This is a genomic window from Flavobacterium sp. H122, assembly GCF_004959765.1.
In the GTDB taxonomy this organism is placed as follows: domain Bacteria; phylum Bacteroidota; class Bacteroidia; order Flavobacteriales; family Flavobacteriaceae; genus Flavobacterium.
Genome location: NZ_SJZD01000008.1, coordinates 57,672 through 173,014, shown reverse-complemented (window position 1 = coordinate 173,014; position 115,343 = coordinate 57,672). Strand labels below are relative to the sequence as shown.

Below are 115,343 nucleotides of genomic sequence, written 5' to 3'. Positions count from 1 at the left end.
ATATGCAGGAGACGCATCTTCCGGAGATGCACCATTTCCTATTACAGGAAGTCTAACTAACGAAACTTCATCAACACAAGTTGTAACCTACACCGTAATCTCGTATGATGTAAATGGAGTAAAAGACGTTCAATCTATCTATGTTAACGTTGAACCAATGCCGGATAATAGTCTAAGTCAAAACGGCAACACATTAACTGCAAATCAAGCGGGTGCAAGTTATCAATGGTTTGCCTGTGAACCAACAGAAACTTTAATACCCGGTGCGACATCGCAAAGTTACACACCTCCTTCCGGGTCAATAGGATACAAAGTCAGAATTACTCTTGGTCCTTGTGAAATAGATTCAAATTGTACAGCAACACTCGGCAATAACGACTTTGGTTTGAGTGAAAAAATAAAAATTTATCCTATTCCTTCCAGAGGCTATTTTAATATCAACTCTGAAATAGATTTAAAAGCAAACTTATATAATCAGTTAGGACAAAAAATAAAAGAAATTGATATCACTGCCAATTCACACCTAACTATCAGTACTGAAGGTTTAAACAGCGGATTGTATTTCATAAACGGAATAACCGAAGATAACAGGTCAGTATCCAAAAAGATAGTAATTGAATAGTAATCAAAAAGAGGCAGTTTTTTAGACTGCCTCTTTTTCTCATTTAATTTGATAGAAAAGTAAACACTAAAAATTCAAATCTTCAATTGTGTTTATTTTATATTGAATTACATAAACTATATTCTTTTCTAAACTACTGAGGGTCACAAGTATTAGGACATGGCTTTGAAAAATCATAAATAGCTTCAGGATCATCATTAGTGTATTTAGAAGTCGAAGAAGAAAAGAAGACAAAATTCTTCTCTTTATCCAAGCCTAACATTACAGTTGTTAATTTTCCTTCAGAATTTATTCCTAATAATATACCCAAATATTCAAATTTTGAAGATTTAGAAATTTCATCTATCACCTCTTTTTCAATGCTAAAATGATTGATACGAACTCCGTCATAAGATACAATCGTATTTATATCCTTTTTTTCAATCAGCTTTTTATTCCATTTATTAATATAATCAAAAGCCAGATTAGGAATCAACAAGTGCTTTCTCATTAATTCATTATCACTATTAAATTTACGCTTTGACAGAGATAACTCATTAACCTGATGAGATATTTTTTGGTCAGTATTAATAACAGAATTAATAATTCCCAAACTTTTACCATTTGTATCGACGCCTTCTGTTTTCAAATCTAATTTACCATCAGTCAACCCAAGTACAAATCTGAATTGTCTCAACTGAACATTTTCCTGTAAATGTGTCAGATCATTTTTGGGAAACAAATAACAGATTGTATTTCCATCATTTTTTGACAAACTTGATTCCAGTTTAGAATTTATCCATTCTTTTTTAAAAGCTGTAAAGCCAGATTCATCAGTTGACTTTGTTTTTATTTCTTCATTCTGACAAGAGATAAGAGTCACTAATCCCAAAAAAGTAAAAAATTTTTTTTTCATGTAATTCATTTTAAAGTTTATTGATAATGTATTATTACTCAACAATGGCCTGATATGCTCTTCAATGCTACATCCTAACACAAAGCACGTAACAGTTGTATTTATTTATTTTGCGGTTTCCGTTGTACTTTTTTAGATCAGTACTGCCTCAAAAATTTCTTTATAGATTTAAATCTTCAATTGAGATTATTTTATTTTGGATGGCATAAACTACTAGTCCTGCTACATTTTTAGATTCTGTCTTCAATAATAAGTTGTTTCTATGCCCTTCAACAGTCCTTGGACTAATAAAAAGCTTGTCAGCTATTTCACTTGTACTTAATTGTTTACAAATCAACAACAACACTTCTTTTTCTCTTTTTGTCAAATAATCTTCATCAAAAAGACTTTTATGTTGGCTTGTTGAATTTATTACAACATTCTCCTGAAGAATTTTCAATACTTCCTCATTATAATAAACTCCTTTTTGATATACTTCATTAATTGTATTAATCATTATTGCAGGAGTAGTATTTTTAACCAAATAAGATGCTGCTCCAGTATTAATCATATTTGCAATGAATAATTTTGAATCATAACTGGTAAGGGCAATGATCTTGATTTGAGGAAATTCATTTTGAATAATTCGAGTAGCTTCAACCCCATTCAAATGAGGCATTTTTAAATCCATCATAATGATATCTGGATGAATACTACTTTCTCTCAAAAAAGAAACCAGCTCTTCTCCGTTGGAAACTTCAAAAATAATTTCAATATTTGCTTCTCTTTCTAATAAAAATGATATTCCTTTTCGAAATAAAACTTCATCATCCGCTAAAATTATCTTAATCGTATCTTTCATCCTTAAAAAATAAAAACCACCTGAATTCCTTTATTTACTTCAGAAGTTATTTTTAAATCACCATTTAAAAAACTAATTCTACTTTCAATATTTTTCATACCTAATCCTTTATGATTTTTAAGGTCATTACTATCAAATCCAACCCCATTATCTGAAAACTCACAAATGTTTTGTTTTTGATTATTTTCAGAAAAGATAAGTTGGATTTTTGTTGCCTTACCATGCTTAAGAGAATTATTAAATAATTCCTGAATAATCCTAAAAACATGCAAGTGCTTTTGAATATCTTTTTGATTGAATTGAACTGAATTTTTATATTCAATTTCGATTGATTTACTGCTGTTGATTTCAAAACACAATTCTTCTACTCCAGCATGCAATCCAAATTTTTCTAAAACTGGCGGTAACAAATCATGAGCAATACGTCTAGAATTATCTAATACTTTAGTAGTAAGATTTACAATATTTATTGATATTTCTGTGAGTTCTTTTTCAGATAAATTTTTTGCTGTTAATAAATGGCTATTCAATGAAATAATATTTAGTTTAGAACTTATATCATCGTGTAAATCTTGGGCAATGCGTCTTCTTTCTTCTTCTTGAGTAATTATTATAGAATGAAGAAGTTCTTTTTGATAACTTAGTTCCAAGTTTTTCTTTTCCATTTCTTTTTGGATGATTTTCTTTCTTGAAAAATAAAAAAACAAAACTAAGACTAACCCCATGAGAAGGAAAGCTCCAAAAGAAATAATAGTAATTTCTATAATTTCTCTATCATCAAGAAGATTAATCTTCATTTCTAATTGATTTCATTAAGATTACCCATTCAATTAATATAAAAACCTGATACACTATATACAATAATCCATTTAATATCCATGGTATTTTTGTATATTCTCTACTTAAAATATTTGTTACATTACCTAAAATAAATAAAATAGTACTCCCAAAAAGATAAATTAACAAGCCAATAGTCAAAACATAAAATTTTCTTTTTTGTTCTAATGAATTATACATGTAAAATGTAGTACATATAATTATGAAAAAAGAAGAAAAAAATATTTCAATCAAATTGAATTTATAAAATAATTGAGGAGAAAATAAATATTGGATTATTATGATTGTAGTTGATGCTAAAAAAAATTTAGTCAATAGTACTCTTTGTGTTTTTAAATCAATAAGTTCCCTAAAAAAAAGACTTAAGAATAGGAATTGACCCAAAAAATAAAAATGCGATAAAAAGAGGTTATTCAAATACAAAATACTTAACACCTCCGTAAGTACTTGTATGAAAAAGCTCCACAACAAATAATATGTGAAATAAGCAAAAGCTTTTCCAAATTTTTCAGAAAAGCTTTTTATTTCTTTAAGATAAAGAATATTATTCAACAATAAAAAAGCATAACCAATATAAGCAATATATAGTAGCACCTTTATTTATTTAAAGGACTATCCGGATCACATGCAGACGGACAGGGTCTTGTAAAATCATAAATATCGCCATCAGTCAATACTTCATTTGTTGGATCAGCAGTAATCATATCTATATAATTTCCAGTCTTTTCATCATACTTTGTCCCAACAATCATTAATCGTTCAACTCCATTGTTATCAATCCCGATGTATGCTCTTGCCGCATCGATACCTTCAGTTAAAACTTCCTGTAAATCCACTTTAGGAATCAAAAAAGCTTTTAATTTATGGTGCTTATTGTAATCACCTTCTTCTTTTCTCCATCTTTTAGCCCACGTTTTAGCATCTTTTAATAAAACAGTGTTTTTTTTCATAATTTTTTAGAGTTTGTTTATTTAACAAAAATAATACTATAAATTTATAATTAACAATCTTTTAAATAAATCAGGTATTTATACCTTATTCTTATTTTATACAAAACAATAATTTAGCATTTCAGCAAAAAAATTAAATATACTTATGGAATACTTTTCCTATATTTATATTCAATTTCGTAAAAAAATAAAAAAACTAAAAAATATTAACTTTAAAAATTACAATTATGTCTACCGATCCGTTTATTGGGGAAATTAAACTTTTAGCCTTTGACTTCGCGCCTCGTAACTTTGCAACATGTGCTGGACAAATTCTTTCGATTGCGCAAAACACAGCACTATTTTCATTATTGGGAACAACCTATGGTGGCAATGGACAAACTACTTTTGCCTTACCTGACTTAAGAGGTCGTATGCCAATAGGACAAGGGCAAGGCGCAGGGCTACCTTCTTACGTTATGGGTCAACTAGCGGGAACTACAACGGCAACATTACTTACTACAAACATGCCCATCCATAATCATGCTGCAACTGGAATTAATGTACGAATTCCGGTAACTTCAGCAAGTGAAGATTCATCTGCTACAAACAATTATATTGGTAATGCTGTAAATGACACATTTGGACCACTTGCATCTCCAACAGCATCATTAGGTTCACCGGTGGTTTCTGGAAATACAGCTCCAGCAGGTGGTAGTCAACCATTTTCTATAATGAATCCTTATTTAACCATTAACTATTCAATTGCATTGACTGGAATCTTCCCTTCAAGAAATTAAGTTTAAAAAAATATTGATTTTTTATAATTAATTCAACAAAAAACAAACTGTTAAATTATGTCTACATCTGCAGAACCTTTTATTGGAGAAATTAAAATCTTTGGTTTTAACTTTGCTCCTATTGGTCATATGACTTGCCAAGGACAAATATTGTCAATAGCTCAAAACACAGCATTATTTTCCTTAATAGGAACTATTTATGGTGGCAATGGCCAAACAACTTTTGCCTTACCAAATTTAAGCGGACGAGTACCTATTGGGCAAGGTACTGGACCTGGACTACCTAATTACACTATAGGAGAAATAGGTGGAAATACTAATGCAACACTTCTTACAACAAATATGCCCATTCATAATCATGCCGCAACTGGGATTAATGTAAGAATTCCAGTAACTTCAGCAAGTGAAGATTCATCAGCGACAAACAACTACATTGGTAATGCAGTGAATGATACTTTTGGGCCACTTGCATCTCCAACAGCGTCATTAGGCGCACCAGTAGTTTCAGGAGCCACTGCTTCAGCAGGGGGCAGTCAACCATTTTCTATTCTGAACCCTTATTTAACAATGAATTATAGTATTGCTATTGAAGGTATTTTCCCATCTCGTAACTAAAAAAATAAAGGCAATTAAAAATTGCCTGATTTTATATAAATGAAAAAAATTGGACTCTTATTACCAAAATCTACTTATTATTCGACAATTGGATTTGATATTTTTGAAGGATTAAAATCTAATTTGAAAAACATCGGTATTGATCAATTAAAAATCATAACCGAAAACATAGGTTTTGGAGCTGACAAACAGCAATGTTATCGTGCTGCAGAAAAATTAATATTAGATGAAGATGTAGAGCTTGTTATTGCATATATAGGTCACAGAGCAGCAGAATTATTAAGACCGCTATTTTTAGCAACAAATAAGATTTTAATTGTCCTTGATGCTGGAGCCAATATGCCTCAAGAGTGGTCAGTTTGTCCAAACATAATTTACCATTCATTACACAATTCTTTAGGAGCATATTTATCATCCCAATTAGCTATTAAAAAAGGCTACAAAACGGGTGGAATGGTAACTGGTTATTATGATGGAGGTTATCTGCAAACTTATAGTATTTCAAAAAGTTTTGAGGATGCAGGTGGAAAAATATGTTTTAATCATGCCACAGGATACAAGGATGATGATTTCACAATGGAACCTCTAATAGAGCATATAAAATCACATCCTGATTCTGCATTATTATCTTTATTTAGTGGTGATTACGTGCAATGGTATTTTGAAAAAACAAAAAATTTATTTGGAGAAACCAATCTTCCCATTTTTTTAACGCCTTTTGGCTTAGAAGAAACAATGTTAAAAAATGCCGTTTGCCCAAGTACTAATATTCATGGGATTGCGGCTTGGTCAAAAGAAATAAAAAATACAGAAAACAATTCATTTATAGAGCATATTGAATCTGTTGGTAAAAAGCCTAATCTTTTTTCATTATTAGGATGGGAAAGTGCTGTTATTATTCAAAAAGTACTAACTCTTTTAGAAATCAATAATAACAATATAACAAAAGTTATTAGCGATCTTGATTCATTTGAGTTTAAAAGTCCTAGAGGTTTAATCACTTTCCATTCTAAATACAATCATACAATTGCTCCATTATATGAAGCATTAGTTGTTCCGGATGAAAGTGGAAATAGTACCTTAAAAATAAATGCGATAATAGAAAATACTGCAAATTATTTTGATGACTTGTATAATCAAGAATTAAATGAGGCTACATCTGCTTGGTATAATAGTTACGCTTGTATTTAATATGGAAAAGAAAAAGAAAATAGTAATACTATGTGGCGGAAAATTTGCTTTCCGATCATTACAATTACTTGCAATTGAAAAATTTCTTTATGGAATAGCAATTGGGAAAGGCAGTAAAACCATTATTGATTCCTTAGAAAAAGAGACTTCAAACAGTGGCTTGCCATTCAAATCTTTTCCAACAAAAAAATCTGTTTTAGCAATGCGGGAATGGCTTGATGAAATCCAGCCTGATTACATTTTTTCCATTTCTTTTCCTTTTTTAATTCCAGAATCTGTTTTATCCTATGGTTATGATAAGTTTATAAATTTTCACCCAGCGCCACTGCCTAGATACAGAGGTGCAATGCCAATTTTTGAAGTTCTGAGAAATCAAGAAAATAAAACAGCCATTTGTGCACATTTTATGAATGACAAATTTGACCAAGGCAATATTATTTTCAACGATCCTATAACCATCGAAAAGAGTGAAACTTACGGAAGTCTGACTATTAAGTTAAGCAACAGAATGTCGCAAATAGTTTTAAACGTAGCTAATATGCTAGAGTACGGAACTAAAATACCTAGTTTTCCTCAAAACGAAGATGATGCATGTTATTACGAAAAGCCAGAATTACTGGACACCTATATCAACTGGAAAAGCATGAATGCAATTGAAATTATCGCTTTAATAAACGCTTGCAATCCTTGGAATGTAGGAGCAGATGCCACTTTACTTGGTGAGCAAATAAAAATAATTTCAGCAATTGCAATTGATGAACGTCACTATGATTCAACAGTCGGAACTATTATAGCTATAACTGATGATGGCATGATCAAAGTTGCCTGCTCTGATAACGAAGTCATTGCAGTAAAAATTTTAGCTACTGATGAAGGGATTATGACATCACAACAATACGTTCAATTAAAGAAAATAGACGAATGCTCTTTAATTTAAAAAAATCTAACTAAACTAAAACTTCTAAAAAAATAACATTTAACAAACTAACTAAAACTAATTAATATGAAGATTAAAATTACTTTATCATTCCTCCTACTTGTCTTCAGCATATTTAGTGCTCAAGCTCAAGTTTTTTGGAGTGATACTTTTGAGGACGCGGGAGCGCCTTCAAGCGGTACGAGGACTCCAGAAAGCGATACTGGAACTGGATCACCATTCATTTCATATTTCACAAGAACTAATAACACTAGTATTAGCGTTGTAACATCACTCAGTGGTGGTTATTTATCTGGGGAAGGTTCAAAATTTTGGGCAGGTGAAAATCATGATGAAATTACCGGTTCAAAAGTAGTTGGAACTGAAGAACAACAAATAGATTGGGCAGGAATAAACATTAGTGGTAAAACTAATTTATCATTTAATGGGCTTTTTGCTGCTAATAATACTACTAATGCTTTTGAAAATTCAGTATTAGGTTCAACCCACAGCGACTATATAATTGTTGAATACAGTATAGACGGTGGTCCTTATGTATCACTTTTAAAATTTTATGCTAATAACATAATAAATAGTGGTACAGGTAACAAATCATTAGCTTTAGATACAGATGGGGACAATGTAGGTGATGGTACAGTACTTAGTTCAACTTTTCAATCTTTTGAAAAACAAATTTCAGGTACCGGAACAAGTTTGAATCTTAGAATAAGAAGTTTTACGGATGGAGGTAGTGAAGAATGGGCAATAGACAATTTTAAACTACAGGAAGGTATTACATGTATTAATCCAATTGCCTATAATGTTACAGGCGGAGGATCTGGTTCTACCGTTCCTGTTGGATTATCAAATTCAGAAATAGGCGTTACATATCAGTTAAAAAAAGACGGTTCAAATGTTGGCTCTCCAGTAGCAGGAACAGGTTCTTCAATTTCTTTTGGCAATCAAACAGTTTCAGGAACATATACAGTAGTAGGTACAAGAACAAATGGGCAATGTGCTGCAACTATGACAGGAAATGCTGTGGTAACATATGTTCCAGAACCTACACCCTCTTTTTGGAATGATACTTTTGAAGATACAGGAGCACCTTCAAGCGGTACTAGAATTGCAGAGAGCAACATAGGAACAGGTTCTCCTTTTACTTCTTATTTTGTGAGAACTAGCAACTCAAATATTGATATAGTAACATCACTTAGTGGTGGATATTTATTAGCAGAAGGAGCTAAATTTTGGGCTGGAGAAAATCATGATGAGTTATCTGGATCAGCAATAGTTGGAACTGAAGAACAACAAATAGATTGGACTGGGATAAACATTAGCAGTAAAGTTGGTTTAGTTTTTAAAGGACTTTTTGCAGCAAATAACACATCTGCTGCTTTTGACACACAGGCATTAGGAGCAGCACATAGTGACTATATAATTGTTGAATATAGAATTGACGGAGGTTCTTACAATACACTTTTGAAATTTTATGGTAATAACGATATTTTCTCAGGAACCAACAATAAATCTCTGGCTTTAGATACCAATGATGATAATATTGGTGATGGAACAATTCTTACAACAAGTTTTCAAGAATTTGAGAAATCAATACCTACAACGGGAAATACATTAGACTTGAGGGTTAGATCATATACAAATTCAAGTAATGAAGAATGGGCTATGGATAACTTAAGGCTATTAGACAGTACATTAAGCAACGATGACTTTGTTAAAACCAAATCATTCGTAATGTTTCCAAATCCAAATAAGGGTAATGCAATTAATATTAAATCTGATTTTGATGGAAATTTTGAAGTAATAAATCAATTAGGCCAAACTGTTAAAACTTTTAAAATAAGTTCAAATTTGATAAATACAGTTAATTTAAATCAGTTATCTGATGGCTTTTATTTTGTCAAAGGAACAAATGGAACTAAAGTAATTACTCAAAAATTAGTTATAAAGAACTAAATTTAATATCGTTTTGAATTGACAAATTTTTTGGCTTTATTTAAAACAATAATTTATTGAATTTAATCACTTTAAAACTAAAAAAGTTGTCTCTTTTTTAAAATATCAAATCTAAAAATTATGAAAAGAAGATTGTTTGTTAAAAAAACAGGTATAGTTTCCATGGGTATTTTAGCCTTTTCAGGCGCAAAAGTATTTGCAAACACTACTGAAGAAAAAAGTTCTGTTATAGATTTGTTGCCTTTTTCAGAAGTGTCACAAAAAATCATTTTAAAAGGCTCCATTGTTGACGCAATAACATCACAACCAATTGGGGATTGTAAAATGACCGTAAAAGCTAAAACAAATAGACTTTTCAACACAACTAAAAATATTTTAACATCAAATGGTGATTATACCATTGTTTCTGGTTTTATCCCTGAAGGTAAAATTAGCAGAAAAATTGAAGTTGAAATTGAAGCCGATGGTTATAAAACTTATACTAGCTTTATTTATTTATCAGTAGGAGGCTGTCATTTACATAGTAAAGAATGGGACTATAATAAAAATTTTGATCATAACAATTGTCCTAAAAATAAAAGAATAGGAAGTGAAATTGTTTCACTATTCAACTTCAGGCTGGTAAAATAAAATATTTTACATTAAAATTATTGTAATTAAAAGATTCTTGAATAAGGGTTAAACATATTTCAAAAAAAGAAAGATTTATCTTGTTAAATTTTTTAAGAAAACTATGTATATCTTCAACATAATTAATTATTTTTATATGACATTTAAACAATAACAAACTAAACTTTAGCAAGATGAAACAAAAAATTACTTTAACAGTCATAGTGATAGTTATAAACATTTTTAGTAGCCAAGCTCAATCCCAGTTTTGGAGTGACACATTTGAAGACACAGGAGCACCTTCAAGTGGAACTAGAAATGCTGAAAATAACACAGGATTTGGGTCTCCATATACTTCTTATTTTGTAAGAACCGATAACACAGGAATTAACACACAATTCACTGGACCTACTGGATATCAATCAGTTCAGGGAACAAAATTTTGGGCAGGAGAAGATCAAGACAATTTAACAGGTACAACTATTGCTGGTACAGAAGAACAACAAATAGATTGGACCGGCATAAATGTAAGTGGTAAAACTAGTATCACTTTCAAAGGATTATTTGCAGCAAATAACATAAGTGCCTCATTTGACTGTTTACCTTGTACACCAGCAACATCACATTCTGATTATCTTATAGTTGAATATCGATTAAATGGAAGTGGATCCTATACTCCTATTTTTCGCTTTTTTACCAACAATAATATTATATCAGGCACAAACAATAAATCTTTAGCTTTAGATACTGACAATAACGATATAGGGGATGGAACTGTATTAACAAGCACATTTACTGAGTTTGAAAAAAATTTATCAATAAGTGCGAGTACTTTAGACCTTAGAATTAGAGTGTACGCAAATCAACTTAGTGAAGAATGGGCAATTGATAATTTTAGATTATTAGATAATACTTTAGGGGTAGAAGATTTTGAAAAAAGTAAAGTTTTAAAAGTGTATCCAAACCCTGCAAAAGACAACTTTAAAATCTTATCTCAACAGGACGCTTCAATTACTATTTACAATCAATTAGGTCAAACCGTTAAACATTTTAATGTTACTCAAAATATTGAAACTTTAGTAAATACTGAAGAATTTTCTCAGGGTGTTTACTTCTTGGTTGGAACAACTTCTGATGGTAAAAAGTTTAATGAAAAAATTATCCTTGAAAAATAAAAGAAAGATAAACTATAAAATGATTCTAAAATTCATTCTCTGAAACTAATTGGACACCAGTTAAAGTACCGTATATGTTTTAAGAATTGAGACAGACTACTTACAGCTAAAGATTAAATCAACATAAAAGAGGCTGTCTTATTAAGACAGCCTCTTTTCATATAATAAACAAACAATGTTATTTAAATGGATTTAAGTCCAAAATTTTTTGATACCATGGCTTTTTAATTATCTCAACTCCATATCCATAACCATAACCGTAGCCCTTCTCAACATCTGTATCGTTTAACACTATTGACATATTTGGAAGCTTTTTCTCTTGATACAGATTACCTGGGATTTTCAATAATTCTTTTTCCAAATAATTAGATCTGACTACATAAACAAAAGCATCTGCATTTTTGGCAATCAATAAAGTGTCGGTAACCAAACTAACCGGAGCGGTATCAACAACTATATAATCATATTTTGTTTTCAGCTCATCAAACAGTTTTTCCAACTTAATATTCATTAATAGTTCCGCAGGATTAGGAGGTATTACCCCTGAAGGAAGAATATCAAAATACTCATAGCCTGATTGTTTCAAAAGATAATTGTCAATGTCAGTATCAGCGGTTGAAAGAAAATTTGTTACTCCTCTTGAAGGAACATGAAAATATTCATCAATTTTAGGGTTTCTGATATCCAATCCAATCAACAAGACTCTCTTTCCTGAAATAGCCATAGTCGTTGCTAAATTAGCTGCAATAAAAGTTTTACCTTCGCCTGGAATTGTGGATGTAACAAAAATAGTTTTAGCTTTCTCAATAGAAGTATTGCTTAACACAAATTCCAAATTTGTCCTAACGATACGTATTGCTTCAGCTGAACTTGTACGGCTATCAGATTGAATAATTTCATTATTTGAATCAGAATGCGGCACATCACCCAAGAATGGGATATGTAACCTATCAACATCAGTTTTGTCTTTAACTTTAGTATCTAATAAAAACTTCAAATATAAAATTGAGAAAGGAATAATCAACCCCAAAAGTAAAGCAACCAGATATATAATCTGCTTTTTTGGAGAGACTGGAATATCACTTGAATAGCCTTTGTCCACAATTTTAGAAATTGGAGCAGTACCTGCTAAAGTAATTGCAGTCTCCTCTCGCTTTTTGAACAAATACAAATACAGTTCTTCTTTGATTTGCTGCTGACGGAAAATATTACGGAATTCTCTTTCCACTTTCGGCAATGCATCTATTTTAGATTGCATTTGACTGCCAAATTTACTCTGCTCTTTATCTTGTAAAACCAGAGAACTTTTCAACCTTTTCAGGCTCTCCCCTATATTTGACTTAAGGTTTGAAATTTTGTCATCAAGTCTTACAACTATTGGATTATCCTCTGTAGAACTTTGCAATATCCTGTTCCTTTCCAAAATCAAATTATTAAACTCGGCTATCATTGCAGCTGATTGATTTTCATTAGGAATAATATTAACCGGGAGTATTTCGTAAGAACCACTTTTGTGCAAATAGTTCTCCATCATATTGACTACCTGCAATTGTGCTTTAGTAGATATTTCTTCTGCTTTTAATTCTTGATTGCCTCTTAAATTAAGCTCGGCCTCCGTAGGAATATCTACAATTTTCTTGCTCTTTTTAAAAGTCTCCACATCTTTTTCCACTCCATCCAGCTCTGTGGTTATAATTCCCAATCTGTCGTTTATAAAGTCAGAAGTTTTCTGGCTGATGATATTTTTATCTTTTATTGCCTCTTGGTTATAAATAGAAATCAACATATTTAAATAATCCTCAGCCTTTTTTGCAACCGGGTCACTTATCGAAAGTTCTAAAACATTTGTTTTTTTTGTTAAAGGTAATACAGATAAATTTTTACTGTACGTATCAGTTAATTTTTCAGTATCATAAATGCCAATACGATAAAAATTCTTTGTAAACGGAATAGGCTTACCTATTTCATCAAACAATACATTCTTAACTATAGAATATTCACCTAACTCAGACGACTTTATCTTTTGATTAAAATTAAATTTACCTTTACTGTTGTTAGAACCATCAAACAATTCAAATTGAGTGTCAGAAATAACATCAACACCAATTAAAGTATCTTTTTTATAAAATAATGAATCTTTGGGGGCAAATTGAATCTTAATCAAGTTTGCTCCATAAGCATCTGAAGATTTAATTCTCCCTTCCAGAATATATTTAATATTAAAACTTCCTTTTTTTATTGTTTTTTCGGCTAGTGCCCTCGATTTTAACACTTCTATTTCATCATCAATATTTTTAGATCCTCCTCCAAAAAGATCCAAATCTTTAAATGCTGAAAGCTCAGAGGACAAACCACCGGACTTTTCATCTTTTATTAACAAAGTAGCTGAAGCCTTAAAAACAGGAACAGAATATCTTAAATAAATTTTAGCCAAAGCCAGACATAAGAAAACACTCAGCAGAAACCACTTCCAATAGTGCAAATAACTTACCAATAATTGTTTTAAATTGATAGATTCTTCAGATGAAGTATCTTTATACAAATCCTGCATTCCGATTTATTTTTTGAAAAGTAAAACTAAAGAAATTAAAACTGAACTTAACGAAACCCACACCGGTATGTTTTGGTTGAAAGTAGAAGAGTTTGATTTAGCTCCGTTGGGTTCAACATAAACAACATCATTCTGAACCAAATAATAATATGGAGAATTCATAAAATCAGATTTTGTCAAATCAACTCTTCCAACAGTTTTTTTTCCATCAATTTCCCTTATAATCAAAACATTCTGACGTTTACCATAAATAGTTAAATCCCCAGCTAGCGACAACGCTTCCAAAAGGGTTATTCTTTCACTTGTGATTGGATATGCACCTGGTCTGGTTACTTCACCCTGAACAGATACTTTATAATTCATTACTCTAATATTGATAATAGGGTTTTTGACATACTGCAATAATTTGCCTTTCAATATATTAATTGCTTCATTTTTAGTTTTTCCCATAAGATCAATAGTTCCTAATATAGGAAATTCTATTTTACCCTCTTTATCTATAAGATAAAGCATATGCTGTCTTTGAGACATCGCTGCAGACTGTCCTATAGGTGTGGCAACGCTTTCGGGACTTAAATTGAAAGGTGCTGCAGCCTCAGGATCCGGAGCAGATACTATAATCATTAATAAATCATCCGGCTGAAATTTAGATTCAAATTTAGCTCCGCTTAAATCTTTAAAAGAATCGATGTCTTGATAATAGGCAATCTTTTTTTGCTGACCGCAGCTCCATATTCCATTCAGGAAAACAATAAAACAAACAAGTTTTAAAAATTTAATCATTTTTTATTTATCTAGGATTTCAAATATTGAATTCAGGCTTTTAAATTCAGGAACCAATTCCTTCATTCGCTGCACCAACAAATGATGCTTGTATTCGTTGGCATTTTCTACAATTTGATTGATTGATTGATTTACAAAAACATAATCTTCAATCAATTCCTGCGCAATCATTATTTTTTCATGATGTGTAGGCATCGTTTTTGAAGTGTCATTCAACAATTCCTCATATAGTTTCTCACCGGGGCGCAAACCTACTTCTTTTATTTTAATATCAACATTAGGAACGAAGCCAGCCAATCGAATCATTTTAACAGCTAAATCGTAAATTTTTACCGGTTTACCCATATCAAAAATAAAAATTTCACCTCCATTCCCCATAGCTCCTGCCTCTAACACTAATTGACATGCCTCGGAAATAGTCATGAAATATCTTATAATTTCTTTATGCGTTATAGTAATTGGCCCTCCTTCATTAATCTGTTTTGTAAAAAGGGGTACTACAGAACCATTTGAGCCTAATACATTACCAAAACGGGTAGTTATAAATTTTGTTGTTCCTTTATTTTTTTTCAATTCGTTAAAATAAAGTGACTGAACATATTTTTCAGCAATGCGTTTACTGGCACCCATAACATTACTGGGGTTAACTGCCTTATCTGTAGAAACCATTACAAAGCGTTCAACACCATATTGTATCGATAAATCGGCTATATTTTTCGTCCCGGCCACATTAACAAAAATTGCCTGCGAAGGATTATCTTCCATCAATGGGACATGTTTGTATGCTGCTGCATGATAAACCAAATCGGGACTATACAATTCAAACAATCTCTCTACTGAATTTTTATCGCGAATATCAGCAATTACAGGAATGATACTTATAAATTCATTAACATGCTGTAGCTCCAGTGTTAATTCATGTAAAGGTGTTTCTGCCTGATCAAGAATTATAATAGTTTTAGGACTAAAGTCCAGCAGTTGCTTTACTATTTCACTTCCTATTGATCCGGCGGCTCCGGTAATCAAAACAGCTTTTCCATTTATTTGACTGGAAATCATCTGATTATCCAAAACAATAGGCTTCCTGTCCAATAAATCCTCAATCTGAAAATTTTTAATTTTTTTCGAAATTTCTTTTTGATTTTCCCAATCTGAAATTATTGGAACGGTATATACCTTGTAGTTATGTTCAAGACAATCATCAACTATAGCTATTTTTTCTTCTTTAGTAAGACCTTTATCTGCTATAATAAGGGCTTCTGCTTTCATGTTACGCATTATTACAGAAACTTTTTTCCGTTGACTTAAAATGGGCAGATCTAATATTCTCTTGGATTCATGAGTATTATATTTATCTATAAATCCTAAAAGTTTAAATCGGGACGGTATTTCCGCTACTAATGCATTTGAAACTGAAATAGCATTTGCATCAGCGCCATATACTAATGCATTAATCAGATTTCCATTATTGGAATCCTTAATAAAAGCTTCAAAAACTTGCTTTACTATGACCCGATAAAAAAATAATAACGAGAAAGACAGTACAATATTTACCAATAATGCACTATTAAGAAACAATTGCTCATTTTTCAAAAAGAGAAAAAGAGTATTCAAAAGAAAAAGAAACAAAAAGACAAAAGACTCTGCAAAAAAAATCTTTATTGCATCAATAAATGATGAATGCCTTATAATTCCAGAATATGTTTTAAACCACCAAAAAAAGAATAAATTAGTCGACAGGTATAAACCCAACATAAAACCTGAATTCAGCAAATCAAAGTAATGACTTTTTAAACCGCTGAAAAGTAAATAAGTAAAAATAAACGTTGAAGAAACAACAACTAAATCAATAACCAAAACAAGCCATCTAGGCAGATAGGCCAAGCTATTAAGATTTAATGAAGCTTTATCCTTCAGCGAAAATAATTCTGACAGTAACTGTGTAATATTTCTATCCCTTATATCCAATACTTAATTAAGTCAAATTTTCTTTGCAAATGTACATATCTGATTTGAATTTTCCTTTTTATTTCAACAAACTACTTAAAAAAACGTTCAAGAACTTGTTGGATTCTATTTTTTTCTTCAGTTTCCAAATTAGAACCGGATGGCAAACAAAGCCCTTTATTAAAAAGTTTTTGGGCAATCGAGCCACCATAATAAGGACAGTTTTCAAAAACAGGTTGTAAATGCATAGGCTTCCACAACGGTCTGGTTTCAATATTTTCCTTTTCAAATGCTAACCGTAAAGCCTCTCTTGTTTCATAAGAGTCTAAAATAATAGCACTTAACCAATGATTAGAAAAACAATCTTGAGAGGGTTCATTTAAAACCTTTACACCTTCAATACTTTCAAAAAAACCCATGTAAAAACGATGCATTTCTCTGCGTAGATTAACATGATCTTCCAGCACTTCCATTTGTCCCCGTCCTATACCAGCACAAATATTACTCATCCGATAATTGTATCCAATATACGAATGTTGATAGTGTGGTGCATTATCTCTGGCTTGTGTAGAAAGAAAAACGGCTTTTTCTTTTACAGACTTATCTTTTGTTACCAAAGCCCCTCCACCTGAAGTAGTGATTATTTTATTGCCATTAAACGATAAAATACTGATATCCCCTAATGTCCCACACTTCTGACCTTTATATGAACTGCCAAGTGCTTCTGCACTATCTTCTATAATTGGAATATTATATTTTTCAGAAATACTTTTAATCTCATGATGTTTATATGGCATTCCATATAAATGAACTGCAATAATTGCCTTAGGTTTTTTCCCTTTTGCAATACGATCTAATATTGCCTCCTCTAAAGCCAATGTGCAAATATTCCAAGTTTCAGGCTCACTATCAACAAAAACAGGAGTTGCTCCAACATAAACTATAGGATTCGCCGAAGCAGAAAAGGTCATACTTTGACAAATTACTTCATCTCCTTGCTTAACATCAAGAAGAATTAGAGCTAAATGCAAAGCAGCCGTTCCAGAGCTTAAGGCAGCAACATAAACATTGTCTCCAAGAAAAATTTCTAAATCACTTTCAAAACCATTAACATTTGGACCTAAGGGTGCAACCCAATTTGTATCAAATGCTTCTTGCACATATTTTTGTTCATTTCCTCCCATGTGCGGTGAGGAAAGCCATATCTTTGGATTATTCATTAGTGTGGAATTTTATAGGTTTTGCTGGAATACCAACAGCTGTACAATTTTCAGGCAAGCTTTTTGAGACTACAGCTCCAGCACCAACAATTGTTCCCTTTCCTATGTGTAATTGATTAATTATTTTTGCTCCTGTACCCACATATACACATTCTTCTATTTTTACTTCACCAGAAATGTTTACTGAAGGCATAAAAGACGAATAGGCTCCAATGGTTGTATCATGCCCAACTGTGCAAGACAAATTTAAAATGGTAAATTTTTCTATTTTGACATTACAGGTTATAATATTTCCTGCACATATAATACAACCCTGCTCAATTATAACATAATCTTTTGAAATTATAACCGAAGGATGAATAAGAGCAGGAAAAGTCAAATTGGAATTTAATAATTGATTCACCACTTTAGATTTAGTTTGCGGGTTGCCTAATGCCACGGTAACTGCAATTGAATCTTTGACAGAATTTAAATCTGCAATTCCACCTAAAACAGGATAACCATTTATGTGTGTTCCAATAGCAAAACCATCATCATAAAACCCAAGAAACTCATACTTCTTTTCAATTTCATTGATAGCATCAATAATTATTTTTACTTCACGGCCAAATCCTCCAGCCCCAACAATAACAATCTTCTCCATAATTAAAATCAATTATACCCTGTAAAAGGCTCAATAGTTGCTGAATCTGCAGCATTGATACCTTCTTTTTTTATTACTTTTAAAAAAGTCTTAAAGATGATTTTGACATCAACCAAAAACGAACAATTCTCAACATACCATACATCATAAGTAAATTTTTGGTCCCATGAAATAGCATTACGACCATTAACTTGTGCCAAACCTGTAATACCTGGCTTTACTTCGTGCCTTCTATTCTGAAAATCATTATATAGATGAACATAATCTGTCAACAATGGTCTTGGACCGACTAGACTCATATCACCCTTTAGAACATTGATTAATTGAGGGATTTCATCCAAAGAAGTCTTTCTTACAAATTTACCAATTGAAGTAAGTCTTTCTGAGTCATGAAGCAATTTACCATCTTCCCCCCTTTTATCATTCATTGTTTTAAATTTATAAATCTTAAATGTTTTGGTATTCTTACCAGGACGCTCCTGTGTAAAAAATACCTTTCCTTGATTTACAACGAATAAAAAGACAGAAATCACTATAAAAACAGGAGACAACAACAGTAATCCTATAAAGGAAAAAACAAAATCCATTATGGGTTTAATAATTCTAATATACATCTTTATCTAAACTCTGATATTCTTTCAATAATGCTTCAAAAATTACTTTACGCTCGTATTTTAATTGAATTTCAACTCTAGACTTATTAACAAAACCTCTGTAAATATCCTCGTTTTTGTAAATAAACTCCATATTCTCCAATAAAGACTTCTCATCTTTCACAGGTACAATCAAACCGTTTAAACCTTGCTTAATAATTTCATTACAACCATTTATATTTGAAACTATAGACGGAACTTTCATGGCTCCAGCTTGCAAAACAACATTAGGAAAACCTTCTCTGTAGCTTGGAAAGACCAAGACATTTGAAATACTAAAAAAAGGCCTGACATCATTTTGAAATCCAGTGTGAATTATAGAATCATGATTCAACAAAACCTTAAGTGTTTCAGGTAACAGCGGATCCAAGTCATTTTCAAAATCCCCCACCAGTAAAAGTTTGACATTTTTTTCTTTATTACTCAATAGCACAAAAGCTTTTATCAACTCGTTAATTCCTTTATCAGAAACCAAACGGCCTACAAAAATAAAAACAAAATCACTTTTTTTAATTCGCAACTCGTTCCTTAAAATATCTTTTTGAAGATCATTAAACAAATCTGGATCAAAAAAAGAGGTATCAATACCATTTGAACTCCCTTGTCCAATTATGGAAAGCTTTTCAGCTTTACAATATTGATTTTCAATCATGATTTTCTTTAAACCTAAAGAATTTGGCAAAACCTTAGTTGCACATTGACAAGTAATTTTTTCTACAATATCCAAAATCTTCCTCTTGATTCCAGTTGTTTCCAACAAAGGCAATCCTGCAACCGTATGCCATCTGTTTGGGACTCCAGCTAATTTTGACGCTATCATACCTACTAAGCCAGCTTTGGGAGTATGGGAATGAACTATAAAAGGCTTTTCTCTTTTAAGAAAAAAAAACAATTTAAATATCGCTATTAAATCCTTAAATGGAGTGATTTTACGTGTCATTTCGATATTATAACCAATAACACCTTCTTTTCCGGCATACTCTTCAAGCTTATCTTTTTCAGATGAAACAGCAATAACATCATAGTAATTACTCATGAAATTAAGCTGATCGGTCAAGAGCTTTTCAAGAGAGATTGGGACAGTCGTGATACGTACAAGTTTCTTTCTTTTCATAGCTTGCAAAAGTACGCTATAAAGAAAATTTCTTGAAATAATTGTCTGTAATTTTTTTCTTTAATTCAAAAACTATATCAACATAGGTCTTATAGTAAGCCTCTGCAATAAAAAGCTTCTTCTTATAATCCTTGTAAGGAATTGATTTATAACGTTCCGGCAAAGGAGGATTCAATTGATAGGAAGGACTTACTTCGAGTATCAAGGGTAAAGTATTTAAATTATCTTTTTCCCAGGTTATATCAAAAGCTCCAGTCGTCATTTCCATCTGCTTCATATAATCAACAAAAAGTTCTCTCCATTGCTCTGGAAACCCTCCAAAGACAGTCGAATTTCCAAAAGAAGTAGCCGTAGGCTTCCATTCATCAGTAGAATTTACCCTCCAATAAAAAGAAATCACTTCATCATTTAAAATCACTACTCTCAAATCCCGGCGCATATCAACCAATTTCTGAACAATTGTTTTTGAATGCCCCTTTTTCCAAACTTTTCCAAGATTAACAAGCAGTTCTGCTTCTGAATTTACTTTTGTAATTCCTCTGGAACCTGCAGAATGAATTTCTTTAATTAATGCAGGGTATTCGATTTTGGATAATTCAGATGGTTGGTAATTACGATTTAGTATTATCGTTTTAGGATGACTTATTTCGAGTTTTGTAAATTGCTCCTGCATAAAAGCCTTATTTTCCCAATATTCAACTTCTGAAGTTTTAGGAAAAACAATATTACCTTGGCTTTCAATCATTTTTACAGTATGGTACAATGTTGCAGAATAATTTGCCAGTTTGTATGGATTACAATTTTCGGAAACATTGTAAAAAACTCTCTTATTAATATATTTACCGATATTACTACCTACAACAATTTTGAATGGAATATCTTTTTGAGCTATGGCTTCTATTAATGCAAAATCACTTAACAAATCATTATGCTTTAGATATCTCAATAATGTTGTTATGGGATTTGTTTTAATCCAAACAATGGTGTCAGCATTTTTATCGTAGTTTTTAAACCATTTCAGAAAAGAAATTCTTATGAACAAATAGAGGAAAGCAAAAATTTTTGAAATTAATCGGTTAATAAATTTCATAGAAATCAATTTAGTGTTTATTTAATTTTAAGATTGAAAAGTAATCATAATATTTCACGTTCATTTTTTCCACTTCTTTAATTACATCATCATAAAAAAGCACTTTATCTTTTTCATGATTATAACTTAGGTCGTCAAAATAAACAACACCAAAACGCTCAGAAAGAAATTTAAGATATACTAGTTTGTCCTGGGGATTATTGGTAAGTATTAGTATTTGGGGGGCATTAAAACTTATTTTTTTTAACCATTTTTCAGTCACATTATAATCAACAATATTTCTGTTACTTAAAAACAGTATCGGCAAATCATCATAATTTTCTTTGATATATTTTATGGTACCTTCCAATGGCTCTAAGTTACTAAAATAGGCAAACCTTCCATTTTTGAAATCATTCAGGTTCTTCCATGTATCAGCGATAGTATTATCTATATCCAAAACCAGGAATTCATTTACATTACATCTTTGAGTAAAGATTCTCAATTTATTTATAAAAAAAAATTTTAAAAGAGGATTATATAAGGCTTTTATGATTAAACGCATATTATCTCTTTAATTGCTTTGATTATTTGCAGATTTTCCTCAACAGTTCGCGATGCAATCCTCACGAATTCACCATCTAAGCCTATTTTATCAGAACAATCTCTGACATAAATTCCATGATTAACTAATAAATCAAGTGTAAACTCGAATGAAGTCATTCCATTTTCAATTTCAATAAGTGCAAAATTAGCTTTAGAGGGATAAACATTAATTCCTTTTATGTTTTTCAATTCATCAAGAAACATAGAAGTATTCATAATATATTTTTTCCTTTCAACATTATATTTTTCAATAAACGTTTTTTCAGAGTACACTTTAAAAAAATAATTTGTAAGACCGGAAACATTCCAAAGGTATCCGCTTCGCAACAAAACATCTATCTTTTCACTGTTCATTACTGCATATCCTGCTCGCAACCCAGCAATACCAAAATCTTTTGACATACTTTTTACAATAATCAGATTTGAATACTTATCGGTGAGCTCTTCGGAAGTAATTTGCGATAATTCTATATCTTCATAAGCAAAATGAATAAAACTTTCATCTATGATAATATTGTTAACTTCATCCAGATTTGATATTATATAAAAGAAGTCTTCTTGCTTTAAATACCCCCCGTTGGGATTATTAGGATTTATAATTACAATAGTATCCGGCTTTTCCTTTTTTACAAATTCCACATATTTTTTTGGATCAAGAAGATACTTTTCTTCTTTTAAAAGCGGAAAATACACAATATCGATACCGTCTTTCACGAACTCGTAGTAAGATGAAAAAGTTGGCGATATTATACATATTTTATTCTGAACAAAATTATGAAGGATACCCTGAATAATTTCGATTGCTCCATTACCTACAAATATCTTTTTTTGATCGACATTGATTGCTTTCGATATATATTTTGCAATTTCTCTGTTTTGTGGAGGATAAAACTCAAGCACATCCCGTAATCTGTTGTTATCTATTAAATCCTCATGAAGAAACTTCATAAACAAATCAGTTGCATATGGATTTGATAAAAAACAAGCATCAATATTAATGACAAGCTCCGGACACTCTTTCATTATAGTATCAACACTTGGCGAATGCGTACCAGAATTATTTTTAAGCTCTTTTATTTTTTTAACAATATTGTTATCTAAACTATTTCCTGTCATACAATCAGACTTTTTCGTGCGCAAATGTATAAAAAAATATTTTCAAAAAAATATTCAATCACCTGATTGTGTTGTAAAAAAGAACAAACATGAAGACATTAAGAAAAACCAAATAAAAAGCCCCAAATCTATATTTTTTATTAGTTAGTAATGGCTCTAAAATAAACGGCAGAAAAATCCATGATAAAGCACCAATTCTGTCTGAAAAAGCAACATTAAAACTCAAGAAAAAAAAAGAACTGGAAACAAGAAAGGCTTTTAAAAAATAACCATATTTTTTTTGAGCTTCGATATCGTCAAACCTTTTTAAAAAAAAATATCCTAAAAAAGCAAAAAACATATTAAAAACCACAAAAGACAACTTGAATCCCAATTCATACTCGATCCAACCTTCATTATCAAAATATGTATCAAAACGGTTTTTAAAGATTATATTAAAAAAAGGTAAAAACTCAAGCAATGAATCAATACCTATACCTAGAAAAGACAAAACAATTGCAAGAAAAAAAATCACATAAAACAACTTATAATGAACATTTCTTTTAGCTAATAAAAAAAACAAAAAAGGCATTAAAACAGAACCATGTAAAGAAATTCCAAATATTTCTATAATGTAAGCCCTCAATTTTCTTCCTTTAAGTATAAGCACAAAAGAAACCAAAAGAAAAGGTACTGCCAATCCACTTCTTATAACATTAATTCCAAACGATTCGAAAAAGAAAAAACTGGTAAATGTAAAATACATCAAATATGTTTTTGATCTATCCCATACATAAAACAAAAAGACTAGTGATAAATTATACATTAAAGCTATTCCAACAAAAAAACCTCTTTCATTGGTAATAGCCCTGAAAATTTCAACAAGTATTGAAAATCCTAAATCTTTGGCTTCACTAATTGTATTATAACGATATTGCTCTACATACATCATTGTATCCGAACCCACAGAGTAATCTCTGAATCCGAAAACAAGAGAATAACCAAGAGCTATAACAATCCCGAATATTAAATTAATCCTTACGTTTCTTTTATTTTTAATATCATGCTCGACAGAAAAAAAAATTGCAAAAATCACAGACAGTATGTATACAAATAAATAGGAAACCTGATAATCCATAATTCAATTTTTTATTTGTCTGCCTTGACGCTATTCAATATATCCTGATAAATGACTTTTCTTTTCGGTTCAACTCCTTTGAACCTATGTCTAACTGATAAATAATCTAACCGGAAAATCTCTAAAATCCGGCAATATATGAATTTGAAATAATTCAGATACACAATTTTAAACCGGTCTGAAAATGAAAGACCATATACTTTAGCGAATTTCTTTTTACCCGGAAGTGACATTAAAAATTTATTACTGTTATTAGTACTCAGCTCCCTGTAAAAAAGCAGAGGCTCCGTAATATTCAAAAATAATGAATCATTAATTGATCTATTCCAAAGTTCAAAATCCTCAACTCTTACATAATCATCCAGATACATATGTTTTTTAAACCATTTCGTTTTAGCAAAAACGGTTGGATGAATAGGCACTTTTTCATCTAATGTATCCCTACTTGTTTTAATTACAGAAGACATTTTATAACCTAAAATATTATTCTCATCATCTATACTTACGGCATCAGAGTGAGTAACATCTGCATACGGGTTTTTCTCCAGTAACATCAGTTGTTTTTCAATTCTGTCAGGAAACATAATATCATCAGCATCCATACGAGCAAAATATTTTCCTCCAGCAAGACCAATCAATTGGTTAAGCCTGAATATCAAACCTTTATTTTCACCATCATCAATAACTCTTACCCTTGAGTCATTTTTTTCAAAACCCTTTATAATATCCAGTGAATTATCTGTCGAACCATCATTGAGAAGAATCAACTCAAAATCAGCATACGTCTGATTAAGAACCGATTGAATTGCATCTCTTAAGTATTTTTCGGAATTATAAACCGGGATTCCTATTGTTACTTTAATCATCTATAATCTATCAAAAAAACTTCTTTTTTTATTTTTAAAAAACTTCAAAACTATGAAATGTTTTACTATTGAAATAAAAAAAAGAAAATTATTAATTTTAAAATTGTCATGCCAAACCAAATTCTTTTCCAGCATTTTCAAAAACAATTCTTTTGTTTTATGGATATCAAAATCTTTAGCTCTAGTTTTTGATTCTTCACAAACCCTTGCATACTCTTCATCCGTTCCTTCATACAATTTCAATATATTATCTAAAATCCTAGTCTTTTTATAAGGCAGTTGCTTTTCTTGATATGAATAAGTACTTGTATCCTGTAAAAATCCAAAGGTAACAGCTTCATCACAATTTTCGATTCCTATTAAAGCTGGCACACCAGCTGCTGCTGCTTCTATAAGTGCAGTACCTGCACCTATAAACAGTAAAGAATCAGATATTGTTTCCTTAAATAAATCGTAATTTACTGATGGATGAAAGAAAACCTGTTTTTCAAGATTGTATTTTTGGACAATTTCTTTTAACTCGTTAAGTTTTTCTCCATTTCCATAAGAATGATAAAAAAAATTATAACCCAACTTTTTTAGCTCATGTATCACCTCAATCATAAAATAATTATAAGTTTTCCAAGCTGTCAATCTACCAATGGAAACAACACGAGTACTGCGCTTACCTAAAACAACATCTTCATAATCTGACAATTGCACACCAATAGGCGCTACTACTGAACTAACAAAACTTGGATCTATTTCTTTTGCGTAAACTTCTCTTGAAATTTCATTAAAAAATAAAATATTCTTCGAGCCTATTAATTTAAGTATTTCTAAAATTTTTTTTCCAAAATAATGGTTTGCAAAATCATTAATCAAGTATTCATTTATATGGTAAACACCTGTTGAAACAGGGATTTTAACATTAAACCTATTGATTTTCAATGCAAAAAGCAAAGAATAAGTATCAGGCGCATGTATATAATCTACTTCATGAATTACTTTTTCAAGTAATTCTTTATTTGTAATTTTAAATTGAAGTCTTAGTAATGGATGTTTGGTTTTTAAATATTTAGGAATTGTTATTAAATCATTCCAATAATAAACACTAGCGTATTTACATAATTCTGACAGCAAATCAAAATTAAAATTATCTTTTTCAGAAAAGAACAATACAGAAACTTCGTGTTTATCTTCCTTCAACTCTTTTGACAACCTTAATATTAAGGTCTCAATACCTCCTAAAGTAAATGAATTATAAACAAAAAGTAATTTCATAATTAAAGATTAAATAATTTTTTTCCAAAACAACAAACCAATAGAAAAAACGATCAAATAAGTAATTATATGAGCATAATTCGCACCAATCAATCCATAAATTGGAATTAAGAAAAAGGAAAGAGACACTAATAATATAAACAACAGAATTTCAAAAAAAACATATAGCTTAATTTTAGCTTTTAAAACTATAAAAAAACCAAAAACTAATGATAAAACCTTAAACGCATCCCCTATCGCCTGACTCAAGAGCAAATCTGAAGCTTCTAAAAAAGTTTCATTATAAAATATTTTAATCAATAAATCTCTAAATAAATACACTATTCCTATGTATAATAACAATAATGGAACCAATATTTGATAAGCTTTAAAGATAATTTTTTTTAACTCAACCTTATCGATCGTTCTCCCCAATTCCGGCAAATAAAAATTAACCATTACCACATTTAAAAACATCAATCCGGCCTCAGAAAGTTTTGTCGCTGCCTGCCAGATACCTACATCAGACCATCCATAATTTTTATATATAAAATCTCTAATAAAAATTTGAGTGGCTGGCAACAAAAGAGAAGAAACCAACATCATAAATGAATATTTCAAGAGCTCTTTAACTTTCGCTTTTTGAACAAAACTCAATTTATTTATATATACATGCTTTCTTAAATTCATTAAATAAAACACAAGCATAATTATGCCTGGTGAAACTGCGAACCAGACCAAACCAAACATTGCGCCTACGAGATCCCAAAAATATACTAGTCCAAGCAAACCCATTATACCAATAATTGACGATATAATTTGAATTTTTGAGAATAGAATATTCTTTTGCATTCCATTCAAATATCCGCCAATTATTATTGTAAAAATATTTAAGTACTGGAACAACCCTATTAATAAAATTACATAAAAGTACTCCTCACTTTTAAACAACAAATTAGATATGGTTTTTGAAAAAAGAAAACAGGCTGACATTAAAAGCAGGGAGAAAAAAAATCCAATCCAAAAACCTGCTGTCACATATTCATTTTTATTTTCTTGATCATCATGATAAGTTGAAATTTTACTGATGATTCCATTAGTGATACCGCCACCTGCAATTGTATTCATAATAACCATAAAGCTCATGAATTGTCCTAGTTTGCCAAAACCTGCGGTTCCGATAAAATACACAATCACTTTAACTCCAAGTGCTCCAAGTAAAACTTTAACTAAAGTGGAAACTCCCAGTGAAGAACCGGACTTTAATAATTTCATTTTTTAATATAAAATTTGGTAATTTCACCACATATAAATTCTACATTTTCATTTGTCAAATCAAAATATAAAGGCAAACGAATTAATCTATCGGCAAAATTATCTGTATTCACCAAGTTATAAGCTGCGACGTCGGGATATTCATTAGAATAATACGGACTTTTATGCAAACTTAAATAATGAAACACAGCCAAGACGCCGCTTTGTTTTAAATGATTGATCAACCCTGTACGCTCTTCCAGATCATTAGTTACCAAATAAAACATATGGGCATTGTTTGAAGCAAATTCAGGAATATGAGGCAAACCTATATTAAACTCATCACATAACTTATTTAAAGAACTATAATACAGTGACCAAATCTCTTTTCTTCTCTCTTGAATCATTTCCAGATTTTCCAATTGCGCCCATAGAAAAGCTGCTATTGTCTCAGCAGGTAAAAAGGAAGAACCAATATCAACCCAACCATACTTATCTACTTCCCCCCTAAAAAAAGAAGATCTGTTTGTCCCCTTTTCCCAAATAATCTCAGCCCTTTCAACAAATCTATCATCATTTACTGCTAATAATCCGCCTTCGCCGGCAATGATATTTTTTGTTTCATGAAAACTAAATGCTGCCAAATGACCTATACTCCCTAAAGCTTTGCCGTTATAATAACTATCAACAGCCTGAGCGGCATCTTCTACAACAAAAAGATTATATTTGTCAGCTAATGCCATCAATTTATCCATATCACATGCTACACCAGCATAATGAACAGGCACTATTGCTTTAGTTTTAGGCGTGATAAATGATTCTATCAAATCTATATCCATATTGGGGTTTTGAGAATTTGAATCGATAAAAATCACTTTCGCCCCTCTCAATATAAATGCATTGGCTGTACTAACAAATGTATAGGATGGCATGATAACCTCATCACCTGGTTGAATATCAATCAGAATCGCTGCCATTTCAAGTGCATCAGTACAAGATGTAGTTAATAAAGCTTTTTTAATTTGAAATTTACTTTCAAAATACTCTTGGCATAATTTAGTATATTTCCCATTACCCGAAAGCTTTCCAGCATTAACCGCATCATAAATATAGTGCGTTTCTTTCCCAGTTAAATAGGGCTTGTTAAATGGTATTATCATCAGCAGTCCAATTTAAATAATTAGTTTCAATATTTTTTTTTATTTCAGCTGGTATACCCGCTACTAAACTAAAGGGAGGAATTATTGTGTTTGCTTTAACAACTGAACCTGCTGCTATTATTGAATGATGTCCAATTTTACAACCTTTCAATACAACAGCATTAGTTCCTATGTATACATTATTTTCAATAACAACTGGTGCGTGTTCTATTTCATTGAAAACCCTACTTGTAAGACATCTCTTTACGGTATCATGTGAAACAATTTGTGCACCTGAAGAAATATTAACACCTTTACCAATAAAAACTTTATCATATTCTCCATCAACAACGCAAAAAGGGCCTATCCAAACATCCTCTTCAATAGTTACATTACCTTTTTCAAGTCCTCGTATCCAAGCTAATGGATTATATTTATTTTCAAACATTTATAAAAGCATTAATTTTTTCAAATACTCTGCATAGGAACTTTTACCAAGTCCTTCCGCACATTTTTTAAACTCTTCTTTTGAGATAAATCCTTTACGATATGCAACTTCTTCGATACAGGCAATTTTAAGTCCTGTACGTTTTTCTACCGCTTTTACAAATTCGGTAGCTTCCGTTAAGGATTCATGAGTGCCGGTATCCAGCCAGGCAAAACCTCTTCCCATTAATTGCAGGTTTAATTTTCCCTGCTCTAAATATTCCTGGTTTACTGTAGTAATTTCCAACTCGCCTCTGTGGGAAGGTTTCACATTTTTAGCAATTTCTACGACTGAATTTGGATAAAAATACAGACCAACAACCGCAAAACTTGACTTAGGTTCGAGTGGTTTTTCTTCAATTGACAATACTTTTCCATTATCATCAAATTCGGCAACGCCATAGCGCTCCGGGTCATCCACATAATATCCAAAAACTGTTGCTTCTTTTTTATTTGTAACTATATCTGCCGCATTTGACAACAAATTCTGAAGTCCGGCTCCATAGAAAATGTTATCTCCAAGGATTAAACATACATCATCATCACCAATGAATTCTTCACCTAAAATAAAAGCCTGTGCCAAACCATCCGGAGAAGGTTGTTCGACATATGACAATTTTAAACCAATCTGACTCCCATCTCCAAATAATCGTTTGAAGTTTGGTAAGTCATGAGGTGTTGATATAATAAGTATCTCTTTGATTCCCGCCAGCATCAAAACAGACAGCGGATAATAAATCATAGGTTTATCATATATTGGCAACAATTGTTTTGACACTACTTGAGTTAGTGGATGCAAACGCGTTCCCGAACCTCCTGCTAAAATTATTCCTTTCATTTTTTAGATTTTTAGACTTCTTAGATTTTAGACTTTTTAGATTTAGAAATCGAAATGAAATCTGACATTCTAAGAAATCTAAGGTCTAAGCGGTCTATTGATATTGTTTTTCGTAATAATTTTGATATTCACCCGAAGTAACATTATTTAACCATTCCGTATTGGCTAAGTACCAGTCGATGGTTTGCTCCAAACCTCCTTCAAAAGTTACTGAAGGTTTCCAGCCTAATTCTTTATTGATTTTAGAGGCATCAATTGCATATCGCAAATCATGACCTGGTCTGTCTTTTACAAAAGTGATCAATTGAGCTGACTCCCCTTTTTCACGGACTAATTTTTGATCCATTTTTTCACATAATAAACGGACTAAATCAATATTTTTCCATTCATTAAACCCACCAATATTATACGTTTCATGGTTTTTCCCTTCATGAAAAACCAAATCGATTGCAACCGCATGATCTTTTACAAACAACCAGTCACGGGTATAGTTTCCATCTCCATAAACAGGAAGTGGCTTTTTATTGATTATGTTATTGATAAATAATGGGATTAATTTTTCCGGAAAATGAAAAGGCCCGTAATTATTTGAACAGTTGGTAAGCACATATGGTAAACCATAAGTCTCTCCATAAGCCCTTACAAAGTGGTCGGAACTTGCTTTTGAAGCCGAATAAGGTGAATTAGGATCATAGGATGTTGTTTCTGTAAACAATCCTGTTTCTCCAAGAGAACCGTAAACCTCATCCGTTGAAATATGATAGAAACGCTTACCTTCAAAATTGTCTTTCCAAATCTTTTTAAAGGCATTCAATAAATTAACAGTACCAATAATATTCGTTTTAACAAATGCCAAAGGGTCAGTTATTGAACGGTCAACATGCGACTCTGCTGCTAAATGCAATACGCCGTCAAATTTATATTTATCGAAAATATCATTAATAAAAACCTCATCAACTATATCTCCTTTCAAAAATGTATAATTAGGCTCGCTTTGAATATCTTTTATATTCTCCAGATTACCGGCATACGTCAAGGCATCCAAATTATAAATATGATAATCCGGATATTTTGTTACAAAAAGTCTGACTACATGGGAACCAATGAAGCCGGCACCGCCTGTAATTAATATTTTCTTCATAGTATTATTCATTTGATGATCCTACAGCAGTATAAACAAAACCGATTTCTTTCATTTTTTGTTTGTCCAGAATATTTCTTCCGTCAAAAACAAAAGCAGGTTTTAACATACTGTCATAAATTTTCTGCCAGTCATATTCTTTGAATTCATCCCATTCCGTTAAAACTGCTATGGCATGCGCTCCCTGACAAGCTTCATAAGAATCACTTTCCACAGTTATATATTCAAAAGACGAACCTAAATCCATTTTTATTTGGCTGGTTTCCACTTTTGGATCATATATTGAAATTTTAGCTTCTTCAGCAATTAAATCTTTCGCTACATCTATAGCCGCTGATTCACGGGTATCATTAGTGTCTTTTTTAAATGCCCAGCCCAGCATTGTAATTTTTTTACCGGATACAGTATTATAAAGTGTTTTTACAATATTTTTTGCAAAACGGCTTTTCTGATGGTTATTCATTATAACAACCTGTTCCCAATAGTCTGCCACTTCGTTCAAACCATACGATTTAGCGATATAAACCAAATTTAGAATGTCTTTTTGAAAACATGAACCTCCGAAACCTACAGAGGATTTTAAAAATTTAGGTCCGATACGGCTGTCCATACCTATGGCACGGGCTACTTCATTAACATCGGCTCCTGTTTTTTCACACAGTTCCGAAATTGCGTTGATAGAAGATACGCGTTGTGCCAAAAAAGCATTAGCCGTTAGTTTTGATAATTCTGAAGACCATACATTTGTAGTTAAAACCCTTTCGCGGGGTACCCAAGTTGCATAAATATCAACTAAAGATTGAATAGCTACTTCATTCTCTCCACCGATTAACACTCTGTCTGGATTATGCAGATCCTGAACAGCGGTTCCTTCAGCCAAAAATTCAGGATTAGACAAAATATGGAAATTAACCCCATTACCTGTATTATCCAGAATACTTTTTAAAGCTTCTGCAGTACGTACCGGCAAAGTCGATTTTTCAACAACAATTTTATCGTTTTTAGCAACCCTTGCTATTTGTCGGGCACAAAGCTCAATATATTTTAAATCGGCGGCCATTCCCTTTCCGGCACCATACATTTTTGTAGGCGTGTTAACCGAAATAAAAATCATATCAGCCTCATCAATTGCCTTATCAACTTCGGTAGAAAAAAACAGATTTCTTCCACGTGCTTCGGCTACCACTTCATCCAAACCGGGTTCGTAAACAGGTAACTTTGCCACATCTTCATCATTCCATGCAGCTATTCTAGCCTCATTTAAATCAACAACAGTTACTTTTACATCCGGGCATTTTTGTGCAATTACCGCCATTGTAGGCCCACCTACATAACCCGCACCTATACAGCAAATATTTTTAATTTTCATTTTATAAACTTAAGAACTGGCAAATTTACAGTTTTCCATCGACATTAACATTCAAAATTCCTTTAACATCATAAAGAATGGACTTCTCCTTTTGTAAAGATTTAAAATCCATATTTAAAAATTCGTTATGTGCGACTCCTAACACTACAGCATCAAAAGATGCTTCAGGTAATACAGTCTCTGCCTTTAATTTATATTCATGCTCAACCTCAGCAGTATTTACCCAAGGATCATAAACCACTACTTCAATACCATAATCTTTTAAAGCTGCTATTACATCAACAATTTTAGTATTTCTCACATCCGGACAATTCTCCTTAAAAGCAATACCTAACATAAGAACACGGGCTCCGCTTATAGTGATTCCTTTTTTAATCATTAGTTTAACAACCTGTGAAGCAACATACTCTCCCATACTATCGTTAAGCTTCCTACCTGCCAGTATAATTTCAGGATGATACCCTTTCTCCTGTGCTTTTTGAGCCAGATAATAAGGATCTACACCAATACAATGCCCTCCTACAAGCCCCGGTTTGAATGGTAAAAAGTTCCATTTTGTACCTGCTGCTTTAAGAACATCCTGTGTATCAATACCTAATAAATTAAATATCTTAGACAATTCATTAACGAATGCGATATTAATATCTCTTTGTGAGTTTTCAATTACTTTAGCCGCTTCTGCCACTTTGATTGTTGGAGCAAGATGAGTTCCTGCGGTAATAACAGATTTATAAAGTGTATCAACCTTAAATCCTATTTCTTTTGTGGAACCAGAGGTGATTTTCAATATTTTTTCAACCGTATGTTCTTTATCACCCGGATTAATTCTTTCTGGAGAATAACCCGCAAAGAAATCGGTATTAAACTTTAATCCGCTTACACGTTCTAAAACAGGAACACAATCCTCTTCTGTTGCACCTGGATAAACGGTTGATTCGTAAATAACGATATCATTCTTTTTTAAAACCTTACCAACTGTTTCACTAGCTTTATACAAAGGTGTCAAATCCGGCTTGTTATGTTTGTCAACTGGTGTAGGAACTGTAACAATGTAGTAATTACAATCTTTTATATCTTCCAGCGAAGTAGAACAATACAAACCAACGCTTTGGTTATTTTCTTTTTTTAAAACAGACGTTAAAAGTTCTTTACTCACTTCAAGAGTAAAGTCATTTCCCTGATTTAATTCATCAACTCTAGTTTGATTAATATCAAATCCTACAACATTATATTTTTCTGCAAACAATCTTGCTAATGGCAATCCTACATAACCAAGTCCAATTACACCTATCTTCATTATATTTTTAATCTTTTAATTCTAAATTTCCCCAATACCATTTAACAGCTTCTTTAAGTCCATCACGAAGCGAAAATTGAGGTTTATATCCTAATACACCTTTTGCTTTGTCTATACTTGCTAAAGAATGTGGTATATCTCCTGCCCTATTGGGTCCGTATTCAATTTCTACATTAGCAATTTCAGGATCAAAACTCGCCAATTCTGTCTTCAAAACAGATATCAAATCATTCAATGTGGTTCTTTCACCAAAAGCAGTATTAAAAACCGAATTGAAAGCTTTAGGATTGTCTGTCAGCATTGCCAATTCATTCATTTGAATAACATTATCTATGTATGTAAAATCTCTCGAATAATTGCCATCCCCATTTATAACCGGGCTCTCATGCTTCATAAACTGCATGACAAACTTCGGAATTACAGCGGCATATGCACCGTTTGGATCCTGCTTTCTTCCGAATACATTAAAGTACCTCAAACCAATAGTTTCCATTCCGTAAGTTTTACCGAATATTTCTGCGTAAAGCTCATTTACATATTTTGTGATTGCGTATGGCGACAATGGTTTTCCTATAATTTCTTCCACTTTAGGCAAATTTTCAGAATCACCATAAGTAGAAGAACTGGCAGCATATACAAACCTTTTTACACCAGCCTCTTTTGCTGACCAAAGCATATTTAAAAAACCGTTAACATTCACTTCATTTGAAGTCAAAGGATCTTTTAAAGATCGGGGCACTGATCCCAAAGCGGCCTGATGTAAAATATAATCTACTCCTTCAACAGCATTTTTACAAACTTCAATATCCCTTATATCGCCATCAATAAGCCTAAAATTATCTAATCCTATCAAATGTTCAATATTCTTCTTATGACCGGTTGCAAAATTATCCAAACATACTACACGGTATCCTTTATATAAAAAATACTCGCATAAATTAGAACCTATAAAACCCGCTCCCCCTGTGATTAATATTTTTTTATCGTAATCAACCATGCTTTTTAAATACTTTATTGATAATTTTTTGCCAATTATTTAAAGGCTTCTCAACCTCCAGATAACCTTCACCATAAGCTCCATAACCGTAGCCGTAGCCATAACCATAACCATAGCCGTATTTTGCTTTATTTTGATAACCGTTAAAAACGATACTTAAATTTTTAAGCTCGCCTTTTTTATGTTTATCATTTACTATACGAAGCATTTCTTTTTTAGTAACACTCTGTCTTACAACATAAATAGAAGCATCACAATATGGTGTCAGTTCCAATGCGTCGGCAACTAACCCTATAGGTGGTGTATCCAGAATAATGTAATCATATTTTTCTTTCAGCTCGCCAAGTAATTTCCCCATTGAATCGCTTAAAATAAGCTCTGATGGATTAGGCGGTATAGGTCCGGAACTGATTAAATCCAGAAACGGCACTTGTGTTTTACTAATAATTTCATCCAAAGATTTTTGTCCTATTAAATAATTTACAACGCCGACATTATTGTCTAGGTTAAAATCCTGGAAAATTTTTGGTTTACGTAAATCCAATCCCACAATAACAGTTTTCTTTTCACTCAATGCAAAAACTGATGCTATATTGATAGAACAAAATGTTTTCCCTTCACCACTGATAGAAGACGTTACCATTAAAGTTTTAGACCCGGTATGCTCCTGCTTTTTATATAAAAACTGCAGTGAAGAGCGGATTGCACGGAAACTTTCCGCCAGAGGCGATTTTGGTTTTTCAAAAACAGCCAGATTGGTTTTTACATGCTTAACACCTAAAACACCTAACAAAGGAATATTTGTCAGTCGGGTAACATCTTCAACATTATTTACAGAATTATCCAAAAGTGTCATTATAAATAAAATCACAATTGGAATCAGGACACCAATAAACAATGCCAGAATATAATTCACACTTGTTTTAGGCCCCATCAAGCCTCCCCCAATATCTTTGGCCGGATCAATAAACTGTATATCCGAAAGATTGGCGGCTTTAACAATATCTGCTTCACTTCTTTTCTCAAGAAAACTATTGTAAATATTTTTGTTTAAATCATACTTACGGTTGATTTTAACTAATTCCTGCTGTTGTTCCGGAAGTTTTCTAATTGCATATTCCGCCTGACCTATTTTTCTGTTTACAGCACCCAAATCATAACTGATTGATCTTTTTACCGACTCAATATTTTCCAGCAAAACTTTTTTAAGGGCTTCCATCTGGGCATCAAAATCCTTGAATTTTTTATCATTTTTCAAGGTATATGACAATTCAGCTCTTTCAGCTGAAAGCTGTGTTAATTTTGAAACATTCGCAACAATATTAGGATCATCTATTCCTGCCACAGAAGGAGCAGGAAGTTTGGAAAAATCGTCATTTTTAATTAAATAATTTTTTAAAGTATTATAATAGCCTATTTTTCTATTGATTAAATCTTTTTCAACATCATATTCTGTTAACTGACTGGTATATTTTTCACCTCCTACCTCTACTTCAAAAATATTTTTCCCTCTTGAGAAATCTTTCAGCTCATTTTCAGTATCCTTTAACTGTGATTCCATTGCAACCAGAGTACTATCTATAAAATCAATAGTATTTTGTGCAAATTGATTTTTAGCCTGAAGCTGACTTTTCATCAGATAATTTACTGTTCCATTCAAATAATCCACCATTCTGGGCTTATTTGTACCCTGCATGCTCAGTCTTAAAATTGCCGATGCTTTAGCATCACTTTCTACATCAACACCCTGATATCTGGCAACAGTGCCATTAAAATCAGAAAATTTTACTATATACTTCCCTCCTTCATAAAATCCTGGATTTTCACTCAGTTTCAATTTTAAATTAAGAAAAGGCAATTCAATATTTTGTCCTATTCTATACTTTTTTACAAAAACTCCCAGCGGAACAGATACATAACTCTCTTTATCATTAGAATAATTGTACAGTCTGGCTTTATTTTCTTCAAAATTAACTGTTAATGAAAATATATCTTTATCAAGGAAAGTAATTTCCAGATGCTTCCCGGTTAATTGAGGATAATTCACATTAGGTTCCACTACAAAAGGAGTCATGCCGTACACATCTTCAAGATTGTATTTTCCCTGCTGAAAATACTCAACATAATACTGCAAATTCCTGACTACCTTTTCATTATGCGATCGTGATTTTAAAGTACTGATTAATGTCTGAACCTGATCTGATGTCCCTCCCCAGTTAAATACCAAACTTGTGTTTGAAGTAAAAAAAGGATTGCTTTCTTCTTTATAAGCTACAGTTGTAGCAATACCGTAAATTTTTTGCTTCCTGATATTAACCTGATAGGCTATTGTAAAGGTGATAAGCAAACAGATTACAATTAGGTACCAATAACCAATTATTTTATTGATAAATCCCTTAAAATCAAAGGTATTTTGAGATTCAAGAAAATTAAAATCTTTTATATCCAACATTATCAGTTACTTTTTAATCAATAAAAACGTAGTCAAAACTAAGGATAAAACACTCACTATCGTTGTAAATGACTGTAATCCGGTAATTCCAACTCCCCAGCTTTTTTGTTTTATCGGTTTTATATAAATGTAATCATTAGGCTGTACGTAATAATAGGGCGATTTCATCAAATCTATATTGGTCACATCAACATTATGTATTTCTGTTCCATGGGGAAACTGACGTATAATCATCACATCTTTTCTGTCACCCGTTATAAGTATGTCGCCACTGTTTGCTATGGCCTCCAGCAAGGTCACTTTGTCCTGCATCAGCGTTTTAGTCCCGGGCGATCTTATTTCACCATTAACCGTATAACGCAGACCTGCCAGTTTTGCAATAACAAAAATGTCTGCTTCCTTATGAAAATAATCCGCCAATAATTGTTTTTCAACCTTTTGACGAAGCTCGTCCAAAGTCAGACCTATTACCGGCATTTCACCCAAAACAGGTATCCTTATATTTCCGTGATCATCAACAGTATAGCCATCAAAATATAATCCTTCAGCAGAAACACCCTGTGACTGTGAAGCTGAAATATTAAACATTTCAACCAGTTTGGAATCCAGTGCTTTAATTTTTATCGAAACCACATCATTTATCTGTATTCTGTACGGTTTTTGAACTACTTGTTCCACCGTGGCTGTATTTTTATCACCCTGTAAATAAACTATATCTTTTTTAGGGACACAAGAAGTTACTAAAAGCATCAGGAAAATGCATAGAAAACTATATATTTTGTTCATTTTGAATTTGGTTACTGAAAAACAAATATAGTTCTTCATTTTGGAATTATGAAACGTAAAAATTTTTAAATTGTTATAGATTTTTCAAAGAATTTTCAAACGGAATACGATTTAAAATACTTCTGCCCAATGTGACTTCATCTGCATATTCGAGTTCGTCCCCTACTGAAATTCCTCTCGCTATTGAAGAAGTGATAATCCCTGTGTCTTTTATCTGTTTATAAATGTAGAAATTTGTGGTATCTCCTTCCATTGTTGAACTTAATGCAAAAATAATTTCCTGCACTTTACCCGTTTTTGTTTTTTCGACCAAGCCGGTAATATTTAACTGGCTCGGACCAATACCGTCGATAGGCGAAATCTTCCCTCCCAGAACGTGATAAATCCCCCTGAATTGCCCGGTATTTTCAATCGCCATTACATCGCGGATATCTTCAACCACACAAATTAACTGATGATTTCTGTTGGGATTGGCACATATCTCACAAATATTGGTATCTGAAATATTATAACAGGACTTGCAGAATTTTATATCCTCACGCATTTTTAACAATGCATCGGCCAGATACGCTGTCTGCTCCTTAGGCTGTTTCAGCAAATGCAAAACCAAACGCAATGCTGTACGTTTACCAATCCCTGGTAATTGTGACATTTCCGAAACTGCTTTTTCCAATAATTTTGAAGAGAAATCCATACGGCAAAAGTAGTGATTTTGTTAATTTGTTTATTCGGTAATTTGACTATTCAATCTGTTATAATCACTTAAAAAATATTTCTCAACTAAAGAACAAAACTAAAAATCAGAAATAATTTAAAATTGACATTTTTCTTTTCAAATCACCAAATCACCAAATAAACTTATTTTTCGTATTTTGCCACTTCTAAATTTTCAAGAACAATGACACCATTTGCCATTTTATCATTAATAGTGATTTATTTCGGAATTTTATTTTTCATTTCTCATGTAATGAGTAAAAACAACAGCGGGAATGATGCTTTTTTTAAGGCCAATAAAAATTCAAAATGGTATTTGGTTGCTTTTGGGATGATTGGTACGGCACTTTCAGGAGTAACTTTTATTTCAGTTCCCGGCGAAGTCGGCAATCCTGACTTACAATTTAAATATTTTCAGTTTGTATTAGGAAATGCAATTGGTTTTATAATCGTTGCGACCGTACTGCTTCCGTTGTACTACCGGATGAATCTGACTTCAATTTATGGTTATATCGAACAGCGCCTTGGCAAAACAAGTTACAAAACCGCCGCTTCAATTTTCCTGATCAGCCGTACTATCGGATCTGCTTTTAGATTATATCTGGTTGTAATTGTATTACAACGATATGTTTTTGATTATTATGGCGTTCCATTTACTGCAACTGTATTCTTATCGCTTTTATTAATTTTTGCTTACACTTACAAAGGCGGATTAAAAACAATTATTATCACCGATACATTGCAGACATTCTTCTTGGTTTCATCTGTATTTTTAACCATTTTCTTTATCTGTAACAGTTTGGATTTAAGTATTTTCCAAGCCTTTGAAACAGTTAAAGAAAGTCAATATTCTAAGATTTTCTTTTTTGATGATTATTTAAAGGGAAATTATTTCTGGAAACAAATTCTTGGCGGAATTTTCGTAACCATTGCCATGGTGGGTCTTGATCAGGATTTAATGCAGAAGAATTTGAGTTGTGCCAATATTGGCGAAGCACAAAAAAATATGTTCACTTTCACCGGAATTTTTGTCATCATAAATATCTTCTTTTTGAGTGTAGGTGCGTTATTATATATGTATGCGGAAAAAAACGGAATTGCAGTCCCTATGGTTGATGATGTTGCAAGAACTGATTTCTTATTCCCTGAAATTGCTTTAAAATCACTTGGTTTAATCCCCGCTATTGTATTCTTATTAGGGTTAACCGCTGCTACTTTTGCTACAACAGATTCGGCTTTGACTGCTTTGACAACTTCTTTTTGTGTTGACTTTTTAGGAATGGAAAAAAGCGAAAATGTGAATAATCCTAATATTGTAAAAACACGTCATTTAGTTCATATCGGATTTTCGTTTTTGATGTTTTTAGTTATTGTGTTTTTCAATGCTGTAAATGATGCCTCTGTAGTGAAAATGATTTTCAAAATTGCTTCTTATACTTATGGACCATTATTAGGATTGTATTCTTTTGGGTTATTTATGAAATCTAAAACTGTAAATGATAAACTGGTTCCTTTTATCTGTTTGATTTCTCCCGCTATTTGTTATTTCATTTCCGCTTATTCTGCCGAATGGCTTAACGGATACACCATTGCGGAAGAATTAATCATCATTAACGGGTTAATCACTTTTATAGGTTTATTGTTTATCAGCAAGCCGGCAACCGGAGAGACAAGGTTTTAATTTTTCAATTCAGAAATTTATCAAAAAACTAATATTGGTGCGTACTTAGCAAAACCAGAGTGCAGGCAACTTCTGCTTCAATATTATTTTCGGCCAACAATTTATACAATTCAGGATTTTCTGTACCGGGATTAAAAATGACTCTTTTTGGCTTTAAACCAATAATATAGTCATAAAACTCTTTTTGGCGTTGCGGATTAAGATACAATGTCACGGTATGTATATCTTTCAAATCAGGAAATCCTGTCTCAAACTGAATACCAAACACGGTTTCTTTTCTCAATCCAATAGCTGCAACCTCATGATCATACTGCAGCAGCCTGCTCATGGCAATAAATGAATATCGTTCCGGATTTGCAGAAGCTCCTAATACTAAAGTTTTCATAATACTACTATTAGTTAATAAAATTACTAATTTTATAAATACTCTAAGAAAAAAATTAAACTACTAAAAACTAAAAAAATGACCTTTAAAATTGGCCTTTGTCTGGCTGGAGCTGTTTCTGCAGGAGCTTACAGTGCCGGAGTGGTAGACTATTTAATGGAAGCTTTACATGAATGGGAAAAAAGAAAAGTAAGCGACCCTGAAAACACCCCCAATCATCAAATTGAAATTTCAGCCATAGGAGGTGCTTCCGCAGGTGGCATAACCGGTTTAATCATGGCATCCATGCTTGATGAAGACTGGTCACATGTCAGCAAAATAAACAACATCAAGGATAATTTCTCACAAAACAAGCTTTATAACGCATGGGTTGACATGGAAGAAAACAACATGATGAATAAGCTGCTTGAAACCGAAGACCACAATGCCTGTGATTCTTTATTGAACAGTAATTTTATTGACAGATTAGCCAACAAAATTTTAACCTCTGATTCAAAAACAGAACTCCCAAGACCCTTCATATCAAATAATGTTAAGGTATTTGTCACTTTAACAAATTTAAGAGGTATGGATTTCAACATTGCCTTTCGGTCCAATGCGCAAAAGGGGGAAAATTACATAGTAACCTCACATAATGATTATGCGTGCTTTAACGTTTCAAAAAGCAACGAAAGCCAATATAATAATGATGGCTGGATTCCGCTTGATTTCAAAAACAAGCTGAATGTCGATTTAGCAAAAAGCGCCGCTATGGGTACAGGAGCTTTTCCTGTTTTTTTAAAATCCCGTAATTTTTCAAGGGAAAACAAATATTTGAATGATTTAGATTGGTTCAGTACTATTACGCGTCAGGCTAAAAATCCTTTTACAGAACCGGTAATAACTACCAACAATATTGACGGAGGCGTTATAAACAATGAGCCTTTTGAATATGTCCGAAAGATTTTAGTAGAACAAACAGGACAATCAGACCCCAAACTTTACGAATCCTTTGACACATTTGAAAGCACTATTATTACGATAGACCCATTTCCTAACGGAGAAAATCAAACCAGCACAGGTATCAGAAAAGCAAACTTTATCAATGGGATTTTTGACACTTTAGGAGCTTTAATTGATCAGGCCCGATTAAAACCTTCGGCTTTAATCACAGCTTTAGACAGTAACAATGCCAGTAACTACTTAATTGCACCTGTAAGACATGATGAAACAGGAAACCGGTTTGAAGGTGATGCTGCAATAGCCTGTGGTGCTTTGAGCGGTTTCAGCGGTTTCATCAATAAAGAATTTAGAGTTCATGACTATTTTTTAGGCAGAGCCAATTGCGAGATGTTCCTTAGAGAACACTTTACCGTACCTTTTGATACAAAAAATCCAATAATAAAAAAAGGATATGAAAATATAAACCTTGACAATTTTATTACCGGTGAAGATGAAAAGTTCTTACCAATTATCCCCATTTTTACCCCTAAACAGGAAAAAATGTACATGCCGCAATTTTCCAACAACAAAAATTACCCAACAATAAGTCTGTCATATGTAAATGAGCTTAGGAAAAACATTAAAAAACGTTCCCAGTTCATTATTATGAAATTGGCCGGGGATAATTTTTTCCAAAGAACATTATTATGGATTGGAGCCAAAGTGGTATTAAACAACAAAATAGCCGAAACTACAGTAGAAACCATTATTAAAAACCTTAAAGAATATCAATTATTGGAAAAAGAATCTTAACTTTCGGTTCTATTAAACCCTTTTTAACTCCCTAATTTTACATTTAAAAAATGGATCTATTTTTTTACATTTTTGCGGCCCTTTTTTCTGTTCTCAACCCTATTGGAGCAATCCCAGTATTTGTTGGATTGACTAATGGCTACAACCGGGAAGAGCTGACAAAAACCTCGAGGTGGACTGCCATAAATGTTTTCATTATCATGGTTGTCGCTTATTTTATTGGTGAATATGTTTTGCGTTTTTTCAACATAAGTCTGGAAGCTCTTCGTATTGCCGGAGGTATAATTATTGCCAATTCAGGTTTTGGTTTATTATCGGGAAGAGTAAAAAAACGCAAAGGGATAAATAAAAAAGTTGAAGACGAAGCACAGCAAAAACATGCTATTGCCTTAACCCCGCTTGCCATGCCTTTGTTAGCAGGTCCTGGTTCAATTTCATTATTAATTGCTTTTCATCAGGAACACAATACTCTGACAGCAATTTCAATTGCCATAGGAGCGATATTGGCCGTAGCCCTATCTATTTTTCTTATTTTAAACAGCGCCCACTATTTAGTAAAATATCTAGGAGAAGCCGGAATTGTAGCTATTTCAAGAATTGTTGGATTCTTTGTAATTGCTATTGGAGTTCAATATATTGTAAATGCAATTTTAAAAATTATTGAAAACAGTCACATCATTAAATAAATGACAAATTTCAAAAATTAAAACATAAAAAAGTTTGATTTTTTGAAAAGCAAAATCCCAAATTCCGCACTTCGACAAGCTCAGTGACCGGAATTTGGGATTTTTTTTATTGAATCTGTTTTTTTATTCTTTCGGAAGGAAAACTTCTGCCATCATACAGCGGGCACTGCCTCCCCCGCATGTTTCAATAGTTTCCAGATTAGAATATAAAATTGAAGCGTGTTTTTCTATTTGGTTAATCTGACCTTTGTTTAGTGAATTATAGGCCGATTCACTCATAACCAAATATGTCTTTTCGTTTGCTCCTTTCACCTGAAGCATATTTCCTGCAAAAGCGTTTACCTGACTTTCCGTAATATAAATAATTTCCTTTCCGTCTTGTTTCAAACTTTCAATGACTGATTTTCTTTCGGTTTTATCATCAATACATTCTGAGCAGATTACAGCAAAAGTCTCCCCAATTGACATCATCACATTCGTATGATAAATCAATTCCCTATCTCCATTGACTGCTTGGTAAGCATTAAAAATTATTGGTGTAAATTCAAAATCCTCGCAAAACTCGATAAACAAATCTTCATCTGCTCTTGGTGACAACGCACAATACGCTTTACCGTTAGCCCTATCCAAAATTATACTTCCTGTACCTTCAAGAAAAACACCTTCTTCTTCAGCCAAGGTATAATCCATCACGTCATTGATAACAAAACCCTGATCTTCCAACACATCCAAAATATCCTCTCGGCGTTCCAATCTTCGGTTTTCGGCAAACATTGGATACAGAATAACATCACCGCTTTCATGAAAAGAAATCCAATTGTTTGGAAAAACAGAATCAGGCGTATCAGTATCTTTTGTATCATCAACTACAATTACATTAACACCAACTGCTTTTAATTTATCCACAAAAGCATCAAATTCGTTTTGTGCCTTAGCCGTTATCGCAGCCGGCAGTATTCCGTTACTATTTTTCTGATAATAATTATTCACAGCCGTTTGTTCGTTCATTCGAAACGAAACAGGGCGGATCATCAATATTGTATTTGTAATTTGATTCAAAATGTATTTTTTTAAACCTTTTAAAAGGCAATAAAACTATCTGTTTTTTACAACATCAGTGACTGCTTCTACTATATCTAAAGTGATTTCAGCCATTGCATTAACTTTTTCATCCAGACAAGGATTTACTTCAACAATTTCTATACAAGCCGTTTTAGTATTGGCTGCCATTTTCATCATCAATTCCTTAGCTTCATCAGGAGTAATTCCGTCAGGTACCGGAGTTCCCGTCCCATGTGATGACAAATCAGGATCCATAGAATCAACATCAAAAGTCACATAAACCAAATCACAATCTTTCAATTGCTCATTAATTATTTTTAATGCTGCATTAACACCTTCTTTTCGAATTTGTTCAACAGTAATCAACTTGATTCCTAATCGTTCAATAACCGATTCTTCTTCGGGCTCAGTATCTCTTACAGCGACATAGACCATATCATCTGCATTGATTTTTTTTGAAATACCGCCAACATTTTTAAGTTTTCTCCAAAGTTCTTCCGTTTCAGAATCGATATCATTGATTTTACATTCCAGATTATCAATATCCATAACCGAAGCCAATGGCATACCATGCATATTCCCTGAAGGTGTTGTGTAAGGTGTATGAATATCAGCATGTGCATCAATCCAAACAGCTCCAATACGTTTATCCGGGAAAGCTGATTTTAAACCTGAGATGGTTCCGCCTGCTGAACCATGGTCTGCAGCTAAAATTATAGGGAACGAATTGTTTTTAAGAAGAGAAGAAACTTTAGAATTCAGTTCTTCATAAATAGATAGTAGTCCGTCTATACGTTTTGCAAAAGGATATTTTGTAGGTTTATCCAAATATCCGTTAACGTTTTGAATTTTGTCAAGAGTATTTTCCCCAAAAATATAACTCCCTTTTTTTCTGGCAGCGGTTATAATTGCATCCGGACCTAATGATGCACCGCGCGTTCCTGCTGTAATTTCTGATTTGTTTATTAGAAAAGTAACATTCGTACTCATAAAAGATTTGATTGGATAACAGCTTAACGAAAAGAGCAAGTTTTAAAAATGCGTTTTAGTTTAGTTTTTTATGAAAGCTAAGCAATTATCTGTTTCTTGGGCAAATATAAAAAAAAGCCTCTCGAAATGAGAAGCTTTTTTAATTATTAATTTATCAACATTATCTTTTATCCATTGCAACAAACGGACGTAATGCATAACCTGTATAAACCTGACGCGGACGTCCAATAGGCTCTTTGTTCAATCTCATTTCTTTCCATTGCGCAATCCATCCCGGTAAACGGCCAATAGCAAATAATACTGTAAACATATCTGTTGGAATTCCTAAAGCACGGTAGATAATACCAGAATAGAAATCTACGTTTGGATATAATTTTCTATCTACGAAATATGGATCTACTAAAGCTGCTTCTTCCAATTGCTTGGCAATATTCAAAATTGGATCATTAACACCTAATTCAGCCAATACTTCATCAGCTGCTTTTTTGATGATTTTTGCACGAGGGTCAAAGTTTTTGTATACTCTGTGTCCGAATCCCATTAAACGGAAATCATCATTTTTATCTTTTGCTCTTTCTAATGCTTTTTGTGCATCACCACCATCTTTTTGGATTTGCTCCAACATTTCCAATACCGCCTGGTTAGCACCACCATGTAAAGGCCCCCATAAAGCAGAAACACCTGCAGAAATAGAAGCAAACAAACCAGCGTGAGAAGAGCCAACGATTCTAACTGTAGAAGTAGAACAGTTTTGTTCGTGGTCAGCATGCAGGATAAACAACTTATCCAAAGCATTGATTACTGTTTTATTGATAGTGTAAGGACCGGTTGGCAATGAGAACATTAACTTCATGAAGTTATCTACATAACCAATAGTATTATCATAGTAGTTTAATGGGTAACCCATCATTTTACGGTATGTCCAAGTTGCAATAACAAGGAATTTACCCATTGATTTGCAGATTGCCTCATACATTTCCGCTTCATTTTCCACATTAACCACTTTAGGGTTAAACGCGGTCAATGCACTTGTAAGCGAAGATAAAACACCCATGGGGTGTGCTGTTTTAGGAAAACCATCAATGATGTTTTTCATTTCTTCGTTTACCAAAGTGTATTTACGAATATCGTTTTCGAATTTTTCCAATTGTGATTTTGTAGGCAACTCTCCAAAAATAACAAGGTAAGATACTTCAAGAAAATCAGCTTTTTCAGCTAAATCTTCAATGGCATAACCTCTGTAACGAAGTATTCCTTCTTCTCCATCAAGGAAAGTAATATCACTTTTACAAGAACCTGAATTTTTATACCCTGGGTCTAAGGTAATCGCGCCTGTTAAAGCACGTAATTTTTCAATGTCGATAGCCGCTTCGTTTTCAGATCCCACTATTACCGGGAACTCGTACTTGTTGCCATCGTACTCTAATATCGCTGTTTTTGACATAATATAATTTGGGAATTAATCTGACAATATATATTTTAACAAATTTAGCGAAATAAGTATTAAATAAAAAAGTTTTACTGAAACGTTTTCGTTAAATCTTTAATAAAAAAAGAGAAACCAGACAGAAACTACCCAACGATATAACCCGCAAAACGCAAATTGATTATTTTCTTTAGATTCAATCATCAAAACAGCCATAATAAACTTATTATCAACCAAACTATCAGAATTATAAGTAATTTTGCTATGCATTTTTATTTTAAGCAGATTTCACTTCGGCGAAGCAAGACAAAATGAATATTTTAAAATCACACCTTGCCTTATATTTCCTTTTTGGAATCCTTTATTTCCTTTCCATTTGTATGGACTGGACTTATTTATCCTATATTGCCAAGCCACTCTTTATAGGTGCAATAAGCTTTTATTACTTTGAAGAAAGCAAAAAACCGGTCAATTATTACAATTGCACCATTTTAGCATTATTATTTTTTTCCGGCGTAATTAATTTACTGGAAGGATATAGCTATTTTATATATGTGCTGTTTTTTAATTTTCTGGCTTACTGCATACTCCTTTTCAAATTAATTAAAGAATTATCCAAAATGAAGCTTTATAAAATTGAAAAAGCAAGCTACTTATCTATTTTACTTACGCTCATTTTTTTAAGCTGTGTTTTATACATTTCCTCATTTATAGTTTTTGACCGCTCTTTTGAACTATACAAAGTAATTTTAGTGTACGGGTTCACATTAATAACGTTGTCTTTTTGTGCGGCTTTTATGTACTTAGTCAAGTTCAATCAAAAAAACACCTATCTTATTCTTTATACCTTAAACATTATCATCTGCGAACTTTTCTACGGCATTTACCATTATTACTATAAAGTCCCTTTGTTACGATTTACGAGTATTTTTTGCTATATCCTTTCTTTTTACTTTTTAGCACATTATTTTTTAAAAGAGAGTAACGAACAAGTCAAAGAATAAATCAATTCCTTTTTATAAACTTCAAACAACTGACATGACCTACAAAAAAATACCCGTTAATTTAAAAACTAACGGGCATCCTGTATCTATTAGAAAAACCAATTATTTCACCTTGAAAGCATTTTTACCAGGAAAATAAGCAACATCTCCTAATTCTTCTTCAATTCTTAAAAGCTGGTTGTATTTTGCCATACGATCTGAACGGGAAGCAGAACCAGTTTTAATCTGACCACAGTTTAAAGCCACTGCTAAGTCAGCAATCGTATTATCTTCAGTTTCGCCTGAACGGTGTGACATTACTGATGTATAACCTGCGTTATGAGCCATATTTACAGCTGCAATCGTTTCAGTTAAAGTACCTATCTGGTTTACTTTAATCAAAATTGAATTGGCAATTCCTTCAGAAATACCTCGAGATAAACGTTCAACATTAGTGACAAATAAATCATCACCAACTAATTGTACTTTATTGCCAATTTTTTCAGTCAACAATTTCCATCCATTCCAGTCGTCTTCATACATACCGTCTTCAATTGAAACAATTGGATATTTAGCAGCCAATTCAGCCAAATATTCAGCTTGCTCGGCAGATGTTCTTACTTTACCGGTTGCTCCTTCAAATTTTGTATAATCATATTTACCATCCACATAAAATTCTGAAGCCGCGCAATCCAAAGCAATCATAATATCTTCACCAAAAACATATCCGGCTTTTTCCACAGCCAATTTGATTGAATCCAAAGCATCTTCTGTACCACCAGCCAGATTTGGCGCAAAACCACCTTCATCACCTACTGCAGTAGATAAGTTTCTGTCATGCAATACTTTTTTAAGGTTATGAAAAATTTCAGTTCCCATTTGCATAGCATGTGTAAAAGAAGTTGCTTTTACCGGCATAATCATAAATTCCTGAAATGCAATAGGCGCATCAGAATGCGAACCGCCGTTGATGATATTCATCATTGGAACCGGCAATGTATTTCCGGAAACACCACCCACGTAACGATACAAAGGCAATCCTAATTCGTTAGCAGCCGCTTTAGCCACAGCCAAAGAAACACCTAAAATAGCGTTTGCCCCTAATTTAGATTTATTAGCAGTACCGTCTAAATCGATCATAATTTTGTCGATTAGATTTTGTTCAAAAACAGAAGTTCCTACCAACGCTTCAGCAATTGTAGTATTTACATTTTCTACCGCTTTTAAAACACCTTTACCCATGAAAGATTTTCCGCCGTCACGTAATTCAACAGCTTCATGTTCACCTGTAGAAGCTCCTGACGGAACTGCCGCACGTCCTAAAATACCGTTTTCAGTTACTACATCAACTTCCACTGTAGGATTTCCTCTCGAGTCAAGAATTTGTCTTGCGTGTACTTTTATAATAATGCTCATATTTTAAAGTTTTGAATTTTATTTTGAATGAAACACAAATTTATCCATTCTTTACCAAGGATAACTCATTAAAATAAAATTGTTATTAACGATAACGTTTTAGTTTTTACTGGATTTTATATTTTCAATGAATTGGTCAAACAGATATGATGAATCGTGTGGTCCTGGACTCGCTTCCGGATGATATTGCACCGAGAAGCAGTTTTTAGACTTCATTCTCATTCCTGCAACTGTTCCGTCATTCAGATGAACATGTGTAATTTCCAATTCATTATGCTTTTCCAGTTCTTCTTTATTTACAGCAAAACCGTGGTTTTGAGAAGTAATTTCCCCTCTGCCGGTCAATAAGTTTTTCACAGGATGGTTGATTCCTCTGTGCCCGTTAAACATTTTGTAAGTAGAAACACCATTTGCCAAAGCGATTACCTGATGTCCAAGACAAATCCCGAATAAAGGATGATTATTATTCATAATCTGCTTTGCCACATTGATTGCGCTTTCTAAAGGATCCGGATCACCGGGACCGTTTGAAAGGAAAAAACCATCAGGATTAAAAGATTTCATGTCCTCATAAGTTGCATTATAAGGAAACACTTTAATATAACAATCTCTTTTTGCAAGGTTTCTTAAGATATTTCTTTTTATACCTAAATCAAGAGCAGAAATTTTATAAGATGCATTTTCATCACCAAAGAAATAAGGTTCTTTAGTTGACACTTTGGAAGCCAATTCCAATCCGTTCATGTCCGGAATACCCGCCAATTCTTTTTTCAATTCTTCTACAGAAGTACCATCTGTACAAATCACAGCATTTTGTGCACCATAATCACGGATATAACTTACCAAGGCACGGGTATCAACATCTGAAATACAGATTAAATTCTGCTTTTCGAAATAATCATATAAATTACTTTCCGAATCAGGACGTGAATGAAACATTGAAAAGTTTTTACAAACCAGACCGGAAATCATTATTCTGTCTGATTCTACTTCATTCTCATTAACCCCATAATTACCTATGTGGGCATTTGTGGCTACCATAATCTGTCCGAAGTAAGACGGATCAGTAAAAATCTCCTGATAACCGGTAGTTCCGGTATTAAAACAAACTTCACCAAAAGTTTTACCTGTTATACCAATTGATTTACCATGAAAAATAGTTCCGTCTGCAAGGAGTAAAATAGCAGGCTGTTTTGTTGTGTGTTGCATTGTAGTTAAAAGTTTTGCAAATTTATTCAAAAAAAAAGGATAAACTAAAATGTTTATCCTTTTTTATATTTATGAATTGAGCATCATAATTATTCTGCAGATTCAGAAGATTCTTCAGTTGCAGGAGCTTCAGGAGCAGTTTCAGCTTTTTTAGCTTTACCACCACGACGGCTCTTAGCCTTCTTAACTTCTTTCTTACCACCGTTGTATAATTCATTGAAGTCAACCAACTCAATCATAGCCATATCAGCGTTATCTCCTAAACGGTTACCTAACTTGATGATACGAGTGTATCCTCCTGGACGGTCACCTACTTTTGCAGCAACATCTCTGAACAAATCAGTTACAGCATATTTACTTCTTAAGTATGAGAAAACGATACGACGATTGTGAGTAGTATCTTCTTTTGATTTTGTGATAAGTGGCTCAACAAATTGTTTAAGCGCTTTTGCTTTAGCGACAGTAGTGTTAATACGCTTGTGCTCGATTAGAGAGCAAGCCATATTAGCCAACATAGCTTTTCTATGTCCAGCCTGTCTGCTTAAATGGTTTACTTTTTTTCCGTGTCTCATTGCTATTGTAAATTTAATTCTAAATACTTAGAACTAGATTATTCTTTATCTAACTTATATTTTGACAAGTCCATTCCGAAAGTTAAATTCTTGTTGGCAACCAATTCATCAAGCTCAGTTAATGATTTTTTACCGAAGTTACGGAACTTCATTAAGTCGTTTTTATTGAATGATACTAAATCACCTAATGTATCAACTTCAGCAGCTTTTAAGCAATTTAATGCTCTTACAGATAAGTCCATATCAACTAATTTAGTTTTCAATAGTTGTCTCATGTGTAATGATTCTTCATCGTAAGAATCAGTTTGAGCAATTTCATCAGCCTCTAGAGTGATTCTCTCATCAGAGAATAACATAAAATGGTGAATTAATACTTTTGCAGCTTCAGTAAGAGCATCTTTAGGGTGAATAGATCCATCAGTTTTGATTTCAAAAACTAATTTTTCATAGTCCGTTTTTTGCTCAACACGGAAGTTTTCAATTGCATACTTCACGTTCTTTACCGGAGTAAAGATTGAATCAGTAAATATAGTACCGATTGCAGCATTTTGTTTTTTGTTTTCCTCAGCAGGAACATAACCACGACCTTTTTCGATAGTCATTTCCATGTTAAGGTTTACTTTACTGTCTAAGTTACAAATTACTAATTCCGGGTTTAATACCTGAAATCCAGAGATGAATTTTTGGAAATCACCAGCAGTAATTTGATCTTTTCCTGAAAGAGAAATAGAAACTGATTCGTTATCAATATCTTCAATTTGACGTTTGAAACGTACTTGTTTTAAGTTAAGGATAATTTCAGTTACATCTTCTACTACTCCAGGAATAGTTGAGAATTCATGCTCAACACCTTCAATACGGATTGAAGTGATTGCATAACCCTCAAGAGCAGAAAGTAATACTCTTCTTAGTGCGTTACCCACAGTCAATCCGTAACCTGGTTCAAGAGGTCTGAATTCGAATTTACCTTCGAAGTCAGTAGAATCGATCATGATAACTTTATCGGGCTTCTGAAAATTAAATATTGCCATAAATTTCGACTGATGTCAATTATTATTTGTTGTACAATTCGACGATTAGTTGTTCTTTAATGTTCTCCGTGATTTGGATTCTTTGAGGAACAGATACGAAAGTACCTTCTTTAGTATCATTATTCCAAGTAATCCACTCATATACGTGAGAAGAAGCAGCTAAAGAACGTTCGATAGTCTCTAAAGATTTAGATTTTTCACGAACAGCAACTTTGTCACCAGGTTTTAAATGGTAAGAAGGAACGTTAACCACTTCACCATTTACTGTAATATGTCTGTGAGATACAATTTGTCTAGCAGCTCTTCTTGATGGAGCGATACCCATTCTGAAAACTACGTTATCTAAACGAGCTTCACATAATTGTAAAAGGATTTCACCTGTTACACCTTTAGAAGCAGCAGCTTTTTCGAATAAGTTTCTGAATTGCTTTTCTAAAATACCGTAAGTATATTTAGCTTTTTGCTTTTCCATTAACTGGATTGCATATTCAGATTTTTTACCTCTCTTTTTAGCTAAACCATGTTGCCCTGGAGGGTAATTTCTTTTTTCGAAGGCTCTATCGTCTCCGAAGATTGCTTCGCCAAATTTACGAGCAATTTTAGTTTGAGGACCAGTATATCTTGCCATTTTAAAAATTTGTTTAAGGTTGAGATTATGAATTCAGGTCTTATTTATCCTCCGATAATCTATAATCAACCTAGTTATACTTAATAATTATAAAAATTAAACTCTACGTCTTTTTGGAGGACGGCATCCGTTGTGTGGTAGTGGAGTAACGTCGATGATTTCAGTTACTTCGATACCTGAGTTATGGATTGAGCGGATTGCTGATTCTCTTCCGTTTCCAGGTCCTTTTACGAACACTTTCACTTTTTTAAGACCAGCTTCTAAAGCAACTTTTGAACAGTCTTCAGCTGCCATTTGAGCTGCATACGGAGTATTCTTTTTAGAACCTCTGAAGCCCATTTTACCAGCAGATGACCAAGCTACAACTTCACCTTTCTTATTTGTCAAAGAAATGATAATGTTGTTAAAAGTTGAACTCACGTGTGCTTCACCAGTAGACTCAACAACAACTTTACGTTTTTTTGTATTTGCTTTCGCCATATTACTACTTATTATTTAGTTGCTTTTTTCTTGTTTGCAACAGTTTTTCTTTTACCTTTTCTTGTTCTAGAATTGTTCTTAGTTCTTTGACCTCTCAAAGGAAGACCAGATCTGTGACGGATTCCTCTGTAACATCCGATATCCATTAAACGTTTGATGTTTAATGAAGTTTCAGAACGTAGTTCACCTTCAATTTTGTAGTATGATACTGCGTCACGGATTGCTCCGATCTCGTCGTCATTCCAATCTTGAACTTTTTTGTCCTGACTCACCTGAGCTTTTTCTAAAATCTCGATAGCTCTGCTTTTTCCAATTCCGAAGATATAGGTTAAAGCAATAACTCCTCTTTTATTTTTAGGTATATCTACCCCTGCTATTCTTGCCATAATTATCCTTGTCTTTGTTTAAATCTAGGATTCTTTTTGTTAATAACGTATAATCTTCCTTTTCTGCGAACGATAATGCATTCTGCACTACGTTTCTTTACTGATGCTCTTACTTTCATTTTAATATCTATAAGTAATTCTTGCTTTAGACAAATCGTAAGGGCTCATTTCCAGTTTCACTTTGTCACCAGGTAACAATTTAATGTAATGCATACGCATTTTCCCGGAAATGTGAGCAATTACAATATGCCCGTTTTCTAACTCTACACGGAACATTGCATTTGACAATGCTTCAATTATTGTCCCGTCTTGTTCAATTGCTGATTGTTTTGCCATATTAAGCTACTGCTTTTCTGTTTTTACCACTTTTCATCAAACCATCATAATGTTGATTCAACAAGTATGAATTGATTTGCTGAATTGTATCGATTGCAACTCCAACCAAAATCAATAATGATGTACCTCCGAAAAACAATGCCCATTGAGACTGCACACCCATTACGCTTACTACGATTGCTGGGAACACAGCAAGCAACGCAAGGAATATTGCACCCGGGAAAGTTATTAAAGACATCACATGATCTAAAAAGTCTGCTGTTTCCACTCCTGGCTTAACACCTGGAATAAAACCGCCGCTTCTTTTTAAATCATCAGCCATTCTACTGGTTGGCATAGTAATCGCAGTGTAAAAGTACGTAAAAATTACAATTAACGCAGCAAACACTAGGTTATACTCCCAACCAAATATGTTTTGAAATCTTGTACTGATTGATTGTGCTGTTTCAGAAGATGATAAACCAGCTACAGCAGCAGGTATAAACATAATTGCTTGCGCAAAAATGATTGGCATAACACCTGAAGCATTTAATTTTAATGGTATAAACTGACGGTTACCTCCCATTAAATCCTGCTCTAAGTCACCTGATACCGTACGGCGTGCATACTGTACAGCAACTTTTCTGATAGCCATTGTCATTAAAACACATGCAATAATTACTAGTAACCACACGATGATTTCTACAACAATTTTCATGATACCTCCGTTGTTTTGAGAAACAGCAGACGAAAACTCTTGTGCAAACGCTTGTGGCAAACGAGCAACAATACCTACTAAAATTAATAAAGAAATACCGTTACCTATACCTTTATCTGTAATTTTCTCTCCTAACCACATAGCAAAAATTGTACCTGTTGAAAGGATTACTACAGATGAAAACAAGAAAGCAAACGAGTTAAATCCTAACAAGAAAGCATCACCAGGCAAAGTACGGAATAGATTATAAATATAACCTGGCCCTTGTACTAAAGTAATACCTATAGTTAACCATCTTGTAATTTGGTTCATTTTCTTTCTGCCACTTTCTCCTTCTTTTTGCAGTTTTTGTAAATAAGGAACCGCGATTCCCATTAACTGTACTACAATTGAAGCAGAAATGTAAGGCATAATACCTAACGCAAACACTGAAGCCTGAGAAAAAGCACCACCTGTAAATACGTTTATTAACCAACCAATACCTTTGTCAGTCTGATCAGTTAATCCTTGTAATTTAGTAGCGTCAATCCCAGGTAATGTAACGTGAGCTCCAAAACGATAAACTAACAGAAATCCTAATGTAATTAGGATTCTGTTTCTTAGTTCCTCAATTTTCCAAACGTTTTGTACCGATTCAATAAATTTTTTCATCGTGTCTAGAAAATTATAATTCTATAGCTTCACCGCCAGCTGCTTCGATAGCCGCTTTAGCTGTTGCTGTGAATTTGTGTGCACTAACTTTTAATTTAGCTTTAAGCTCACCTCTACCTAAAATTTTTACAACTTCAGTTTTAGTAGCTAAACGGTTTGCAACCAATGTAGTGAAATCTACAGTATCAGTTACAATACCATTATCAACTAGAGCTTGTAATGTATCTAAGTTTACACCTTGATATTCAACTCTGTTAATATTTTTGAATCCAAACTTAGGAACACGTCTTTGAAGAGGCATCTGACCTCCTTCAAAACCAATTTTCTTAGAGTAACCAGAACGAGACTTAGCTCCTTTGTGACCACGTGCAGCGGTACCACCTTTTCCAGAACCTTCACCTCTACCTACTCTTTTGTTTTGGTTATGCGTTGAACCTTCAGCTGGCTGTAAATTACTTAAATTCATAACAGTTATTTGTTATTTAGTTTCTTCAACAGAAACTAAGTGTTTAACTTTATTTACCATTCCAAGGATTGCAGGAGTTGCTTCATGCTCAACTACTTGACCCATTTTACGAAGTCCTAAAGCTTGCATTGTTCTCTTTTGATCCTGAGGACAATTGATCTTGCTTCTTACTTGTTTTACTAATATCTTAGCCATAATTTCCTTGAATTAACCTTTGAATACTTTCTCTAAAGATACTCCTCTTTGTTTAGCAACAGTAACTGCGCTTCTCATTTGCAATAAAGCATCGAAAGTAGCTTTTACCACGTTGTGAGGGTTAGAAGAACCTTGAGATTTAGACAATACATCGTGAATACCTACAGATTCAAGAACCGAACGAACAGCACCACCGGCAATTACTCCGGTACCGTGAGAAGCAGGCATTAATAATACTCTTGCCCCACCGAATTTACCTTTTTGCTCGTGAGGTACAGATTGTCCGCTTAAAGGAATTCTAACTAAGTTTTTCTTAGCATCCTCTACTGCTTTTGCAATAGCTTCAGAAACGTCTTTAGATTTTCCTAATCCGTGACCTACTACACCGTTCTCATCACCTACTACTACGATAGCAGAGAAACCGAATGCTCTACCACCTTTAGTAACTTTAGTAACACGATTTACACTAACCAAACGATCTTTCAATTCAAGACCTCCTGGTTTTACTAGTTCTACGTTTTTATAATTATGATACATAATTTCTTAGAATTTTAATCCAGCCGCTCTAGCGCCTTCTGCTAATGATTGAACACGACCATGGTATAAATAACCACCTCTATCAAATGTTACTGTATCGATACCTGCTTTTAAAGCTTTTTCTGCAACCAGTTTACCTACCACAGCGGCAACTTCAATTTTAGTACCTTTTGTATCAACCGCTTTTTCACGAGAAGAAGCAGCTAATAATGTAACACCATTTACATCATCTATAAGCTGTGCATAGATTTCTTTGTTACTTCTGAATACAGATAAACGAGGTCTTGCAGCAGTTCCGCTTACAATCTTTCTGATTCTGTACTGTATTCTTTGTCTTCTTTCAGATTTTGTTAATGACATAATCTTAATTTTTAAGCTGATTTACCTGCTTTTCTTCTTAATACTTCACCTACAAACTTAATACCTTTTCCTTTGTATGGTTCAGGCTTACGGAATGAACGGATTTTAGCCGCTACTTGTCCTAATAATTGTTTGTCATAAGAAGTTAGCTTTACAATTGGGTTCTTACCTTTTTCAGAAATTGTTTCCACAATTACTTCTGGAGCAACTTCTAAAACGATATTGTGTGAATAACCTAAAGCTAAATCAAGTTTGTTTCCTTGATTAGCTGCACGGTATCCTACCCCAACAAATTCTAATTCTTTTGTAAAACCAGTAGATACACCAGTAATCATGTTATTGATTAAAGCTCTAAATAAACCGTGTTGAGCTCTTTCTTCTTTGCTATCGGCAGCTCTTGAAACAAGAACTTGATTTTCTTCAACAGTTACAGTAACATTGTTTGTAAACTCTTGAGAAAGCTGCCCTAGTTTTCCTTTTACTGTAACCACAGCACCGTTAACTTCTACAGTAACGCCAGCTGGAATTGCAATTGGATTTTTACCTATTCTTGACATTTCTTATCTCTTTTTTAGTATACGTAACAAATTACTTCACCACCTACATTTAATTGTCTTGCCTGCTTATCAGTCATTACTCCTTTTGAAGTAGAAACGATAGCAACACCTAAACCATTTAAAATCCTAGGTAATTTTGTAGCACCTGCGTACTTACGTAAACCTGGTTTACTAATTCTTTGAATGTTCTTGATTACTGACTCTTTAGTATCTTTATCATACTTAAGAGCGATTTTGATAGTACCTTGTACAGCACTGTCTTCGAACTTGTAACTAAGGATGTAACCTTGATCGAATAAGATTTTTGTGATTTCTTTTTTCAAGTTAGAAGCAGGAATCTCAACCACTTTGTGGCTAGCTTGCGCTGCATTTCTAATTCTTGTCAAGAAATCCGCAATTGGATCTGTATACATTATAAACAAAATTGTGGTTATGGTTTTCAATCCGCCCTCAGCGGATTGAACCTATAACCTATTAAACTTTAATATTTCAAGTTTGCAAATATAATACTTTTTTGCAAACTACCAAGAAGCTTTTTTCACTCCTGGAATCAATCCGCTGTTAGCCATTTCACGGAATGTAACACGTGAAATTCCGAATTGACGCATATACCCTCTTGGTCTACCTGTTAATTTACAACGATTGTGTAAACGAACCGGTGAAGCATTTTTCGGTAATTTCTGTAAAGCAGCATAATCTCCAGCTTCTAACAAAGCTTTTCTTTTCTCTGCATATTTTTCTACCGTTTTTTGTCTTTTAACCTCACGGGCTTTCATTGATTCTTTAGCCATGTCTTAATTCTTTTTAAAAGGTAAACCTAATTCAGCTAATAATGATTTTGCTTCTTTATCTGTTTGTGCAGATGTTACAAAAGTAATATCCATACCAGAAATTTTATTTACTTTATCAATATCAATTTCCGGGAAGATAATTTGCTCAAGAACTCCAAGGTTGTAGTTTCCTCTACCGTCGAAACCTGTAGATTTGATACCACCGAAGTCTCTTACACGTGGTAATGATGAAGTAATCAAACGATCTAAGAATTCATACATTCTCTCACCACGTAAAGTTACTTTTGCACCAATTGGCATACCTTTTCTCAATTTGAAAGACGCAACGTCTTTCTTAGAGATTGTAGGAACCGCTTTTTGACCAGTAATCTTTGTCAATTCTTCTACAGCATAGTCGATAAGTTTTTTATCAGACACAGCTGCACCAACTCCTTTACTTAAAACGATTTTTTCAAGTTTAGGAACTTGCATTACGTTTTTGTAACCGAATTCTTCTGTAAGAGCAGCAATTACTCTGCTCTTATATTCTTCTTTTAGTCTAGGTATATAAGCCATCACTATAATACTTGATTAGATTTTTTTGAAAATCTTACTTTCTTATCTCCTTCTACTTTGAAACCTACTTTAGTTGCAGACTTAGTCTTAGCATCAACTAAAGCGATGTTTGAAATATGTATAGGAGCTTCTTTCTTAACGATTCCACCTTGAGGATTTTTTGCGCTTGGCTTAGTGTGTTTAGACACCATGTTTACACCCTCAACTACCGCTTTGTTTTTGTCACGGTATACACGTAAAACTTTACCTTCAGCACCTTTGTGGTCACCTGCAATAACTTTTACAGTATCTCCAGATTTTATTTTTAGCTTCGTCATCGTAATAAAAATTAAAGCACTTCTGGTGCTAATGATACAATTTTCATGAATTGTTTTTCACGAAGTTCTCTAGCTACCGGACCGAATACACGAGTTCCTCTCATCTCACCTGCTGCATTTAACAATACACAAGCGTTATCATCGAAACGGATGTAAGATCCATCAGCTCTTCTTACTTCTTTTTTAGTTCTAACAACAACTGCAGTTGAAACCGCACCTTTCTTAACGTTTCCGTTAGGAGTTGCATCTTTGATAGCTACTACAATTTTGTCACCAACTGAGGCGTAACGTCTTTTCGTTCCACCTAAAACACGGATAGTTAAAACTTCTTTAGCTCCCGTATTATCTGCTACTTTTAGTCTTGATTCCTGTTGTACCATAATTATTTAGCTCTTTCAATGATTTCAACTAATCTCCAACATTTAGACTTAGATAAAGGTCTAGTTTCCATGATCTTTACTGTATCACCAATGTTACAGTCGTTTGTTTCGTCGTGTGCAACATATTTTTTAGTTTTTAACACGAACTTACCATATAATGGGTGTTTTACTCTCGTTACCTGAGAAACAACAATAGACTTGTCCATTTTGTTAGATGTAACAACACCAATTCTTTCTTTTCTTAAATTTCTTTTTTCCATCTTTTCAGCTGAATACTATTATTGAAGCTCTCTTTTAGTTAATTCAGTTGCAATTCTTGCTACTGAACGTCTGATACTTCTAATTTGAAGTGGATTCTCAATTGGAGAAATAGCGTGAGCAATTGTTAGGTCGGCATAAGTCTTTTTTAATTGGACTAGCTTCTCTTGCAACTCAGCTGCAGATAGATTTTTAATTTCTGATTGTTTCATAATCTTACTTTATTATGCTTCGAAATCTCTAGCAACGACGAATTTAGTTTTTACTGGTAATTTTTGTGCTGCAAGACGTAAAGCCTCTTTTGCAACTGCTAGTGGCACGCCACCTACCTCAAACATAATTCTTCCTGGTTTAACAACAGCAGCCCAGTATTCAACTGCACCTTTACCTTTACCCATACGTACTTCAAGAGGCTTCTTAGTGATAGGTTTGTCTGGGAAAATTTTGATCCATAATTGACCTTCACGTTTCATGTAACGAGTTGCAGCGATACGTGCAGCTTCAATTTGGCGTGAAGTTAAGAAAGCACCTGTTTCGTGAACAGATTTAATTCCAAACATTCCATTTGAAAGTTCATGACCTCTGTTAGAGTTCCCTTTCATTCGACCTTTTTGTACCTTACGGTATTTTGTTCTTTTAGGCTGTAACATTTTTCTTTAATTTAAAAATTACTTTCTTTTACGAGCTCCTTGTTTACCGTTTGGCTTTCCTCCTCTTGGAGCATCACCACCTTTACCAGCTGCAGCTTTTTTATCCATACCTACAAGTGGAGAAAGGTCTCTTTTACCGTAAACTTCACCTTTCATGATCCACACTTTAACACCCATTCTACCGTAAGTAGTATGAGCTTCTGCTAAAGCATAATCAATATCAGCTCTGAAAGTTGATAGAGGAATACGACCTTCTTTGAAATTTTCTGAACGTGCCATTTCAGCTCCGTTTAAACGACCTGAAATCATCACTTTGATACCTTCTGCATTCATTCTCATAGAGGCAGCAATAGCCATTTTGATTGCTCTACGGTAAGAAATACGGCTTTCAATTTGACGACAGATACTGTTAGCTACTAAATAAGCATCTAACTCCGGACGTTTGATTTCAAAGATGTTGATTTGAACCTCTTTGTCAGTAATTTTCTTAAGTTCTTCTTTTAACTTGTCTACCTCTTGTCCGCCTTTTCCGATAATGATACCAGGTCTAGCAGTAGTGATAGTAACGGTTACAAGTTTCAAAGTTCTCTCGATGATTACTTTAGACACACTAGCTTTAGATAAACGAGCATGGATGTACTTTCTGATTTTGTAATCTTCAGCGATTTTATCACCGTAGTCATTACCACCATACCAGTTAGAATCCCATCCTCTGATGATACCAAGGCGATTTCCGATTGGATTAGTCTTTTGTCCCATACTGCTTATTAATTACTTTGTGTGTTATTAATTGATCCTAACACGATTGTTACGTGATTAGAACGTTTTCTGATTCTGTGTGCACGACCTTGTGGAGCTGGACGAAGTCTTTTTAACATCATACCACCGTCTACTTTGATCTCTTTTACAAATAAGCCTGCTTCAGCCACATTACCTTCACTATTTTTTTGCTCCCAGTTATTGATTGCAGATAATAATAGTTTTTCTAATTTTCTTGAAGCTTCTTTTTGACTAAATCTTAATATATTTAGTGCATTCTCAACTTTCTGACCTCTTACCAAGTCTGCTACTAAGCGCATTTTTCTAGGTGAAGTAGGGCAGTTATTCAATTTAGCAAACGCTAAAGACTTATTAGCCTCTTTTCTTGCTTCTGCCGTTTCTCTTTTACGAACTCCCATGTCTTCTTTTATTTTTTACCTTTATTTTTAGCTCCAGCGTGACCTCTAAAAGATCTTGTAGGTGAAAATTCACCTAACTTGTGTCCTACCATGTTTTCAGTAACGTATACTGGAACAAATTGACGACCGTTGTGAACTGCGATTGTTTGTCCTACGAAATCTGGAGTAATCATTGAAGCTCTAGACCATGTTTTTACAACATTTTTGTTTCCTGCTTCAGCATTCTCCAATACTTTCTTCTCTAATTTATAGTGTACGAAAGGTCCTTTTTTTAATGAACGTGCCATATCTTATTATTTCTTTCTACGTTCTACAATATACTTGTTGCTCGGGTTTTGTTTAGCACGGGTTCTATAACCTTTAGCCGGTAAACCTTTTCTTGAACGTGGGTGACCTCCAGATGAACGTCCTTCACCACCTCCCATAGGGTGATCAACCGGGTTCATAGCTACTGGTCTTGTTCTAGGTCTTCTACCTAACCATCTAGATCTACCTGCTTTACCAGAAACGATTAACTGGTGATCTGAGTTAGATACTGCACCAATTGTTGCAGAACACGTTAACAAAATAAGTCTTGTTTCTCCAGAAGGCATTTTGATAGTAGCATATTTACCATCACGAGCCATTAACTGAGCAAATGTACCAGCTGAACGAGCGATTGTAGCTCCCTGACCCGGACGTAACTCGATACAAGAAATAACTGTACCTAGAGGAATTTTGCTCAACGGCATAGTGTTTCCGATTTCCGGAGCCACATCTGCACCTGAAATAACAGTTTGACCTACTTTTAAACCATTTTGTGCAATGATATATCTTTTTTCACCATCAGCATAAGCTAATAACGCGATAAAAGCAGTTCTGTTTGGATCGTACTCGATTGATTTTACTGAAGCTGGAATTCCATCTTTAGTTCTTTTGAAATCGATGATACGATATCTTTGTTTGTGACCACCACCAGTGTAGCGCATGGTCATCTTTCCTTGACTATTTCTACCTCCTGAGTTTTTTTTCGGTGCGATTAATGAACGCTCCGGCTTATCAGTTGTAATAGCGTCAAAACCATTAACAACTCTAAAACGCTGACCCGGGGTAATAGGTTTTAATTTTCTTACTGACATCCTTTTTTACTTAGTTGTTGTAAAAATCTATTGTTTCTCCTTCTTTAACTTGTACGATTGCTTTTTTGTAAGCACTAGTTTTACCGGTAATCATTCCACTTTTTGTATATTTAGTAGAACGATCCGGACGTACATTCATTGTATTAACTTCTACAACAGTTACACCATAGGCAGCCTCAACAGCTTTCTTAATTTGAACTTTGTTAGCTTTTTTATCTACAACGAAACCAAAGCGGTTGAATATTTCACCGTCTTTAGTAACTTTTTCTGTAACGATAGGTTTTATAATGATACTCATGGCCTATTATTTGCTTAAATTTTGTTCAATTCCTTCTAAAGATCCCTCTAAAAGAACTAAATTATTTGCGTTTAATATCGCATAAGTACTTAATTCTGAATTAGTTACAACCGAAGCTTTTTGTAAATTACGAGACGACAAATATACGTTTTTATTTGTATCACCTAATATAAACAATGCTTTTTTGTTATCTAATCCTAACGCTTTCAATACGTTATTGAAATTTTTAGTACTTGGAGCTTCAAAATTGAAGTCTTCTACTACGATTAAATTTGATTCTTGAGCTTTTAATGTTAAAGCTGATTTACGAGCCAAACGCTTTAAAGCTTTATTTAATTTGAAAGAATAGCTTCTTGGTCTTGGACCGAAAACAGTTCCCCCTCCTTTAAACAAAGGACTCTTTTTAGACCCTGCACGAGCAGTACCTGTTCCTTTTTGCTTTTTAATTTTGCGAGTACTACCAGCAACTTCTGCTCTTTCCTTAGCTTTATGTGTACCTTGACGTTGGTTAGCCAAATATTGTTTCACATCTAAGTATAGAGCGTGGTTATTAGGCTCAATTGCGAAAACTGAATCAGAAAGTTGAACTTTTCTTCCAGTTTCTTTTCCGTTGATATCTAATACTTTTACTTCCATTACTTCTGAACGATTACGTAAGAGTTTTTACATCCAGGAACACATCCTTTGATAACAAGCAGGTTCTTTTCAGCAACTACTTTTAAAACTCTAAGATTTTGTACTTTTACATTGTCTCCACCCATTCTTCCAGCCATACGCATTCCTTTGAATACTCTGGAAGGGTAAGATGAAGCACCCACAGAACCCGGCGCTCTTAAACGGTTATGCTGACCATGAGTAACCTGTCCAACACCACCAAAACCGTGACGTTTTACAACACCCTGGAAACCTTTACCTTTAGAAACACCTTGAACATCTACAAACTCTCCTTCAGAGAATAGATCTACAGTGATAACATCACCTAATTTGTGCTCATTTTCAAATCCTTGGAACTCAACAACTTTCTTCTTAGCAACAGTTCCAGCTTTTTTGAAGTGACCTTCAGCAGCTTTATTTGTTTGCTTTTCAGCTTTGTCATCGAAACCAAGTTGAAGAGCTTCATACCCGTCAACCTCTACGGTTCTGACTTGGGTAACAACGCAAGGACCAACCTCAATAACGGTACAAGGGATGTTTTTCCCGTTCTCATCAAAGATGCTAGTCATTCCGATTTTCTTTCCGATTAACCCAGACATACTTAACTAATTAATTATTAATAATATATTAAACTCATTTTTTGAGTGCGCAAAAGTAAGCATTATGTTTTGAAAAACAAAACATAATGCTTAAATATTTTAATTTGAGTATTTTATCACACTTTGATCTCAACTTCAACTCCACTTGGAAGCTCTAATTTCATTAGAGCGTCGATAGTTTTTGAAGAAGAAGAATAGATATCTAACAATCTTTTGTATGAACTCACTTCAAATTGCTCTCTTGATTTTTTGTTTACGTGCGGAGAACGTAATACAGTGAAAATCTTTTTGTGAGTTGGTAATGGAATAGGACCAGTTACCACAGCACCTGTACTTTTTACAGTTTTTACGATTTTTTCTGCTGATTTATCAACCAACATGTGATCGTAAGATTTTAATTTTATTCTGATCTTTTGACTCATCTTGATAAAAATTAAGCGTTACCTTTTGCTTTTTTAATTACTTCATCTGAAATATTAGATGGAGTTTGCTCATAGTGCGAGAATTCCATAGTAGAAGTTGCACGACCTGATGACAATGTTCTTAATGTAGTAACATAACCAAACATTTCAGAAAGCGGCACGTTTGCTTTAATAGTTTTAGCACCGTTTCTATCACCCATATCATTAACCTGACCTCTACGACGGTTCAAGTCACCTACGATATCACCCATGTTTTCTTCTGGAGTAATAACTTCGATTTTCATGATTGGTTCTAAGATTACAGCTCCGGCAGCTTTAGCCACTTCTTTGTAACCCATTTTCGCTGCCAATTCGAACGATAAAGCATCCGAGTCCACCGCGTGGTAAGAACCATCCAATAAGGTAACTTTTAAACTATCTACAACATATCCAGCCAAAGGACCCGTTTTCATTGCTTCACGGAAACCTTTTTCTACTGCAGGGATATATTCTTTAGGAACGTTACCACCTTTAACTTCATTCACAAACTGCAATCCTACAGCTGGTTTACCATCAACAGCTTCAGCCGGCTCTAAACGGAAAACGATATCCCCGAATTTACCACGACCTCCAGACTGCTTCTTGTACACCTCTCTGTGTTGAGCAGATTTAGTAAACGCTTCTTTGTACTCAACTTGCGGCTCACCTTGGTTAACTTCCACTTTGAACTCACGTTTCATACGATCTACTAAGATATCCAAGTGAAGCTCACCCATACCTGAGATAATTGTTTGACCTGAAGCCTCATCAGTTCTAACTGTAAACGTTGGATCTTCCTCAGCTAATTTAGCTAAAGCCATACCCATTTTATCTACATCAGCTTTTGTTTTAGGCTCAATAGCGATACCAATTACCGGATCAGGGAATTTCATTGACTCCAGAATAATTGGGTGTTTTTCATCACACATTGTATCTCCAGTCTTGATATCCTTAAATCCAACTGCCGCTCCAATATCTCCAGCCTCGATGTACTCGATTGGATTTTGTTTATTAGCGTGCATTTGGTAGATACGTGAAATACGCTCTTTGTTTCCTGAACGAGTATTCAAAATATAAGAACCCGCATCCAAACGACCAGAATAAGCACGGAAGAAAGCTAAACGACCAACATAAGGGTCAGTAGCGATTTTAAATGCTAAAGCCGCGAAAGGCTCTTTTACATCTGGACGACGTAAGATTTTAGTTTGATCTTCTTCTAATAAATCAGCATCATCAGGGTGAATACCCTCAATACCTTCTTTATCTAAAGGAGATGGTAAATATTTACAAACTGCATCCAACATAAACTGAACTCCTTTATTTTTGAAAGAAGAACCAGCAATCATAGGAATGATAGCCATGTCGATAGTTGCAGCTCTTAATGCAGCGTTGATTTCGTCCTCAGTAATTGAGTTCTCATCTTCCATATATTTGTCAAGTAGATTTTCATCATACTCAGCAACCGCTTCAATTAAGATTGATCTGTATTCTTTAACTTCAGCAACCATATCAGCAGGAATATCAACAATATCAAAAGTTGCCCCTTGAGTTGCATCATGCCATATAATAGCTTGGTTTTTTACTAAGTCAACTACACCTTTAAAGTCGTTTTCCTCACCGATTGGTAAAGTAATCGCAACTGCGTTAGATTTTAACATATCTCTAACTTGCTGACAAACATTTAAGAAGTTAGAACCTTGACGGTCCATTTTGTTCACGAATCCCATACGAGGAACTCTGTACTGATCAGCTAATCTCCAGTTAGTCTCAGACTGAGGCTCAACACCATCAACCGCAGAGAATAAGAACACTAAACCATCTAATACACGCAATGAACGGTTTACCTCTACTGTAAAGTCAACGTGACCTGGAGTATCGATAATATTAAAGTGGTATGGTTTAGACTCAGGAGTTAATTTACCTTGCTCAGTTGGAAAACTCCACTCACAAGTTGTCGCTGCAGAAGTAATAGTAATACCTCTCTCCTGCTCTTGCGCCATCCAGTCCATGGTTGCTGCACCATCGTGCACCTCACCAATTTTGTGTGATTTTCCAGTATAAAATAAGATACGCTCTGTTGTTGTTGTTTTACCAGCATCAATGTGAGCAGCGATACCTATGTTTCTTGTGAATTTTAAATCTCTAGCCATTTCTTTATGAATTAAAATCTAAAGTGAGAGAATGCTTTGTTAGCTTCTGCCATTTTGTGAGTATCCATTCTTTTCTTAACAGCAGCCCCTTCTTCTTTAGCAGCAGCCAAGATTTCAGAAGCAAGTTTTCCTGCCATAGATTTTTCGTTTCTTCTTCTTGCATAAAGAATTAACCATTTCATCGACATAGAAATTTTTCTATCCGGACGAATTGGCATTGGGATTTGGAATGTAGCACCACCTACACGACGAGAACGAACTTCTACGTGAGGCATAACGTTAGTTAAAGCATCTTTCCAAATTTCTAATGCTGTTTTTTCAGCATCTTGCTTTTTATTTTCAACGATTTCCAATGCATCGTAGAAAACTGCAAAAGCAGTCGATTTTTTACCATCCCACATTAAGTTATTCACAAAACGCGTTACTAACTGATCGTTAAATTTCGGATCTGGTAAAAGAGGTCTTTTTTTGGCCTGTCTTTTTCTCATGTCTTTTTTTTAAAAGTTTAGATGTTTAGGAGTTTAGAAGTTTAAAACTTAAACTAGAACTCTAAACGGTTAAACATTAATTACTTTTTGTCTTTAGGGCGTTTTGCACCATACTTAGATCTTCTTTGTAAACGACCGTTAACTCCGGCAGTATCCAAAGCACCACGTACGATGTGGTATCTAACTCCTGGTAAATCTTTTACCCTTCCACCTCTAACTAATACTATCGAGTGCTCTTGTAGATTGTGTCCTTCACCCGGGATGTAAGCATTTACTTCATTACCATTAGTCAAACGCACACGCGCAACTTTACGCATTGCTGAGTTTGGCTTTTTAGGTGTAGTAGTATACACACGCGTACAAACCCCTCTTCTTTGAGGACAAGAATCTAAAGCAGCCGATTTACTCTTCTTAGTTAATTTGGCTCTTCCAGTTCTTACTAATTGTTGAATTGTTGGCATAATTAATACTAAATTATTTACTGTTTATAAAATCCCGCAAATTACGGGGTTGCAAATGTATAGATTAATTTTCAAAAAACAAACTCTAAATAATTAATTTTCAGCGCAGTTGTTTTTACCGCTTTCAATCTGGATTTTTTACTTTATTTTTAGCCAAAATATTTCTTTTGAGAACAAAATTTTTCATTGCCTTTATTATGTTTTTCTTCCAAAACAACTTTGGACAGCATCTGCATTTAAAAATTTCTTCGGAACAGGCATCTGAAAAAACCATCATTGACTCAACCAACTACAACAAACTGCACAAGAATGCAAAATCAATCGAAAACGAGATCAATTCGGTCTCAAACCAACTGATCCGCAAAGGCTATTTAAGAATTCAAAAAAACGAATTAAAAAAAGCAAACGACTCAACATTCGACATCAAACTTGCTTTAGGAGAAAAAACCAAACACCTATATATATGTCTTGACCAAAATTCAAAATTTTTAAATGCCGAAAACGACACCATTAAATTAAAATTTGAAAACACTGAAGATTTTTTAAACCAAAGCCTGAATAAATTAGAAAAAAAAGGACAGTCACTAGCCCGGCTTCAGCTGATTAATTTTAGAAACTGGAATAACAAACTTTACGCTGACCTGGAAATCAAAATTGAAAAAAACAGAAAAATTGACGATATCATTATAAATGGAAATTCAAAATTCCCCGAAAGTCATTTAAAACAACTAAAAAGGCAATACACAAAAAAAACATTCAATCAGGAAACACTAAAAAAGCTTCATTCAGAAATAGAAAAATTCAAATTTGTAAAACAAACCAAATACCCGGAAATACTTTTTACCCAAGACTCCACTAAAATCTACACCTATCTTGAAAAAACAAAACCTAATTCATTTGACGGATTCATTGGCTTCAACAACATTGAAAATAAATTAAAATTAAACGGATATCTGGATCTAAAACTTATGAATATTTTAAATACAGGAGAAAAATTCAATATTTTCTGGAAAAGCAACGGCAATCAACAAAAAACTTTTGACACCAATATAGAACTACCCTATATACTCAAAAGCCCATTAGCCATAAAAGCCCAATTAAACATCTTCAAACAGGACAGCACTTTTCAAAACGCAAAAACCGAAATCGATCTGGGATATTATATCAAGTATAACTCCAAAATATACATAGGCTATCAAAGCACCGAATCAAGCGACATCCAAAATACAAACAATACAACAATAAGTGATTTCAACAGTAACTTTTTCACTACACAATTTGAATATTCAAATTCAAACAGCAATGATCTTTTATTCTCTGAAAAAACAAGGCTAAACATAAAGACAGGATTCGGCTCCCGGGTCAGCAACCTAAAAAAAAACAAGCAGCACTTCACCCAGATAAACATCTCACATAATTTCTATCTAAACAACAAAAATATAATAAACATAACCAGTTATAATTTTTACTTAAAAAGCGACAGTTATATTATAAACGAACTTTATCGTTTCGGAGGCTCAAACTCCATAAGAGGTTTTAACGAAAACAGCCTCCAGGGAAATATATCCACATTACTGACAACTGAATACAGATACGTGTTTAATCAAAGTTTTTATTTACATTCCATAATTGATTACGGGTATTTCGAAGATAAAACCACCAGCCTTACATCCAATTTAAAAAGCTTTGGTTTTGGTGCCGGTTTACTAACAAAAAACGGAACACTAAACATTGCTTTTGCCAACGGCAGCACAAAATCCAAAAACAAAACAAACCAAAACTCAATATTTCACATTTCTTACAAAACGCATTTTTAACTTTTTTTTAAAAAAATTACAAAATTTAACTAGGAAAAAAAATAATAAATCCCCATATTTGCGGATAACTAATCAATAAATTTAATTATGAGATCAAAATTCAAATGGATTTTTACGCTTATCTTAGCGCTAACAGTTCAGTTTTCTTTTGCTCAAGAGAAAACCATTACTGGAACGGTGACAGACGCTACTGGACCGCTACCTGGTGTTAATGTAGTTGTAAAAGGTACAACTAGAGGAGTTCAAACCGGCTTTGACGGAAACTATTCAATCAAAGCAAAAGAAGGAGAAATTCTTGTATTTTCATTCCTAGGAATGAATGAAACTTCAAGAACAGTAGGAGCTTCAAACACTGTTAATGTAGTTTTACAAGAAGGAGCAAATCAGTTAACCGAAGTAGTTGTTACTGCTATGGGTATCAAAAAAGAGAAAAAAGCTTTAGGATACGCTTCTCAGGAGGTTAAAGGTGCTGATATTGCAGACACTCCTGTAACTAACTTTGCTGATGCTTTATCAGGAGAAGTAGCTGGTCTTAACATTCAGTCTTCAGGAACAATGGGTGGCTCAAGTAACATTCAAGTACGTGGCTTTAACTCAATCTCTGGAAACAATCAGGCTTTAATAATCATTGACGGTACACCTGTTTTAAATGAGACCAACAACAGTGCGGATCAAAGAACAGGTAGAGGTGGTTATGACTATGGTAATGCTGCTTCAGACATCAACCCTGATGATATTGAAAGCTTAAACGTTTTAAAAGGAGCCGCTGCAACAGCTCTTTACGGTTCAAGAGGTGCTAATGGTGTAATTATTATCACAACTAAAAAAGGAAAAAAATCAGATACCATTGGAGTTTCAGTTAGCACAGCGTTAACTGCCGGTAATGTAGACAAAGAAACATTACCAAAATACCAAAATAAATATGGTGCTGGTTATGGACGTTTTTATGGCGCAGATGAAGACCAATATTTTAACGATCAATTTGATGTTAATGGTGACGGAATAAATGACTTGTCAGTTCCTTTTGGTGAGGATGCATCTTATGGAGGAGCATTTGATCCTAATTTATTAGTATATCAATGGAACTCTCTTTACCCTGAATTACCAACTTACCATCAGGCAACACCATGGGTAGGTGCTAGAAATAATCCAAATTCAATTTTTGAAACAGCACTGGCAACTAACAACAATGTTTCTTTTGGAAAATCAACTGAAACTTCTTCTTTCAGAGTAGGCTTTACAAATAGAATTCAAAATGGTGTTATGCCAAACAGTTCAATCAAAAAGAACACTTTAACTTTTTCAGGATCTCAGGATTTAAGCAGTAAATTAAAAATCAGCACAGATTTTTCTTATACTAACACAAAAGGAAAAGGTAGAAACGGTACAGGTTATGACTCAAGAAACCCAATGCAGGCATTCAGACAATGGTGGCAAACTAACGTTGACATCATGGATCAGAAAAATGCTTTCTTCAACACAGGCAAAAACGTAACATGGAACGTAACAAACTACGATGATACATCACCTCTTTACACAGATAACGTTTGGTGGACACTTTTCAAAAACTATCAAAACGATAGCCGTGACAGATTCTTAGGTAACTTTACATTAAATCAAAAAGTAACTAATTGGTTCAATGTAATGGGACGTTTCTCATATGACACTTACACTGAAATAAGAGAAGAGAGAGTTGAAGTTGGATCAGTTGACGTATCAGACTATACAGTAACACAAAGAAAAGCTTCTGAATACAACTATGATTTAATTGGTACCTTCAATTTTAATATTACAGAAAATTTGAAATTTGACGGTTTGGCTGGTTTCAACATGAGAGTTAATAAATTGAATTCTCTTGCAATGTCAACAAATGGTGGTTTAAACACCCCTGGTTTATTTACAATTGCAAACTCTGCGAATCCTCTAACTTCAGATGATTATGCCAAAAATGATATCAATAAAAAAGTTGACGGTTTATATGCAAAAGCTGGAATCAATTTCAAAGACACTTTCTATCTAGATGGAACTATCAGAACCGACAGATCTGCATCGTTACCAAAAGAAAACAACAGATATTATTACCCATCAGTTACTACAAGTTTTATATTCTCTAACTTATTAAAACAAGACTGGTTGACTTTTGGTAAAATAAGAGCAAATTATGCTGAAGTTGGTAATGACACTGATCTATATCAAGTTTACAACACTTATGATATCAATCCTGGTTTTGGAGGTTCTTCAAGCGCAAGTAACCCTGGGTTTTTTAACAACCCAAAATTATTACCTGAAACTTCAAAAGATTACGAATTTGGTTTGGAGATGCAGTTTTTTAACAGAAGATTTGGATTTGACGTATCTTACTACAATAGAAAAACTATTGACTTAATTACGCCGCTTGCTGTATCAACTGCAACAGGAGCAACAAATTTATGGTTAAACGGTGCTGATTTAGAAAACAAAGGTATCGAGGCTATGGTTAATGCAACTCCTATCAAAATGAAAGATTTCTCTTGGGACATCAAAGTAAACTTTGCTAAAAATGAGAACGAAGTTACTCGTTTAGCTGAAGGAGTTGAATTTATACAATTAGCTGCTGTACAAGGCGGTGTTACATTAGGAGCGCAACTAGGCGAAGCATTTGGAGTAATCAGAGGTAGAGATTTTGTATACCTGAATGGTCAAAAAGTTGTTCAACCAAACGGTTATTACTTAAGAACAGCTGGAAGTAACGAAGTTATAGGTAACATCCAACCTGATTGGACAGGTGGGGTTAAAAACAACTTCAAATACAAAAATATTAATTTAGGATTCTTAATTGATGTACAAAAAGGCGGTGATGTATTCTCATTGGATACTTATTACGGTTACGCTACAGGTTTATACGACTTTACTGCAGGAAACAACCATTTAGGCAATCCTGTACGTGATGCGGTATCTAATGGTGGTGGTGTTATTTTGCCAGGTGTACAAGCAGACGGAACTCCAAATACAGTTGTTGCAAACGCAACTACTTACGCAAACCCTTGGGGATACGCTAGAACTCCACAAGCAGCGCATGTTTACGATGCTTCATTCGTAAAATTGAGAGAAGTAAGCTTAACTTACAACTTTTCAAAATCAATAGCTGAATCATTACATCTAAGTAATTTATCATTCTCTTTATTAGGACGCAACTTATGGATTATCCATAAAAACACTCCTTACACTGACCCAGAAGCTGGTTTAAGTGCAGGAAACATTCAAGGATATCAATCTGGTGCTTATCCAAGTGTAAGAGAAATTGGTGGAAGCTTAAAATTTGAATTCTAAAAATTGAAAATTATGAAAAAATATATAATAGCTTTATCAGCTTTAGTCATGGCCAGTAGTTGCGCCACTGATGAAGCGTATGATAGTGCAAATCAAAACCCGAACAAACCAACTCAGGTTACTTCAGATGCTTTATTCACATCTGCGACAAAAACTCTTTTCGACCAAAATGAGAGTACAAGTGTTAACTCAAATATTTTCAGGTTATTATCACAATATTGGACTGAAACAACCTATATTGATGAAGCAAATTACGATTTGGTAACTAGAAATATCCCTCAAAATTACTGGTCAAACATTTACAGAAATGTGTTATTTGATTTAAAAGATGCTAAAACAAGAGCAAACAATGCAAATAAAAAAGCAATGATTGAAGTTGTTGAAGTATATACATGGCAACAAATGGTAGATACTTTTGGAGACATTCCTTACAGCGCGGCTCTTCAAGGTTCTGCAGATCCAACGCCAGTTTATGACGACGCTGCTGATATCTATGCTGATTTATTAGTTCGTTTAAATAGTGCATTAGCAAATTTTAATCCAAATCCTGCAAGTGTTTCTGAACAAGGATTTACAACTTCTGATGTAATTTATCATGGTGATATCAACCACTGGTTGAAATTCGCAAATTCATTGAAGTTAAAAATTGCAATGAGACTTTCAGATGTTAATGCATCAGTTTCTAAAACAGCTGCTGAACAAGCAGTTGCAGCAGGTGTATTTACTTCAAATTCTGACAATGCTACTATTCAGTACGAAGCAAACCCTACAAATGCAAATCCATTATGGGTTGACTTAGTTCAAAGTAACAGAACAGATTTCGTAGTAGCAAATACTGTTGTTGACTATATGAATGCTAAAAATGACCCAAGACGCGAATTTTATTTTGACGATAATTTAGTTGGTGGTTATGAAGGTGGTACTTATGGAGCAAGTAACAACTACAACTCAAAAACTCACATTGGTGATTTAATGCACCAACAAACATTTAGAGGTGTTTTACTTGATTATTCTGAAGTTCAATTCTTGTTAGCTGAAGCAGCTGCTAGAACTTACAACACTGGTAGTTCTGTAACTACTCATTATAACAATGCAATTACAGCATCTATGCAGGATTGGGGAGTATCTTCTTCAGATATTACAACTTACTTACTAAGACCTGATGTAGCTTATGCAACTGCAGCTGGTGATTGGAGACAAAAAATTGGATTCCAATTTTGGTTGGCAATGTACAACAGAGGACATGAAGGATGGTCTGTATACAGAAAATTCGATACTCCTGCCATGAACGTACCTCCAATTTCTGAAGAGGCTGTACCAACAAGACTTACTTATCCTTTAAATGAACAAACTCTTAACAAAACAAATTATACAGCTGCTGCATCTGCAATAGGTGGTGATTTGAAAGGAACTAAATTGTTCTGGGATGTAAATTAATATATGTTTGATAAACATAAACTAAAACCACCGTTAACACGGTGGTTTTTTTATATCTTTGCCTCATGGAAAAAGAAAACCAAATTTTCGGAATCAGAGCTATTATTGAAGCTGTAAATGCAAAAAAAGAAATTGACAAAGTATTCATCCAAAAAGAAGCACAAGGTGACTTAATGGGTGAATTGCTTAAAACATTAAAAAGAAACAACATCAATTTCAGTTATGTTCCGGTTGAAAAATTAAACAAGCTTACACACAACAATCATCAAGGAGCTGTAGCAACAATTGCTCCAATTTCATTTGTCAGCCTGGAGAACTTAGTAGAGTCGGTACTGGAAAACGGTAAAACTCCGTTATTTTTGATTTTAGACCAATTAAGCGATGCAAGAAATTTTGGTGCTATAATCCGTACTGCAGAATGTACTGGAGTTGACGGAATAATTGTTCAAAAACAAGGCTCTGCCCCTGTTAATGGTGACACTGTAAAAACTTCTGCCGGTGCTGTTTTCAACGTTCCTATCTGCAAAGTGGACCACATAAAAGATGCTGTATTTTATCTTCAAGGCTCAGGTATCAAAACTGTTGCTGCAACTGAAAAAACAGACAATAATTTATATGACCTTTCCTTAAATGAACCTGTTGCAATTATTATGGGCAGTGAAGACAAAGGTGTGAATCCTTCGGTTTTAAAAATTGTGGATGAAAAAGCAAAACTACCTATGTTCGGAACTATTTCATCATTAAATGTTTCTGTTGCTTGCGGGGCTTTTTTATATGAAGCTGTAAGACAAAGACAATAAATTTCAGATATTAGATTTTGAATTCAGGTTTTTGATTTTTTCTCAAAAATCTGAATTTTCTTTTTTTGTTTTATACTCATAAATAACAGGCAGATTTGAAACAAAATAATCCCATTTTTCCAATTCCATTTCCCGCATTCTGGAACTTGAAATAAAATTTCCTTTTTCATCAAAATGTTTCATAAAAGGATCATTACTTGAATCATAATCAGGCTTCTGCCATTCATAAATCACTGGTTTTTGATAGATTTCTGTCTGAAAAATCCAACTCATTACAAGTCCGACTACAAATCCTGATAAATGAGCTTCCCAAGATATATGCTCTTCTGCGCTTGGAAAAACATACCAAATCATTCCACCGTACAACAAAACTATTGTAAAAGACAGTGCCACTAAACGGTAATATTTAGTATGTAAGCCTTTAAAAAACATAAAACTGGCTAAAACATACACTAAGCCACTGGCTCCTATATGATAGCTTTCTCTACCAATTAACCAAGTACCGATTCCAGACAAAACAATCCCGTAACAAAGGACTTTAAAAGACTGCTCTCTGTAAAAGTACCTGACACAGGCCAATAAAAAAATAAGCGGCAATGAATTATTAAAAAGATGACTGATATCTCCATGTAAAAAAGGGCTTAAAACAATACCCTGCAATCCGGACAAAGTTCTTGGCAGAATACCGAATTCGGTTAAATTAATTTTAAATTGTCTCTCAAACCAAAATACAATCCAAAGCAATAGGACAAAATACAAAGGCAATAAAACAACCGAAGGAGTAAATTTGAATTCATTTTCTTTCATGTCTTTACCTCATCAAAAATATAACCAAAACTAATTTAATGAAGTTTTGTCATACTTGATTTACAGATTTGAAAATGAGTCAATTTAAAATCAGTAAAAAAACTATTTATTACATTAAATTTGTCTGATATTTTAGATTCACACAAAACCTTAGGTATTTTCAATCTTCAAATTAAAAACATTTGCTAATTAAAAATGGATGCACCTTTAGCCGAACGTATAAGACCCAAAACACTGGAAGATTATATCAGCCAAAGTCACTTGGTTGGTGAGAATGGTTCTTTAACCAATCAAATTACACGGGGTATTATTCCTTCTTTGATTTTATGGGGACCGCCAGGCACAGGAAAAACAACTCTGGCACAAATTATTGCTAATTCTAGTAACAGACCTTTTTACGAGTTAAGTGCGATAAATTCAGGTGTAAAAGATGTAAGAGAAGTCATTGACAAAGCGAAACAAAGCGGCGGTTTATTTACGGCTAAAAATCCCATACTTTTTATCGACGAGATTCATCGCTTCAGTAAATCACAGCAAGACTCTTTACTGGCAGCAGTTGAAAAAGGCTGGGTAACGCTTATTGGAGCGACTACAGAAAATCCAAGTTTTGAAGTAATTCCCGCTTTATTGTCACGTTGTCAGGTTTATATTTTAAATGCATTCTCTAAAGAGGATTTAGAAACCCTCCTCCATCGTGCTATTGCAACAGACGAAATTTTAAAAAGTAAAAAGATTAACTTAAAAGAAACAGAAGCTTTATTAAGGTTATCAGGAGGTGACGGAAGAAAGCTTTTAAATATTTTTGAACTTGTCATTAATGCTGCTGATGTTTCAACAAGCTCAGATTTAATCGAAATCACTAATGAAAGAGTAATGCAGTTGGTTCAAAAAAACACTGTTTTATACGACAAAACCGGCGAACAGCATTATGACATCGTTTCTGCTTTTATAAAATCGATTCGAGGAAGCGATCCAAATGGCGCTGTATACTGGTTAGCCAGAATGATTGAAGGTGGTGAAGATGTTAAATTTATCGCCCGCAGAATGCTTATCCTTGCTAGTGAAGATATAGGAAATGCCAATCCAACTGCTTTAATCATGGCCAATAATACTTTTCAGGCCGTAACTACAATTGGTTATCCAGAAAGCAGAATTATTTTAAGTCAATGTGCTATTTATTTAGCGGCTTCGGCAAAAAGCAACGCAAGTTATATGGCCATAGGAAAAGCCCAGCAAATAGTAAAGCAAACAGGTGATTTACCGGTTCCTTTACATTTACGAAATGCACCTACAAAACTCATGAAAGAATTAGGTTATGGTGATGAATATAAGTATTCTCATGATTTCCCAAATAACTTTGCAGAACAGGAATTCCTTCCAGAAGAAATTTCGGAAACTAAATTCTTTGAACCGGGAGAAAATGCACGTGAAAAAGAATTACGTCAATTTCTTAAAAACAGATGGAAAGACAAATATGATTATTAGAATTTAATATCCAGTTTTTCAGATACAACTTTTTCACCATCTACAAATTCAAAAAACCATGTGCTTTCTTTGTAAAGCACAATGCCATTTCTGCCTTTAAATGTTGTAAGGAATAAATCAGGTTTTGATGTTCTGTATAACGTAAGCTCTGTAGAAGATAATTTATCGGTAATTTTATAAAAAAGTTCGTTCTTTTGAGTTAAGACTTTAACTTCGGCCACTTCTACTTTATCAATTTTCTTAAGTTTTTCCTGAGCTTCTTCATCAAAATAGGTTTTCCCAGAGTATTTGTATTTTGCCTTTTCAAAAGTTTTTAAAGCTTGAATAGCAGCTAAATTATAAGATACTGCGTACTCTTTCTCTCTGCTTTCGCCTAAATCTGTTGAAAACAAAACCGTACCATAACAATCTTTAAAAACAAACTTTATTTTTGTTACAAACATTGTATTTTCTTCAACACCATCAACGTAAATTTTATTGCATTTATAGTCCAGAAAACCCTCAGGCAGATTATCAGTAGACAGATAGGCCACAAAACCTTTTTCCTTTAAAAATGCTTTGACAGTAGCATTTACCCTATATTCATTATCTGATTTTTGAAAAGAAAATTTAGCGGGTATGATAGCCATATTATAATCATTCAACGATTGCCCGAAAGATATCATTGAAATTAAAAGAACCACGATTACTGCTGTTTTTTTCATTAGAATATTTTTTTGAGTTCCACTAAGTTAGTGATTTGTTTGATGGATTGCGACACTTCAATTGACTCAGGATTAAAAAAAACAGCCTCTATACCAAATTTTATTGCTCCTCCTATATCAGCATCAAGACAATCACCTATCATGATACTTTCATTTTTTAAAGCATTGGCTGTTTTTAAAGCGTGTTCAAAAATTCCCGAATGCGGTTTTTTTACCCCAGCCATTTCGGAATTTGTAACGGTATCAAAAAAATGATGTATTCCTGAATTGTTAAGCTTCTTGAATTGAACTTCGGCAAATCCGTTAGTGATAATATGAAGTTTATACTTTTTGTGAAGGTACTCCAATGTTTCCACGCAACCTTCAAACAAATGATTACTGTTAGGCAGATGCTCAATATATTCTTCTGAAATTACATCTATCAATTCATCTGAAATTTCAATAGTAAGTTTTGAAAAAGTATCCTTTAAACGCTTGTATCGGAGTTCATCATGTGTAATCTGATTGTTTTGATACAATTTCCAGCAAGCCTGATTTATAGGAGCATAAATTTTCACAAAATCTTTTACCGAAATTGATGGAAAGTGTTTTAACAAAATAAACTCAAATGCTTTCTCAGAATTTCTGTCAAAATCCCAAAGAGTATGGTCTAAATCAAAAAAAATATGCTTTATGTTTGAATACATTTGTTTTAGTATATAAAAGAATTTTGACTTCGAGAACCTCAGTCAACAATTCGAGAACCTCAGTCAACAATTCCAGTCAACAATTCGTGAGCACGAGTCCACAGGACTACTCCCCTTTTACGATTACGACATCTTCAAGATTGTACATCCAGTTATCAACGTCGGTTTCATTAATTTTTAAAGTTCCAACAATAGTAACAAACTGATCTGTGCGTAGTTTTACTTTTCCGGCTCTGAATTTAAGTCCCGCTATGGTCTCAGGTCCTGCTTTACCGCAAAAGAAACACGAAGCAAACACATTTTTGCTGATTGCATAATTCACATTGTCAATAGGCACAATAAAACCGGAAATAACAACCTTTTTATTATTACGCATTTTAATTTCTGGACTAATCACCGGATAATCCACCAATCCATAGTCTTTGTGCTGTTTTTTGACAAATTTTATCTGTCCTAATTTTTTCCAGGTCAGCGTATCGCTTACGATAGATTTTGTTTGCTTTTTTAATGTTTCGGAAGTAAAATCATTACTTTTAAAACTTAACAGTGATAAACTGATCACCGATATAAAAACTATCCATTTACCCATTTGCCAGTGTTTTTGATATGTTCATTGTATATGCTTTTATGGCCGGAAGCAATGCTGAAATCACGCCTAACAAAAGCGTTACGATTAGTAACAATCCTTCTTTTTCCCAAATCACCTCAAAAGGATTGAATCCAATTTTAAAATCATTCTCTGAAGCATTTGAAAGCATTTCCAGTGCAAATCTACCAATAATCGTTCCAAAGCAAAAGCCCAGAACGCATAAAAACATACTTTCCAAAAGTACTAAAATAAACATTTGCAGTCTTGAAGCTCCTTGTAGTCTAAGTAATGCAAATTCATATTTTCTTTCCTTTAAACGATTGTATAAAGCTATAAAAATACTGACACCTGAAATAAGCATAATCCCGTAAGCTAAATACTCCAGTGTTTTAAGCCCCACACCAAACAAAGTAAACAATCGGTTGATTTCGATTGCGGGCGAAACCGCCTGCATTTTTGTATTTTGCGCAATCATTCTTGGCCATGTCATAATAGCCATTTTATTTCTGAATTTTAACAATACAGAGGTAATTTCTTTCGGCTCTTCTTCATGCGCATGTAATTCGTTACCTCCATCATGATTTTCATGCATTTGCCAGACACTCTCTATATTACTTAACACAAGATTATCAACAACTTTTCCTGTTGGCGAAGCAATTCCTGACACTTTATATTCAAACTCTTCATGTTTTTCTCCTTCTTTTGCCTCTCCATGTGTCCCGTGAAATGTATCCCCTATTTTAAGATTTAATTTTTGAGCAATAACAGCACCTAAAACCACTTCCATGTTTTTTTCAAACATTTTCCCTTGAATGATTTTAGAACCAAATTTCTCTAGATAATCTGGTGTAGTTCCCACAATTTTATACCCCAAATAATTATCTCCAAAGGCTAACGGAATTGCCTTATGAACAAACGGATGACGCATCCATACTTTAGCGGAATCATAATTAATATTTCCTGTTGGAGCATCAACTTGGTAAACCGAAGAAAGTACCAACTGCAATGGACTTCCCTGTGCTCCTAAAACCAAATCAATATCATCAGCATTACTTGAAAATTGCTCCTCAAATTGTTTTTGCAATAAAATCAACAAGGTAATAATAGCCACACTGGATGCCAGCAATAAAACACTGAGCGCTGTGTTAAGCGGTTTAAACCAAATATTACGCCATGCCAGTTTTGCTATCATGATAATGAAATTTGGTTAACAAATCGTTCTTTCAATCTCGAATCGTGCGTTACGATCACTAATGCGGTTTGGTATTCTTTTGCTAAAGCTTCCAGTAAGTTGGCAACTTTTTGTGTATTGTCGTCGTCTAAACTGGACGTAGGTTCATCAGCAAGAACCAGCTTTGGTCTATTAATTAAAGCGCGGGCAATTGAGGCTCTTTGCTGTTGCCCCACACTCAATTGCGACGGCAGTTTATGAAAGTGATTTCCTAAATCCAAGTGTTCAAGAATTGCTTTTGCTTCTTCCGTTTTCTTTTTTCCATCTGCCAGCCATGAAGCTAAAACAACATTCTCTAAAACCGATAATGACTCGACAAAATGATTTTGCTGCAGAATAATACCAATGTTTTCTCCGCGGAATTTATCCAAAGCTTTATTTGAAAACGAACCAATATTTGTTCCATCAAAAAGCATTTCCCCTGAGAGCGGTCTAAGCATTCCTGCCAGTAAATGCAGCAACGTAGTTTTTCCAACTCCTGAATTTCCCGTAATCAACAATGTTTCTGAGGCATTACATGAAAAATCAGGAAATTTCAAAGGCGAATTTTGATCGTAAGCAAATGTAAGATTCTTAACTGCAATCATAGGTTCAAATAAGTTGACGCAAGTTAAAAATTAACACCTTAAATTCTCTTAAAATTATCCAAATATTCTTTTATCAAACGGAAAATCGGTCTGATCGATAATTTTTATCCTTTTAAAATCCTCATGATACGGATTGATCAGAAAATTAAAATCCCCTTTCACAACGGCAGAAGGTACTTTTAAAAGACAGGCATCATTATTTCTGATAAACTCATCACCTATTATCTGTGTGGCAAAACTATGCGGAAACACATTCCATCCTTTAACCAGATCTGTTTCATCAATGGTTACAAAAGGTATATCATCAGGAATTTCAACAGTAAGCATCACAAAATCATTTGGTAAAGTTGCCAATGATAAATGAACAGCAACTTCAGCCATTGACAATGCACGGCTTTGTGCAGTGTAAACCACTTCTGTTCCTTTTGAATTCCAACGCCCGCCGCAAATAGACGCACCTTTTCCGGACAACGTGATAGGATGCTTTTTTCTGGCTAATCTAAAAACTTCCATTACGCAAAAATTCCGTAGTCAATTTTATGAAGTTCATTGATAACCATTTCCTTTCCGTAAGAATCTTTAAGCAATTCGATAGGCATCAAATTTCCCAATGCAAATGAAGGTGTTTTCAACCAAGCATAAAAAGCAGTTTGCGTATCAAACACTTCCAAGCCCAAGTTAGTCACTTCAGCCAGTTCAAATATTTTTTCTGACTGGATAGGTTTGAAAATATAATCTTCCTTTGCTTTACCTCTTTGCAATGATTTTGTAGAAATCCCGAGAAAAGAAGCCCAATCATCATCATTAAAAGGAGTTACTTCTTTTATTAACGAAAACAATTCAAATGAAACACCTTCGCGAATAGCATACACCAGCAGCATTTTGTTTTTTAAAAAATCACTGTAACCAATATTTTTATTGATAAGTTTATAACCGCTTTCACGTTCCACTTTAGACACATACACTTTTATTGCCTTATCCAATTGTGCTCTGTGATTAATTTTGATTGCTTCCATAAAAAGACATTTGTCAAACAAAATTAAGACATTTGTCTGTGAATTTTGCAAATTTTATAATAAATTTTCATCAGCAAAGCTTACATAAGCATTTTGACACACAATAAGATGATCCAAAACTTGAATTTCAAGGTATTTTCCTGCCTCTTGAAGCTTTCTGGTTATTTGCTTATCTGCTTCGCTGGCCTGCAGTTTTCCTGAAGGATGATTATGTACTAAAATAACACTGATGGCAAAATGTTCAAATGCGATTTTAAAAATCAATCTTGAATCCACAACAGTTCCTGTAATACCTCCTTTACTGATTTGCGATTTATAAATTACTTTATTCGAATTATTAAGATACAGCACCCAAAATTCCTCATGGGGCAATTCCCCTATTATAGGCTGCATGATTTCAAAAACTGCTTTGCTGGAGGTTATCTTTTTTAATTCGGAAGCAGCTTCATTTTGCCTGCGTTTGCCCAACTCTAAAGCCGAAGCAATAGAAATGGCCTTTGCCTCTCCTACTCCTTTAAACTGCATGAGTTGCTGTACTGAAAGTTTTCCTAATTGATTTAGATTATTATTTGCCGAAGCTAAAATACGCTGGCACAATTGCACCGCACTCTCATTTCTTGAGCCGGAACCTATTAAAATAGCAAGCAATTCCGAATCGGATAAGGTAGATTTACCTTTCAGCAGAAATTTTTCACGCGGGCGATCGTCCTCGGCCCACTGATTAATTGGCGTGTACATAATTTATTGGCTTATAATTGAATATCAAATATAATAAAATTCCTTTACGGCACACACAAAGTCATTGCAAGAAGGAACGACGGAGCATTTTAAAAAACAATAACATCAACATAATAAAACAGAATATTACATAAACTATAAAGAAACTTTATTTATTTTAACATTAAAAACAATTAGCTTTATCTGAACAAAAGCTAAAAAAGACAAACAAATGAGTTTTAAATTACTAGCAATAAAACCTCTTGAAGGTTGCGATAATATTTTTCTTAAAAACCTGAAAGAAGGAGAAACATACAAATTTTATCAAAATTCTATCGATCATGAAAATTACAACAATGAAAATCACTTAGATATTTACTCTACTAGCAATATAAATATAAATGTGAGCGCAGTAGTAGGAGAAAATGGAAGTGGAAAAAGCAGTTTAGTAGATTTTTTTAATGCTATTAATTATTATTTGTCTTGCTTTCATTTTAAAACAATAAATTCAACGGACAAGACTTTGGAAATACAAATTAGAGATCTATTTAAGTTTACCAAAAGATTTATAGATGAACTAAAAGACGAACTAAACAGTGACTCATTCCTTTTTGATATCCCTTCAGACTTCAATATAGACCTTAGTGATTTAGACGAAGAAAAAATAAGTATTCAATTTCTTAACTATTTTGAAAAACTTACAAAAAAGGACGAAAAAGTTTTCAAAAACGAAAGTGAAGCATCTAAAAAAATTAAAAAATTACAAGATGATTCCGTTTACTATTTATACGAATATCTTTCAGATTCAAACTGCATTCAAGAAATATTTTGGTCAGGCATTGATAAAATAAAAGAAAAATTAATACGCCTACCAAAAAATTTGAATCAAGAAAGAAAATTCAACAATAAAATTCAAAACCAATTCAATTTTGAATTATACTATGAAAACAATGACACAATAGAAAAAATAGTAAAAATTGGCAACAAGACTACACTAACTGATGAATCATTTTTTTACAGTATCCTTTTAAATTATTCTTTACACTCGTTAAATTCGACTGTGATGGGAGGCTGGATTCATAGTTTATTTCACAAAAACGATGGCTATCAAACTCCTCTTGTGATAAACCCCTATAGAGAGGAAGGAATAATTAACATCAACAAAGAAAAAAAACTTTCTATTGACAGATTAGTATATAACATTATAGAAAACTTAAACCTAACTAAGGATTCTACAATACTAAACAAATATAGATTTAACAAATTTATTCTAAAGTTAAAATTAAACAACAGACAACCTTGGAAGCTAATAGACTTTGATATTAGAAATGAAAATACATTTTTACATTTTTTATCAAATCATATATATGAACTTGAAATTTATGGTTCAAACAAAAACATTCTAGATTATGTGTTTGGGTATCTCTGGAGAAAATTTGAAAAAATATCAAATACATATATGCCTTTCTTTTATAATTTTGATTATTCTGAAATTATCAATCCAAATGATTGGAAAAAGGAAAAGGCAGTTGAATTTATTCTAAAAAACAAGAAAAGTCACGTAACCAGAAAATTTTATCAATCCTATAACTTTCTTAAAAACTATAAAAAATATACAGAGAAACTGGATTTTATAAACCATTGGAATCTAGAAGATGAAATTGAGTTAACCAAAGAAAACCTTATTGAATGGATAGATTTTATCAAAGATGAAATACTAACTGGTCAAGATAAAATTATTACAGAAGACATTTTGGTTAACTTATTTCCAACAATTTTTGATATTGACATTGAATTTTTGATAGATAAAGCCCCTATTAAATTATCTGATATGAGTTCAGGCGAACAACAATACATTTTCAACATCAGTACAATTGTATATCACATTAACAATCTAAAAACAATAAAAGAAAATGAAGACACAAAAATAAAAAGTTACCAAAATGTAAATATAATTTTAGATGAAATCGAACTATATTATCACCCTCAATTTCAAAAGAATCTAGTAAAAGATATTACAAAATCAATTCAAGAAATACAAGGTTTGGACAAATTGACTAACTTCAACATTTTATTTCTTACACATTCGCCATTTATTCTTTCAGATATTCCAAGTGATAATGTTTTAAAATTGAAAGCAGGTATTCCTGAAAATTCAATTAACGAAAAAACCTTTGGTGCAAACATTCACGATTTATTACACAATGATTTCTTTTTACAAGATGGTTTTATGGGAGAATTTGCTAGGGAAAAAATCAACGAAATTATTCATTTCTTAACGTATAAAAAGATTCAAAATCAAATCAAAAACAAACAAGTAGAAATAATTCAAATTAAAAATCTTTTAGATCGTAATTCTAATGACAATTATAGAATAGATTTAGAAAGAAAATTGAAAGACATTAAATATTCAATTAACAGCTTAAAAAAACAATCCAACGAGACAAAACCATTAAAAAAGTTCTCAGAAGATTATTGTAAAAAAATAATTGAGATCGTAGGAGAGCCAATTCTATATTTTAGTCTTATGGAAATATATTGCGAAGCATTTCCAACAAGTAAAGACAATTATATTGAAACACAATTAAAAAAATTAAAAAATAAGAATGTCTTATGATAGCAATACCAATCCAAAAAGTAAGAAAAGTTCAAAATGATTTTGAATCGGAAATTAAAAACCAGAGACTAAACACTATCAAAAGACTAAATAAAATTAACATTAATAGCTTCAATTCAGAAGAAAAAGAATATTTAGAATTCGTAAAAGACATCTTCGAACAAAACGAAGATATTCTATTATGGGATTTAGATGTTATTAATAACAAAATTCTAAGTAACGCTTTTAAAACTGTTCCAACAAAAAAAATTAAAGACATTGTAATTGAAAAACTAGGTTACAAAGAACTAAGAAAAAGTTTTTATCCAAACTATTTTAATAAAATTGGCATAAAAGCTTGTGTGTATTGTAATTCTCAACTTACAATAGTTACAGAAAAAAATCAAGCTAAATTTGAAGTTGACCATTATTTTCCTAAAGCTGACTACCCTTTTTTAAGTATCACATTATGTAATTTATATCCTGCTTGTGCTTCTTGTAATGGTATAAAAGGTAAAAGTAAAATAGAATTCTCCTTATACACCAATGATGTTCAACCTAAAGAAGAATCATTATATAGTTTTGAAATACAACCACAAGCAAAATCAAAATACCTAACTAAAAAAAATAAAGAAGTTTTAGAAATTAAATTTAACGAACCTATTTATAGCTCCCCAGAAATAAGGACTTTTAATGACACCTTCAATATTGAAGGTATTTACAAAACTCAATTAGATTTAATAGAAGAATTAATAATAAAAAGTCAAATTTATAACGACGCTTACTTAAAAACATTACAACAGAGTTTTTACAAATTAAACTTAAATCCTGAATTATTTAAACGAATACTAATAGGCAATTACACTAATGACAAAGAAATTCACAAGCGTCCTATGAGCAAAATCACTATGGATATTGCAAAACAATTAGGTTTAATTGAATAGAACTCATTAATTTTAAATAGATTGCCTCGTACCTCGCAATGACTGAACGCTAAGAAATTCTGCATTCAAAATCAAACGTATTAAAATTAAATACTATTTCCTCAACGCAATAAATCAACGCAACGTCATTGCGAGGAGGCATGACGAAGCAATCTAAAAAACATTCATAATATCTATAATTTCATCATACAAATCCTTCCATTCAGGATTCATACCGAGTATCAAATCGATTTTATCTTGTCTTGAACCTCCTTTAATTTGTTTTTCTCTACCAATAGCATCTCCTATCATTTGAAACGATTCATAATAAACCAACTTATTAAGATTATATCGCGCTGAAAAGGAATTTTGATATCGTTTTTCTTTATGCTCTAAAATTCGCTGGGGTAAATTGGAAGTTACCCCAACGTATAGTGTAGTATTAGTATAATTGGTAATTATATAAATAAAACCTGGCTTCATAAATTGCTTCGTGCCTCTTAGTGACAGATTGCTTTGTCGTACCTCCTCGCAATGACAATTATTCAATCAATCCCTTCACCCCTTCAAAATCCAATCCACCGTAATTACCTGAACTCATTAGCAATAAAGCAGAGTTATCAAAGTCATTACTAAACAAAAATTGTTTGAATTCGGCAGGGTTGGTATAAATGACCAGATTGTCACGTTTAAATGCCTGAGCAATCTGTTCGTAGGTTACTTCTTTTAATTGTTTGATTTTTACCGCATCAGGCGAATAGAATACAACTGCAACATCAGCCGCATCAAGCGCACCTTCGTATTGTTTTAAGAATTCGGCATTCAAGCTGCTGTAGGTATGCAATTCCAGACAAGCTATCAATTTTCTATCGGGATATTGTGCCTTAACCGCTTTAGTGGTTGCCGACACTTTACTTGGCGAATGGGCGAAGTCCTTATAAGCCACTTTTCTGGTACTTTCGGCTATTTTTTCTAAACGTTTTGATGCTCCTTTAAAAGTCGCAATTGCTTCATAAAACTCAGCTTCATCCACACCCATACACTGGCAAACCCATTTGGCTCCGGCTAAATTATTCAGATTATGCGCCCCAAAAACCTCAATAGGCATTGGGCCTTCAGGGGTTTCCAATAATGTTTTTCCATTTTCAACAGTATACTCAGGTGTTTGGTATGGAATTTTCCGAATTGGATTCTCTGCTTTTTCAGAAACACGTTTTACCTCCGGATCATTTTCATTGTAAATCAAAATGCCTCCGTTTGTTATTTTTTGGATAAAAATTTCAAACTGTTCCACATAATTTTCAAATGTAGGAAACACATTGATATGATCCCAGGCAATACCCGAAATCAAAGCAATATTAGGTTGGTACAAATGGAACTTCGGACGTAAGTCAATTGGAGATGTCAAATATTCATCACCTTCCAACACGATAAATTCATTTTCATCTGTCAGATGCACCATGGTATCAAAACCTTCTAATAAGGCTCCCACCATATAATCCACCTTCACATTGTGATAGTTCATCACGTGTAAAATCATGGAAGTAATGGTCGTTTTCCCATGAGAACCACCAATAACTACCCTTGTTTTGTTTTTAGACTGTTCGTATAAAAACTCGGGATACGAATAAATTTTAATTCCTAATTCCTGTGCACGAAGCAATTCAGGATTATCCTTTTTAGCATGCATTCCCAGAATGATTGCTTCAATATCTGACGTAATTCTTTCAGGAAACCAACCTAACTCGGCCGGCAACAATCCTTTAGCTTCCAGTCTTGATTTTGAAGGTTCAAAAATAGCATCGTCACTGCCTGTTACTTTATATCCTTTATTGTGTAATGCTAATGCTAAATTATGCATGGCCGCACCACCTATGGCTATGAAATGTGTACGCATTAAATTTCAAATATTTAAAATCCCAAAAAATATAATCTATAGTCTTTGAGATTTATTATTTATTAAACGATTGTTTTAATTCTGTGCTTCTTTTTTTAAGCTTGTTCAAATATAGGTTATAAAGTTTTTTGAAAAAATTTTTACAGTTAAATTATCTTTGGAAAAATTTCTGTCAACCTTCCCAACCTTTTGAAGTTTTTCACACTATACCAGCGATAAAAAAAGCAAACCATCTAATCTTATAACAACCTTATTATCTTTCAATTTTCCATTTTTCATTCAAAATACTGTGCCCAATAAGGCTCTTGATGATAACGGAGCTCAGCCGTATAATACTGCATTCTTAGATCATGATTCTTTTGAGCGATTTGATTAATTTGTCTGCTGTAATTTTCCAGAGCCAAACTATCGCTGGATACTATCGCTTCGGCACCACGAACAGCACTGTATAAAGCAAAGAAAATTCCTTGTGACGAAATAGGATCAAAACCTAATGAGGCATCGCCTACCGCTAACCAATTGTCTCCTGTTGATTGTTGAGCGATACTAAATGAAGCATCACGGGTTTGCAGCTCAGTAATTAAATGATGTTCAGATACTTTTGAATCAAGAATCTGAGCCGAATTGAAATCATTGATGAATAATTCCGGATTTCTTTGGTATTGCGCTATTGTTTTAGGCAACCCATGAAAAACGATTACCCGCTCGTTATCGGGCAACAAAGAACAATACCACCAACCTTCGGGAGTGCTTCGCAACAATGAAATTTCTTTGGCTTCTTCGGGTATTTTAAACCAACCGAAAACTGCCATTTGGGTTTGAAATTTTTCGTGTTCTATTCCTAGTTTGCGCAGCACTGAGGCATTTCTTCCACTGGCATCGATAATTCCGTCAAGTTGTTCTATCACCTCAACTTCAAGGTTATCTTTTTTTAATTCCAATCTATAATAAGAATCCGGTTTTTCAATTTTATCAAATTTGGCAGTATAAAAATGTGCGCCAAGCTCGGTAGCTTTCTGTCTTAGATTAGCATCAAATACTGAGCGTACAATTTGCCAGCCTCCTCCTTCCGGGTTGTTGAAACTGTCTTTGTAAAACCATTCATCGCTTCCCCAAGTGGCAGCTATGGCCGGATTGGCACGAAAATCATCAAAAGGCAATACATCTGCCAGGGTATTAAAACCTAAGGTATAAAGTAACCGTACTACAGCTCCCGGAACAGATTCGCCTATGGTACGTGAGCTTTCGCCGTTACGTTCTATTAAATGTACTTCGTGTCCAAGTTGTCTTAACCGTATTGCAGCAGCAGAGCCGGCTGTACCGGCTCCAACTATTGCAATTTTCTTTTGTATATTCATTAATTACCCCGACGTTTAATGGTCGCAAATTCATTTCGCTGTTCTTCACTAAACCAACCTGCTTCTGCCAGTAATCTATCGTAAGCACCCAATGTTTTGAAATCTTTCTGGAAAAGTTCCTGAGCCTGTTTAAGCTCTGCCTCTTTAACCTGTGTAAGATTTTCCACATAAAGCAGTTCCGGCAGCCATGTCATATCGGCTGGTCTTGGTTTTGCTTCAAGAATCCCCATTTCTCCAAAATGCTGAATCATATACATCATTTGTTCCGGAGCCGGATTTTGAGCGGGTAACTGACGTAACCACGACGGACGGTTATGGAACGCGGCAATTCTTACTGCCATTGATTTTTTTACATCACAAAGGATTTCATAATCTGCTTCCGTAAGGACTTGATTGGGAACACGTGCCGGCCAGAACGTTGGCAGATACGGATCATATTCCATATCATAACCCGAACGGCAATAGGCTGTATCTCCCTGCCACGGAATAGCCATCCAGCGGGATAAATCCCCAGGCCCTTGTGCAAACAAAGGTCCGTTCATAGCAGCAACTGCATTACAATCCAACGTTGAGCCATAAGTAGGATCAGCCGCACCAGCTTCTCTTTCACGAATACGGTACGGAGCACGGTACATGGAGGCATGACGCATAGGCCATGTAAGTTCACAGCCGGGATGCAAGGCATCAGCCAAACAGAAATGCATAGCCGATTGATCCAACATATCAGGTTGCTCCTGAAGCGGAATTTCATCAAGAGCAGTATATTTTGCATTAGGTAAATAGTCATTAACAAAATCACCTTCTACCCAATTGGTCAATATATAATCGTATAATTGAGGTAGTTTCAAATAAGTACTGGCTGACGGCGGCACACTTGGATCCGGATTGGTATACCCAAAGGCATCTCCATAAAGCCAAGGCCAGGCACCCTCTTCTACCGTTAAAGCATTAGTGGATCTAAAACTGTTATAGATTGTTCTGCGAAGTTCTCTAAAAGGATCTGGATAAATTGAAGACTCAGGTGCCATTGAGAGCTTTTTCATCAGTTCCGGATCAGCAAAATTCATAGGTGCACCAGCACCAAACATACTTAAAAACCCTTTATTTACCCATTGTAATTCATTAAGACGTGATAAAATAGGTGCTATATGTTTTTGAAAAGAAATCGCTTTTGGCAAATTCAACATACCTGCATACGTATATACATCACGTAAAAGATCGTTCAGGGTACGCCATCCGGTTAAATCCGGTGCAAAGTTAGGCGGTGCCGCTGCTACCCAGGCTGGATCTGCATCAAAATCGATTCCGCCTATTGTAACTTTTGCATGCACAGGACCATCACTAATATCGTCATACCAGCCTGCCGCATTATTAAAACTGTTAGGATCTGCAGGATTATATACTGGTTTTCCTGATGGACTTGCCGAAATTCCAAATCCCGGCAAAACCAACAAACGTCCCATCTCGTCTGTTTGCAGTTCACCCAAAGTCACAGGTGTTCCCTGAAAATTACCTGCCAGCGTATAGCTGCTGTCATTCATTTTAATTCCTGATATAGAAACCTCTCCCGAATCGATTACCAATGCCTGTCTGCCGCTTCCTGTAACATCCGGATTACGCAAAGGTACCGTAAGGCTTACGGTTGCCGGAATATCAAGTGCCGCATTAAATTCGTACCAGGCCGCCTTTTTATTGGCCACATGAACGGTCCATTCTATAGAAGTATTTTCTGATTGCTGGATTTCACTTACAACATTTCCGTATTTATCATAGCCATAAACTCTGAATCGGGTGGCCTGACGTTTTATAGCTCCTGCCTTGTCACGTGTTGACCCAAAAGCTGTTGGAGGCGGATTAATCACTTCCGGCCCTATATAAAAATCATTTTGACTGTTTCCTACTCTGGCAATTCCTATACCCGGATGAATACGAACATGGGTAATACGCTCCATTTCTTCTTTGGTTAACGCTTTAGGCTGCGGAATAGGTTTATGATTAGGGAATGGACAAACAGGATTCTTTATTTCTGGTTTGCCGGGTGCCGTAGGTTCTTCTACAGGTTGCTGGTTTTCTTTTCTTCTATAATCGGCGCTGGTTTGATACACACTCATTCTGGCTTCGGCAATAGAACCTACCGGTGCATTTTCTTCAGGCACTCTTCCTATATTAAAAGCAAGCCAATCACCATACATTTCTTGGTCACCACTATCAATATTTTGCTTTGGCAATTGGATCGTAGCTACTTTAACAGGTTTTGCGATTTTTTCATCCCAAATTACAGTCGCTTTATCCAATGGAAAATGTTCGTCAATATATGCCTGTCCATACTCTTTCGCATCCGGACGCTTTTGGATATAAATATCCAAAGTAGCATTGCCCAGTTCCATGCGTTCTTTTAAATCTTTAGCCAAGAAATTAGGATCCTCTGTATTAGGTTCGCCCGGAAATGTAGAAGTCCCCGGCTGAAGAATGTATTTACAATACTCATTTTTACCCAATTTAAAAGGCACCACACTCCATAGACTTGTTTCAAATACTGAACGGATGGGTTTTGCCATTTTGTCCAGCAGGTTGTTTGTGTTTGGTGCATTTTGTGCGACCCATTCGTCACCCCATCCTTCAAGACTGGCTTTTGTAAAAGCACACATCTCGGCTGCGTCATCCACAAAGAAAAAAGGCACATTTTGAAGTAATAAATCGGCGGTGTTTGCTCCGTTATCCGAAACTACTTTTTTCCCCGGAATATCAAAGATCTTGATCCCTATTCCAATAGTACTTTCCCAATCCGGTCTTCCATCGGAAAGGTCGGAAGAATAGCGGACATACACTGGATGTTTCCCACTATTGGCAAACATTCCTTTTTTATACGCTTCCGGCAGATTGTCTTCGATAGTCAGAGTCCCCTTCATGATTCCGTGAGTACGGAGAAACACAGGCCTTCTTACCGGGCATTGTCCCGTTGCTACCCTGGCTTTTTGTACCATATCGACAAACATGTGTCGGAGTCCTTCAATAGGATCATTGCAGCCACATGCCAGATTGTAGTCTTCTTTTTTTGAATGCATTAAACTTTTCATAAATTTTTTAGTTGTTTGTTTTTTGATGAAACCGCTTTCGCGATAATAGCTAATGTACTATTTTTCTTTCAAAATATAATTTAACCTCGCTGGAAATTATACTGTAGCTACTTTTCAAAAAGTTATTGATGAACTCCAATGAAAAACAATAGATGAAAAACGGGTAAAAGGTTGATTGCTGAGGATTAATGCAATGTATTTTTCTTGAGAATTTTCTACCCCCTAAGGTTCCCCAAAGGGACAGTCGCTGCATGGGAGTTTTGGGTTTATTGTATAACTAAAAACAAAACCTCATTTACATGGCTGTAAAAGAGGTTTTATGTATGTTTTTTTTGAACTGTTTAAAAAATAGTAGTGTGCAACAGTCACCACTGTTATCTGCCGTTAAATTTTAAATAGTTTTTTAAAATCTTCAATTGAAATTGCAACATCCATTTTTTCTAATAAATTATCTCCAGTTACTATTTTTATGTTTTTGCCATTTCCCAAGTATATTAAATGAAGTAAATCCAAATAATCATTTTTTGCAGGTACTTTTAATTCAGCACTCTTAACAGCAGTGTAATAGGAGAAATGTTTAATAAAAACATTCATACTTCCATTATAGCTATCATAAATTTCAGCTCTATTAATTTTAAATTTTAACTGTTTTTCCATAGCATCTACAATGTCATTTACAATATTAAGTAAAGTAATTCCTTCGTTTAATACAGTATCGTTTTTTAGATTTTGTAGAAATTCTTTTGATTTTAAAGAACTATCTTCTTCCATGTGCTTTTTGAATTTTATATTTCCAGAGATAGTAGAGTCTATAAAATTTTGTGAATAAAGGCTATCTAATTTTTTGAAGAAATTTTGATTGTATTTTTTTTTTAGTTAATTCCAAAAAATCTGTAGGATTATTACATTCAATTAAATTAAAAGTTAGCTCTTTTAAACCTTCCATTTCAGAATCTTTGAACTTAATTCCCTTGAAGGCTTTAGCTTTTATTGTTTTTTGAGAATCCCAATTTATTTCTATTTTAGATTTCAGAACATTGCTGATTACACTTTTTCTAATATTAAATTCTTTTTCACTTTTAGTAATATCAGAGATCAACTCAAAAATAGATAGACCAGATGTAAAACAATTATTCGAAAGTAAATTTAATTCTCTATTTAAACTTCGAAGTGAATTAGTTTCAAGATAGTATTTCATTAACGTTTCGTTTGATTAATGGCAGGTAACTCATAAATTGTCGCACCTATATTTGTAATTAATTATCATCACGTCACTAAAAACAGTACAAAAAGAGAACTTCACATTTTTGCACTGTTTCTAAGTTTATTCCTCTCAAAAATAGCGAAAAAGATTACAGCATAGATTTCATTACTAAGTATTTTTCAGCTACTTCTCTTAGAGTTTTTGTTCTTCAAAAAAACGCTTGGAGTGAAGAAAGATGAAACTTCTCCTTACGTCGAAGTGACAAAGCAAGAGACCAAGGACTAAATAAAAAAACGACTCCTAATAGAAGTCGTTTTTTAAATCCTCAGCTTTCGCTTTGTTTTTCATTTTGTTCCAATAGAGGTCGTATAATTTTTCATAGGTTGTTTTGGAATGGCCTATTTCATGGGCCTTCTTGTAATGGGCTTCGGCTTGTGCATAGCGTTTAAAATACACATCGATATAGCCTTTTGAAAGATAACCGTCGACTTTTGAAATATTCATGAGTTGGTTAGCATATTTTTGAGCTTTTTCTTCACTGCCTCCAATAATTCCGGGCAATTCGGTATACAGCATCACTAAAGCCCAACGGGTGTTGATGTGTTTTGCATCTAATTTTGCGGATGTTTCAAAGGCTTCCTTCACGTCGCCTATCATTCCCAGTGCTTTAAACTTGTTACAGTTCTTGGCTTTCATTCCTAAAGCTCCGCCGTACTTGAACCAGTAATCGGCATTTTTAGGAAATGCTGTTACCATTTTTTTTCCGTATTTTATAGCTTCATCCCAATTTTGGGTATAAAAAGCCACTTCGCCAAGCTTATCTATTGTTTCAAAGTTTTTAGGGTTTTCTTTATACGCTGATTCAAAAAAAGGCTTTGCCTGAGCATATTTTTTTTTGCTCAAGAAATTTCAACCCTTTCTCAAAATCAGATTGGGGAAAAAGCATATTACTTATAAAAAACAACAGAAAAACCAACCTCATATTTTAATCTGCATAATTTCTAAAATAGCCACATTCATTTATAACCTCCTGATAATATTTAGTATGTGAATATTTTTCCTTTAATGTTTTATATCCTTTAAAGCTAATATAATCAATTTCGTATGGTTTATGAGCGGAAGATGAATAAAATGCATTTCGCTCAATTTTAGTCAGCAAATAAGTTGCTTTGGCTTTTTGCTCGTCAGTTTTAGCAACTGCTAATGCCTGCAGGTAATATTTCTCAGCCATTTTATCATTATCCAGCATCGCTGAATAAGTATCTTCAATGTAATATGCAGTCTGATCGATAATCTTGTTGTTATAAAACACACGCGCATTTCCATAAAAAGACATATTATAAAAAGCATTGCCCAATAAAAGATTATCCGTAAAAGTATCTCCTCCTTTAGCAACGATTTCCTGCAATTCATGCAGCTTGTGAAGAAATTCTATTTTGGAATATTTCGTTTTTTGGAAAGCGCTATGATCACAATCGTTACAATCTTTAATATTGCCGTTAAAAGGATTACCCAGTAATACAGCATCTTTATTATCCTCAGATTTATTCATTTGAATAATAGCTTCCTTTATGTTATTGTTATAAGCCAACTTGATTGCTTTGAATTCGTAAATATCCTTTAAAGAAACGCTGTATAAAGATTGTGCAAAAATATCCCAATCAGAATTATTATTACCTTCCAGATATTTTTGCATTTTTTCCATTCGCTGCGGATTGAGGTAAAAATCCTTTTTTCTAAAAAACAATTCAGAAAAAACTTCATTCCCCTGTTTTTTATACAATGATGCAATGTAGGTCTTACTCCAATTATTTAAAAAGTTTACACGAAGGTGCTTAACCGAATTTTCTTCTTTTCGAAGTGAATACAACCATTTTAACATTGGCATTAATTTAGTTTGAGACTTCTCATCCATCTTTTTCACCGAAGCAATATCATTAAATGTTTTGAATAACTTCAATTGTTCCTGGGCTAATTTTGTTGAAGGGATACTTTTTTCCGCAAGGCTGAAGTAATTTGAAGCATTTGCATTATTTCCTCTTATTACCTCAAAATACCCTGCAGCGATATTCCATAAATAAGGTGACTTTGTATTGTTTGCTTTTGCAATCTGAATAACTGTGTTATATAATTTCTGATTTAATTCCGTTTGCTTGAAGCTGGCTTCACTTCCGTAATTATATTCCCATGAATTCGAATTTATAGAATTCTCAGCGATATTTAAAGCCCTTGTCAGCAAATAATCAAGATGTTTGTTGGCCGGTTCTAATTGGTAAATTTTATTAATAGCTTCAACTTCGTCGGCATAGTAACCATACAAAGCCCATAAAGCCGATTTTTGTGTATTGCTTTTTGCCAAGGCCAGTGATTTATTAAAATCGGAATCATTTTGCGGATGAAAACAATAAGTGGCAACAGTTCTTAATTTAGGACAGTTATCAAAAACCAAAGCATACATAAAATTTGAAGTCTCGTATTTTTTGTTTTTATAAGCTACCCCAGCCACATACGACAATCCTCTAAAATAGGCCTCATCCTTTGTCAAGGCCGATTGTGTTTTGTTGAAAAATGTCACACATTCGTTTCTGTTTTCAGAATAAAAATACGATTTCATTGTCAGCATCCAATATCTGTTTTTCAAAAAAGGATCTTTAACCGACTGATACACACTTTCAATAGTTTTAGCCTGTTCAACAGACATTGCGTTGGGTTCTTCAGCACTGTCGGAATCATAATTCCAGGAAATATCGTTATTGCAATATGGCTCGACAGACTTGGCCAACTTTAAAAACAAAAAAAACTGTCTGATAGTAGTATCTGACAAATTATACTTTTTAGACCATTTGCTTTTAGCATCCTTCGAAGAAATGGCTTTAGTTATACTTTTTAAATCAGTAGCTGACGAATCAGAAAAAATATAGTATTGCAATTCTTTATCTGAGATTTTGCTTTTAAGGTAACCTTTCCAATCTGCTATGATAGAAGTTTCAAACCTGCGCGAATGAGCATTATCGTGGGAATCACTCCACATATCTTCATTACTGTAAAACATATCGGCACTGTAAAACAACTGACGGTAGGACTCATCCTGCACATAAGCTTCCGGAGCAAAGTTAGAATTACCACCATACTCGTACCAGCCCCAACTTTCTGCGCACAATGAAAAAACAGTTGTCCCTATTGCTAAAAAGGTGCTAAAAATCAGCAGTAAAGGTTTTGAAAAAAAATTCATTAGTATAGTTTTTTAAGTTTTTAGTGTTTAAGTCGTAAAAAATAATTTCCTCAGGCTTGTAAGGCAATTTGTTTTGCAGCAGCTCTTTCATTTCGTCAAGATCATTTTCAGTAATTTCTTCTAAACGGAGTTTATCATTTTTTTTGAAGAAAAAACCATTGAACAAGGTGTTTTTCTTTACTGAAATTGTGCTGGTACTAATTTCAAAACAAGGGTTGTTTTCAAATTTTCTTTTATCCAGTTTAGAAAGAAGATTAATCACTTTACCGTCACGGCTATGTACATACCAGGAAAAAATAGGTAAGGCAATTTTAAGTTTTAAAGGATAATTTTTTAAATGATAAATATAGTTTACTGCAATATTTTTATCATAAATCGAATTGGTTCCATTTGCTGTTAATTGTCCCATATTATAAAACATCAAAACACCATAATCAACGGGTGGCACTTTAGTTTCTTTAAAATATTTAATCTGGTGCAAACGAATAGTTACAGAAATCGTTTTTTTATACTCTTTTTTTATCAGAGTCAAAAACTGAATATATCTATCTCTGCTTTGCAGTGACCAATCACAGTCTATCTGTATTTCTTTATCTTTTATATTATTTGACTTATTGATTTGGTCAATCAAACCTAAAATTTTATCCTTCAAATCGTTTAGATCAACAGATTTTGATAAAAAAATTTCGTTCTTAATAAAAACAACGGGAATGATTTCCTGATTAACTTTCTTATCTAAAAAGTGTATCGGTGCCAATGGAAAAGGCTGGTTATTGGCAAGTGCCACATCAAAATACCTGACATACAATTTTTTTACTTCGTTCGACTGCAGTATCTCGTTTTCTTCTTTGGATAAATCAAATTGGGTTCTCCAATAATAAAACGAAGCATTGGAAGATTTCTTCTCACAAGAGAAAAACAAAAACAGAACAATTAACAAAAACAGTTTTTTCATGGCATAAAAGTCAGGTAAAGATATAAAAAAACCGAACTCAATTGAGTTCGGTTTATATTCTTAATTTGTAACAGATTGCTTCGTTTACACTCGCAATGACTGTAATAGTATTATTTCACTAAAGTCATTTCATCAACTATGTGTTTAGCACCTGAGAAATTCTCAATTACCCATAACACATAACGGATATCAACATTGATTGTTCTTTGCAGTTTTTTGTCAAAGATTACGTCACCAGCCATAGCTTCAATATTTCCGTCGAAAGCTAAACCAATTAATTCTCCTTTTCCGTTTAATACCGGTGAACCTGAGTTACCACCTGTAATATCATTATCAGTCAAGAAGTTTACGTGTAATGAACCGTCTTTATCAGCATAACGGCCAAAATCTTTGTTATTGTTCATTTCAAGAACGCGAGTTGGCAAATCAAACTCGGCATCACCTTTTTTGTATTTTTTTACCTGACCAGCTAAAGTAGTGTAGTTATTAACCGTAGCATCGTTACGTTTGTCTGCAGGCAATGAACGAACTTTACCATATGTTAAACGTAAAGTTGAGTTCGCATCCGGATATTTAATATCTCCAATTTTAGACACTCTTAATCCTTCAACCAACTTACGGAAAGCAGCACCAAAATCATTTTGAGCTTTAGCGATTTCGTCAGATTTTGAACTGAAATGTGTTAACATATCATTTGTCAATACATATAAAGGATCATTTGACAACATACTTTCACTTGGTAAATCAAGGAAAGCTTTAATTCTGTCTTTAGACGTAAAGATACTTAAATCAAAAGCTGCATTTACATATTTTGCAAAATCACCGTTATAGTCTTTAGCTAATTTTTCAACTGAAGGAGCTATTTTATAACCTGTAGATTTAGTAGAATACAACTTCAACTGAGCAGCTAAAATATCTTTCTCCGCAGGAATATGTAATTCTTTATACATTTCATCAGCCATTTCTAAAATAGCCGGTGCTAATTGTGCGCGTTTGGCTGCATCAGCTTTAGCGTAGTTTTCCAACTGTTTTCCTAAACTTCTTCCTACTGTAGCAAAAGCAGAAGTACGGAACATCTGCATCATATAATTGTCATGACGCGATTTTTCATTAGTAAGCTTGTAGAAGTTGTTAATTGTAGCAACAACATTCCCGTATTTAGCCTTATTTTCCGGCTTATTAGCCCAAGCATTGAATTTAGCTTCCTGAGCTGCTTTTAATTTAGCCGTTTGGAATTTTGATAAAGCATCAATCATCCCCTGACGGTTTTTCCAATAATTTGCAGTTGAAGCAAATTTAGAAGCATATATTAAATTCAAAGCATCGCTTTGGTTCATATACTTCTTCATATTGTCCATACCTGTTTTTGCGCCTTCAACCCAAGCAGGGTAAGCAAATTTAACGTTTTGCTCAATTCCACCGGCAGGCATCCAACGGTTTGTACGGCCTGGATATCCTAAGATCATAGCGTAATCGTTTTCTTTAACACCTCCTAAATTAACAGGCAAGTGGTGTTTAGGCTGTAGAGGAACATTTTTTTCAGAATATTCAGCCGGATTACCGTTAGCATCCCCATACACACGGAACATAGAGAAATCAGCAGTATGACGAGGCCATTCCCAGTTGTCAGTATCCCCACCAAATTTACCTAAACTTTCCGGCGGTGTACCCACTAAACGAACATCTTTGTAATCCTGGTAAACAAAGTAGTAGTATTCATTACCTTGGAAGAAAGGACGTACAGAAACTACATACTTACCGCCTCCGTTGTTTTCTTTTTCAATTTTAGCGATTTCAGCGTTGATTGCTTTTTCGCGATCAGCTTCTGTCATAGTATCATTTACAACAGCTAAAATTCTTTTTGTACAGTCATCCATACGAACGAAGAAACGAACAAATAAGCTTGAAGGCTTTAATTCTTCTTTTCTGTTTGCTGCCCAATAACCGTTTTTTAAGTGGTTCTTATCAGCAGTTGACAATTCAGCGATTGCATCATAACCACAGTGGTGGTTTGTTAACACTAAACCATCTTTTGAAATTAATTCAGCTGTACAACCTCCGTTAAACTGAACAATTGCATCTTTTAATGAATGATTATTGATACTGTAAATTTCTTCAGCTGTTAACTGAAGACCCATTTTTTGCATATCTCTATGGTTCAAACGTTCAATAAACATTAAGAACCACATCCCCTCATCTGCTTTTACACTTGCAGGAACAAGCATAATGGCTGCGATTAAGGATAAAAGTAATTTTTTCATAATAATATTATTTTTTTAGTGGTGCGAATATAACTCAATTTTAAAAAAGTGTAAAAAAATGGCGTAACTAATTGGTTTTTGTTAAGATAATTTTAACTTTTCATAAACAGCTGATTTTGAGATATTTTTAGCTAACTTTAAGAATCAAATTTAAAAACTAAAAATAGTATGGGATTATTTTCATTCATTAAAGGGGCCGGAAAAAAATTATTTGGCTCAAAAGAAGAAACCGCACCGGCTGAAGAAAAAGCGCAATTAAAAGCAAGTGCACTATTAAGTCATGTACAGGCTTTAGGCCTGCCTTTTAACTCGCTGAAGGTATCCGTCAAGGATGACGGTGTTGTAATGGTTACAGGAGAAGTTGCCCAACAGGCTGATTCTGAAAAAATTGTCTTAGCACTTGGAAATGTGGATGGGGTTGAAACGGTTGACAATCAAATGTCGGTTACCGAACCTGCACCTGAAGCAAGATATCATACTGTAGCTGAAGGTGACTGGTTATCTAAAATTTCAGATAAATATTATGGTGACCCAATGAAATACAATGTGATTTTTGAAGCCAACAAACCCATGCTTAAAGATCCTGATGAGATTTACCCAGGACAGGTCTTAAGAATACCCAATTTATAAAAAAAGAGCTGTTTTTTTGAAAAACAGCTCTTTTTTTTACTTAACAATTAATCTTTTTACAGCAACAGCATCATTTGTTTTTATTTTGATCAGATAAACACCTTCACTTGGTGAATTCAAATCAAAATCATTGACTAAATCATTATTGTTACTCACCTCTTTAGAATAAACAACTCTTCCTGACTGATCAATTATTTCAATTTCATACTTATTCAAAGCATTTGAAAATTGAATTTTAAAACTTCCTTTGGAAGGATTAGGATAAACACTAATACCGTTTGAAAGCTCATAATTTTTAACAGACAAAGTAGTTTGGTTAAAATTTGACTGAATAGTATTCATATGAGCCTGCATTCTATTAACTTGTCCTTGTGTAAACATATACATACATGCATCATTTGTATAATCCATATAATTCATCGTTAACTCTCTTGGAGTCCCTGTACAAGTTGACAAATGTGAAATAGACGGACATCCTCCGTTTGAAGTATTATGTTGCGGAGTATCTGCAACACCGTCATCGCCACAAGTTCCTTCTCCCCAAATGTGGTTCAAGTTCAAATAATGACCCGCCTCATGCGTCAAAGTTCTGCCTAAATCATAAGGCGCACTAGGAGCATATCCTGTACAGCCACTGCCTTTCCCAAACTCGCTTGCATTTATGAATACTGCCGCGCCATCCGCAGGATCTGAAGCTAAATAAGCATAACCCAAAGTTCCTCCATTAAGTGCTTCCACGACAATATTATAATAACCTGCCCAATCCGGATCCCAATCCCCATCAGGGCCTCCTCCGAATTTTTGTCCGAAAGTAACGGCCAAATCACCACTGGCCAATCCGGTACTTAAAGGATGGTTTCCAGATGCCAATTCAAACTGGACATCCATAGCACCATAATTTACACCTGGAAAATAAGAAGCTTTGTCATTAATCCATGTTGAAATATCAGTATTAGTGGCTGTATAATCAGCATTTAGAACATCAATTTGTGATTGAGCCAAAGAAATAAGGCAATTTTTCTCTGCCTGGCTCAAATTTTTGGCAGAAGGATAATGAACAGCAACAGGAATTCTTAAAGCAGCTATCTTTTCAGAAATTCCTTTTTTTTGATTTTCCTCAAGTCTTTTCAGCTCAACATTAAATTTTTCCTGCTGCAGAAGATACTTTTGGTATCGTTCAGGAGAATTTTTTAAATTTTCCATTTTCTCAACAACTCCACAATTCCTTGATTGTGAAAACATAAATTGAGAAAAAACCAACATCATTAGTAGTTTTCTTTTCATAATAAAGTTTTTAGTATGTAAATATAAAAGAATACCGCAATTGCGGGATTTATTTTACGTATTAAGCATTTGCCATAATTTATCTTTTAATTCCGTAAGCCCCTGCTGTGCAACAGAAGATATAAAAAGGTACTGAATACCTTTAAAATCTTTGTCTAATTGCTCTTTCATTTCTGCTTTTAGTTCATCATCAAGCATATCGCATTTTGAAATGACAACCAATCTATCTTTATCCAGCAATTCAGGGTTGTAACGACGTAATTCATCAAGCAAAATATCGTACTGCTCTTTAATATCATCTGCATCTGCAGGAATTAAAAACAACAATGTTGAATTACGCTCAATATGACGCAAAAAGTAATGCCCTAAACCACGACCTTCTGCAGCCCCTTCAATAATTCCGGGAATATCAGCAATTACAAATGACTGATAATCACGATAGGCAACAATCCCTAAATTAGGTTTTAATGTAGTAAACGGATAATCTGCAATTTTGGGTTTCGCTGAAGTCAACACAGACAATAATGTTGATTTACCTGCGTTAGGGAATCCCACTAACCCTACATCTGCCAAAACTTTTAGTTCCAGTGTTATATCCAGCTCTTCTCCCGGCATACCTGGTTGTGCATAGCGAGGTGTTTGGTTGGTAGCACTTCTGAAATGCCAGTTTCCTAAACCTCCCTTTCCTCCTTTTACAAGAATTCGTTCTTCTCCGTGTTCCGTGATTTCGAATAAAATCTCATCTGTGTCTTTATCTCTTACCACTGTCCCCAGCGGCACTTCAACATATTTATCCTCACCGTCATGTCCTGTAGAACGGGAACTTCCTCCGTCTCCTCCATGACCGGCTTTTACATGACGCAAAAATTTCAGATGAAATAAAGTCCATAAGTTTTTATTTCCAACTAAAATCACGTGACCTCCACGACCACCGTCACCTCCGTCAGGCCCACCTTTTTCAATGAATTTTTCACGGTGTAAGTGAGAAGATCCTTTTCCTCCCTTACCCGATGAAGCATATATTTTTACGTAATCTACAAAATTCCCTTCTGTCATTATTCCTAGTCATTAGGCAAAAGTCAAAAGGCAATAGTTAAATCATATGCTTTTTGACTTTTGGCTTTAATTTTAATTTATTTCTTTCAATGAACGCACTAAAACTTTATCAATTTTAACACCATCCATATCTATTACTTCCAACTCCATTTTATTCCAAATCAGTTTTTCACCTACTTTCGGGATGGAATCCAATTCGGTCATAATTAATCCGCTCACTGTAGTAACTTCATAATCATTAATTAAATCATCCATATCAAAATAAGTAAGGAAATCATGCAGTGAATAATGTCCGTCTACTAACCAAGTACCGTCTTCACGGGCAATCAATTGAAACTCTTCTTCATAAAACTCAGCTGCATCACCTACTAAAGCTTCAAGAATATCATTTAATGTAATTATTCCCTGCAAAACTCCATATTCATCCGTAACAAAAGCATAATGAACTTTGGACTTTTTGAATATTTCCAATGCTTTATAAGCCGAAGTGTGTTCGATAAAATAAACCGGCTCTTTTGAAATTGCTTTCAAATCGAAGTTTCCTCCTTTTTCAAAGCTTGCGAATAAATCTTTAAGAAAAACAACTCCTACAACATTATCCAGATTATCTTCACAAACAGGATAAATAGAATGAAGCTCTTCTAAAACCTGATTTTTTAATGTTTTTATATCATCTTCCAACGAAAGATAAACCAAGGATTTACGGTGGGTCATTAAAGAATTCACTTTTCTGTCTCCAATATGAAACACACGTTCCACAATATCCTGTTCAATCTCCTGAACTTCACCACCTTCAGTTCCTTCTTTAATAATTGCTTTGATTTCTTCTTCGGTTACTTTTCCGTCAGCTGTTGGCTTAATATTCAGAATATTCAAAACAAAATCAGTAGAATGAGTCAATAGCCAAATAAAAGGTGCCGTGACTATAGAAACCACTTTCATAGGCAGTGCAACCGCTTTTGCAATGGTTTCCGGATAATTCAACCCAATACGCTTAGGCAACAATTCCCCTAAAACCAAAGAGAAAAAAGTCAGTACCACCACAACTAGCCCTGTTCCCAAACTACTTGAATAAGGAGCTGTTAACGGGTAACCTGCAAAAAATGCCTGTACATCGTGAGTTATTTTATTACCTGAATAAATACCGGTTAAGATACCTATCAGCGTAATACCAATTTGAACAGTTGATAAAAATCGATTTGGCGAATTTGCCAGATCCAAAGCTGTTCTCGCACTCGTATTGCCTTTTTTGGCAGCTGTTTCCAGCCTGTTTTTTCTTGCTGATATGAGTGCGATTTCTGACATGGAAAAAACTCCATTTAACAGAATCAGCAAGAAAATTATGACTATTTCCATTTATTTTATTTGTTCGTTTGTTTATGGTTGACAATTAATAGTTGAATACTAATTTAAAAAATTATTTCCGAAGTACTATTAACTGCAAACTACAAACTTTCTATAACTTGACTTAAACGTTCAGTGATTTCAATAATAGCACCAATCCCGTTTACCGAATAAAACTTACCTTGCTGATTGTAATAATCAATCAAAGGAGCTGTTTTTTCATTGTATTCCTGATAACGGTTTCTAATTTTTTCTTCATCCTGGTCATCTGCACGGCCGGAAGTTTTTCCTCTTTCCAGCAAACGCTCGACTAAAATTTCATCATCAGCATCAAGAGCAATTGTTGCTGTTATTTCCTGATTTTTAGACGCTAAAAAAGCATCTAAAGCCTGTGCTTGTGAAATTGTTCTGGGAAAACCATCAAACAAAAAGCCTGCTGAATCAGGATTCTTATCTACTTCACTCTGCAACATTTGTATAGTCACTTCGTCCGGCACTAAATCTCCCTTATCCATGTAAGTTTTTGCCAGTCTCCCTAAATCAGTGTCATTTTTGATATTAAAGCGAAAAATATCCCCTGTAGACAAATGTGTCAGATTGTATTTTTCTTTTAAAAATTCTGCTTGTGTGCCTTTACCCGCACCAGGTTTCCCGAAAAGAACAATATTGATCATTCTTACTAAAATATGAGTTATAAATTATGAATTGTAAATTGGTTCTCTGTTTATTCTGACAATTGGTAAACATCTTTTAAATTCCTTCCCAAACCATCATAGTCTAATCCAAAGCCTACAATGAATTTATCAGGAATCCTGATACCTACATAATCCAGCTTGATGTCTTTTTTATAAGCATCAGGCTTGAAAAACAATGTAGCTATTTTAAAATGCTTTACATTTTGTTCTTTAAAGATATTTTTTAATTCTTCGATAGTATTTCCTGTATCTACGATATCTTCAACTACGATTACGCTTCTACCTTCAAGACTCTGGCTTAAACCTATCAACTGCTTTACTTCATTAGTAGTCTGAGTACCTTCATACGAAGCCATCTTAACAAAAGACACTTCACATGGTGCATTATAATGCTTCATCAAATCAGACATTACCATAAAAGATCCGTTTAAGACCCCAATAAAAACAGGCACATCATCCTGAAAATCATCCTCAATCTGCTTTGCCATATTAGCAATTGCAAAATCCAATTCCTGTGATTCTATAAAGGGTTTAAAATACTTATCATGTAATTTAATCTCCATTTTGTTTTTTTAGTTGTGTTTGAAATAAACGGCAAAGATAATAAATTCAGGTTCAGAGTAAAGAATTTTTTATTTTTGAAAAATGAAAACTGATTTTTACAAACAGGTAGAGGCTTGTATGGCTTATAGAGCCGACAGAGAAAAGAACAGAAATTTAATATTACGCAAGCCGGAATTCCTGCCGGAATTAATTACTATCGCTTTAAATACAAAAGACAAAAACCATTTTAAGGCGTTTTGGGTTTTAGAATTGGTTTGCGAGAAAAAATTAAAAGTCTTCACTCCTTTTATTGATGAATTTTGCGAAATCATACCCAGCCTGACCAATGATTCAGCAATTAGATCGGCTTCCAGAATCTGTTTGTTTTTAGCCAAAAGCAATCATCGTTCCAATGGAATTTCACTAACTCAAAATCATGAAACACAAATCATAGAAACCTGTTTTGACTGGCTTATACGCGATGAAAAAGTCGCTGCAAAAGTATATGCCATGCGCGCACTTTTTGTTTTAGGAAAAAAACACGATTGGGTTCATCCTGAAATTAAAACGATAATCCAGCAGGATTACTCTACACACAGCGCTGCTTATCAAGCCGCTACAAGGATGCTTTTAAAAAAATTGAAAATTTAACAAATCATGCGGTTTTTCCGTAACTCTAAATAAAATACACACCCTACATTTGTATAAGTAGTTTCTTACTTAAATTTTGATTGGATTACAATTTATCATAAATACCTACTTAACCTTTTAAAGAACCTTTTTAACCCAAAGTCGTCTTTAATAACACACCCCAGTATCAAGACCTACTGGGGTTGTTTTTTTTAACAGGAAAGAGAATTCTTAACGTTTTGAAAACCTATCAGGTTTATTTATCTTTGCCCCACACAACACAACAACTGCAATGAATTATTTTTCTTCTGATTTTAAACTAGGTATCCTGGGCGGTGGTCAATTAGGCAAAATGCTGCTGACGGAAACCCGAAAATTCGACATTCAAACTTTAGTCTTAGACCCCAGCGAAGAAGCTCCGGCAAGATTTGCCTGCAACACTTTTTACAATGGAAGTCTGTTAGAATTTGAAACCGTTTACCAATTTGGAAAAATGGTTGATTTGCTAACCATTGAAATCGAAAATGTCAATCTTGATGCTTTAGAAAAATTAGAGAATGAAGGACTTCCTGTTTATCCATCCCCTAAAACGTTACGTTTAATCCAAAACAAAGGAAGACAAAAAGACTTTTATAAAGAAAATAACATTCCAACCTCAGCCCACACAAGATTCATAGAACTTTCCGCTTTAAAAAAGGCATTGGAAAACAATGAACTGGATTTCCCTTTTGTCTGGAAAAGCGCACAAGGCGGATACGATGGAAACGGAGTGAAAATTGTACGTTCCACTTTAGACTTAATTGGACTTCCCGAACTGGAATGTATTGCCGAGGCTTTAGTTCCTTTTAAAAATGAATTGGCCGTGATTGTAGCCCGCAGTCCAAAAGGCGAAATAAAAACCTATCCGGTAGTAGAAATGGAATTTCATCCGGAAGCCAATCAGGTAGAATACACAATTTGCCCGGCAAGAATCAGTGACAAAGTAGCAAAAAAAGCACAGGAAGTTGCCCTAAAAGTTTCCGAGTCAATGAACCATGTAGGCTTGTTAGCAGTGGAAATGTTCCAAACGGAAGACGATCAAATTTTAGTAAATGAAGTCGCTCCGCGTCCGCACAACTCAGGTCATTACAGTATTGAAGCGAGTTACACTTCGCAATTCGAACAGCATTTAAGAGCAATTCTGGATTTACCTTTAGGAAATACCAACAGTAAAGTAGCCGGAATTATGGTGAATTTAGTTGGCGAAGAAGGTCATTCGGGACAAGTAGTCTATGAAAACATTGAAAAAATCATGGCTATCGACGGAGTAACTCCACATATCTACGGTAAAAGAGAAACAAGACCATTTCGTAAAATGGGGCACGTAACAATAGTCAATGAAGACATGAGTGAAGCAAGACGAATTGCCGAGGAAGTAAAGAACAGCATTAGAGTGATCAGTATTCAGTAAGCTAATTTCAAATAAACGAATAACCAAAAACACAATGAGTAAAGTAGCCATCGTAATGGGAAGTGTATCTGACATGCCGGTCATGCAGGATGCCATAAATATATTAGCAGAATTTGGAATCGAAACAGAAGTTGATATCGTTTCTGCACACCGTACACCGGAAAAATTATTTGATTTCAGCCAAAATGCCCACAAAAGAGGTATTGCTGTAATCATTGCGGGTGCCGGTGGCGCAGCACATTTACCGGGAATGGTAGCGAGTATGAGTCCGTTACCAGTTATAGGCGTACCGGTTAAATCAAGTAATTCTATTGACGGGTGGGATTCGGTATTGTCAATTTTACAAATGCCGGGCGGTGTTCCCGTTGCCACTGTGGCATTAAACGGAGCAAAAAATGCCGGAATTTTGGCCGCTCAGATTATCGGTTCACAAAATGAATCTGTTCTTAAAAAAATCATAGATTACAAGGAAAGGTTAAAACAGGCTGTTTTAAATGCCTCAGAAAATTTAAAAAAATAATAAAATCCCGATTGAATCGGGATTTTTTATTTGGGATATTTTTTATTTTAGCAAAAGAAAAAAGCTCCAGTGGTATTTGGAGCTTTAAAGTAACACAAACATAAATACCGATTGGGTTAAATCAATATTTAAATTTTAAATATTTTAGACTTTTAACAGTTATCACTAAATCTTGGTACCAAACTTATAACATATTTCGATATATTACAAAAAAAATCGACGAAATACATAAATTTATGAAAATTCTGATTAATAAATTTCAAACAAAACATGATACTGCTCCGTTTGCCTCAATAGAGCTAAAAGATTATAAACCTGCCATTATTGAAGGCATAGCTTTGACAAAAAAAGAAATCGATGATGTAGTAAACAATACCGAAGCACCTACATTTGAAAATACTATTGAAACCCTTGAGTTTTCGGGACAGACATTAGACAGGATTACCAGTATCTTTTTCAATTTGAATTCTGCTGAAACTTCTGATGAAATGCAAAAAATTGCGCAGGAAGTTTCTCCTTTACTGACAGAACTGAGCAACGATATTACTTTAAACAAAGAACTTTTTGAACGGATCAAGAAAGTTTATGACCAAAAAGATGCTTTAGATCTATCGATTGAACAAAATACTTTATTAGAAAAGAAATATAAGGCTTTTACAAGAAACGGTGCCTTACTGCCTGAAGAAAAAAAATCACGTTTACGTGAAATTGATACTGAATTGGCGAAACTTAGTTTAAAATTCGGCGAAAACGCTTTGGCTGAGACCAACAACTATGAACTGCATATCACTAATGAAAATGACTTAAAAGGATTACCTGAAGACACAATCGAAACGGCTCAGGCCTTAGCAAAAAACAAAAATAAAGAAGGCTGGCTTTTCACTTTAAACATGCCAAGCTATCTACCTTTTGTTACCTATGCTGAAAACAGAGAGTTACGTAAAGAATTATCCATTGCCTATGGCAAAAAATGTTTCCAGAAAAATGATTTCAACAACGAAGACATCGTAATCAAAATAGCAAATCTAAGACATGAAAGAGCAAATCTATTAGGCTACCAGACTCATGCCCATTTTGTACTGGAAGAACGCATGGCACAAACGCCCGAAAAAGTGAAATCATTTTTAAATGATTTATTAATTAAGGCCAAACCTGCCGCAGAGAAAGAATTTGCACAATTGACATCTTTTGCCAAAAAAACTGACTCTTTCGACCAGTTGGAAAAATGGGATGGCGTGTACTATTCTGAAAAATTAAAACAGGAACTTTTCAATTTAGACGACGAAAAACTAAAACCTTATTTTGAACTGCAAAAAGTACAGGCTGGCGCTTTTGAAGTAGCCAATAAATTATTTGGTCTGACTTTTACAGAAGTATTTGACATCGATAAATACCACGAAGACGTTCACACTTTTGAAGTAACTGATGAGAAAGGGAATTTGGTCGCTGTTTTCTATTCTGATTATTTTCCAAGAGAAGGAAAACGCAACGGAGCCTGGATGACTTCATTCAAACACCAATACGTTCAAAATGGCACAAACGAGCGACCTCATGTTTCAATTGTATGCAATTTCACTAAACCCACACCTACAAAACCTTCTTTACTGACTTTCCAGGAGGTTACCACATTGTTCCATGAATTTGGTCATGCCTTGCATGGTATGTTGGCCAATACGACCTACCCTAGCCTATCCGGGACTTCGGTATTCTGGGATTTTGTAGAACTTCCAAGTCAGGTTATGGAAAACTGGTGCTACGAGCCGGAAGCTTTGGCAATTTTTGCGAAACATTATCAAACAGGCGAAGTTATACCACAGGAATATGTAAATAAAATTAAAGAAAGTGCCAGTTTTCTTGAAGGAATGGCAACATTACGCCAGCTGAGCTTTGGTTTATTGGATATGGATTTTCATGGTCAAAACCCAAGCGGAATTACCAACGTAAAAACTTTTGAAAAGGAGTCGATGCAGAACACCACATTATATCCTGATGTAGCCGAAAACTGTATGAGCACTTCTTTCTCACATATCTTCCAGGGCGGTTACTCATCAGGCTATTACAGTTATAAATGGGCTGAAGTACTTGATGCCGATGCGTTTGCCTATTTTCAGGAAAACGGGATCTTCAACAAAGAAGTAGCTGACAAATTTAAAAACAATGTTCTTTCACAAGGAGGAACCGATCATCCTATGACTTTATACAAAAAATTCAGAGGACAGGAACCAAAACCGGAAGCTTTACTAAAGAGAGCGGGATTGATATAATGACTGTATTTTAAGCCTGTCAGATTTATGAAATCAGACGGGCTTTATAAGAATATTGAATTTAAAGCATAAAATACCTTGAAAAAACATATCAAAAAAATCACTTTTGCTTCATTAATTGGACTGGCCGTAGTAGTTTGTGTAAATTTTTACGTAAAAAAAGAAACTGGCTCATTGATTTATAATTCCGAAAAAGAAATTCCCACAACAAACGTCGGGATTATTTTCGGTGCCGGAATCAATGGAGACCAACCCAGCAAATATCTTAAAGACCGATTGGATGCAGGAATCCGTTTGTATCAATCAAAAAAAATAAATAAGATTCTGCTTTCAGGTGATAATGGCAGTGACGAACATGATGAATTAACCGTTATGAAAACATATTGTTATCAACGCGGTGTGGATACTACCAAAATCTATATTGATTATGCCGGTTTTGACACCTTTTCCACTATGAAAAGAGCTAAGACAATTTTTAAAATTGACAAGGCTATCTTAGTTTCACAACAATATCATTTAAACAGAGCGATTTACATAGGAAATAAACTAGGCATACAATCACTAGGCTATTCCGCAAACAACGGAACATACAAAGGCTATAATTATGTCCGTTTCCGGGAATATTTCTCAATTTTCAAATCGGTGATTGATGTTATACGAAATCGTGAGCCTCATTTTTCAGGCACTGAGATCAGCATCAACGGTCATTCAAACTATAGCAAAGAAGACAAAAGGTAATTTTAAAACCGAAGAATCCTGTCTTCGCTTTTTTTATGTGTAACTAAATAAAATTCTCAAACGATTTAGAATCCCTGCTCCTGCATTAAAACTTTTCTTACATTTTTATTATTATTATCTATATTTGTTTCTAATTAAAACTTAGATTGAATACTATAATGACTGATATTTTTTCTGCGACACAAAAAAGAGCCTTAAACTCTATATGGATACTTATAGCAATAATAGCGTTCCTTTATTCAAGCAATTATTTTGTTTCTTATTACGGCCCGGAAACAACTATATACAAACGTTTATGTAGTATCCAAAACTGGCTATTGTACAGTTTGGTCTTCGCATGGTATTTCTATAAAAACAGACTTTTTAAAAAAGGAATTGTACAGCAGCTGTTATTCCTACCTTCAATGGTTTTGCTGGATGAATTAACACTGACCGCTGATTATTATCTGGATATTGAGAACAGTTCCCATATTTTGATTTTTTTCCAATTCATTACCTATATAATCCCTGTTGTGTTTTTTTCAGTTTCCTATTTCAAAACAGAAAAACATATTTTGCAGTTTTCTAAAATAAAAACATTCCTGCTTCAGTTGGCTCTTACGATAATTTTATCGTTTGCAATAGAAAGCAATGTTGATAATTTTTACAATTATATTGCATTTATAGGGGATACGCCTTACATGCAGGATATAATTGTATGCAGTATTTTTTTATTGGTTTCCATAAAAACAGCATTAGTTTTAGCCGGTTTTTATTATATCACAAACCGGATTTATTCCAGAAAAAAATTAATAAACCCAATAGACAGGCAGCCGATTTCCAATACATTTTTCAAAATGGGTTTTATTATCAGCTACACTGTTTTACTAATGTGCATTATAGATTTAGGACAATATGCACTTAGCATTTCATTTTTTGCTTTTGAAGAGATTGAACCTAATAATGTTATATTCTTCCTTTCGAGTTTCTTTGTACTTTTTATAAGCGGTCGTTTTCTTGGAAACCTGATACAATACAGAAATTATTCATTAAAAAAATATTTCGGGATTATCAATACGCTTACTTTGGCTCCAATTTTCAATCTTATTCCTTTTCTGATTCTATTACTGTCGGAAAAAAGCCAAAACAACATTGGAACCTATATAACCAAATTAAAATTAAAGAGAAATATTCATTTAACGATTTACTGTGCGTTAGCAGTTTTATTTGTTTGTTATGAATATTTTTCAACCGAGGCAGAAATTCGAAACCTGACTATTCTTTACAAAATTCCAATGTTAATTGTTGCCGTTTTGCTTTTAACCAGATTTAGAATTACAACAAAACTTGTCCCATTTGCAATAGTGACAATTACTTTTTACAATGAAATCAAGGAGGTTTTTGATTTCACTAAAGGATATTTATTTTTTATTCAGGAGAAAATTTTCTCTTTCCTTTGGCTGGCGGTAATTTCAGTATGTATGGTTTATTACATCATCTATTATGTAATTCACAAGTCTTTTTATACCGAATATTTCCAGGATCAGAACGAAACCGATTTTGAAGAAAACATCAAACAGTTCCAATAATAAACTATATAGAAAATGCCCTGATTAAAATTTTAATCAGGGCATTTTTTTTATTTTATTATACTTTTTTATCTCTTTCTGACTATAACCGAGGCACTGCTTTGGTTACTTGCAAAAAAATCCATTTCCGGAAGATACAGTTTAAAATCAAAATTGTATTTCCCGTCTTTAGGAACAATAAATGAATTATTTTCAATTTCAAATTCCCAATTTTTTACATATTCTATCGAATCTTTTCCTTCTGCAGAAGAATGCGTAATTCCCTCCTGTGTTGTTTTAGAATTAATGCTGTGAGCACCATCAGCAATGTTCAGACTGTCAAATTTCACAATTTTATCATCCTGACTAATACTGTATCTCATTTTGTATTTGGAAAAGGTGGAATCTTTTCGGGTTGAGAGTTTAGTCCAAAAAACGATTTCATCCCCTTCTTTCAAATCCAATCCTTCGATTGAAGAAATTCCTTTTTGAATCAGCTGCACTTCTCCCAGATTTTCTCCAACTGGATTACAAGAAATAAAAGCTAATACCAATAAACCAACAATATTTTTTTTCATGTTTTTTTAATTTGTCAATTCTAAAGTTGAGTGATTCGAATAATAATCAAACATTTTCAGGAAAAAATCCGTCACTCCTTCATTTAAGTCATCGTCTGTTTTCAGCAGAAAGGATTGACCACCTTTATTAATTGTACTGCAAACCATGTATTTCGTGCCGTAAATCTTTCCGTCATAATCTAATTCTGTAATTTCTATCATCGTTGCATTTCCCTTTGGTACAACCTTGCACTTATCATCTGTATAAAACAATTCTCTCGCCCATTTTAATTCATAGGCTTCTTCAAATTTACCTTCTTGGATTTGATTCAAAAAACTATAAAATAAATGTTCTCCATTTTTAGGCATTCTATACAATTCAAAAAATGAATGGGAATCATACTCAGGACTGGAAACTTCGTGAACATTTAAAAAACCACTCATTTCTTTTTTGAAATTTTTAAAAAAATATTTCATCAGATTAACTTCAATTTTAGGCCTATTAGCAACATAATCATTCCAGGAAAATTCCTGCTTTGTGAAATTAGGGCTCAAAAGATTTTTAGCATTCCGCAAAAAGTAAAATGCCTGATTGAGCTTTTCTTCTTGGGTGAATTTTTTAGACCAGCTTATAGTTCCAGTGTAAATCAGATAGTTTTTAGTTTTTGAATCGTATTGAAAATGCAGGGTTGAAAAAGTATCATCATCGCTAAAAACAATACTATTCTTATCTTCAAAATAAACGGTCTCTACATTGTAATCCGATTTCATCTTTTTGACACTCAACAAATCGCTTTTTTCTGCTTTCACAATAAAAATTATTTCATCCGCTATTTGATTATTGTTAATAGCAAACAACGGATTCTTAAGCTCCACATAATCGCAACTGTCCTTTACAATTAAACTTATCGACGGAGAGTAACTTACATCTTCTTTACTTAGAGTACTTGTACGGAAAAAATAGTTTTCAGGGAGACTTAATCTCACATTTTCTGAAACCTGAGAGCTTTCCAGATTTGCCTTTGTATTTAAAATCCGTTGTATTTCACCAGATGAAATTTCAAGTTTTTTCCCTGCAATTCCTTCCCCGGCATTTTTCTTTTCATTACGCTCACATCCAACAAAAAAAATTGCAAAGACAAAAAGAAGCAAATTAAACTTTCTTTCCATCAATCTGAATCTATTTACCATATCTATTTTTTTCTATTCACAAATATAGAAAATATAAAATTTAACAATCTAAATATTACAAACAATAAATGTTTCATTTTTTTTGAAAGTTTAAAAACTTTATTATACATTTGTCTCATGGAATTCAAAGAAGCAAAAAATAAATTCGTTCAAACTTGGGGAGCATTGGGTTCACAATGGGGCATCAACAAAACGATGGCTCAGATTCATGCTTTACTTATGGTATCCAACGAACCGGTTTCTATGGAAGACATTATGGAAGAATTGCAGATTTCACGTGGCAACGCGAGTATGAATTTACGTGCCTTGATGGATTGGGGCATTGTTTACAAAGAATTTAAAGCCGGAGAAAGAAGGGAGTTTTTTACAGCTGAAAAAGACCTTGATGAATTAGCCGTAAAAATTTCAAGAGAAAGAAGTAAAAGAGAAATCAAGCCTGCTTTGAAAGTTTTGAAGGAAGTCTCGTCAATTAATGCTTCTTCATCAACTGAAGAAAAACATTTTGTGGATCAAACTTCAAAATTATATGACTTTGTTTTGAAAGCAGATAATGTTTTGGACAAGATCACAGAATACAAGGATAATTGGTTAGCACAG

Annotated in this window: 118 protein-coding genes (2 of these 118 cut by a window edge); 26 read left to right on the top strand and 92 right to left on the bottom strand. The window is 33.8% G+C overall.

Going from position 1 to position 115,343, the window contains the following annotated elements:
- On the top strand, positions 1-622 hold the 3' end of the coding sequence (locus EZM65_RS12960; RefSeq protein WP_136668977.1) for a T9SS type A sorting domain-containing protein. It extends 824 nt beyond the left edge of the window; 622 of the gene's 1,446 nt are visible here — the last part of the coding sequence; the start codon falls outside the window, past its left edge; its stop codon occupies positions 620-622.
- A 133-nt stretch (positions 623-755) separates the two neighbouring features.
- Here EZM65_RS12960 and EZM65_RS12955 read toward each other — a convergent pair whose 3' ends face one another.
- The 4 genes from EZM65_RS12955 to EZM65_RS12940 all read right to left on the bottom strand — a co-directional run bounded on the left by EZM65_RS12955 (position 756) and on the right by EZM65_RS12940 (position 4,145).
- The gene (locus EZM65_RS12955; protein WP_136668976.1) at positions 756-1,517 is read right to left on the bottom strand and encodes a hypothetical protein; all 762 of its coding nucleotides are present in this window, start codon (positions 1,515-1,517) and stop codon (positions 756-758) included.
- Between the two features lie 160 nt (positions 1,518-1,677).
- Positions 1,678-2,358 carry a response regulator transcription factor gene (locus EZM65_RS12950; protein ID WP_136668975.1) on the bottom strand — a complete coding sequence of 227 codons (681 nt, stop codon included), beginning with the start codon at positions 2,356-2,358 and terminating at the stop codon, positions 1,678-1,680.
- A 2-nt stretch (positions 2,359-2,360) separates the two neighbouring features.
- Positions 2,361-3,155 (bottom strand): sensor histidine kinase, encoded by a 795-nt coding sequence (locus EZM65_RS12945; RefSeq protein WP_136668974.1) that lies wholly within the window; start codon positions 3,153-3,155, stop codon positions 2,361-2,363.
- Between the two features lie 636 nt (positions 3,156-3,791).
- Positions 3,792-4,145: a hypothetical protein gene (locus EZM65_RS12940; protein ID WP_136668973.1), complete on the bottom strand. Its 354-nt coding sequence runs from the start codon at positions 4,143-4,145 to the stop codon at positions 3,792-3,794.
- 227 nt (positions 4,146-4,372) lie between these two features.
- Here EZM65_RS12940 and EZM65_RS12935 point away from each other — a divergent pair, with 227 nt between their 5' ends.
- From EZM65_RS12935 to EZM65_RS12905, 7 genes are all read left to right on the top strand, one after another.
- On the top strand, positions 4,373-4,924 hold the full coding sequence (locus EZM65_RS12935) for a phage tail protein (protein ID WP_136668972.1): 552 nt from the start codon (positions 4,373-4,375) through the stop codon (positions 4,922-4,924).
- 57 nt (positions 4,925-4,981) lie between these two features.
- Positions 4,982-5,539 carry a phage tail protein gene (locus tag EZM65_RS12930; RefSeq protein ID WP_136668971.1) on the top strand — a complete coding sequence of 186 codons (558 nt, stop codon included), beginning with the start codon at positions 4,982-4,984 and terminating at the stop codon, positions 5,537-5,539.
- A gap of 39 nt (positions 5,540-5,578) precedes the next feature.
- A complete protein-coding gene (locus tag EZM65_RS12925; protein WP_136668970.1) occupies positions 5,579-6,730 on the top strand; it encodes an ABC transporter substrate-binding protein in 1,152 nt (383 codons plus the stop codon).
- A 1-nt stretch (position 6,731) separates the two neighbouring features.
- The gene (locus EZM65_RS12920; protein ID WP_136668969.1) at positions 6,732-7,667 is read left to right on the top strand and encodes a methionyl-tRNA formyltransferase; all 936 of its coding nucleotides are present in this window, start codon (positions 6,732-6,734) and stop codon (positions 7,665-7,667) included.
- A gap of 66 nt (positions 7,668-7,733) precedes the next feature.
- Positions 7,734-9,620, top strand: a complete 1,887-nt coding sequence (locus EZM65_RS12915) for a T9SS type A sorting domain-containing protein (RefSeq protein ID WP_136668968.1) — start codon at positions 7,734-7,736, stop codon at positions 9,618-9,620.
- 120 nt (positions 9,621-9,740) lie between these two features.
- Positions 9,741-10,250 carry a carboxypeptidase-like regulatory domain-containing protein gene (locus EZM65_RS12910; protein ID WP_136668967.1) on the top strand — a complete coding sequence of 170 codons (510 nt, stop codon included), beginning with the start codon at positions 9,741-9,743 and terminating at the stop codon, positions 10,248-10,250.
- 173 nt (positions 10,251-10,423) lie between these two features.
- The gene (locus EZM65_RS12905) at positions 10,424-11,404 is read left to right on the top strand and encodes a T9SS type A sorting domain-containing protein (RefSeq protein ID WP_136668966.1); all 981 of its coding nucleotides are present in this window, start codon (positions 10,424-10,426) and stop codon (positions 11,402-11,404) included.
- 178 nt (positions 11,405-11,582) lie between these two features.
- On the opposite strand, the gene EZM65_RS12900 is transcribed toward EZM65_RS12905, so the two are convergent.
- The 24 genes from EZM65_RS12900 to recR form a co-directional block, all read right to left on the bottom strand.
- Positions 11,583-13,955: a polysaccharide biosynthesis tyrosine autokinase gene (locus EZM65_RS12900; RefSeq protein WP_136668965.1), complete on the bottom strand. Its 2,373-nt coding sequence runs from the start codon at positions 13,953-13,955 to the stop codon at positions 11,583-11,585.
- A 6-nt stretch (positions 13,956-13,961) separates the two neighbouring features.
- The gene (locus EZM65_RS12895) at positions 13,962-14,738 is read right to left on the bottom strand and encodes a polysaccharide biosynthesis/export family protein (protein WP_136668964.1); all 777 of its coding nucleotides are present in this window, start codon (positions 14,736-14,738) and stop codon (positions 13,962-13,964) included.
- Positions 14,739-14,741: 3 nt separating this feature from the next.
- Positions 14,742-16,622 carry a polysaccharide biosynthesis protein gene (locus EZM65_RS12890; RefSeq protein ID WP_371683015.1) on the bottom strand — a complete coding sequence of 627 codons (1,881 nt, stop codon included), beginning with the start codon at positions 16,620-16,622 and terminating at the stop codon, positions 14,742-14,744.
- A gap of 155 nt (positions 16,623-16,777) precedes the next feature.
- The gene (locus EZM65_RS12885) at positions 16,778-17,905 is read right to left on the bottom strand and encodes an aminotransferase class I/II-fold pyridoxal phosphate-dependent enzyme (protein ID WP_136668963.1); all 1,128 of its coding nucleotides are present in this window, start codon (positions 17,903-17,905) and stop codon (positions 16,778-16,780) included.
- Entirely contained in the window at positions 17,898-18,548 is a 651-nt protein-coding gene (locus EZM65_RS12880; protein WP_136668962.1) for an acetyltransferase, read from the bottom strand. The genes EZM65_RS12885 and EZM65_RS12880 overlap by 8 nt, the downstream gene beginning before the upstream one ends.
- An 8-nt stretch (positions 18,549-18,556) precedes the next feature.
- Positions 18,557-19,162 carry a sugar transferase gene (locus EZM65_RS12875; RefSeq protein WP_136668961.1) on the bottom strand — a complete coding sequence of 202 codons (606 nt, stop codon included), beginning with the start codon at positions 19,160-19,162 and terminating at the stop codon, positions 18,557-18,559.
- The gene (locus EZM65_RS12870) at positions 19,152-20,315 is read right to left on the bottom strand and encodes a glycosyltransferase family 4 protein (RefSeq protein WP_136668960.1); all 1,164 of its coding nucleotides are present in this window, start codon (positions 20,313-20,315) and stop codon (positions 19,152-19,154) included. The genes EZM65_RS12875 and EZM65_RS12870 overlap by 11 nt, the downstream gene beginning before the upstream one ends.
- Before the next feature lie 16 nt (positions 20,316-20,331).
- Positions 20,332-21,405, bottom strand: a complete 1,074-nt coding sequence (locus EZM65_RS12865; protein WP_136668959.1) for a RimK family alpha-L-glutamate ligase — start codon at positions 21,403-21,405, stop codon at positions 20,332-20,334.
- Positions 21,406-21,415: 10 nt separating this feature from the next.
- Entirely contained in the window at positions 21,416-21,889 is a 474-nt protein-coding gene (locus tag EZM65_RS12860) for a hypothetical protein (RefSeq protein WP_136668958.1), read from the bottom strand.
- A 50-nt stretch (positions 21,890-21,939) separates the two neighbouring features.
- Complete coding sequence (locus EZM65_RS12855) at positions 21,940-23,106, bottom strand: histidinol-phosphate transaminase (protein ID WP_136668957.1); 1,167 nt, start codon at positions 23,104-23,106, stop codon at positions 21,940-21,942.
- Between the two features lie 58 nt (positions 23,107-23,164).
- Positions 23,165-24,223: an EpsG family protein gene (locus tag EZM65_RS12850; RefSeq protein WP_136668956.1), complete on the bottom strand. Its 1,059-nt coding sequence runs from the start codon at positions 24,221-24,223 to the stop codon at positions 23,165-23,167.
- A gap of 11 nt (positions 24,224-24,234) precedes the next feature.
- The gene (locus tag EZM65_RS12845; RefSeq protein WP_136668955.1) at positions 24,235-25,089 is read right to left on the bottom strand and encodes a glycosyltransferase family 2 protein; all 855 of its coding nucleotides are present in this window, start codon (positions 25,087-25,089) and stop codon (positions 24,235-24,237) included.
- The gene (locus EZM65_RS12840; RefSeq protein WP_136668954.1) at positions 25,090-26,352 is read right to left on the bottom strand and encodes a glycosyltransferase family 4 protein; all 1,263 of its coding nucleotides are present in this window, start codon (positions 26,350-26,352) and stop codon (positions 25,090-25,092) included.
- Between the two features lie 9 nt (positions 26,353-26,361).
- Positions 26,362-27,606 (bottom strand): O-antigen translocase, encoded by a 1,245-nt coding sequence (locus tag EZM65_RS12835; protein WP_136668953.1) that lies wholly within the window; start codon positions 27,604-27,606, stop codon positions 26,362-26,364.
- Positions 27,603-28,742, bottom strand: a complete 1,140-nt coding sequence (gene rffA / locus EZM65_RS12830; protein WP_136668990.1) for a dTDP-4-amino-4,6-dideoxygalactose transaminase — start codon at positions 28,740-28,742, stop codon at positions 27,603-27,605. Before rffA ends, EZM65_RS12835 begins: the two co-directional genes overlap by 4 nt.
- Entirely contained in the window at positions 28,729-29,172 is a 444-nt protein-coding gene (locus EZM65_RS12825) for a DapH/DapD/GlmU-related protein (protein ID WP_136668952.1), read from the bottom strand. Before EZM65_RS12825 ends, rffA begins: the two co-directional genes overlap by 14 nt.
- Complete coding sequence (gene rfbA / locus EZM65_RS12820) at positions 29,173-30,048, bottom strand: glucose-1-phosphate thymidylyltransferase RfbA (RefSeq protein ID WP_136668951.1); 876 nt, start codon at positions 30,046-30,048, stop codon at positions 29,173-29,175.
- A gap of 94 nt (positions 30,049-30,142) precedes the next feature.
- Positions 30,143-31,189 (bottom strand): dTDP-glucose 4,6-dehydratase, encoded by a 1,047-nt coding sequence (gene rfbB, locus EZM65_RS12815; RefSeq protein ID WP_136668950.1) that lies wholly within the window; start codon positions 31,187-31,189, stop codon positions 30,143-30,145.
- A gap of 4 nt (positions 31,190-31,193) precedes the next feature.
- Positions 31,194-32,558, bottom strand: coding sequence for a UDP-glucose 6-dehydrogenase (locus EZM65_RS12810; protein WP_136668949.1), 1,365 nt, complete (start codon positions 32,556-32,558; stop codon positions 31,194-31,196).
- Between the two features lie 25 nt (positions 32,559-32,583).
- Complete coding sequence (locus EZM65_RS12805) at positions 32,584-33,855, bottom strand: nucleotide sugar dehydrogenase (protein ID WP_136668948.1); 1,272 nt, start codon at positions 33,853-33,855, stop codon at positions 32,584-32,586.
- A gap of 7 nt (positions 33,856-33,862) precedes the next feature.
- Complete coding sequence (locus EZM65_RS12800; RefSeq protein ID WP_136668947.1) at positions 33,863-34,852, bottom strand: SDR family oxidoreductase; 990 nt, start codon at positions 34,850-34,852, stop codon at positions 33,863-33,865.
- A complete protein-coding gene (locus tag EZM65_RS12795) occupies positions 34,845-37,304 on the bottom strand; it encodes a polysaccharide biosynthesis tyrosine autokinase (protein WP_136668946.1) in 2,460 nt (819 codons plus the stop codon). The genes EZM65_RS12800 and EZM65_RS12795 overlap by 8 nt, the downstream gene beginning before the upstream one ends.
- Positions 37,305-37,310: 6 nt before the next feature.
- Positions 37,311-38,090 carry a polysaccharide biosynthesis/export family protein gene (locus EZM65_RS12790; RefSeq protein WP_136668989.1) on the bottom strand — a complete coding sequence of 260 codons (780 nt, stop codon included), beginning with the start codon at positions 38,088-38,090 and terminating at the stop codon, positions 37,311-37,313.
- Between the two features lie 73 nt (positions 38,091-38,163).
- Positions 38,164-38,784, bottom strand: a complete 621-nt coding sequence (recR, locus tag EZM65_RS12785) for a recombination mediator RecR (RefSeq protein ID WP_136668945.1) — start codon at positions 38,782-38,784, stop codon at positions 38,164-38,166.
- 204 nt (positions 38,785-38,988) lie between these two features.
- On the opposite strand from recR, the gene EZM65_RS12780 reads away from it, so the two are divergent.
- Entirely contained in the window at positions 38,989-40,485 is a 1,497-nt protein-coding gene (locus EZM65_RS12780) for a sodium:solute symporter (protein ID WP_136668944.1), read from the top strand.
- A 28-nt stretch (positions 40,486-40,513) separates the two neighbouring features.
- On the opposite strand, the gene EZM65_RS12775 is transcribed toward EZM65_RS12780, so the two are convergent.
- Entirely contained in the window at positions 40,514-40,870 is a 357-nt protein-coding gene (locus tag EZM65_RS12775; protein WP_136668943.1) for a CoA-binding protein, read from the bottom strand.
- Positions 40,871-40,948: 78 nt separating this feature from the next.
- Here EZM65_RS12775 and EZM65_RS12770 point away from each other — a divergent pair, with 78 nt between their 5' ends.
- Together EZM65_RS12770 and EZM65_RS12765 are read left to right on the top strand one after the other, a co-directional pair.
- Entirely contained in the window at positions 40,949-42,604 is a 1,656-nt protein-coding gene (locus tag EZM65_RS12770; protein WP_136668942.1) for a patatin-like phospholipase family protein, read from the top strand.
- 50 nt (positions 42,605-42,654) lie between these two features.
- On the top strand, positions 42,655-43,290 hold the full coding sequence (locus EZM65_RS12765) for a MarC family NAAT transporter (RefSeq protein WP_136668941.1): 636 nt from the start codon (positions 42,655-42,657) through the stop codon (positions 43,288-43,290).
- Between the two features lie 123 nt (positions 43,291-43,413).
- On the opposite strand, the gene ctlX is transcribed toward EZM65_RS12765, so the two are convergent.
- From ctlX to rpsL, 37 genes are all read right to left on the bottom strand, one after another.
- Positions 43,414-44,349, bottom strand: coding sequence for a citrulline utilization hydrolase CtlX (gene ctlX, locus EZM65_RS12760; protein ID WP_136668940.1), 936 nt, complete (start codon positions 44,347-44,349; stop codon positions 43,414-43,416).
- Between the two features lie 36 nt (positions 44,350-44,385).
- Positions 44,386-45,342, bottom strand: a complete 957-nt coding sequence (locus EZM65_RS12755; protein WP_136668939.1) for an arginase — start codon at positions 45,340-45,342, stop codon at positions 44,386-44,388.
- A 160-nt stretch (positions 45,343-45,502) separates the two neighbouring features.
- A complete protein-coding gene (locus EZM65_RS12750; RefSeq protein ID WP_136668938.1) occupies positions 45,503-46,786 on the bottom strand; it encodes a citrate synthase in 1,284 nt (427 codons plus the stop codon).
- A gap of 1,088 nt (positions 46,787-47,874) precedes the next feature.
- Positions 47,875-49,167, bottom strand: coding sequence for a phosphopyruvate hydratase (gene eno, locus EZM65_RS12745; RefSeq protein ID WP_136668937.1), 1,293 nt, complete (start codon positions 49,165-49,167; stop codon positions 47,875-47,877).
- 99 nt (positions 49,168-49,266) lie between these two features.
- A complete protein-coding gene (gene carA / locus EZM65_RS12740) occupies positions 49,267-50,376 on the bottom strand; it encodes a glutamine-hydrolyzing carbamoyl-phosphate synthase small subunit (RefSeq protein WP_136668936.1) in 1,110 nt (369 codons plus the stop codon).
- Between the two features lie 89 nt (positions 50,377-50,465).
- Positions 50,466-50,948 (bottom strand): 50S ribosomal protein L17, encoded by a 483-nt coding sequence (gene rplQ / locus EZM65_RS12735; protein WP_136668935.1) that lies wholly within the window; start codon positions 50,946-50,948, stop codon positions 50,466-50,468.
- 38 nt (positions 50,949-50,986) lie between these two features.
- On the bottom strand, positions 50,987-51,979 hold the full coding sequence (locus tag EZM65_RS12730) for a DNA-directed RNA polymerase subunit alpha (protein WP_136668934.1): 993 nt from the start codon (positions 51,977-51,979) through the stop codon (positions 50,987-50,989).
- A gap of 22 nt (positions 51,980-52,001) precedes the next feature.
- Complete coding sequence (gene rpsD, locus EZM65_RS12725) at positions 52,002-52,607, bottom strand: 30S ribosomal protein S4 (RefSeq protein ID WP_136668933.1); 606 nt, start codon at positions 52,605-52,607, stop codon at positions 52,002-52,004.
- Positions 52,608-52,703: 96 nt separating this feature from the next.
- Positions 52,704-53,087: a 30S ribosomal protein S11 gene (gene rpsK / locus EZM65_RS12720; RefSeq protein ID WP_060383151.1), complete on the bottom strand. Its 384-nt coding sequence runs from the start codon at positions 53,085-53,087 to the stop codon at positions 52,704-52,706.
- A gap of 11 nt (positions 53,088-53,098) precedes the next feature.
- Positions 53,099-53,473, bottom strand: a complete 375-nt coding sequence (rpsM, locus tag EZM65_RS12715) for a 30S ribosomal protein S13 (protein WP_129436238.1) — start codon at positions 53,471-53,473, stop codon at positions 53,099-53,101.
- A 2-nt stretch (positions 53,474-53,475) separates the two neighbouring features.
- Positions 53,476-53,592 carry a type B 50S ribosomal protein L36 gene (ykgO, locus tag EZM65_RS12710; protein ID WP_002987490.1) on the bottom strand — a complete coding sequence of 39 codons (117 nt, stop codon included), beginning with the start codon at positions 53,590-53,592 and terminating at the stop codon, positions 53,476-53,478.
- Between the two features lies 1 nt (position 53,593).
- A complete protein-coding gene (gene infA, locus EZM65_RS12705; RefSeq protein ID WP_008254466.1) occupies positions 53,594-53,809 on the bottom strand; it encodes a translation initiation factor IF-1 in 216 nt (71 codons plus the stop codon).
- Between the two features lies 1 nt (position 53,810).
- Positions 53,811-55,157, bottom strand: coding sequence for a preprotein translocase subunit SecY (gene secY / locus EZM65_RS12700; RefSeq protein ID WP_136668931.1), 1,347 nt, complete (start codon positions 55,155-55,157; stop codon positions 53,811-53,813).
- Between the two features lie 13 nt (positions 55,158-55,170).
- Positions 55,171-55,623, bottom strand: a complete 453-nt coding sequence (rplO, locus tag EZM65_RS12695) for a 50S ribosomal protein L15 (protein WP_136668930.1) — start codon at positions 55,621-55,623, stop codon at positions 55,171-55,173.
- A 12-nt stretch (positions 55,624-55,635) separates the two neighbouring features.
- Entirely contained in the window at positions 55,636-55,818 is a 183-nt protein-coding gene (gene rpmD, locus EZM65_RS12690) for a 50S ribosomal protein L30 (protein WP_136668928.1), read from the bottom strand.
- A gap of 12 nt (positions 55,819-55,830) precedes the next feature.
- Entirely contained in the window at positions 55,831-56,355 is a 525-nt protein-coding gene (rpsE, locus tag EZM65_RS12685; RefSeq protein ID WP_136668927.1) for a 30S ribosomal protein S5, read from the bottom strand.
- A gap of 6 nt (positions 56,356-56,361) precedes the next feature.
- Positions 56,362-56,715, bottom strand: coding sequence for a 50S ribosomal protein L18 (gene rplR / locus EZM65_RS12680; RefSeq protein WP_136668925.1), 354 nt, complete (start codon positions 56,713-56,715; stop codon positions 56,362-56,364).
- Positions 56,716-56,726: 11 nt separating this feature from the next.
- Entirely contained in the window at positions 56,727-57,272 is a 546-nt protein-coding gene (gene rplF / locus EZM65_RS12675; RefSeq protein ID WP_136668923.1) for a 50S ribosomal protein L6, read from the bottom strand.
- Positions 57,273-57,286: 14 nt separating this feature from the next.
- Complete coding sequence (gene rpsH, locus EZM65_RS12670; RefSeq protein WP_136668921.1) at positions 57,287-57,685, bottom strand: 30S ribosomal protein S8; 399 nt, start codon at positions 57,683-57,685, stop codon at positions 57,287-57,289.
- Positions 57,686-57,793: 108 nt separating this feature from the next.
- On the bottom strand, positions 57,794-58,063 hold the full coding sequence (rpsN, locus tag EZM65_RS12665) for a 30S ribosomal protein S14 (RefSeq protein WP_073311697.1): 270 nt from the start codon (positions 58,061-58,063) through the stop codon (positions 57,794-57,796).
- A 3-nt stretch (positions 58,064-58,066) separates the two neighbouring features.
- A complete protein-coding gene (rplE, locus tag EZM65_RS12660) occupies positions 58,067-58,618 on the bottom strand; it encodes a 50S ribosomal protein L5 (RefSeq protein WP_136668920.1) in 552 nt (183 codons plus the stop codon).
- A gap of 2 nt (positions 58,619-58,620) precedes the next feature.
- The gene (gene rplX, locus EZM65_RS12655) at positions 58,621-58,935 is read right to left on the bottom strand and encodes a 50S ribosomal protein L24 (protein WP_136668919.1); all 315 of its coding nucleotides are present in this window, start codon (positions 58,933-58,935) and stop codon (positions 58,621-58,623) included.
- Positions 58,936-58,946: 11 nt separating this feature from the next.
- On the bottom strand, positions 58,947-59,315 hold the full coding sequence (gene rplN / locus EZM65_RS12650) for a 50S ribosomal protein L14 (RefSeq protein WP_014166275.1): 369 nt from the start codon (positions 59,313-59,315) through the stop codon (positions 58,947-58,949).
- Positions 59,316-59,317: 2 nt separating this feature from the next.
- Positions 59,318-59,575: a 30S ribosomal protein S17 gene (rpsQ, locus tag EZM65_RS12645; RefSeq protein ID WP_073311703.1), complete on the bottom strand. Its 258-nt coding sequence runs from the start codon at positions 59,573-59,575 to the stop codon at positions 59,318-59,320.
- A gap of 18 nt (positions 59,576-59,593) precedes the next feature.
- Positions 59,594-59,785, bottom strand: a complete 192-nt coding sequence (gene rpmC, locus EZM65_RS12640; RefSeq protein ID WP_014166277.1) for a 50S ribosomal protein L29 — start codon at positions 59,783-59,785, stop codon at positions 59,594-59,596.
- A 12-nt stretch (positions 59,786-59,797) separates the two neighbouring features.
- Positions 59,798-60,223: a 50S ribosomal protein L16 gene (gene rplP, locus EZM65_RS12635; RefSeq protein ID WP_060383161.1), complete on the bottom strand. Its 426-nt coding sequence runs from the start codon at positions 60,221-60,223 to the stop codon at positions 59,798-59,800.
- Positions 60,224-60,241: 18 nt separating this feature from the next.
- Positions 60,242-60,982: a 30S ribosomal protein S3 gene (rpsC, locus tag EZM65_RS12630; RefSeq protein ID WP_136668918.1), complete on the bottom strand. Its 741-nt coding sequence runs from the start codon at positions 60,980-60,982 to the stop codon at positions 60,242-60,244.
- An 8-nt stretch (positions 60,983-60,990) separates the two neighbouring features.
- A complete protein-coding gene (gene rplV, locus EZM65_RS12625) occupies positions 60,991-61,401 on the bottom strand; it encodes a 50S ribosomal protein L22 (RefSeq protein ID WP_088398194.1) in 411 nt (136 codons plus the stop codon).
- Between the two features lie 8 nt (positions 61,402-61,409).
- Positions 61,410-61,688 (bottom strand): 30S ribosomal protein S19, encoded by a 279-nt coding sequence (gene rpsS / locus EZM65_RS12620; RefSeq protein WP_014166281.1) that lies wholly within the window; start codon positions 61,686-61,688, stop codon positions 61,410-61,412.
- Between the two features lie 6 nt (positions 61,689-61,694).
- A complete protein-coding gene (gene rplB, locus EZM65_RS12615; protein WP_136668917.1) occupies positions 61,695-62,519 on the bottom strand; it encodes a 50S ribosomal protein L2 in 825 nt (274 codons plus the stop codon).
- A gap of 10 nt (positions 62,520-62,529) precedes the next feature.
- Positions 62,530-62,817: a 50S ribosomal protein L23 gene (gene rplW / locus EZM65_RS12610; RefSeq protein WP_136668916.1), complete on the bottom strand. Its 288-nt coding sequence runs from the start codon at positions 62,815-62,817 to the stop codon at positions 62,530-62,532.
- A 6-nt stretch (positions 62,818-62,823) separates the two neighbouring features.
- Entirely contained in the window at positions 62,824-63,453 is a 630-nt protein-coding gene (gene rplD / locus EZM65_RS12605) for a 50S ribosomal protein L4 (RefSeq protein ID WP_136668915.1), read from the bottom strand.
- Entirely contained in the window at positions 63,453-64,070 is a 618-nt protein-coding gene (rplC, locus tag EZM65_RS12600) for a 50S ribosomal protein L3 (protein WP_136668914.1), read from the bottom strand. Before rplC ends, rplD begins: the two co-directional genes overlap by 1 nt.
- Positions 64,071-64,186: 116 nt before the next feature.
- Positions 64,187-64,492, bottom strand: coding sequence for a 30S ribosomal protein S10 (gene rpsJ, locus EZM65_RS12595; RefSeq protein WP_023579610.1), 306 nt, complete (start codon positions 64,490-64,492; stop codon positions 64,187-64,189).
- An 11-nt stretch (positions 64,493-64,503) separates the two neighbouring features.
- Complete coding sequence (gene fusA / locus EZM65_RS12590) at positions 64,504-66,660, bottom strand: elongation factor G (RefSeq protein ID WP_136668913.1); 2,157 nt, start codon at positions 66,658-66,660, stop codon at positions 64,504-64,506.
- 11 nt (positions 66,661-66,671) lie between these two features.
- Positions 66,672-67,148: a 30S ribosomal protein S7 gene (rpsG, locus tag EZM65_RS12585; protein ID WP_136668912.1), complete on the bottom strand. Its 477-nt coding sequence runs from the start codon at positions 67,146-67,148 to the stop codon at positions 66,672-66,674.
- Between the two features lie 80 nt (positions 67,149-67,228).
- A complete protein-coding gene (gene rpsL, locus EZM65_RS12580) occupies positions 67,229-67,609 on the bottom strand; it encodes a 30S ribosomal protein S12 (RefSeq protein ID WP_014166289.1) in 381 nt (126 codons plus the stop codon).
- A 167-nt stretch (positions 67,610-67,776) separates the two neighbouring features.
- Here rpsL and EZM65_RS12575 point away from each other — a divergent pair, with 167 nt between their 5' ends.
- The 4 genes from EZM65_RS12575 (at position 67,777) to rlmB (ending at position 74,972) form a co-directional block, all read left to right on the top strand.
- A complete protein-coding gene (locus EZM65_RS12575; protein WP_248574864.1) occupies positions 67,777-69,426 on the top strand; it encodes a hypothetical protein in 1,650 nt (549 codons plus the stop codon).
- A gap of 87 nt (positions 69,427-69,513) precedes the next feature.
- Positions 69,514-72,735, top strand: coding sequence for a SusC/RagA family TonB-linked outer membrane protein (locus EZM65_RS12570; protein WP_136668911.1), 3,222 nt, complete (start codon positions 69,514-69,516; stop codon positions 72,733-72,735).
- Between the two features lie 12 nt (positions 72,736-72,747).
- Positions 72,748-74,172 carry a SusD/RagB family nutrient-binding outer membrane lipoprotein gene (locus EZM65_RS12565; protein ID WP_136668910.1) on the top strand — a complete coding sequence of 475 codons (1,425 nt, stop codon included), beginning with the start codon at positions 72,748-72,750 and terminating at the stop codon, positions 74,170-74,172.
- 65 nt (positions 74,173-74,237) lie between these two features.
- On the top strand, positions 74,238-74,972 hold the full coding sequence (rlmB, locus tag EZM65_RS12560; protein WP_136668909.1) for a 23S rRNA (guanosine(2251)-2'-O)-methyltransferase RlmB: 735 nt from the start codon (positions 74,238-74,240) through the stop codon (positions 74,970-74,972).
- A gap of 42 nt (positions 74,973-75,014) precedes the next feature.
- On the opposite strand, the gene EZM65_RS12555 is transcribed toward rlmB, so the two are convergent.
- Positions 75,015-75,779, bottom strand: coding sequence for a rhomboid family intramembrane serine protease (locus EZM65_RS12555; protein WP_136668908.1), 765 nt, complete (start codon positions 75,777-75,779; stop codon positions 75,015-75,017).
- A gap of 195 nt (positions 75,780-75,974) precedes the next feature.
- On the opposite strand from EZM65_RS12555, the gene EZM65_RS12550 reads away from it, so the two are divergent.
- The gene (locus EZM65_RS12550; RefSeq protein ID WP_136668907.1) at positions 75,975-77,264 is read left to right on the top strand and encodes a replication-associated recombination protein A; all 1,290 of its coding nucleotides are present in this window, start codon (positions 75,975-75,977) and stop codon (positions 77,262-77,264) included.
- On the opposite strand, the gene EZM65_RS12545 is transcribed toward EZM65_RS12550, so the two are convergent.
- From EZM65_RS12545 to radC, 8 genes are all read right to left on the bottom strand, one after another.
- Positions 77,261-77,968 (bottom strand): hypothetical protein, encoded by a 708-nt coding sequence (locus tag EZM65_RS12545; protein WP_136668906.1) that lies wholly within the window; start codon positions 77,966-77,968, stop codon positions 77,261-77,263. The genes EZM65_RS12550 and EZM65_RS12545 overlap by 4 nt on opposite strands.
- Positions 77,968-78,654 (bottom strand): YjjG family noncanonical pyrimidine nucleotidase, encoded by a 687-nt coding sequence (locus tag EZM65_RS12540; RefSeq protein ID WP_136668905.1) that lies wholly within the window; start codon positions 78,652-78,654, stop codon positions 77,968-77,970. Before EZM65_RS12540 ends, EZM65_RS12545 begins: the two co-directional genes overlap by 1 nt.
- A gap of 106 nt (positions 78,655-78,760) precedes the next feature.
- Positions 78,761-79,243: a hypothetical protein gene (locus EZM65_RS12535; RefSeq protein ID WP_136668904.1), complete on the bottom strand. Its 483-nt coding sequence runs from the start codon at positions 79,241-79,243 to the stop codon at positions 78,761-78,763.
- The gene (locus EZM65_RS12530; RefSeq protein ID WP_136668903.1) at positions 79,236-80,435 is read right to left on the bottom strand and encodes an FtsX-like permease family protein; all 1,200 of its coding nucleotides are present in this window, start codon (positions 80,433-80,435) and stop codon (positions 79,236-79,238) included. The genes EZM65_RS12535 and EZM65_RS12530 overlap by 8 nt, the downstream gene beginning before the upstream one ends.
- The gene (locus tag EZM65_RS12525; RefSeq protein ID WP_136668902.1) at positions 80,432-81,061 is read right to left on the bottom strand and encodes an ABC transporter ATP-binding protein; all 630 of its coding nucleotides are present in this window, start codon (positions 81,059-81,061) and stop codon (positions 80,432-80,434) included. The genes EZM65_RS12530 and EZM65_RS12525 overlap by 4 nt, the downstream gene beginning before the upstream one ends.
- A 54-nt stretch (positions 81,062-81,115) precedes the next feature.
- Complete coding sequence (locus EZM65_RS12520; protein ID WP_136668901.1) at positions 81,116-81,574, bottom strand: RES family NAD+ phosphorylase; 459 nt, start codon at positions 81,572-81,574, stop codon at positions 81,116-81,118.
- Positions 81,574-82,077, bottom strand: coding sequence for an antitoxin Xre-like helix-turn-helix domain-containing protein (locus EZM65_RS12515; RefSeq protein WP_136668900.1), 504 nt, complete (start codon positions 82,075-82,077; stop codon positions 81,574-81,576). The genes EZM65_RS12520 and EZM65_RS12515 overlap by 1 nt, the downstream gene beginning before the upstream one ends.
- A 54-nt stretch (positions 82,078-82,131) precedes the next feature.
- Positions 82,132-82,815, bottom strand: a complete 684-nt coding sequence (gene radC, locus EZM65_RS12510; RefSeq protein WP_136668899.1) for a DNA repair protein RadC — start codon at positions 82,813-82,815, stop codon at positions 82,132-82,134.
- Between the two features lie 211 nt (positions 82,816-83,026).
- Between radC and EZM65_RS12505 the strand changes: the two genes are divergently transcribed.
- Both EZM65_RS12505 and EZM65_RS12500 read left to right on the top strand, forming a co-directional pair.
- Positions 83,027-85,411 carry an ATP-binding protein gene (locus EZM65_RS12505; RefSeq protein ID WP_136668898.1) on the top strand — a complete coding sequence of 795 codons (2,385 nt, stop codon included), beginning with the start codon at positions 83,027-83,029 and terminating at the stop codon, positions 85,409-85,411.
- A complete protein-coding gene (locus tag EZM65_RS12500) occupies positions 85,408-86,334 on the top strand; it encodes an HNH endonuclease (RefSeq protein WP_136668897.1) in 927 nt (308 codons plus the stop codon). The genes EZM65_RS12505 and EZM65_RS12500 overlap by 4 nt, the downstream gene beginning before the upstream one ends.
- 153 nt (positions 86,335-86,487) lie before the next feature.
- Here the strand turns inward: EZM65_RS12500 and EZM65_RS12495 are convergent, their stop codons facing one another.
- From EZM65_RS12495 to EZM65_RS12450, 10 genes are all read right to left on the bottom strand, one after another.
- Complete coding sequence (locus EZM65_RS12495; RefSeq protein WP_136668896.1) at positions 86,488-86,796, bottom strand: GIY-YIG nuclease family protein; 309 nt, start codon at positions 86,794-86,796, stop codon at positions 86,488-86,490.
- Between the two features lie 58 nt (positions 86,797-86,854).
- Positions 86,855-88,210, bottom strand: a complete 1,356-nt coding sequence (gene murC, locus EZM65_RS12490) for a UDP-N-acetylmuramate--L-alanine ligase (protein ID WP_136668895.1) — start codon at positions 88,208-88,210, stop codon at positions 86,855-86,857.
- 275 nt (positions 88,211-88,485) lie between these two features.
- A complete protein-coding gene (locus EZM65_RS12485) occupies positions 88,486-89,568 on the bottom strand; it encodes an NAD(P)/FAD-dependent oxidoreductase (protein WP_136668894.1) in 1,083 nt (360 codons plus the stop codon).
- The gene (locus EZM65_RS15550) at positions 89,568-92,645 is read right to left on the bottom strand and encodes a LodA/GoxA family CTQ-dependent oxidase (protein WP_211196216.1); all 3,078 of its coding nucleotides are present in this window, start codon (positions 92,643-92,645) and stop codon (positions 89,568-89,570) included. The genes EZM65_RS12485 and EZM65_RS15550 overlap by 1 nt, the downstream gene beginning before the upstream one ends.
- Before the next feature lie 384 nt (positions 92,646-93,029).
- Entirely contained in the window at positions 93,030-93,416 is a 387-nt protein-coding gene (locus EZM65_RS12475; RefSeq protein WP_136668893.1) for a hypothetical protein, read from the bottom strand.
- Positions 93,417-93,477: 61 nt separating this feature from the next.
- Entirely contained in the window at positions 93,478-93,843 is a 366-nt protein-coding gene (locus EZM65_RS12470; protein WP_136668892.1) for a hypothetical protein, read from the bottom strand.
- Positions 93,844-94,149: 306 nt separating this feature from the next.
- On the bottom strand, positions 94,150-94,752 hold the full coding sequence (locus EZM65_RS12465) for a lipopolysaccharide assembly protein LapB (protein WP_248574863.1): 603 nt from the start codon (positions 94,750-94,752) through the stop codon (positions 94,150-94,152).
- Positions 94,753-94,834: 82 nt separating this feature from the next.
- Complete coding sequence (locus tag EZM65_RS12460) at positions 94,835-97,081, bottom strand: hypothetical protein (RefSeq protein ID WP_136668891.1); 2,247 nt, start codon at positions 97,079-97,081, stop codon at positions 94,835-94,837.
- On the bottom strand, positions 97,044-98,036 hold the full coding sequence (locus EZM65_RS12455) for a hypothetical protein (protein ID WP_248574862.1): 993 nt from the start codon (positions 98,034-98,036) through the stop codon (positions 97,044-97,046). The genes EZM65_RS12460 and EZM65_RS12455 overlap by 38 nt, the downstream gene beginning before the upstream one ends.
- 110 nt (positions 98,037-98,146) lie before the next feature.
- Entirely contained in the window at positions 98,147-100,297 is a 2,151-nt protein-coding gene (locus EZM65_RS12450) for a S46 family peptidase (protein WP_136668890.1), read from the bottom strand.
- A gap of 168 nt (positions 100,298-100,465) precedes the next feature.
- Here EZM65_RS12450 and lysM point away from each other — a divergent pair, with 168 nt between their 5' ends.
- The gene (gene lysM, locus EZM65_RS12445; RefSeq protein WP_136668889.1) at positions 100,466-100,927 is read left to right on the top strand and encodes a peptidoglycan-binding protein LysM; all 462 of its coding nucleotides are present in this window, start codon (positions 100,466-100,468) and stop codon (positions 100,925-100,927) included.
- A 36-nt stretch (positions 100,928-100,963) separates the two neighbouring features.
- On the opposite strand, the gene EZM65_RS12440 is transcribed toward lysM, so the two are convergent.
- The 5 genes from EZM65_RS12440 to hpt form a co-directional block, all read right to left on the bottom strand.
- Complete coding sequence (locus EZM65_RS12440) at positions 100,964-102,211, bottom strand: zinc-dependent metalloprotease (RefSeq protein ID WP_169051711.1); 1,248 nt, start codon at positions 102,209-102,211, stop codon at positions 100,964-100,966.
- A gap of 54 nt (positions 102,212-102,265) precedes the next feature.
- On the bottom strand, positions 102,266-103,267 hold the full coding sequence (gene obgE, locus EZM65_RS12435; RefSeq protein WP_136668888.1) for a GTPase ObgE: 1,002 nt from the start codon (positions 103,265-103,267) through the stop codon (positions 102,266-102,268).
- A 72-nt stretch (positions 103,268-103,339) separates the two neighbouring features.
- Positions 103,340-104,572, bottom strand: coding sequence for a hemolysin family protein (locus tag EZM65_RS12430; RefSeq protein WP_248574865.1), 1,233 nt, complete (start codon positions 104,570-104,572; stop codon positions 103,340-103,342).
- Between the two features lie 140 nt (positions 104,573-104,712).
- Positions 104,713-105,285, bottom strand: a complete 573-nt coding sequence (locus EZM65_RS12425) for an adenylate kinase (protein WP_136668886.1) — start codon at positions 105,283-105,285, stop codon at positions 104,713-104,715.
- Positions 105,286-105,335: 50 nt separating this feature from the next.
- Positions 105,336-105,869 (bottom strand): hypoxanthine phosphoribosyltransferase, encoded by a 534-nt coding sequence (gene hpt / locus EZM65_RS12420; protein WP_136668885.1) that lies wholly within the window; start codon positions 105,867-105,869, stop codon positions 105,336-105,338.
- An 82-nt stretch (positions 105,870-105,951) separates the two neighbouring features.
- On the opposite strand from hpt, the gene EZM65_RS12415 reads away from it, so the two are divergent.
- The 6 genes from EZM65_RS12415 (at position 105,952) to EZM65_RS12390 (ending at position 113,019) form a co-directional block, all read left to right on the top strand.
- Positions 105,952-106,500 carry a hypothetical protein gene (locus EZM65_RS12415; RefSeq protein ID WP_136668884.1) on the top strand — a complete coding sequence of 183 codons (549 nt, stop codon included), beginning with the start codon at positions 105,952-105,954 and terminating at the stop codon, positions 106,498-106,500.
- Positions 106,501-106,771: 271 nt separating this feature from the next.
- Complete coding sequence (locus tag EZM65_RS12410) at positions 106,772-107,929, top strand: 5-(carboxyamino)imidazole ribonucleotide synthase (RefSeq protein WP_136668883.1); 1,158 nt, start codon at positions 106,772-106,774, stop codon at positions 107,927-107,929.
- A gap of 34 nt (positions 107,930-107,963) precedes the next feature.
- Positions 107,964-108,449, top strand: coding sequence for a 5-(carboxyamino)imidazole ribonucleotide mutase (gene purE, locus EZM65_RS12405; RefSeq protein WP_136668882.1), 486 nt, complete (start codon positions 107,964-107,966; stop codon positions 108,447-108,449).
- A 236-nt stretch (positions 108,450-108,685) separates the two neighbouring features.
- Positions 108,686-110,713, top strand: a complete 2,028-nt coding sequence (locus EZM65_RS12400) for a M3 family metallopeptidase (protein WP_136668881.1) — start codon at positions 108,686-108,688, stop codon at positions 110,711-110,713.
- Positions 110,714-110,791: 78 nt separating this feature from the next.
- The gene (locus tag EZM65_RS12395) at positions 110,792-111,451 is read left to right on the top strand and encodes a vancomycin high temperature exclusion protein (RefSeq protein ID WP_136668880.1); all 660 of its coding nucleotides are present in this window, start codon (positions 110,792-110,794) and stop codon (positions 111,449-111,451) included.
- 158 nt (positions 111,452-111,609) lie between these two features.
- Entirely contained in the window at positions 111,610-113,019 is a 1,410-nt protein-coding gene (locus EZM65_RS12390; protein WP_136668879.1) for a hypothetical protein, read from the top strand.
- 68 nt (positions 113,020-113,087) lie between these two features.
- On the opposite strand, the gene EZM65_RS12385 is transcribed toward EZM65_RS12390, so the two are convergent.
- Positions 113,088-113,576 (bottom strand): hypothetical protein, encoded by a 489-nt coding sequence (locus tag EZM65_RS12385; protein WP_136668878.1) that lies wholly within the window; start codon positions 113,574-113,576, stop codon positions 113,088-113,090.
- Between the two features lie 6 nt (positions 113,577-113,582).
- Positions 113,583-114,746: a hypothetical protein gene (locus tag EZM65_RS12380; RefSeq protein WP_136668877.1), complete on the bottom strand. Its 1,164-nt coding sequence runs from the start codon at positions 114,744-114,746 to the stop codon at positions 113,583-113,585.
- A gap of 117 nt (positions 114,747-114,863) precedes the next feature.
- Here EZM65_RS12380 and EZM65_RS12375 point away from each other — a divergent pair, with 117 nt between their 5' ends.
- A protein-coding gene (locus EZM65_RS12375) for a GbsR/MarR family transcriptional regulator (protein WP_136668876.1) crosses the window boundary here: on the top strand, positions 114,864-115,343 show its 5' portion. It continues 24 nt past the right edge of the window; 480 of the gene's 504 nt are visible here — the first part of the coding sequence; the start codon lies at positions 114,864-114,866; its stop codon lies beyond the right edge, outside the window.

Excerpts from the sequence above, each read along its gene's own strand:
- EZM65_RS12930 (WP_136668971.1), top strand. The coding sequence starts at position 4,982 with ATGTCTACATCTGCAGAACCTTTTATTGGAGAAATTAAAATCTTTGGT.
- EZM65_RS12850 (WP_136668956.1), bottom strand. The coding sequence starts at position 24,223 with ATGGATTATCAGGTTTCCTATTTATTTGTATACATACTGTCTGTGATT.
- EZM65_RS12450 (WP_136668890.1), bottom strand. The coding sequence starts at position 100,297 with ATGAAAAAATTACTTTTATCCTTAATCGCAGCCATTATGCTTGTTCCT.
- EZM65_RS12485 (WP_136668894.1), bottom strand. The coding sequence starts at position 89,568 with ATGAATATACAAAAGAAAATTGCAATAGTTGGAGCCGGTACAGCCGGC.
- EZM65_RS12945 (WP_136668974.1), bottom strand. The coding sequence starts at position 3,155 with ATGAAGATTAATCTTCTTGATGATAGAGAAATTATAGAAATTACTATT.
- EZM65_RS12880 (WP_136668962.1), bottom strand. The coding sequence starts at position 18,548 with ATGGAGAAGATTGTTATTGTTGGGGCTGGAGGATTTGGCCGTGAAGTA.
- EZM65_RS12755 (WP_136668939.1), bottom strand. The coding sequence starts at position 45,342 with ATGAGTACGAATGTTACTTTTCTAATAAACAAATCAGAAATTACAGCA.
- EZM65_RS12905 (WP_136668966.1), top strand. The coding sequence starts at position 10,424 with ATGAAACAAAAAATTACTTTAACAGTCATAGTGATAGTTATAAACATT.
- EZM65_RS12500 (WP_136668897.1), top strand. The coding sequence starts at position 85,408 with ATGATAGCAATACCAATCCAAAAAGTAAGAAAAGTTCAAAATGATTTT.
- hpt (WP_136668885.1), bottom strand. The coding sequence starts at position 105,869 with ATGGAGATTAAATTACATGATAAGTATTTTAAACCCTTTATAGAATCA.
- EZM65_RS12545 (WP_136668906.1), bottom strand. The coding sequence starts at position 77,968 with ATGAAAAAAACAGCAGTAATCGTGGTTCTTTTAATTTCAATGATATCT.
- EZM65_RS12505 (WP_136668898.1), top strand. The coding sequence starts at position 83,027 with ATGAGTTTTAAATTACTAGCAATAAAACCTCTTGAAGGTTGCGATAAT.
- rplF (WP_136668923.1), bottom strand. The coding sequence starts at position 57,272 with ATGTCAAGAATAGGTAAAAATCCAATTGCAATTCCAGCTGGCGTTACT.
- rpmC (WP_014166277.1), bottom strand. The coding sequence starts at position 59,785 with ATGAAACAATCAGAAATTAAAAATCTATCTGCAGCTGAGTTGCAAGAG.
- EZM65_RS12455 (WP_248574862.1), bottom strand. The coding sequence starts at position 98,036 with ATGAAAAAACTGTTTTTGTTAATTGTTCTGTTTTTGTTTTTCTCTTGT.
- EZM65_RS12940 (WP_136668973.1), bottom strand. The coding sequence starts at position 4,145 with ATGAAAAAAAACACTGTTTTATTAAAAGATGCTAAAACGTGGGCTAAA.
- EZM65_RS12865 (WP_136668959.1), bottom strand. The coding sequence starts at position 21,405 with ATGAAATTTATTAACCGATTAATTTCAAAAATTTTTGCTTTCCTCTAT.
- rplP (WP_060383161.1), bottom strand. The coding sequence starts at position 60,223 with ATGTTACAGCCTAAAAGAACAAAATACCGTAAGGTACAAAAAGGTCGA.
- EZM65_RS12795 (WP_136668946.1), bottom strand. The coding sequence starts at position 37,304 with ATGTTGGATATAAAAGATTTTAATTTTCTTGAATCTCAAAATACCTTT.
- EZM65_RS12825 (WP_136668952.1), bottom strand. The coding sequence starts at position 29,172 with ATGTTTGAAAATAAATATAATCCATTAGCTTGGATACGAGGACTTGAA.
- EZM65_RS12950 (WP_136668975.1), bottom strand. The coding sequence starts at position 2,358 with ATGAAAGATACGATTAAGATAATTTTAGCGGATGATGAAGTTTTATTT.
- EZM65_RS12780 (WP_136668944.1), top strand. The coding sequence starts at position 38,989 with ATGACACCATTTGCCATTTTATCATTAATAGTGATTTATTTCGGAATT.
- EZM65_RS12550 (WP_136668907.1), top strand. The coding sequence starts at position 75,975 with ATGGATGCACCTTTAGCCGAACGTATAAGACCCAAAACACTGGAAGAT.
- EZM65_RS12955 (WP_136668976.1), bottom strand. The coding sequence starts at position 1,517 with ATGAAAAAAAAATTTTTTACTTTTTTGGGATTAGTGACTCTTATCTCT.
- EZM65_RS12750 (WP_136668938.1), bottom strand. The coding sequence starts at position 46,786 with ATGTCAAAAACAGCGATATTAGAGTACGATGGCAACAAGTACGAGTTC.
- rplD (WP_136668915.1), bottom strand. The coding sequence starts at position 63,453 with ATGGAAGTAAAAGTATTAGATATCAACGGAAAAGAAACTGGAAGAAAA.
- EZM65_RS12530 (WP_136668903.1), bottom strand. The coding sequence starts at position 80,435 with ATGATAGCAAAACTGGCATGGCGTAATATTTGGTTTAAACCGCTTAAC.
- EZM65_RS12925 (WP_136668970.1), top strand. The coding sequence starts at position 5,579 with ATGAAAAAAATTGGACTCTTATTACCAAAATCTACTTATTATTCGACA.
- rpsE (WP_136668927.1), bottom strand. The coding sequence starts at position 56,355 with ATGTATCATAATTATAAAAACGTAGAACTAGTAAAACCAGGAGGTCTT.
- EZM65_RS12415 (WP_136668884.1), top strand. The coding sequence starts at position 105,952 with ATGAAAACTGATTTTTACAAACAGGTAGAGGCTTGTATGGCTTATAGA.
- EZM65_RS12385 (WP_136668878.1), bottom strand. The coding sequence starts at position 113,576 with ATGAAAAAAAATATTGTTGGTTTATTGGTATTAGCTTTTATTTCTTGT.
- rpsC (WP_136668918.1), bottom strand. The coding sequence starts at position 60,982 with ATGGGACAAAAGACTAATCCAATCGGAAATCGCCTTGGTATCATCAGA.
- EZM65_RS12810 (WP_136668949.1), bottom strand. The coding sequence starts at position 32,558 with ATGAAAATTAAAAATATTTGCTGTATAGGTGCGGGTTATGTAGGTGGG.
- EZM65_RS12790 (WP_136668989.1), bottom strand. The coding sequence starts at position 38,090 with ATGAACAAAATATATAGTTTTCTATGCATTTTCCTGATGCTTTTAGTA.
- rplR (WP_136668925.1), bottom strand. The coding sequence starts at position 56,715 with ATGTCATTAACAAAATCTGAAAGAAGACAAAGAATACAGTACAGAATC.
- rplN (WP_014166275.1), bottom strand. The coding sequence starts at position 59,315 with ATGGTACAACAGGAATCAAGACTAAAAGTAGCAGATAATACGGGAGCT.
- EZM65_RS12855 (WP_136668957.1), bottom strand. The coding sequence starts at position 23,106 with ATGACAGGAAATAGTTTAGATAACAATATTGTTAAAAAAATAAAAGAG.
- secY (WP_136668931.1), bottom strand. The coding sequence starts at position 55,157 with ATGAAAAAATTTATTGAATCGGTACAAAACGTTTGGAAAATTGAGGAA.
- EZM65_RS15550 (WP_211196216.1), bottom strand. The coding sequence starts at position 92,645 with ATGAAAAGTTTAATGCATTCAAAAAAAGAAGACTACAATCTGGCATGT.
- rplQ (WP_136668935.1), bottom strand. The coding sequence starts at position 50,948 with ATGAGACACGGAAAAAAAGTAAACCATTTAAGCAGACAGGCTGGACAT.
- EZM65_RS12870 (WP_136668960.1), bottom strand. The coding sequence starts at position 20,315 with ATGAAAAGAAAGAAACTTGTACGTATCACGACTGTCCCAATCTCTCTT.
- EZM65_RS12765 (WP_136668941.1), top strand. The coding sequence starts at position 42,655 with ATGGATCTATTTTTTTACATTTTTGCGGCCCTTTTTTCTGTTCTCAAC.
- rpsM (WP_129436238.1), bottom strand. The coding sequence starts at position 53,473 with ATGGCAAGAATAGCAGGGGTAGATATACCTAAAAATAAAAGAGGAGTT.
- EZM65_RS12410 (WP_136668883.1), top strand. The coding sequence starts at position 106,772 with ATGAATTATTTTTCTTCTGATTTTAAACTAGGTATCCTGGGCGGTGGT.
- EZM65_RS12935 (WP_136668972.1), top strand. The coding sequence starts at position 4,373 with ATGTCTACCGATCCGTTTATTGGGGAAATTAAACTTTTAGCCTTTGAC.
- rpsQ (WP_073311703.1), bottom strand. The coding sequence starts at position 59,575 with ATGGAAAAAAGAAATTTAAGAAAAGAAAGAATTGGTGTTGTTACATCT.
- EZM65_RS12440 (WP_169051711.1), bottom strand. The coding sequence starts at position 102,211 with ATGAAAAGAAAACTACTAATGATGTTGGTTTTTTCTCAATTTATGTTT.
- EZM65_RS12515 (WP_136668900.1), bottom strand. The coding sequence starts at position 82,077 with ATGGAAGCAATCAAAATTAATCACAGAGCACAATTGGATAAGGCAATA.
- EZM65_RS12400 (WP_136668881.1), top strand. The coding sequence starts at position 108,686 with ATGAAAATTCTGATTAATAAATTTCAAACAAAACATGATACTGCTCCG.
- EZM65_RS12540 (WP_136668905.1), bottom strand. The coding sequence starts at position 78,654 with ATGTATTCAAACATAAAGCATATTTTTTTTGATTTAGACCATACTCTT.
- rplX (WP_136668919.1), bottom strand. The coding sequence starts at position 58,935 with ATGACGAAGCTAAAAATAAAATCTGGAGATACTGTAAAAGTTATTGCA.
- rpmD (WP_136668928.1), bottom strand. The coding sequence starts at position 55,818 with ATGGCTAAGATATTAGTAAAACAAGTAAGAAGCAAGATCAATTGTCCT.
- rplV (WP_088398194.1), bottom strand. The coding sequence starts at position 61,401 with ATGGGAGTTCGTAAAAGAGAAACGGCAGAAGCAAGAAAAGAGGCTAAT.
- rpsN (WP_073311697.1), bottom strand. The coding sequence starts at position 58,063 with ATGGCTAAAGAATCAATGAAAGCCCGTGAGGTTAAAAGACAAAAAACG.
- rpsL (WP_014166289.1), bottom strand. The coding sequence starts at position 67,609 with ATGCCAACAATTCAACAATTAGTAAGAACTGGAAGAGCCAAATTAACT.
- radC (WP_136668899.1), bottom strand. The coding sequence starts at position 82,815 with ATGTACACGCCAATTAATCAGTGGGCCGAGGACGATCGCCCGCGTGAA.
- EZM65_RS12555 (WP_136668908.1), bottom strand. The coding sequence starts at position 75,779 with ATGAAAGAAAATGAATTCAAATTTACTCCTTCGGTTGTTTTATTGCCT.
- EZM65_RS12770 (WP_136668942.1), top strand. The coding sequence starts at position 40,949 with ATGACCTTTAAAATTGGCCTTTGTCTGGCTGGAGCTGTTTCTGCAGGA.
- EZM65_RS12730 (WP_136668934.1), bottom strand. The coding sequence starts at position 51,979 with ATGGCAATATTTAATTTTCAGAAGCCCGATAAAGTTATCATGATCGAT.
- rlmB (WP_136668909.1), top strand. The coding sequence starts at position 74,238 with ATGGAAAAAGAAAACCAAATTTTCGGAATCAGAGCTATTATTGAAGCT.
- rpsK (WP_060383151.1), bottom strand. The coding sequence starts at position 53,087 with ATGGCGAAAGCAAATACAAAAAAACGTAAAGTTGTTGTTGAGTCTACT.
- obgE (WP_136668888.1), bottom strand. The coding sequence starts at position 103,267 with ATGACAGAAGGGAATTTTGTAGATTACGTAAAAATATATGCTTCATCG.
- EZM65_RS12875 (WP_136668961.1), bottom strand. The coding sequence starts at position 19,162 with ATGTATATTAGAATTATTAAACCCATAATGGATTTTGTTTTTTCCTTT.
- rplE (WP_136668920.1), bottom strand. The coding sequence starts at position 58,618 with ATGGCTTATATACCTAGACTAAAAGAAGAATATAAGAGCAGAGTAATT.
- rplC (WP_136668914.1), bottom strand. The coding sequence starts at position 64,070 with ATGTCTGGGTTAATCGGAAAGAAAATCGGAATGACTAGCATCTTTGAT.
- EZM65_RS12845 (WP_136668955.1), bottom strand. The coding sequence starts at position 25,089 with ATGATTAAAGTAACAATAGGAATCCCGGTTTATAATTCCGAAAAATAC.
- rpsS (WP_014166281.1), bottom strand. The coding sequence starts at position 61,688 with ATGGCACGTTCATTAAAAAAAGGACCTTTCGTACACTATAAATTAGAG.
- rpsD (WP_136668933.1), bottom strand. The coding sequence starts at position 52,607 with ATGGCAAGATATACTGGTCCTCAAACTAAAATTGCTCGTAAATTTGGC.
- EZM65_RS12535 (WP_136668904.1), bottom strand. The coding sequence starts at position 79,243 with ATGGGTAAATGGATAGTTTTTATATCGGTGATCAGTTTATCACTGTTA.
- EZM65_RS12430 (WP_248574865.1), bottom strand. The coding sequence starts at position 104,572 with ATGTCAGAAATCGCACTCATATCAGCAAGAAAAAACAGGCTGGAAACA.
- EZM65_RS12525 (WP_136668902.1), bottom strand. The coding sequence starts at position 81,061 with ATGATTGCAGTTAAGAATCTTACATTTGCTTACGATCAAAATTCGCCT.
- lysM (WP_136668889.1), top strand. The coding sequence starts at position 100,466 with ATGGGATTATTTTCATTCATTAAAGGGGCCGGAAAAAAATTATTTGGC.
- rplO (WP_136668930.1), bottom strand. The coding sequence starts at position 55,623 with ATGAATTTAAGTAATTTACAGCCAGCTGAAGGTTCAACGCATAACCAA.
- EZM65_RS12895 (WP_136668964.1), bottom strand. The coding sequence starts at position 14,738 with ATGATTAAATTTTTAAAACTTGTTTGTTTTATTGTTTTCCTGAATGGA.
- fusA (WP_136668913.1), bottom strand. The coding sequence starts at position 66,660 with ATGGCTAGAGATTTAAAATTCACAAGAAACATAGGTATCGCTGCTCAC.
- EZM65_RS12570 (WP_136668911.1), top strand. The coding sequence starts at position 69,514 with ATGAGATCAAAATTCAAATGGATTTTTACGCTTATCTTAGCGCTAACA.
- EZM65_RS12380 (WP_136668877.1), bottom strand. The coding sequence starts at position 114,746 with ATGGTAAATAGATTCAGATTGATGGAAAGAAAGTTTAATTTGCTTCTT.
- rplW (WP_136668916.1), bottom strand. The coding sequence starts at position 62,817 with ATGAGTATCATTATAAAACCTATCGTTACAGAAAAAGTTACTAAAGAC.
- rfbB (WP_136668950.1), bottom strand. The coding sequence starts at position 31,189 with ATGAAGAAAATATTAATTACAGGCGGTGCCGGCTTCATTGGTTCCCAT.
- eno (WP_136668937.1), bottom strand. The coding sequence starts at position 49,167 with ATGAGCATTATTATAAAAGTACACGCAAGACAAATTCTTGACTCGAGA.
- EZM65_RS12915 (WP_136668968.1), top strand. The coding sequence starts at position 7,734 with ATGAAGATTAAAATTACTTTATCATTCCTCCTACTTGTCTTCAGCATA.
- carA (WP_136668936.1), bottom strand. The coding sequence starts at position 50,376 with ATGCAACACACAACAAAACAGCCTGCTATTTTACTCCTTGCAGACGGA.
- EZM65_RS12910 (WP_136668967.1), top strand. The coding sequence starts at position 9,741 with ATGAAAAGAAGATTGTTTGTTAAAAAAACAGGTATAGTTTCCATGGGT.
- rpsG (WP_136668912.1), bottom strand. The coding sequence starts at position 67,148 with ATGAGAAAAAGACAGGCCAAAAAAAGACCTCTTTTACCAGATCCGAAA.
- EZM65_RS12840 (WP_136668954.1), bottom strand. The coding sequence starts at position 26,352 with ATGAAATTACTTTTTGTTTATAATTCATTTACTTTAGGAGGTATTGAG.
- EZM65_RS12775 (WP_136668943.1), bottom strand. The coding sequence starts at position 40,870 with ATGAAAACTTTAGTATTAGGAGCTTCTGCAAATCCGGAACGATATTCA.
- EZM65_RS12425 (WP_136668886.1), bottom strand. The coding sequence starts at position 105,285 with ATGATCAATATTGTTCTTTTCGGGAAACCTGGTGCGGGTAAAGGCACA.
- EZM65_RS12920 (WP_136668969.1), top strand. The coding sequence starts at position 6,732 with ATGGAAAAGAAAAAGAAAATAGTAATACTATGTGGCGGAAAATTTGCT.
- purE (WP_136668882.1), top strand. The coding sequence starts at position 107,964 with ATGAGTAAAGTAGCCATCGTAATGGGAAGTGTATCTGACATGCCGGTC.
- EZM65_RS12900 (WP_136668965.1), bottom strand. The coding sequence starts at position 13,955 with ATGCAGGATTTGTATAAAGATACTTCATCTGAAGAATCTATCAATTTA.
- EZM65_RS12475 (WP_136668893.1), bottom strand. The coding sequence starts at position 93,416 with ATGGAAGAAGATAGTTCTTTAAAATCAAAAGAATTTCTACAAAATCTA.
- rpsH (WP_136668921.1), bottom strand. The coding sequence starts at position 57,685 with ATGTATACAGATCCAATTGCGGATTTCTTGACAAGAATTAGAAATGCA.
- EZM65_RS12885 (WP_136668963.1), bottom strand. The coding sequence starts at position 17,905 with ATGAATAATCCAAAGATATGGCTTTCCTCACCGCACATGGGAGGAAAT.
- rfbA (WP_136668951.1), bottom strand. The coding sequence starts at position 30,048 with ATGAAAGGAATAATTTTAGCAGGAGGTTCGGGAACGCGTTTGCATCCA.
- recR (WP_136668945.1), bottom strand. The coding sequence starts at position 38,784 with ATGGATTTCTCTTCAAAATTATTGGAAAAAGCAGTTTCGGAAATGTCA.
- EZM65_RS12520 (WP_136668901.1), bottom strand. The coding sequence starts at position 81,574 with ATGGAAGTTTTTAGATTAGCCAGAAAAAAGCATCCTATCACGTTGTCC.
- EZM65_RS12805 (WP_136668948.1), bottom strand. The coding sequence starts at position 33,855 with ATGAAGATAGGTGTAATTGGACTTGGTTATGTAGGATTGCCATTAGCA.
- EZM65_RS12835 (WP_136668953.1), bottom strand. The coding sequence starts at position 27,606 with ATGAAATTATTAAAGTCCGGTTCTTCACTGGGAGTTTCCACTTTAGTT.
- rplB (WP_136668917.1), bottom strand. The coding sequence starts at position 62,519 with ATGTCAGTAAGAAAATTAAAACCTATTACCCCGGGTCAGCGTTTTAGA.
- rpsJ (WP_023579610.1), bottom strand. The coding sequence starts at position 64,492 with ATGAGTCAAAAGATCAGAATAAAATTAAAATCTTACGATCACATGTTG.
- EZM65_RS12470 (WP_136668892.1), bottom strand. The coding sequence starts at position 93,843 with ATGAAATACTATCTTGAAACTAATTCACTTCGAAGTTTAAATAGAGAA.
- EZM65_RS12390 (WP_136668879.1), top strand. The coding sequence starts at position 111,610 with ATGACTGATATTTTTTCTGCGACACAAAAAAGAGCCTTAAACTCTATA.
- EZM65_RS12495 (WP_136668896.1), bottom strand. The coding sequence starts at position 86,796 with ATGAAGCCAGGTTTTATTTATATAATTACCAATTATACTAATACTACA.
- ykgO (WP_002987490.1), bottom strand. The coding sequence starts at position 53,592 with ATGAAAGTAAGAGCATCAGTAAAGAAACGTAGTGCAGAATGCATTATC.
- EZM65_RS12565 (WP_136668910.1), top strand. The coding sequence starts at position 72,748 with ATGAAAAAATATATAATAGCTTTATCAGCTTTAGTCATGGCCAGTAGT.
- murC (WP_136668895.1), bottom strand. The coding sequence starts at position 88,210 with ATGCGTACACATTTCATAGCCATAGGTGGTGCGGCCATGCATAATTTA.
- infA (WP_008254466.1), bottom strand. The coding sequence starts at position 53,809 with ATGGCAAAACAATCAGCAATTGAACAAGACGGGACAATAATTGAAGCA.
- EZM65_RS12460 (WP_136668891.1), bottom strand. The coding sequence starts at position 97,081 with ATGAATTTTTTTTCAAAACCTTTACTGCTGATTTTTAGCACCTTTTTA.
- EZM65_RS12800 (WP_136668947.1), bottom strand. The coding sequence starts at position 34,852 with ATGGTTGATTACGATAAAAAAATATTAATCACAGGGGGAGCGGGTTTT.